Source organism: Yersinia similis, assembly GCF_001053095.1.
Classification (GTDB): domain Bacteria; phylum Pseudomonadota; class Gammaproteobacteria; order Enterobacterales; family Enterobacteriaceae; genus Yersinia; species Yersinia similis.
Map to the genome: position 1 here is coordinate 1 of NZ_CGBP01000012.1, position 115,343 is coordinate 115,343.

Consider the following 115,343-nt stretch of genomic DNA (forward strand, 5'->3'; position numbering starts at 1 on the left):
TGTGGTGGCCACCATTGGTACGGTTACCGACAATATCGATACGACCTTTGTTGCGGGTGCAATGGCGAATATCGTCGTCAGTATTATTGACGATAATGCACTGGCAAATGGTGCAGATACCAATATTGTCGAAGCCTTTGTGACTGACCGTTTCGGTAATGGCGTGGCGAATCAAAGCCTAATATTTGGTACCAATGGGGCGTCCATTGTGGGTCCATCAACAGTAACGACCAATTTTGATGGCCGTGTTAGAGCGAGTGCTACGCATACTGTGGCAGGGAGCAGTAATACGGTGGTTGCAATGAGTGGCACTCATCAAGGCTATACCAGAGTAACCTTTGTTGCCGATGCTTCGACAGCCCAGCTTAAGCTAACGTCGTTCTTGGATAACCAGCTTGCGAATGGTAAAGCCGGTAACATTGCACAAGCGTTGGTTACCGATGCTTATGACAACCCATTAGCTAATCAATCCGTTAGCTTTACTCTCGATAACGGGGCAGTCATGGAGTCTTGGGGCGATGCCAGTAGCGCCTCTGGGATTGTCTTGATGAGATTCAACAATACGCTTGCAGGTATGACAACGGTGACGGCAACGCTCGACTCTACCGGGCAAACTGAAACCCTCGAGACGCATTTTGTGGCTGGAAAAGCGGCATCGATTGTACTGACGATGACGAAAGATAATGCCGTAGCTAACAGTATCGATACCAACGAAGTCCAGGTGTTAGTGACGGATGTAGACGGTAACGCGATCAACGGCGCGGTGGTCAACCTCTCGTCTAACAGTGGCATGAGCATTACACCAACCTCGGTAACGACAGGCAGCGATGGTACGGCGACGGCGACCTTGACGCATACCCTGGCAGGGAGCCTCCCGATCAATGCGCGGATCGATCAGGTGAGTAAAACGATTAATGCCACCTTTATCGCCGATGCTTCGACTGCGCAGATTATTGCGAATGACATGTTCATCATCGCTAACAATCAAGTTGCTAATGGGGAGGCTGTTAACGCGATTCAGGCGAGAGTCACTGATAGCTATGGCAACCCTATTAAGGATCAAACGGTTGAATTCGTGCTGAGTAATAATGGCACTATTAAATATAAGCTGGATGTGACTACAGCTGAAGGTGGCGTTATGGTGACATTCACTAATACTCTGGCGGGTATTACCAATGTGACTGCGACCGTGGTATCCAGTGGCAGTAGCCGAAATATTGATACCACCTTTATTGCCGATGTGACGACGGCACACATTGCTGCAAGTGACTTGATGGTTATTGTTGATAATGCGGTCGCCAATAACTCGGATGAAAATGAGGTCCATGCGCGGGTCACCGATGCGACGGGCAACGTGTTATCGGGCCAGACGGTTATCTTCACCTCTGGCAACGGTGCCGCTATCACGACAGTAAATGGTATCAGTGATGGCGATGGTCTGACCAAAGCCACCTTAACCCATACTTTGGCGGGTACCAGTGTGGTGACTGCAAAGGTCGGTAACCGGGTGCAGAGCAAAGATACGACCTTTATTGCGGATAGCACCACCGCGACCATTAGAGCCTCAGACCTGACCATTACCCGGAACAATGCGCTAGCTGATGGGGTTGCTACTAATGCCGCTCGTATGATTGTTACTGATGCCAATGGGAACCCGGTGCCGAGTATGTTTGTGGGTTATACCTCGGATAATGGCGCACTACTGACACCAGCATCAGGGACGACGGATAGTAGTGGGACGTTTAGCACCACCTTTACACATACGACAGCGGGTATCAGTAAGGTGACTGCGGCGATCGTAACGATGGGGATAAGCCAAGCTAAAGACGCCGTCTTTATTGCAGACAGATCCACTGCCCGTGTGTCGGCGTTAACCGTTGAGAAAAATGATTCGCTTGCCAACAATAGTGATAGAAATATCGTGCAGGCACACATTCAGGATGCTAATGGCAACGTGATTACGGGAATGAATGTGAACTTTAGTGCCACGGAGAATGTGACATTGACCGCAAACACTGTCACAACGAATGATCAGGGGTATGCAGAAAATACCTTAAGGCATAACGTTCCTGTTACCAGTGCGGTGACTGCAACGGTCGCTACTGATCTGGTGGGTCTCACAGAGGATGTCCGATTTGTTGCCGGCGACGGTGCCCGAATCGAGCTATTCAGGCTGAATGATGGGGCGGTGGCCGATGGCATCCAAACTAACAGGGTTGAAGCCAGGGTCTATGATGTCTCTGATCACCTGGTGCCGAATAGCAATGTGGTGTTCAGTGCAAGTAATGGTGGGCAATTAGTGCAGGAAGATGTGCAGACCGATGCTTCGGGTAGTGCCTATGTTACGGTCAGCAATACTACGGCAGGCGTAACCAGAGTGTCAGTAACCGCAGATGGTGTATCAGCCTCAACCACGACGACCTTTATCGCCGATAGGGATACGGCCACATTGGTCACGGACCGCTTTTTGATCACTAATGATAATGCGGTAGCGAATGGGGTTGTAGAAAATAGAGTGTTACTGCAACTCGTGGATGCCAATGATAATCCGGTTTCTGGGGTCGAAGTTAACTTTAGTGCCACTAATGGTGCGTCAATCAATGCATCAGCCATCACTAATAACAATGGGTTTGCTATCGGTACACTGACAAACACCCTCTCAGGGCCAAGTGACGTTACGGTAACATTGGTGACGGCAGGGGGGACTGAGAGCTTGACGGTCACACCTCAGTTTATTGCCGATAAAAATACCGCCCATATTGCTACAGGTGATTTTGTCATTATCGATGATGGCGCTGTGGCCAATAGAGTGGCCTACAATGAAGTCCGGGCCAGAGTGACTGACGATCTGGGGAACGCTATTGCTGGCTACAGCGTTATTTTCGCATCACAAAATGGCGCGACCATCACCACCAGTGGTATTACTGGTGCCGATGGGTGGGCTAGCGCGAAGCTGACCCATACTAAAGCTGGGGAGAGTGGGATCTCAGCGCGAGTCGCGCGGCCTATGACGACGGTGCACACGCTGAGGCCGTACTTTATTGCGGATGTGAGCACGGCAACGTTAAAACTTCTTAATTTCAACTCTATGCCGGTAATTGCCGATGGGGTGACGCAATTCTTCGTGCTAGGACAGGTTTTTGATGCCAACCAAAACCCCGTAGGGGGGCAGCAGGTGGCCTTTAGTGCAACAAATGAGGTGACCCTAATTGAGAATAATGGGTCGATCAGTGCTCCAGAGGGTGGTGTGCTCTTATCTGTCACGAGTACTCAGGCTGGGGTTCACCCTATTACGGGGACCTTGGTATCGAATAACTATACGGACACACTTGGTGCCGTATTTATCGCGAACGAAAAGACCGCTCAATTGTCCACCTTAATCGTCGTCGATAACAATGCACTGGCAGATGGTGTTGCACGTAACCAGGTACGGGCGCATGTTGTCGATGGGGTGGGCAACCCAGTGGCTGATATGGCGGTGACATTTACCGCTAACCATGGTGCGCAACTGAGTCATGTGACGGTACTAACTAATGATAACGGGGATGCCGTCAATACGCTGACCAACAGTTTGGCAGGTGTTACGGTTGTGACGGCCAAACTGGGGACGGCAGGAACGCCTCTGACGGTTGACACGGTCTTCACTGCCGGGCCACTGGCGGCAATGATACTGGTGACAACGGTCGATAATGCCTTTGCGGATAACAGTGCTACCAATACGGTACAGGCGACGCTTAAAGATGTCACCGGGAACCCAATCGTTGGGGAAGTGGTGGCCTTTGTGGCAAGTAATGGGGCGACTATCACTGCCATCGATGGTGGGGTAAGCAATGCCAACGGTATTGTCTTGGCAACCTTAACCAATGGAGCTGCTGGGGTTAGTACTGTCACGGCGACGATAGAGACATTAACGGCGACAACAGACACTACCTTTATTGTCATGAAGAATCTGGATGTAACCGTCGGTGATACAACGTTTGACGGGGATGCTGGGTTCCCAACCACCGGTTTTGTGGGGGCAACCTTTAAGGTCAATTCGGGTGGAGATAATAGCCTCTATGACTGGAGCAGTAGTGCCCCAGCACTGGTATCGGTCAGCGGTGATGGTGTAGTGACATTTAATGCGGTATTCCCGACGGGTACACCGGCAATTACCATCTCTGCCACCCCGAAAGGTGGTGGTAGCCCACTCTCGTATAGCTTTAGAGTTAACCAGTGGTTTATCAATAATAGTGGCGCTACGTTAGATAGAGTCAGCGCAATAGCACATTGTGAGAATGTGGGCTACGTGATGCCAATCTCTACTCAGGTCACCAATGCGGTGACCTGGATGTCAGGCACGCGGGCTATTGGTAACTTGTGGTCAGAATGGGGTGACTTCAGTGCCTATACTGTGCCGGGCTGGGTGCCTGCTGAGTTCTTCTGGCTCAGTAATAATCATGACGCTACTGCGGCTCTGGCTATTGGCCTGGCAGCGGGTACGCTGACGACGATGGGTGATATGACGGTCGCAACCCATGTGATGTGTACCCGGTCACTCTAGTGTGAGGGGGATAACGTTGCGTGAGGGATAATATTGTGTAAGGGATAGCGTTGTGTAAGGAATAATAGTAATGCCAGAGGTGGGTTATACTCTGGCATTACTTTTTGTAGGGTTTTCTAATCGTCAAAAGATATGCCGCCTTTGACGATACCATCTCTCGAAATGAAACCGTCTTACAGCTCACTCACGGTAATAAACGGTAACTTAATAATGATACGGGTAAAGACTTCCGCTTTACTGACGACGGTGATGCCATATTCATTGCCATAGCGCGCTTTAATCCGCCGATCAACCAAACTCATTCCCAGACCATCGCCATCCGGCTGCGGCTGATATAAACCGGCGTTATCTTCGACTGCCAATACCAACGTGTTGTCATCCAATTTGCCGCGCAACGTGACCCGCCCGTTACTGAACATCTGTGAGATACCATGCTTGATTGCATTTTCTACCACGGGTTGCAGGGAGAACGCGGGTAAGCGTGCCTCCATCAGCTCATTCGGCAGTGAGACCGTGACAGTCAGACGATCAGCAAAGCGTGCCTTCTCTATTTCAAGATACGCATTCACATGCTCTATCTCATCACTTAACGTGACCACGTCGTGGCTGCGTTTCAGGTTTTTGCGGAAAAATGTTGATAAAGAAAGCACCAACTTGCGGGCATGATCTGGATTACGGCGGATCACCACTGACAGGGTATTGAGCGCATTAAACAAAAAGTGCGGGTTGACCTGCGCATGGAGAAGCTTGATTTCAGATTGCGCCAGTAATTGTTTTTGTTGTTCAAATTCACCCGCCAAAATTTGCGCTGACAATAAGTGCGCAATACCCTCGCCTAGGGTGCGGTTAATGCTGGAAAATAATTTACTTTTTGGCTCATACAGCTTGATACTGCCGATCACCCGGTGCTCCTCGCCCCGCAAAGGGATAACCAGTGTTGAGCCCAGCTTACAGGTGGGTGAAATTGAGCAGGTATAAGGTACGGCATTGCCATCGGCATACACCACCTGATTGAGTTCAATCGCGCGGTGGGTATGGCAGGAGGTGATAGCACCGCCCACCTGATGGTGATCGGAACCGCTACCGATAAAGGCTAGCAACTTTTCGCGATCGGTAATGGCTACCGCACCCACGCCCAACTCCTCATACAAGATACGCGCCACCCGCATACTGTTTTGCTGGTCAAAGCCATGGCGCAGTAGCCCCTCCGCCCGCGCAGCAATTTGTAGCGCCTTGGCAGAAAATGCGGTGGTATATTTTTCGAAAATGGCCCGGCGATCTAATAGGATACGCATAAACATGGCGGCACCAATGGTATTGGTGATCATCATCGGCAAGGCAATATTTTCAACCAATTCGACAGCTTCACTGAAGGGGCGGGCGACGGCCAGAATAATCATCATTTGCAGCACTTCGGCTACCAGTGTAATACCTGCCACGACTAGCGGTTGAAACAGTAAATCGAGGCGGTTTTTACGTGTCAGATAAAGGTGGAGAAGGCCACCCAATAATCCTTCCGCAACGGTTGATAACATACAGGCCGTTGCAGTCATCCCCCCCATTGAATAGCGATGCAGCCCTCCGGTTAGCCCCACCAGGAACCCAACCGATGGTCCCCCTAACATTCCACCCAAGACCGCGCCAATAGCGCGGGTATTGGCGATAGAGTCATCAATGTGCAGACCAAAGTAGGTGCCCATAATGCAAAACATGGAAAAGGTGAGGTAGCACACCAGTTTATGGGGCAACCTGATAGTGACTTGCATCAAGGGGATAAAAAGCGGTGTTTTACTCAGCAGATAGGCAATAACCAAATACACACACATCTGTTGTAAAAGGGAAAAAATCAGTTCTGTTTGGCTAATGCCCATGTTGGATGACCACTGTAATGACTTTTGGAGGGAGTGATTTTGGGTATCGTTATTTCTATGACTAGCGGCTATTGTATCCAGATTTTGCGCCAGAGACGTTAATCCCCCCCTTTTTAATGAAAAAAGCCTGCGATAGCCCAATACCGTACCAGCGGCTTATTTTATGTTTTTCATCTGGCAGCTAGCTCGACTTTCCCTTGCTAAAGAATCGGTTACGTCACTCTGGTTTTTCTTACACCGCTCATACTCTATTTCTTGATTTATTGGTATGAGAAAAAACTTCATGAACCCTAAGCCGATTTTTTAGCCCCCTTTGACTATGCTTGTAGTTTGAGTTAAAAAAATGTGATGGCTGGGCTTTACTGCGATAAAAACGGACTAAGGCCCTAAATCCATGTATTGACCTTAGCCACGCGTTATACATCAAACGGATTGCATGACTGGAAAGGTCTACTTTGGACTTTATGGTCCATGGGCTGGCGTCAATCATGCTATTAATCAAAGGGAGAATGTATGTCACTACTTCCCGATCGTCAGGTGATTAATCAGCTTATTTCCGGCCATTATGGCGATCCCTTCTCCATTTTGGGCATGCATGAAACCACGCAGGGGTTGCAGATTTGTGCGTTGCTGCCAGATGCCCGAGAAGTCTGGCTGGTGGAGACAGAGAGCGGGCGGCGGATAGCACAATTAACTCTCGAAGATCCCCGTGGTTTTTTTATTGCACAGCTGACTCGTCGTAAGAAATCCTTCCGCTACCAATTCGCCGTTACCTGGCAAGAAAGCCCACAAATTATCGAAGATCCCTACCGATTCGGTCCCTTATTACAGGATATTGATAGCTGGTTATTGGCTGAAGGCACCCATTTACGCCCTTATGAACGTTTGGGTGCGCATTTAATAAGCCTTGATGGTGTACCGGGTGTCAGTTTTACGGTTTGGGCACCGAATGCCCAGCGGGTATCCGTGGTGGGGGAATTTAACTTTTGGGACGGCCGCCGCCATCCGATGCGCTTACGGCGTGAAAATGGCATTTGGGAGCTATTTCTGCCCGGAGTAGACGCCGGACAGTTGTATAAGTTTGAGATCATTGATTGCCATGGCCAGGTGCGTCTAAAAGCAGACCCTTACGCTTTTGAAGCACAGATGCGACCAGAAACCGCCTCATTAGTTAGTCCGATACCCGATGTAGTGAAGAGTACCGCCGCGCGGCGAAAAGCCAATGATTTATGTTCGCCGGTGTCTATCTATGAAGTGCATCTCGGTTCTTGGCGTCGGCATACCGACAATAATTTCTGGTTGAGTTACCGCGAATTGGCGGATCAACTGGTCGAATACGTTAAATATATGGGTTTTACCCATGTCGAGTTGTTGCCGATTAATGAACATCCATTTGACGGTAGCTGGGGTTACCAGCCGCTAGGATTATATGCACCGACCCGCCGTTACGGCACCCCAGAAGATTTCAAAGCGTTCGTCGCCAAATTCCACCAGGCAGGAATTAACGTGATCCTTGATTGGGTCCCCGGCCATTTTCCCAGTGATGAGCATGGATTATCGACCTTCGATGGCACCGCCTTGTATGAATATGCTGATCCGCGCGAAGGGTACCATCAGGACTGGAATACCCTGATCTATAACTATGGGCGTAATGAAGTCCGTAACTATCTGGCGGGCAATGCATTCTACTGGATGGAGCGTTTTGGTATTGATGCGTTGCGTATCGATGCGGTGGCCTCAATGATTTACCGCGATTATAGCCGTGCTGAAGGGCAGTGGGTGCCTAACTATTATGGCGGCCGGGAAAATTTGGAGGCTATCGCTTTCTTGCGTTACACCAATCAGACCATTGGTGTTGAACGCCCCGGCAGCGTGACCATGGCGGAGGAGTCCACCGACTTTCCTGGTGTGACATTACCGCCTGATACCGGTGGCCTGGGTTTCAACTATAAATGGAACATGGGTTGGATGCATGACACGCTGAATTATATGCAATGTGATCCTGTTCACCGCAAATACCACCACAATTTGATGACATTTGGTATGTTATACGCTTATACCGAGAACTTTATCTTACCGCTCTCCCACGATGAAGTGGTCCACGGCAAGCGCTCGATACTTGATCGTATGCCGGGTGATGCCTGGCAGAAATTTGCCAACCTACGTGCTTATTACGCATTTATGTGGGCGCATCCCGGTAAAAAACTGCTGTTTATGGGCTGTGAATTTGCGCAGGGGCGTGAGTGGAATTTCGATACCAGTCTGGATTGGCACCTGCTGGACGATGAAAACGGTTGGCATTCCGGTGTGCAGCGTCTGGTTCGTGACCTTAACCATTGCTATCGCCAGTATGCGCCGTTGTATGAATGGGATTATCAACCCGCTGGTTTTGAATGGTTGGTGGTTGATGACCACGAAAATTCGGTATTCGCCTTCCTGCGCCGTGATGCTGAGGGGCACGAACTGATTGCTATCAGTAATTTCACCCCGGTTCCACGTTATCACTACCGTGTGGGTATTCCACAAGGTGGCCACTACCGTGAAGTGCTGAATTCTGACTCGGCATTTTACTGCGGGAGTAACCTCGGTAATCAGGGGGGCATTGATAGCTATCATGTGAGAAGCCACAACCACGAACATTCGTTGTTACTCACATTGCCACCGCTGGCGACGATTTACCTGCTGCGGGAGTACTAGGATGACGGTATTAACCCATGGTTCACCCACACCTTCTGGTGCCTACTTTGATGGAGCGGGCATTAATTTCACGCTATTTTCAGCCCATGCTGAACAGGTGACGCTGTGTCTGTTTGATGAGCAGGGGCAAGAGCGGCAGATAGCCATGCCCGCTCGTACCGGTGACATCTGGCATGGCTATCTCCCCGGTGGCAAGCCGGGGCAACGCTATGGTTACCGGGTCAGCGGGCCTTTCGACCCCAGTCGAGGCCACCGTTTTAACCCACATAAGTTGTTGATAGACCCCCGAACTCGTGCGCTAGAAGGCAAGGTCGGTGATGATCCCCGTTTTACCGGTGGTGTTAACCAGCCCGATGTACGCGACAGTGCGGCGGCGTTACCTAAATGTATTGTGATACATGAGGAATATGACTGGCAGGGGGATAAACCGCCTGCCATTCCTTGGGGTAATACCGTGATTTATGAAGCCCATGTCCGTGGCTTAACTCAATTACATCCTGATATTCCGCCAGAGCTGCGCGGTACCTATGCCGCTTTGGCACACCCTGCTCTGATTGAGCATCTCAAAACATTGGGGATTACCACACTAGAACTGCTGCCAGTGCAATTTCATATTGATGAACCCCGGCTACAGAAAATGGGGCTGAGCAATTACTGGGGCTATAACGTGTTAGCGCCCTTTGCGGTGGATCCAGATTACGCCTCGGGCCGCGAGGGCATATCACCGCTGAGAGAATTTCGGGATGCGGTTAAAGCCCTGCATAGCGCGGGCATTGAAGTCATTATAGATGTGGTGTTTAACCACAGCGCTGAGTTGGATGTCTTCGGCCCGACCTTGTGTCAGCGCGGTATCGATAATGCCAGCTACTACTGGCTTACCCCCGGTGGTGAATATGACAACATCACGGGCTGCGGTAATGCACTGCGCCTCAGTCATCCTTATGTCACACAGTGGGTTATTGATTGTCTACATCATTGGCGCGATAGCTGCCATGTGGACGGCTTTCGTTTTGACTTAGGCACGGTACTGGGCCGCACGCCGGCGTTCGATCAACACGCGCCTTTATTTGCCGCATTGGCTGCCGATGAGCGGCTCAGTGCCTGCAAATTGATTGCAGAACCTTGGGATATCGGCCTGGGCGGTTATCAACTGGGGAACTTCCCCACCGGTTTTAGCGAATGGAATGACCAGTACCGCGATGCCATACGTGGTTTCTGGCTACGAGGGGATGTGCCGCGCGGTACCTTTGCCCAGCACTTTGCTGCTTCAAGCCACCCGTTTGAACGGCGAGGGCGCTTACCTTCTGCCAGCATTAATCAAATTACTGCCCATGATGGTTTCACCTTGCTGGATTTACTGTGTTTTAACCAAAAACATAACCAAATGAATGGCGAAGAAAATCGTGATGGCAGTGATAACAACCATAGCAATAATTTTGGTCGAGAAGGCTTGGTGGCTGACGCTGCTATTTGGCAACGGCGTAAAGCCTGCCAGCGGGCGCTACTAACCACCTTATTACTCTCGCAGGGAACGCCGATGTTACTGGCTGGTGACGAACAGGGCCACAGCCAGCAAGGCAACAACAATGCATATTGTCAGAACAACATCCTCACCTGGCTCGATTGGGGCAGTGCAGATCGTGCATTAATGACGTTTACCGCTGATCTTATCCGGTTGCGCCAGCAAATCCCGGCTCTGACTCAGGACCAATGGTGGCGGAGCGGTGATGGTAATGTGCAATGGTTGGATAGTCAGGGACAGGCGCTGAGTGATGCTGCCTGGGAGCAAGGCTGCCAGCAGCAACTACAGATTTTATTATCTCAGCGCTGGTTGGTGCTCATCAATGCCACCGATCAGGCGTGCGAAATGCACTTACCTGAAGGGAAATGGGAGGGGATACCTCCCTTTGGGTCGTCAGACCATGCGGAGCCATTAACCACATGGCGCGGTTCCGCGCATACCATTTGTGTGCTCGTACAGAAATATTAAGGAGCTTTTATGGTGAGGTTTGAAAGTAAAGATTCATTGATGTTGGCCAGACAATTACCCAATAAAACCGTGGCATTAATTCTGGCGGGGGGCCGTGGCTCACGATTGAAAGATTTGACCGCCACCCGCGCCAAACCAGCAGTCCATTTTGGCGGCAAATTCCGCATTATTGATTTTGCACTCTCCAACTGCCTGAATTCAGGGATTCGTCGTATTGGTGTGATAACACAGTATCAGTCCCATACCTTGGTTCAGCATATTCAACGTGGCTGGTCATTTCTCAATGAAGAAATGAACGAGTTTGTTGACCTACTGCCCGCTCAACAGCGCTTGAGCACAGAGCAATGGTACAAAGGCACTGCGGATGCGGTTTGTCAGAATATGGATATTATCCGCCGCTATGACGCAGAATATATCGTTATTCTGGCTGGGGATCATATCTATAAGATGGATTATTCTCGCATGTTGCTCGACCACGTAGAAAAAGGGGCTGAATGTACCGTCGCCTGTATCCCGGTGCCAATTAGTGAAGGTAGTGAGTTTGGTGTCATGGAGGTTACCGCGGATTATCAGATAACCGCGTTCTATGAAAAGCCCACCAGCCCGCCTCCTATACCGGGTGATCCGAGCAAAGCATTGGCTAGCATGGGGATCTATATCTTCAATGCTGACTACCTCTTTAAGTTACTCGAAGAGGACAAAAATACCCCAGATTCCAGCCATGACTTCGGTAAAGACATCATCCCGCAACTCACTGCAAAAAAAGCCGTTTGGGCACATCCGTTTGATCTCTCTTGTGTCACCTCCAATGCTGAATTACCGCCTTATTGGCGCGATGTCGGGACATTGGACGCCTACTGGCGGGCTAATCTCGATTTGGCGTCAGTGACACCAGAGCTGGATATGTATGATCGTGCCTGGCCAATCCGCACCCATATGGAGCCGTTGCCACCGGCCAAGTTTGTCCAAGACCGATCTGGTAGCCATGGCATGACGATGAATTCACTGGTCTCTGGCGGATGTATTGTTTCAGGTTCAGTGGTGGTGCATTCGGTGTTGTTCCCTCGGGTGCGGGTGAATTCGTTCTGTACTATTGATTCTTCACTACTGCTACCTGATGTCCATGTGGGGCGATCTTGTCGTTTACGTCGCTGCATTATTGACCGTGCCTGTCACATTCCTGAGGGAATGGTGATTGGCGAAAACGCTGATGAAGACAGCGCCCGTTTCTACCGTTCAGAGGGTGGGGTGGTGTTAGTGACCCGGGATATGCTGGCAAAGTTAGAAGAAAAGTTAGAGGCAAAATAGAGCCATTAGGTTTTCTATTTGTCAGGTTGGACTTATTGATCAAACTGGGCTTATTGATCGGATTAGCTTTGTTTATCAAATTAGCACCGATACAGGCCAGTCATTAGGGTGAAGGAAAGCGGCTAACACCACTGCAACTTCAGGTCAGAAGGGTATAAAAGAGCAGGAGTGATGATGAGGGTCTTACATGTATGTTCTGAACTGTTCCCTTTACTAAAAACCGGCGGGCTGGCTGATGTTATCGGTGCTTTACCCGCAGCTCAGCTTGCCGAGGGGGCTGATGTGCGGATCATCTTGCCCGCCTTCCCGGATTTGCGTAGAGGGATCCCTGAGACCGTACTGGTCAGGGAGATTGACACTTTTGCGGGGCGGGTAGCATTACGTTATGGCCATTATCGGGGGATTGGCATTTATCTGATTGATGCGCCAGCGCTTTATGATCGTGCGGGTAGCCCTTATCACGATGCTTCTTTATATGCCTATAGCGATAACTATCAACGCTTTGCCTTGCTGGGATGGATGGCGTGCGAGCTGGCCTGTGGGCTGGATGGTTACTGGCGTCCAGAGGTTGTCCATGCCCATGATTGGCACGCGGGATTAACCTGTGCTTATCTGGCCGCACGTGGGCGGCCTGCACGATCGGTGTTTACCGTCCATAATTTGGCTTATCAGGGGCTATTTTCTGCACATCACTTATCTGAATTACAACTGCCTGCTGAGTTTTTCCAGATCTATGGGCTGGAGTTTTACGGGCAGATCTCTTACCTGAAAGCCGGGTTGTTCTTTGCTGACCATGTCACGACCGTCAGCCCGACCTATGCAAAAGAGATCACTCAGCCCGCTTTTGGTTATGGCATGGAGGGGTTGCTACAAGCGTTGGCGCGTCAGGGCCGGTTGACGGGGATCCTGAACGGGGTCGATAGTGATATTTGGGATCCACAGAGTGATACCTTGCTGCCTACCCGTTATGACGCGGAGGACCTACAAGCGAAGGCCATCAATAAAACACATTTGCAAACGGCTATGGGTTTGCAACTGACGGAAAATAAACCTATTTTTTCTGTAGTCAGTCGATTGACCGCCCAGAAAGGGTTGGATCTGGTACTGGAAGCACTGCCCGAATTACTGGCGCTAGGGGGGCAGTTGGTCGTCTTGGGGAGCGGAGATGCCACGCTGCAAGAGGCCTTTCTAGCCGCGGCAGCAGAGCATTCTGGTCAGGTTGGGGTACAAATAGGTTATCACGAGGCATTCTCTCATCGAATTATTGCCGGGTCGGATGTCATTCTGGTACCCAGCCGCTTTGAACCCTGTGGGTTAACGCAGTTGTATGGATTGAAATATGGCACGTTGCCGCTGGTGCGTCATACCGGTGGGCTGGCTGATACCGTGGTGGATTGCGCGTTGGAAAATCTGGCTGACGGCAGCGCTTCGGGGTTTGTATTCAATGAATGTGAGGCGCAAGCCTTAGTAAAGGCGATACGCCGTGCCTTCGTACTGTGGAGCAGGCCAAAACATTGGCGTCACGTCCAGCGCCATGCGATGAGGCTCGATTTTGGTTGGCAACTTGCCGCCGTAGATTATTTGTCACTTTATCGACGTCTGTAATTGTTGAAGCGGATAGTCGTTAAAACTGGTAATCCTTAGCGCTCGTCATTGTCGACTCGTTATAGCCATTAAACTTGGGAAAAACGTTATGACATCACCGTTTAGCTATACCTCACCCGTTGTCAGTGTGGATGCACTGAAACACTCTATTGCCTATAAGCTAATGTTTATTGTTGGCAAAGATCCCACCATTGCAACGCAGTACGATTGGTTGAATGCGACTCTATTTGCGGTACGTGATCGTATGGTTGAACGTTGGTTACGTTCTAATCGCGCTCAACTATCACAGGACGTTCGGCAGGTTTATTATCTATCGATGGAGTTTTTACTGGGCAGAACATTATCTAACGCGCTGTTATCAATGGGAATTTATGATGAGATCGAGCAGGCGTTGGATGAGATGGGCCTCAGTTTGTCAGAGTTATTGGAGGAGGAGAACGATCCCGGTTTAGGTAATGGTGGTTTAGGCCGTCTGGCGGCGTGTTTCCTCGATTCATTGGCCACCCTCGCGCTACCGGGGCGGGGTTACGGCATTCGTTATGAATATGGCATGTTCAGCCAGAAAATTGTTAACGGCCAACAGATGGAGTCGCCGGATAATTGGTTGGAATATGGCAATGCATGGGAGTTTCCACGGCACAACACCCGCTATAAAGTCCGGTTCGGTGGCCGTATTCAGCAAGAAGGCAGCAAAATTCGCTGGTTAGAAACCGAAGAAATCCTCGCGTGTGCGTATGATCAAATTATTCCTGGTTTTGATACTGATGCCACCAATACATTACGTTTATGGTCTGCGCAGGCCAGTAATGAAATTAATCTGGGCAAATTTAATCAAGGCGATTACTTTGCCGCAGTTGAAGATAAAAACCATTCAGAAAATGTCTCACGGGTCCTATACCCCGATGATTCCACCTATTCCGGGCGTGAATTACGCTTGCGGCAAGAGTACTTTTTAGTCTCAGCGACGGTGCAGGATATTCTGAACCGCCATTGGGCGATGCATCAGACATTCAATAACTTAGCCGATAAAATTGCTATTCATCTGAATGATACGCACCCGGTACTTTCCATCCCTGAAATGATGCGTCTACTGATCGACGAGCATAAATTTACCTGGATGGACGCATGGGATGTGGTGCAGCAAGTGTTTTCCTACACCAACCATACGTTGATGAGTGAGGCGCTGGAGACCTGGCCTGTCGATATGATCGGTAAGATTTTGCCACGCCATCTGCAAATCATCTTTGATATCAATGATCATTTCCTCAAGCTGGTGGAGGAACAATATCCTGACGACAAAGAGCTGCTCTCAAGAGTATCGGTCATTGACGAAAACAACGGCCGACGGATACGAATGGCCTGGCTGGCGGTGATTGCCAGCCACAAAGTGAACGGCGTTTCTGCGTTACATTCTGAGCTGATGGTGCAATCGTTGTTTGCTGATTTTGCCCGTATCTTCCCTAATCGTTTCTGCAACAAAACCAATGGCGTGACACCACGGCGCTGGTTGGGGTTAGCCAACCGGCCCTTGGCGGCAGTGCTGGATGACAGTATTGGCCACACCTGGCGTACTGACCTGAGCCAACTTAGCGAGCTGGAAAAGAACCTTGATTACCCCAGTTTCTTACTGGCCTTACAAAAGGCCAAGCTGGAAAACAAAAAGCGGCTGGCGGGTTATATCGCTGAAAAACTCAATATCGTGGTCAATCCGGCAGCGTTGTTTGACGTACAAATTAAACGTATTCACGAGTACAAGCGGCAATTGCTGAATGTGTTACATGTGATAACGCGTTATAACCGCATTATTGACGCGCCTGACGATAACTGGGTGCCTCGGGTGGTGATTTTTGCCGGTAAAGCCGCCTCGGCTTATTATAATGCCAAGCAAATTATTCACCTGATCAACGATGTAGCGAAGGTTATCAACAACGATCCGCGGATCAATAACTTATTGAAAGTGGTCTTTATTCCTAACTACAGCGTGAGTTTGGCGCAGTTGATCATTCCGGCGGCAGACTTATCCGAACAGATCTCGTTGGCGGGTACGGAAGCGTCGGGAACCAGTAATATGAAGTTTGCGCTAAACGGAGCGCTAACCATTGGGACATTAGACGGTGCCAATGTGGAGATCCGCGAGCATGTCGGTGAAGAGAACATCTTTATCTTCGGGAATACGACTGAGCAGGTTGAAGCATTGCGTAACAGCGGTTATAACCCACGGAAATATTACGACGAGGACCCTGAGTTACATCAGGTACTGACACAGATAGCGACAGGCACGTTCAGCCCGGAAGAGCCTTATCGCTATACCAACCTGTTTGATTCGCTGGTCAATCTGGGGGATCACTACCAGCTATTGGCGGATTATCGCAGCTATGTGGACACTCAAGAGCAAGTCGATACGCTGTATCGCCATCGGGATGAATGGTCGCGTAAAACCTTACTGAATATTGCCAATATGGGTTATTTCTCTTCAGACCGGACGATTGAGGAGTATGCCGATGAGATTTGGCATATTAAGCCTGTCCGGCTGTAGTGTGCGGTAATGGCATGTTCAACTGCCAGAGCTGCCATAAAAAACCCTCTTCGCCGTTATCCGATGAAGAGGGTTTTTCAATTTCTTGAGGTACTTGAATAACGCTATGCAGCTCAGAAATGTAAAAATTAACGAATATTAAACTTTGTTATTAAGAAACCAGCGGTAGCGCCTGTTGTTTTTCAGTGTGCGTATCAGCCAGCCACTGGGCTACCCGCTGTTTCTCTTCATCGCTGAGGGCCATGCCTAATTTGGTACGGCGCCAGATAGCATCATCCAGCTCAACAACCCACTCGTTCTCAACCAAATAGCGCAATTCGGCCTCATACAAGCCGTGACCAAAGTGCTCGCCCAAGCTTTCAAGACTGGTCGCGTTGGCTAAAATTATCTCGCTGTGGCTACCATAGGTACGGGTATAGCGGCGGGCCAGCCCTTCCGGCAACCAGTTATAGCGGTGGCGCAACTGCACGGTATAGCTATCGCGGCTACCGCCAATATCCCCACCGGGCAAGGCACCGGTTTTAGTCCACGCCGGGCCGACATTCGGGTAGTACGCTGACAGTTTTTCCAGCGCATGTTCTGCCAATTTACGGTACGTGGTGAGTTTACCGCCGAAGACCGACAGGAGTGGTGCCTGACCCGCTTCATCGGCCACATCTAACGTGTAATCGCGGGTAACGGCTTGCGGTGAATCTGATTCATCGTCGCATAGCGGGCGCACACCAGAGTAGGTCCAGACGATATCATCACGGCCCAACTGCTTTTTAAAGTGGTCGTTATAGACTTTTAGCAGATAAGCAATTTCCTGATCGTCAATTTTCACCTCTTTTGGATCGCCGTGATATTCCACGTCGGTAGTACCGATGATGGAATAGTCATCTAACCAAGGGATCACGAAGACGATACGGTGATCTTCATTTTGCAGAATATACGCCTGCGGTTGGTTATGAACTCGAGGCACCACAATGTGGCTGCCTTTAATCAGGCGGATGCCATAAGGTGATTTGAGCTTTAGGCCATCGTCGAAGAACTGTTTAACCCAAGGGCCAGTGGCATTCACTAGGCCTTTAGCACGCCAGGTGAAGGTTTTGCCGGTATTGACATCAAGGGCTTCAACCATCCATAGGCCTTGTTCACGCCATGCGCGGGTTACTTTGGTACGGGTACGGACTTCACCGCCGCGTTTGACCACTTCCTGCGCATTCAGTACCACCAGGCGGGCATCATCCACCCAACAGTCAGAATATTCGAAACCGCGCACCAACTCGGGTTTTAACACAGATTCCGGGCCGAAACGCAGCCCTTTACTGGCTGGCAGGCTGGTACGTTTGCCCAAATGATCATACAAGAACAAGCCGGTGCGGATCATCCATGCCGGGCGTAGATGAGGCTGGTGGGGCAGGCGGAAGCGCATAGGGAATGCGATATGCGGTGCCAGTCTCAGTAACACTTCACGCTCGGCCAAGGCTTCGCTTACCAAGCGAAATTCATAATGTTCCAGATAGCGCAAGCCACCATGGATAAGTTTGGAACTGGCGGAAGACGTAGCACAGGCCAAGTCTTGCGCTTCTAGCAGCAGTACTGACAGGCCACGCCCTGCAGCGTCCGCAGCGATACCGGCCCCGTTAATACCGCCACCGATCACGATCAAGTCTTTGGTTTCCATGTTACCTTCCTCTGAATGTTCGAAACAGCGCTTTAATGTTCGTTTTCGCTCACGATTGTAATCAAAAACCAACAAATAAGCCAAGAGTTAACCGAAGAAAAACATTTATGCGTGATAGAGGTAACATTTTTGTTATTGATATGTAGTATGGATTAGTGATTAGGTTCGGGGAGTGATGATTCAGTGATCAGCTAAGGTGCTGGTGATCGGTTTGGTTGCTAGAGCTTCACGGCTCACTTAATCTTCGATGAACCAACGGCCAAAGGGTGTAGGCTGCACTGAACCTCAAAATTTGGATACCTGATTTTTACTGCCTTTCTGCCTGAGTCCGGTATTCTGCCGGGCTCATTCCAGCAGTTTTCATCATGAATACACTACTTTTTTGGGGGTAGGGGACTACATATTTGTAGGAAAATTTTGAATATCTTATGAATGAAGTAAATATCATTGCATTGGACAAGGGTAAATAGAAGATTATCGGTCTTTATAAATATTCATTTCTGGTTATCCCTTGGTCAGCCTAGAGTAGATTTTCGGTAAGATAAGGAAAATTGGAAGCTGTTTACCACGAAAAAGGAATTTATTATGTCAGAAACCGCCAAATCAACCCCGCCTGCGTTATGTTTTCCCTACAGGGCATTTAGAACCCAAAAACGTATGGATGATTACGCTGCCGATGATATGCGTTGCGGGGATTTAAGTGAAACACAGCTAAAAACAGATTTTAATTTGCATAAGATTTCCAGCAAGGTTAGCCCGTACACGCTAACGTTGTTCAATCAGCTAAAACCCATGTCTTATGGTTATGCTTATGATAAGAATCCCAAAAGTGAAAAAATAACACGACAGGAATGTATCAAGATCCTCTTCGATTAATTTAGCAAAGAATCACGAAACTTCGCTTTTTACGGCCCTTATAAGCATCTGATTGAAAAAATGATCAACCATATGCAGAGCAGCAACGGCACGCCGTTTCGGGATATGTCTTTAGATGCAGCATTAAAAGAGCAAATATTAAATGACCGTACATTTAACAGTACGCGTTTGCTATTAGAGAAAGTATTTAATAAACATATAGACTGGGATAATAAATATTATCCAGCAGCAGAAAAGGACAGACTAACAGATGCTATTTCTAGCGGAAGACTTCCAAAATTTGACAGATTTCAGGATAAGTTTAATGGAATGGGAATTACAGTGCACGATACATGGGCCTCTGATATCACGATAAAATCACTACAGATTGATAATCATCGCTATCGCGCGATAGTGCATTACAAAATACAGGATCATTTCGGGCTGGATAATGATGATATTAAGAATTCTAAGTTTAACGGGTTTAATTTCTTCCGTATATGGTTTGTTCTCCAACGATTCAACCAGTTTAGTTTCAAGCCATTTATGACCAATATGGAAGCCACCGTAGAGATTGCCGGGAGCCGCAATGAAAGTAAAAATTCTGACTGATAACGAGATAACATTAGAGTTTAAGTCGGTGGGATGGAATGAAAACTATTAAACATATCCTCATTATATTTGTCACCTTAGGCGTTATTGGGTTTGTTTTTGTATATTTTATTGCTGCAGGGGTTAATGAAAAAAGCGTATACACTCAGGATGATTTTATAAAATATCACATGCTTACTGATCGTGATATTGAAAAAATACCGAAGATTACCCGTGATTATTATTTTGAGTATCAACCAAGGGACGGTTATAACCCATCAAGTACAATAATATTTAATCATACGCTCGATGCTAGCCCTTTAAAAAATTATCTCAGCAGTCTTGGGTATGAACGCCAAAAGCCAAATTTTGGTGATAGTGAAGTGTGGTTACTACCAAGCGAAACGACACAATCCACTTTCTATCTCTGGGTGGATAAGGCGCACAATCAAATTCGGTTAACAAAAGAATGACACCGATAAATTTTTTTGTACCCTCTCTCTCCTTGTTGATGTCCAAAGCACATTTGAGCAGCCGATTGACGCCAGACCATTATCTTTAGACTTTTAGTAACTTTTTGATTTTGAATTGGCTATTGACGTCCAAAGCACATTTGAGCAGCCGAGTGAAGAATGAAGGTAGGACGCGAGGCATGGATGCCGAGCGAGGGCCGCTTGAGCAGGAAGCGAATCGGCCCGGTCCGTCAGCGAAATGATGAATCGAGGGACCCCACACAGTGGGCAAGCGATAGTGCGAAAGGGGGCCACGCTTATGGCCCCCTTGGCGGTTGGTTCATCGGAGGCCAGGTAAGCCGTAAAGCCATAACAACCGAACCCGCTCACCGACTCAAATCACCGAACCCGATCACCGAACCCGATTACCAGATCCAAACCACCAAGATCAAACCCAAACGCTAACAAAGCTCCAATTGAACCTCATGCTGCTCAATGATTTTCATCACACTGGCTGGTGGCTGTTGATCGGTAAACAGATAATTGATCAGATTCATGTTCCCCAAATTCACCATCGCGTTACGGCCAAATTTAGAATGGTCGGTTACCAACATCACACAACGGGAGTTCTCAATAATCGCTCGCTTGGTGCGCACTTCATGGTAATCAAACTCCAGTAATGAACCGTCCATATCGATACCACTAATACCGAGGATGCCGTAATCAAGACGGAATTGAGAAATAAAATCCAGGGTCGCTTCGCCAATAATCCCACCATCGCGGGTACGAACTTCGCCCCCCGCCAGAATAAGACGAAAATCTTCTTTGGCAGTTAGCAAAGTGGCAACGTTTAGATTGTTGGTGACCACTCGCAGACCTTTATGATTCATCAGGGCATGAGCGACCGCTTCTGGTGTGGTGCCAATATCAATAAATAGCGTGGCGCCATCCGGGATCTGGCTAGCAACGCGTTGGGCAATCCGCGCCTTTTCTTCCGACCACATCACTTTACGATCGTTATAGGCCGCGTTGACCGAACTGGACGGTAGCGCCGCCCCACCATGATGACGATGAATTTTGTTTTGATCGGCCAGCTCATTTAAGTCACGCCGAATGGTTTGCGGGCTAACGGCAAAATGTTCCACTAACTCTTCAGTGCTGACATAACCTTGTAGGCGTACCAGCTCAATAATCGCATCATGCCGCTGCGTTTGCTTCACAATAATCCCCTAATGCGCCTGGTTGGCCCAGGCAGTTATTGTACGGTTCTCGCGCTGTTGCGCGTATCCCAAAATGCCATCAGTAGCCCAATAATCAAACCAGAAACATGAGCTGCATTGGCAATCGACAAGCCTAAAATATCGAAATACCCGGCTATCAGCCAGAGCACAGAAAAAGCCATCAAGCCACGGGGCAGTGAGATACCACGCTCGGGTGCGCGTTCACCGGTCAGCCAGACATAGCCCATTAAGGCGTAAACCACACCTGATAGGCCACCAAAGTTGGCACCGCTGAAGAGTGATTGCCCCCAGCCACTGAAGACGGCTGAGACGATAGTTAATACCAGCAATTTGCTGGTGCCAAGCCGTTTTTCCATCTGCCCGCCCAGATACCACCACCACATCAGGTTAAACAGGATGTGCAGCAGTGAAAAGTGCAGGAAGGCATGGCTGACCCAACGCCAGATTTGTAGATACTGGCTGCTGTTATAGGGCCATGCCAGCCAGGACATTACCGCCATATCCCCCGCCATGAGCATCAGAATATAGATGGCAATACACAACACCATCACGCTTAGAGTTAACGGCCCAGCCTGGCTGCGTAATGTTTGGAGGTAAGAAAAACGCTGATAGGGCAGATTTGAATTCACATTTCCGGCTTGCCAACTGGCGGCCTGATAGCGTGGGTTAAGTGGATCCAGTAGAAATTGCTCCAACTCATGTTGGACGGCAGAAAGTTGCTCATCATCGGCCAACCAGATTTCAGCGCCTTGAGCGTCTGGCCGGATTTCTAATGCCACATGATGGGTGGCCATATAATCCACAAAGGCCTGCGCCAGACGTAGGTTAGAGATTACTATCACTCGAGTCATATTATTTTATTTACCGTCTAACGAGATTCGCTGGCTATATCTTGCGGATAGCTTCTGGCCCAGGCTTCAAAACCGCCATCAATACTGTAAACCACATCAAAGCCTTGTTGCAGTAAGTATTGAGCGGCACCTTTGCTGCTATTACCGTGATAGCACATCACCATCACCGGTTGATCAAAATCCGTTTGCTGCATAAAAGTGTGCAGGCTGCCGTTGGTCAGATGGAAAGCGCCCGGTGCATGACCGGCTTCGTAACTTTGTGGATCGCGGATATCGACCAATGCTGTTTTACCCTCTTTCCAGCGGAGATAAGCCTGCTCAACACTGATTGCTTCAAATTGTTCCATACTGCTGATGACCCTTAATGACGATTGAATACGCAAGAGCGCCATTGTAATCAATTTATTGCCAATAAAGACCCATGAAATAAAGTGGTTATTAATCGGTTGCCAGCCTTTCAGAGAGGCCTCAGCGACGAATAAGAGATTACTGTTTACCAGAATGACACATTATCATTGATAAAAAGTTGTCTTGGTAAACCGTATCGTGGATAAATTATTCTCAGGGCGATTTATCAGCCATCTCTGGTTTTATACAAGAATGGTCTTATTTTAATCGACTGATTGTTAAACTTATTTAAACTGTCGTCTGATGCGGGCCACCATCTAATGGTCATGTCATAAAACACGTGACCATAAAACACGTGTGCGCCCGTTAGACATATCCCATCATCTGCAATAAACGTTGGGCTTGTTGTACGGCTTCCTGCCGGTGAGCGACGCCCAATTTTTGATACAAATTACGGATATGCGTTTTTATCGTGGTGGCTGCAACATCCAGTTCATTGGCTATCTGGTCATTACTGTAGCCAGAATAAATCAGTCCCAATACTTGCCACTCCCGTTGTGTTAATGGGCTGGTCCGGATGAGTTCGGGGACGTGTGGATGAGTGAGCAATTTATCAACAAATATTTCGTCGAAATGCGCGAATTTATGCCGGTGGTGCTGGTTAATATCCTTCAGAATACGCTGCGCTCGGTATTGTTCCAGTTCAGGTAAGGCATTGAGTTGGATCAGTTGGCGCAGTTGTTGCGCCATGGCTTCGCCCTCAATCACAAAATGGCTGATAAAACCGGTACGGTTGGCTAAGGTCAGTGATTCAATCAGCGCTTTCTGTGCCTCACCTTTGCGTTCTGTCTGCCAATAAAGCGTATTGCTTAACAGCAGGTTGCGGTTTAAGTCACTGGTCAGCCGTAAGCGGCGAGCATTCTCATTGAGTTCATCTAAGACCACTTCAGCCTCATCAAAACGGCCCAGTACTATCTGTACTCTGGCAATATTGCGCCACTGGCCCTGCAAAAAGTGGTTATCCGCCATGCCCGGTTTTTCTGTCTGGCGTAACCAGTTTGCAGCGGCCACCTTATCCCCGGTCATCTGCCAATGGATCACCCGTGGTTTATCCGCATTGGTTATCCAATCAAGGTGATACTGGCTACCATGTTGCAGGGTTTCACAGCGCTGAATATACACGTTGGCGTTATCCAGATCGCCACGGGCCAGTGAACACTTCGCCAGCATCGCCAGACACTGTAATTGTTGTTGTGGCTGATAGTTAGCCAGAATATCTATCCCCTTACGGGCCGCTTCTTCTGCCTCATCCAGCCGTGACCATGACCATAATACCTGGGAGCGGATCCGCAGCAGGAACTCATGCATTGGCAGTTGCTCCAGATGCTGTTCACGTATTAATTCGAATGCCTTCTCTTGGGTCTCATAAGCGGCTTGCAGGAACCCCTGAGCAATCAGGATTTCACTTTGTTGCAGTAATGCCCATAAGGCGTAGTGATAGGCTTCGTGGCGACGGGCCATTTGTTCGGTTTGTTGCATCATCGGCAGTGCGCGGGCCAGTTCCCCTTTACAGTGATGGACTTCACCGGTCACGGAGGTGGCGACAATTCGGCTGTAATAGTGCGCCATTGGCAGATATTTCAGCGCATCGGTCGCCAATTTTTCAGCTTCATCTGGCTTACCCGCGTTGATAGCCACCTGAGCGCGCAACGCATCAAACTCAGCGCGTAAGATTTCATCAATCGGGATCTTACGTTCTTGCATGGCTAATTCTGCCTGCTCAATCAGAGTATTCACTTCACTGTAGCGGTGCTGACTTTGTGCCAGCCAGGCTTGTAGTAAGGCCAGTTCCGGGTTCTGGACTAAGAGCGGATACGGTAGGGCAGTCAGGCACTGTTCCAACAACGCCAATTCGCTGTGGTGAAATAACGACCAGGCATGTTGTAGCAAGATATCGCGTAGCATGCCGACGTCACCGGCTGCTAAGGCGTGGTGGATAGCCTCCGCCGGATAGCCAAGTGCCATCCAGCCCTCTGCCGCCGCGTGATGTAATTCCGGCAGCTCCAAGGCTAATTCCCACTGGCAACGCTGGCGTAGGAAGGTGGCAAATAAGGGATGGAAACAGAACCATTCAGCACTGTCATCCATACGATGAATAAACAAACCCTGGCGTTCCAGCTCTTCCAACAGTTGTTGCCCATTGTCTTCACCGGTCAGGCGAACAATTAGGGCATCGTTCATCGAGCGTAATACAGAGCAGCGTAGTAGAAAAGCACGGGCCTTACTATCGACCTGATCCAGTACTTCATCGACCAGATAATCCGACAGATGGCTGGCATTTAGCCCAGCCAGGCGCTTAGCCGATTTTTGTGCTGAGGAATTGGGTTGACGTGATGACAGGGCAATCAGTTGTAGTGCGGTCACCCAACCTTCGACTTCATCACACAGGCGGCTACTGTCACCTTGCTCCAGTGGCGAAGACAGGCGACATTCGAAGAATTGCTGGGCTTCTTGATGATTGAACGCCAGTTGCTGCATCCCCAGTTCCAGCAGTTGATCACGCACTCGCAGGTTAGCAATACCCAGCGATGGCAAGGTCCGGGAGAGTATGATCAGCGTCAGGTTTTCCGGCTGGTGGCGCAAGAAAAAACGCATCGCTTCATGGATAGCATCATTGGTAATCAGATGATAGTCATCGATGACCAGATAAAGCGGGCCGTCCCAATTGGACAGCTCAATAAATAATTGCGAGAACAACGCCGAGAGATTGGCATATTGATGTTTTTGGCTGAGTGCTTCACTTTTGCTGCAATGCCCGCCAGTCGCTAACTGTACGGCCGCGATCAGATAGGTGGCAAAGCGTTCTGGTTGGTTATCGCTTTCATCCAGAGAATACCAACCGAGGTTGGATTGGTCAGCTGCCCACTGGGCGATGAGTGTTGTTTTACCGTACCCTGCCGGACAGTTAATTAACGTCAGCCGATAGTTAGCGACACTGGATAATTTAACCAGCAGGCGGTCACGTACTACGGTATTTTGCAGCCGTACCGGGCGGCTCAGTTTGGATGGAATCAGCATTCTGTGTCCGCTGGAAAAGATATTTGGTTAGAAAAATCCCCAAGGGTTAACGTATCAATATGTCGGAAAAAGTGACAGGCATTCATAAGAGTAATTATTTTTAGCCCCGTAATTAATCATCACTGCTAAGGTCTGATAATGGTTGTATTAATGCAATAGCGTTAATGTTTCCTATGACTGTAAGTTGCTACGGATCACAATTTTAGCTACGCCCTGCGACTCCTCCCCAGCTAATCCCTCATCGGGATGATGCTCTTGCCAGTACTCATTGGCAGGATACGGGTAAAATTACCCATTCACAGGATAGAGACCTCCCTATGTCACAGCCTATGCTTAAAAAGGACGATTTTCTGGCCGCCCTGACTCGCCAGTGGCAGCGCTTTGGCTTAACCTCCGCTCAGCAAATGACCCCGTATCAATGGTGGGAAGCTGTCAGCGCTGCGTTAGCCGAACAGTTATCTGCTCAGCCCGCACCGAGCAAGCCAAAAAATGTACAACGCCATGTTAACTATATTTCGATGGAGTTTTTAATTGGTCGTTTGACAGCTAATAACCTGATTAATCTGGGTTGGTATGACACGGTGGAAGCACTGTTAGCGGAGCAGCAGGTCAAGCTGAGTGATTTGTTAGAGCAGGAAACGGATCCGGCATTGGGCAACGGGGGCTTAGGGCGTTTGGCGGCTTGTTTTCTTGACTCAATGGCAACCGTTGAGCAACCGGCAACGGGCTATGGGCTGAATTATCAATATGGCCTGTTCCGCCAGTCTTTCCGTGAATGTAAACAGCAAGAAGCGCCGGATAATTGGCAGCGGGAGAGTTACCCGTGGTTCCGCCACAATGCGGCATTGGCCGTTGATGTGGGGTTTGGCGGTAATCTGGTCAAGCAAGCCGATGGCCGCCAATTATGGCGTCCGGCCTTTACCTTGCGCGGTGAAGCGTGGGATTTACCGGTGTTGGGTTTCCGTAACGGCGTGACACAACCGCTACGTTTGTGGCAGGCGACGCACCAGCATCCGTTTGATTTAACCCTTTTTAACGATGGCAAATTCTTGCTGGCGGAACAAAATGGTGTTGAAGCAGAAAAACTGACCAAAGTACTGTACCCGAATGATAACCATCTGGCCGGCAAACGCCTGCGCCTGATGCAGCAATATTTCCAGTGTGCCTGTTCGGTCGCCGATATCTTGCGGAAGCACCATTTGGCGGGCCGTAAACTGGCTGAACTGCCGGACTATGAAGTTATTCAGCTCAACGATACCCACCCAACAATCGCTATCCCAGAAATGCTGCGGGTACTGCTGGATGAGCATCAGCTCAGTTGGGATGCCGCTTGGGCGATTACCAGCAAAACATTCGCTTATACCAATCATACGTTGATGCCAGAAGCCCTTGAATGCTGGGATGAAAAACTGGTACGCAGTTTGTTGCCACGCCATTTTGTCATCATCAAGCAGATCAATGCGCAGTTTAAAAAGCGGGTGAATAAACAGTGGCCAGGCAATGACGAAGTGTGGGCCAAACTGGCAGTACATCATAATAAACAGGTGCGGATGGCGAATCTGTGTGTGGTCAGCGGCTTTGCTGTCAACGGCGTCGCCCAGTTGCATTCGGATCTAATTATCAAAGATCTGTTCCCTGAGTATTACCAATTGTGGCCAAATAAATTCCACAATGTAACGAATGGTATTACGCCGCGCCGTTGGTTGAAACAATGTAACCCGGCACTCTCTGGTTTGATTGATGACACCCTGAAAGTGGAGTGGGCCAACGATCTGGATGTTTTGCAAGACTTGGAACCCTACGCTGAGGATCCGGCTTTCCGTCAGCGTTATCAGCAGATTAAGTATGATAACAAGGTTAAATTAGCGCATTACGTCAAGCGCGTTATGGGGCTGGTTATCAATCCCGACGCTATTTTTGACGTACAGATTAAACGGCTGCATGAATATAAACGTCAGCATTTGAATTTGTTGCATATCTTGTCGTTGTATCGTCAGATCCGTGACAACCCGGCACTGGATATCGCACCACGGGTGTTCCTGTTTGGTGCCAAAGCTGCACCAGGCTATTATTTAGCCAAGAATATTATTTATGCGATTAATCAGGTTGCCGACAAGATCAACAATGATCCGATCGTTAAAGATCGTCTGAAAGTGGTGTTTATCCCCGACTATCGTGTTTCTGTCGCCGAATTGATGATCCCCGCAGCAGATGTATCTGAACAGATATCCACAGCAGGCAAAGAAGCCTCGGGTACCGGCAACATGAAAATGGCGCTAAATGGGGCGTTGACGGTTGGGACGCTGGACGGTGCTAACGTTGAAATCGCCGAGCAAGTGGGCGATGAGAATATCTTTATCTTTGGTCACACGGTTGATCAAGTGAAAGCCATTCTGGCGAAGGGGTATCAGCCAAAGAAATACGTGAAAGCAGACCCACATCTGAAAAGTATTCTGGATGAATTGGCCAGTGGTGCGTTCAGTCAAGGTGATAAGCAGGCATTCGACATGATGTTGCACAGCTTATTAGAGGGGGGCGACCCTTATCTGGTATTGGCTGACTTTGCCTCCTACTGCCAGGCGCAGAAACAAATTGATGCGCTGTACCGTGATAAGGATGAGTGGACCCGCCGTGCCATTCTTAACACTGCCCGAGTCGGGATGTTCAGCTCTGACCGTTCTATTCGCGATTATCAACAGCGAATTTGGCAAGCCAAACGTTAAGGAGAAGACTGCATGGATCGTAAATCGCTCGATCAAGCAGCAACACTGGCAGGGATAGCTGCCAGTTACATTAATGCTCATGGTAAACCGCAGGCGACGTTAGCGGAAACCAAAGAGCAGTTGTTGGCGGCCATGGGGCGCTCTCTTGATGCCCATGATACTCAGACAGCGAATACCCCTTTGCCGGTGGTCAAAGTGTTTACGTTTGGCAGCCCGATGCAATTGCCAATGGCAGGTTCTGGCGATTATCACTGGCAGTTACAGACTGAGAACGGTGAGCTGCATCAGGGGCGTATCAGCGCGAAAAAAACGCTGACATTGCCTGCCTCTTTGCCGCTGGGTTATCACCGTTTGATATTGGAACAAGATTTACAACAGTGGCAGTGTTCAATCATCGTTGCACCGAAGCGCTGCTACGAGCCTGACGCTTTATTGCAGGGAAAAAAACTGTGGGGGGCTTGCGTACAACTGTATACCCTGCGTTCCGAGCGTAATTGGGGTATCGGTGACTTTGGCGATTTAAAGCAGATGCTAGGGCAGGTTGGCGAGCGTGGTGGGTCCTTTATCGGTTTAAATCCTATTCATGCGTTATATCCAGCTAACCCGCATAGTGCTAGCCCCTACAGCCCGTCATCCCGGCGCTGGCTGAATGTGATTTACATCGACATCAATGGGGTCGAAGAGTTTCAGCAAAGTGAAGCCGCACAGCATTGGTGGCATCAAGCTGAGACACAACAGGCGTTGGCAAAAAGTCGGGAAAGCGAGTGGGTTGATTACCCGCTGGTTATGCAGCTTAAATTGGCGGCTTTGCGCTTATCCTTTCCACTGTTTACGGCCCGCAAAGCCAAAGATGCACGGGTGCAGGCATTCCGGCGCTTTGTTGAGCAAGGTGGGCGCAGTTTACATCAGCAGGCTGCATTTGATGCCCTACATGCGCATTTAAGTGAGCATGATCCGATGATGTGGGGCTGGCCAGTGTGGCCAGAAAAGTACCGTGATGGTCATAGTAGTGCGGTGGCTGATTTTTGTCGCGAACACGCTGACGAAGTGACGTTCTATCTGTGGTTGCAGTGGTTGGCAGCCAGTCAATTTGATGACTGCTTCCAGTCCAGCCAACAGCGGAAAATGCCGATTGGCCTGTATCGTGACTTGGCGGTGGGGGTTGCTGAAGGTGGCGCTGAAACCTGGTGTGACCGCGAGTTATATTGCTTGAAAGCATCAGTGGGTGCCCCGCCAGATATCTTGGGGCCATTAGGCCAGAACTGGGGGCTACCGCCGATGGACCCTCATGTCATGGTCGCGCGCGCGTATCAGCCTTTTATTGATTTACTGCGTGCCAATATGACCAGTTGTGGTGCATTGCGCATCGACCATGTCATGGCATTATTACGCCTGTGGTGGATCCCCTATGGGCAGACTGCCGATCAGGGCGCTTATGTAAAATACCCAGTGGATGATTTGCTGGCGGTATTAGCGCTGGAGAGTCAGCGCCATCATTGCATGGTGATTGGTGAGGATTTAGGCACGGTACCGGTGGAGATTGTGGGCAAGTTACGTGATAGCGGGGTGTATTCCTACAAGGTGCTCTATTTTGAGCATGACAGTGAGAATATCTTCCGTGCGCCACAGTCTTACCCGGTGCAGGCGATGGCGACCATCACGACTCATGATTTACCGACATTGCGCGGCTACTGGCAAAGTGATGATCTGACTTTGGGGAATAAACTGGGGTTATATCCGGATCAACAGATATTGAAGCAGCTCTATCTTGACAGAGAGCGAGCCAAACAAGGGTTATTAGAAGGGTTGCATCGTTACGATTGTGTGCCAAAAAAAGTGGGTCACAAAGCGGCACTGTTATCGATGAGCCCAGTACTGAACCGTGGTTTGCAGCGCTATGTTGCAGACAGCGCCAGTGCATTGTTGGGGTTACAACCAGAAGATTGGTTGGATATGGCAGCACCAGTGAATATCCCCGGTACCACTGACGAGTACCCTAACTGGCGACGTAAATTGTCAGCGTCTCTGGAAGAGATATTTGCCGATAGCCAGGTTAACCGTTTATTGAAAGATTTGGATAAACGGCGCAAAAACGTTTCGGTTGGGTAATATGGGTGGGGGTTTATACCCTAAATAATTCGAGTTGCAGGAAGGTGGCAAGGGAGAGGCAAACCGGTCAAAGACCGGTTTGGGAGGTTATTGACAAAGTGCCTGCAACGGAGAGAACAGGCAGCAAGCAAGCGAAGCCCGATGAGCTTATTTATATAAGGTCAACGACAAGTCAGTGATTCGGGTGAGCGCGCGCGGGTAACGCCGCTGTAGTGCCAGGTAAGAAAGAGACTACCTAAAGTCATTGGTGTTACAGCAAGGCAGTAAGCAAACGAAACCCGATAAGGAAGTGATTCGGGTGAGCAAGCGCAGGTAACGCCGCTGTAGCGCCAATGACAAAGGGTAAATTAATTAGTAATAAGAGTGCTCGCCACGCTGATGCTCGGTCAGGTCTCTTACCCCTTTCAATTCTGGGAATTTCTGCAACAACTCTTTCTCGATGCCTTCTTTCAGTGTGACATCGACCATAGAACAACCGTTACAACCGCCGCCGAATTGCAGGATAGCCAAACCGTCTGGTGTGATTTCCATCAGTGTCACTCGGCCACCATGGCCAGCCAATTGTGGGTTAATCTGCGATTGCAGAACATACTCAACCCGTTCCATGAGTGGCGCGCTATCGTCTACTTTACGCATTTTAGCGTTTGGTGCTTTCAAGGTTAACTGAGAGCCGAGCTGGTCAGTGACGAAATCTATTTCAGCGTCTTGTAGATAAGGTACGCTCAGTTCATCAACATAGGCTGATAATTGCTCGAATTTCAGTTCGGTATCTGTTGCCTCAACCGCATCTGGTGGGCAATAGGAAACACCGCATTCAGCAGTTGGTGTCCCTGGATTGATAACAAATACACGAATTTGGGTGCCTTCTTCTTGATTTGCCAACAGTTTGGCAAAATGAGATTGTGCTGCGTCTGTTATTGTGATCATGGCATCTGCTCAATAGTTGACTACTCTTGTCGGTTATAATACGCCCATTGCTGGGGTGACTACAAGGTTCGGCAGACACACCAGATTTGTAATGAGGCAATACCTTGGGCCCACAGCAGATGGGCAATTTCATTTAGTGTACTACCTGTGGTGACAACATCATCCAGCAAGGCAATATGTTGCCCCCGTACTGACTCAGCACAACGAAAGATTCCGCGCACGTTCTTTCGCCGCTGTGCCGCCGTCAGTTGCCGTTGCGGTGGCGTAGCTTGTATACGCTGTAGCGTCAGTGGGGTGTAATCGCAACCAAGCCAGTGTGCCAGTGGACGAGCCAGTAGATCCGTTTGGTTGTATCCACGCCGCCAGCAGCGCCAATGATGTAGGGGGACACTGACGATCCGTTGTGGCTTGATGACCTTATCATTATTACGGCATCGGGTCTCCCGCCAGTGGCGTAACCATCGTAATAATAATAGACGAGCCAACACGGGGGCCAGTTGGGGGGCTCCACCAAATTTGAGTTGTTTAATCAACCCGCTTAGTGGTGGGGCATAATCACCCACGAACATCATATGGTGCCAGCGCGGTGGTGCAATCAGACAGCGGCCACAGCGCAGGAATGTGCTGGTGGAAGGTAAACCGCAGCAAGGGCAGCAGGGAGGTAACACCGGTAGATGACGCTGGCAGTAACAACAAATGCCGTGTCGGTTGTGATACAACGGTTGCTGGCATAGCCAACACTGGCTAACGATTGTTAGCATAGGCATCTTCCTTGATTTTAGTGCCCTTTTAGTGAGCTAAATCACCTGACAGGGCTGTTATTATTATGGCGACAGGATATTACTGTATGAAGCAGCTTTATTGGTACACCTGCGGTGAAGGCGATTGCGATCTTGTGTTGTTGCACGGATGGGGGCTGAATAGCGGGGTATGGCATTGCATTATTGATCGGCTTGCGCCGCATTTTCGTTTGCATTTGGTGGACCTGCCGGGTTATGGGCGCAGCCAAGATTACGGTGCGATGTCGCTGGTTGACATGGCCGAGATAGTGGCACAGCAAGCGCCGAAACAGGCACTGTGGCTTGGGTGGTCAATGGGTGGGTTGGTCGCTAGCCAAATAGCCCTGAGCCAGCCAGAGTGTGTCCGGGGGCTGATAACCGTCTCCTCTTCTCCCTGCTTTACCGCGCGTGATGAATGGCCGGGTATCAAGCTGGAAGTGCTGGCAGGTTTTCAACATCAGCTAAGTGATGATTTTCATCGTACAGTAGAACGCTTTTTAGCCTTGCAAACCTTAGGGACTGAAAGTTCGCGTCAGGATGCCCGTTTGCTAAAATCTGTCGTGCTACAACATCAAATGCCCGATGTTGAGGTATTGACCGGGGGGTTGGAGATCTTGCGCACTGCGGATCTACGTACAGCACTGGCCGATTTTACGCTGCCTTTTATGCGCGTTTACGGTTATCTGGACAGTCTGGTCCCACGCAAAGTCGCATCGCGATTAGACCGTGCCTGGCCACAAACCCAGTCGGTGGTCATGCAAGGGGCTGCTCATGCCCCCTTTATTTCTCACCCTGATTATTTCGCCAAATTAATACTGAGTTTTGCTGAAGAAAACAAAAAATAATGGCGTTAGCTTCTTATTTTTCCTCTCTATTTTTACTGCCCAACTTATATTGGTTGGACAAAATGGTTGTGTAAAAGAAAATTATTTAAGTTATTAAATGGATAAATATTTAATCTGTTTAATAATTAGAAAGGATGAACCGGAGGTTATCCAATGAATGTGTTCGCGACATACTCATTGAGGTGACGCTTCTTTAGAGGCTGTGAAGGTGCGATGTAAAGCTTGGATTGTTATTAAAAGTTAGATTGTTATTAAAAGTTAGATTGTTATTGAAAATCAGATTGTTATTGAAAATTAGGCTGTTATTTAACACTAATAATACTGTATCTGCTAATCCTTTAAATTAAATAGATATTATCTTTATTTCACTTAATTTCTTCTATATCCAAGTTATTTCGAGATGCAGATAGGCGGCAACTGTTATTGATATTTAGCGCCGGGAGCAGATTTGAATGCTGCTTGCAGCGGCCTCGCAGAGGCGAGACCCATGGATGGGCCGAGTAAGGAAAGTAGCCAACACGCATGCGGCTTGAAGTATGGCGGGTATATATCAATCAACTACGAGGTGTTTCATATGAATTTATTGAAAAATGTGGCTGTTGCTTTGGTGATCAGTGGTCTTTCTTTCGCCGCTATTGCTGCCAAGGAAATTACTAAACAAGAAGCAGAAGCCAATAATTACGAGAAGATAGGTACGGTCAGTACCGCAGGTGAGGCGGCTTCGCCAATGGACGTTAAAAAAGAACTGTCAAAACTGGCAGACGCAAAGGGCGGTAAATATTATGTGATTATCGCCGAACGTGAGAAGGGGAAGTTTGATGCTGATGCCGATGTTTATAAGTGATTATTTATCGATAATTACTTATAGATAAGTGTTTATAAAAAATGGTTTATCAATGTTGGCTTGTAAATAATACGGAATCAACATGTTGAGATGCCCAGATGGGCATCTCTTATTTATGTGCGTGAGGTTCCTTTAACTGATAGAGCACAGTATTACAGTGTTGATGGCCTTCGGGGCAGCTTTTGCAACTGCCTGTCAGACAGCCACTATTATCCAACTCAATACGTTCTATCTTCCCCATGGCGGTTAACTTCTCCAGCATGGCGTTGACCAAGGGTAACGGTGTTGCCAGCTGCCGGCTTAACTGGCTGGCTTCAGCGCTGCCATTGAGGGCAATCGCATCGCGTAGTTGCAGTAGGCTGACCATCGTTCCCCTCTTTTTACGGCTGGCTAATGGGTGATCAATGGCAATTGCTGCCACTGCCACTGCCACTGCAGCAATTAGCAGGTTCACTGTTTTGTAATCTGACAGTGACCCGGCTACGGGCACGGCGTAAACCAAATAAGATCAATGCATTAACGACAATTACTAACGCAATAATACTCAGGCTCTGCTGTGGGTGATCGCGGAAGGTGGCCGCCTGATAGAACAGGGTCGCTAGCGAGTAGGCCACATTTAACCCCCACAATATGGAGAAGGTCATCCAGCCGCGGCTGGTTTCGCGCGCGATGGCCCCCATCACTGAGACACAAGGCACATATAGCAGCACGAAAATCAGGTAGCTGTAGGCGGAGATGCTGGAGCCGAACTTACTGCTCATCATACCCATTGAACCGGTAGTCATCTCGCCGTCACCTTTACTGGCTTCAATAGGGTTAGCAAGCACGCTAAGACTAAAGGTGTCCTTTAAGCCCTGCCAGGTTTCATCAACGGCACCTGCCAATTCATCCAGTAAATTAAAGCTTTCTGCATCGAAGGGGACATTGTTAATTTGCTCGGCGGTATAAAGGGTATTTAGCGTCCCCACCACGACTTCTTTTGCCATGGCTCCAGTTACCAGCCCGACGGTTGCCTGCCAGTTATCGGCATGGATACCCATGGGCATCAGTAATGGCGTAAGCACTTTACTGACTGAGGCCAATGCTGAGTCATTGATACTATCTACCGCCTTGCCGTTGAAAGAGAAACTATTCAGGCCACCAATAAAGATACTGGCGATCACAATCACTTTCCCAGCCCGTAGCACAAAACCTTTTAATCGTTGCCAAGTTTGTAATAACAAACTCTTTAGGTGTGGCACATGATAAACCGGCAGCTCCATCACGAACGGCGAGGCTTCACCACGCATAATGGTGTATTTCAGAACCAGGCCGGTGAGAATGGCAACCGCAATACCTAACAAATAGAGAGAGAAGACGATACTCGCTCCGTCCTGCCCGAAGAATGCCGCGGCGAAGACTGCAAAAATAGCCAATCGTGCACCGCAAGACATAAATGGGGCCATCATGATGGTGATTAACCGCTCGCGTTGGGCATCTAAGGTTCGCGCCCCCATAATTGAGGGAACATTGCAGCCGAAACCGACAATCAGCGGCACAAAGGATTTACCGGGCAATCCCAGCGCTTGCATTAAGCGGTCCATAACAAAAGCGGCCCGAGCCATATAACCCGAGTCTTCCAGAAATGAGAGGAACAAATACATCATGCCGATCTGTGGCACTAATGGCAGTACGGTGTTAATCCCACCGCCGACGCCTTGTGCGAGGAAAATCGTCAGCCATTGTGGGAAGTGTAACGTATGGCCGACCCATTGCAGACCCTGAATAAAGATAGCAGCAGAACCAATGTCAAAAATCGGTTGCAGTGCCCCGCCAATATTGATTGCCAATACAAACATCAAATACATCACAAATAGGAATATTGGGACCCCTAACCAACGGTTAAGGATCACGCTATCCAGTGCTTGTGTCAGGCGATTAGGCTCTGCCTGCTGTGAATTACCCACGGCCTCACACAGGTGAGCAATGCTTTGATAACGGGCATCCGCGATAATCAGCGCCGGATCTTCGTGCTGCTGCTCACGTAGCTGTTGGCGGGCTTGTTCAACCATTGAGGGCGCGACACCCGCCCGGTTCAGGCTGTAGATGTCTCCTTCCAAGATTTGCAGTGCTAACCAGCGGCGTTGCTGCATGGGTAAGGCGTCGGACATCGCGGCGACCAGTTTATCCACTTCACTTAGCAGAATGGGGGGATAGCTCACCAGCGCACTGAAGATGGCGGGTTGAAACTGATCAATACTGTTTTTTAATTCATCGATACCACGCCCACGGGTCGACACCAATGGAATGACCGGGCAACCCAATTTTTTAGATAATGCGTTGATATCAATTTCGATATGCTGACTTTCGGCGATATCCAGCATGTTCAGCGCCACGATGCATGGGATACCTAACTCCAACAGTTGCAGTGTCAGGTAGAGATTGCGCTCTAGGTTGACAGCATCAATCACGTTGATCAGCAGATCAGCTTCGCCACTCAAAATATAGTGACAGGCAATTTGCTCATCCAGAGAAGTTTGCTCAGAAATGGTGGTCAGGGAGTAAGTCCCTGGCAGGTCAACCAATGTCACCTGATGTTGGGCGGTGTTGAAGTGGCCTTCTTTGCGTTCCACCGTGACCCCGGCCCAGTTACCTACCCGCTGGCGAGCACCGGTTAACTGGTTAAACAGCGTGGTTTTACCCGCATTCGGGTTGCCGATAAGGCCTATAGTGAGTGCTTTCATGATCCAACGTGATATCGATAAATTAAAATCAAACTGCGCGAGGCTATTTTTTCAAACCGCAGGGCAGATAGAAATAGGGCGCAGACCTGAGTTATTGGGGTTGCAGGTCCAAAGTGAGCAGGTCTAAGTCTTTTTTGCGGACCACCAGACTGACCCGACGGGTTTCTATCTGAATGGGATCACCTAACGGCGCAAGACGAACAACATTAAACGAGGAGCCAGGCAGCATACCCAATGACAAGAGTTTTTGCCGGTAAGCTGGGCTGATTTCAGGAGAAAAACCAATGATTTTGTAGGATCGTTGGGGGATAAGATGCATATAAGCCTCTTGAAATTTTGGATAAATTACCGTTATCGGTGTACCAAACATTCAGCCAAAACGAGCAAGTTAAAATACAATGATTTAAATAATAATACTGAGAATCATTTTCATGCTCAATTAAATAAAGCATTCCAATAGTAACCACTTATTACAGTATTATTTATATAATTAATGTCTTATTTCTATAACTAATGAGTATGGTTCCTATTTATGTATTGTTTTACCATCAAATTACCGAGATCGCAAATGAGAATGATGTACTAAATCAGTTAATGAATTTTTCTGTAAGTCTATGCTGGCATTGAAAATACCGATGAGTAACATAATTGAGTCACGCTGGATTTAATCAGGTAACATTTGAGTTTTAATTAACTCATAGAATGCTATCGTAATTATTTATAAATTAATGAGAATATCTGGAGGGGTTAATTATTTTGTTAAATTATTAAGCTGCCCCCTAATTATTAGATTGATATCCAATAGCCGGGGGCAATTTAATGGCCGTCCTTGTCAGGGATTAGCGTTTTTTAAAGGCCGCCGCCAGCGCATCACTCATGGCACTGTTACCCGCCGAGCTGCTATCTGATCGCCCTTTGGCCGGAGCACGGTTAGGCGCATTATGACCTTTCGCGTCGTTATGTGGGCGATTCGCCCCGCGGTTATCATTATTGGTGCGCTCGTTACCGGTGCCAGTGTTGGAACGGCGGGAGTGAGCCTCACCCGGCTGCTCATCAAGGCGCATGGTCAGGGCGATACGCTTACGTTGCAGATCCACTTCCATAACTTTGACTTTGACGATATCGCCTGCTTTCACCACTTTATGTGGATCATCGACAAATTTATCGGCCAGCGAAGAGATATGCACCAAACCATCCTGATGAACGCCGATATCCACAAAAGCACCAAAATTTGTCACGTTAGTGACCGCGCCTTCAAGGATCATGCCCGGTGTCAGGTCATTAAGTGTTTCCACTCCTTCCGCGAAGGTGGCTGTTTTAAATTCAGGGCGCGGGTCACGACCTGGCTTTTCCAGCTCTCGCAGAATATCGGTTACCGTCGGTACGCCAAAACGCTCAGTAGTAAAATCACGAGCATTGAGGTTGCGCAGCGCATTGGCATTGCCCATTAAGTCCTGCAATGCCTGCTCGGTGGCCGCTAAAATACGCTCGACTACCGGATAGGCTTCTGGGTGAACTGTCGAGGCGTCTAAGGGGTTATCGCCGTGGTTAATACGCAAAAAACCAGCACACTGCTCGAAGGCTTTTGGCCCGAGGCGGCTGACTTTCAGTAATTGCTCACGGTTACGGAAGCGGCCATTCTCATCACGCCAGTTCACGATGTTCTGTGCCATCATACGAGTCAAACCGGCAACACGTGTCAGTAACGGCACCGAAGCCGTGTTTAAATCCACGCCAACGGCGTTTACGCAGTCTTCCACCACCGCATCCAGCTTCTTCGCCAATTGGCTTTGGCTGACATCGTGCTGATACTGACCAACACCGATAGATTTCGGATCGATTTTTACCAGTTCAGCCAACGGATCTTGCAGACGGCGGGCAATGGAAACCGCGCCACGGATGGAGACATCCAGATCAGGAAACTCTTGCGAGGCCAATTCAGATGCCGAATAGACCGAGGCACCGGCCTCACTGACGATGACTTTTTGGGCGGTTACGGCCGGGTACTGTTGTTGTAGCTCCACAAAGAAGCGCTCGGTTTCCCGTGAGGCCGTGCCGTTGCCGATAGCCACCAGTTCAACCTGATGTTTGATGCACAGGGCGGCCACAACAGCGGCGGCTTTTGCTGCCTGGCCGGTGTGTGGGTAGATGGTATCGAAAGCGACCAGCTTGCCAGTTGCATCCACCACCGCGACTTTCACGCCAGTACGCAGGCCGGGATCGAGGCCCATGGTCGCGCGCATACCTGCTGGCGCGGCCATCAGCAAATCTTGCATATTACGGGCAAAGACATTGATAGCCTCATCTTCAGCCCGTTCACGCAAGGTGCTCATCAGCTCGGTTTCCAGATGCAACAGCACTTTAATACGCCAGGTCCAGTTGACCACTGCTTTACGCCAGCCGTCCGCTGGCGCATTATTCAAGCGCAGATCAAGATGGTTGATAATGATCTGTTCACCCTGACTTTCGCGCGGCGGTTCGTCAAATTGCGGATCAGGATTCAATGCCAGTTGCAGTACCCCCTCATTGCGGCCACGGAACATGGCCAATGCGCGGTGAGAAGGGACTTGTGCGATAGGTTCGTGGTGATCGAAGTAATCGCGGAATTTAGCGCCTTCCTGCTCTTTGCCTTCCACGACTTTTGACACCAGATGGGCGTTTTTCCACAGATACTGACGCACTTTCGCCAGCAGGGTAGCATCTTCGGCAAACCGCTCCATCAAAATATAGCGAGCACCATCCAGCGCGGCTTTAGTATCAGTGACGCCTTTATCGGCATCAACATAGGCCAGCGCGGTGCGCTCGGGGTCTTGTTGTGGATCCTGCCATAAACTCTCTGCCAGGGGTTCCAACCCGGCTTCAATGGCAATCTGCCCGCGAGTGCGGCGCTTCGGTTTATAAGGAAGATACAGGTCTTCCAGCTCGGTCTTACTCAGGGTGGCGTTGATCGCCCCGGCCAGCGGGTCGGTGAGTTTTCCTTGATCTTCAATTGATTTAAGAATGGTTTGGCGGCGATCTTCTAATTCACGCAGATACCCCAGACGGCTTTCCAACTGACGCAGTTGGATATCATCTAACCCGCCGGTAACTTCCTTACGATACCGCGCAATAAAGGGCACGGTATTACCTTCATCAAGCAGGCGGATAGCGGAGATAACTTGCTCCGGCCGGGCCTGCAGTTCGCTTGCAATAATGCGGCTCAGTGGTTCATTCATAAGTCTGATATCAATTTTGATTTACCCTTTGTATTTGAAGCCGCAGGGGGTAGCGGTGCTCACTCACCCGAATAACTTACCTGTAGTAGACTTTACTGTGAGATAAATTCTACTGCTCGATAGGTTCACCGGGATTTGTTCGTTTGCTGCCTACCTGCAACGCCAAGTGCTCTGAGTATAGTGAGTAGGAAAAACGATAAAAGACAGTTATACGGATTGCTTAGGTAAAATGCCAGTAGAGTGCTCGTTAGGCTTGAGGTAACGTGGACATCAGCACAATTTATTTATTCACAATTTATTTATCTGTAGAAACGGTTTATTTGTAAGGTTACTTATTTGTAAAACGACGAATCCATAAAAAGAATCGGTTACAGTAGTGGCATTCATACCACGTGGACAACGTTGCGGTAGGAATTAGTTATTATGATGAAAAATAGCTAATTTTATGAAAAGTAACGACGATGACAAAAAGTAACGACGATGGCGAAAAATAACGATTATGGCGAAAAGTAACGATTATGGCGAAAAGTAACTACATCACCCGTGAAGGCTGGCAGGCGCTGGACCGTGAATTGCATTATCTTTGGCGAGAAGAGCGCCCGGTTGTCACTCAGGCGGTTTCTGAAGCTGCTGCTATGGGTGACCGTTCAGAAAATGCTGAATATATTTATGGAAAGAAGCGGCTGAGAGAAATCGATCGCCGGGTACGCTTTCTCGCCAAGCGCCTTGAAGTGCTGAAAATTGTTGACCCTGATCCTCGCCAGGAAGGTAAAGTCTTTTTTGGTGCGTGGGTGCGGGTAGAAAATGAACAAGAAGAGCAACGCATCTTCCGTTTGGTGGGGCCCGATGAGTTTGACCCGGCCAAAAAATGGATTTCAATTGATTCACCGGTCGCCCGTGCATTGATAGGGAAACAAGTCGATGACGAGGTTACCGTGCAAACACCTAATGGTGAGGCAACCTACTGGATATTAGAGATTCGTTATCGGCCATTTGATGAAGATAGGCTATTTAATGAACATATTGATAATTAGGCGTTTGATAATTAAGTATACAAATAAGCTTTGTAACAATTTCAACTAGAATTTATACCATTAATAACTGTCTGTTAGAGTAAGTTTTTCTAACAATGTGCAGATCCAGGCAATACGGCCTTTGGGAGTAATAAAATGCAAGAGAATCACAAGATTCTAGTCGTTGATGACGATATGCGTCTACGTGCGCTACTAGAACGTTATTTGACGGAGCAAGGTTTTCAGGTCCGCAGTGTTGCCAATGCTGAACAGATGGATCGCTTGCTGACTCGTGAGTCCTTCCACCTGATGGTACTTGACCTGATGTTACCGGGCGAAGATGGTTTGTCGATTTGCCGCCGCCTGCGTAGCCAAAGCAATCCGATGCCGATCATTATGGTGACGGCAAAAGGCGAAGAAGTGGATCGTATCGTTGGGCTGGAAATCGGTGCGGATGATTATATTCCCAAGCCATTCAATCCTCGCGAATTACTGGCTCGTATCCGTGCGGTACTGCGCCGTCAGGCAAACGAACTGCCGGGAGCACCTTCACAAGAAGAGGCGATCATTGCGTTTGGTAAATTCAAACTAAATCTGGGCACGCGCGAGATGTTTCGTGAAGATGAGCCTATGCCATTGACTAGCGGTGAATTTGCGGTGCTTAAAGCATTGGTTAGTCACCCGCGTGAGCCGTTGTCCCGCGATAAGTTGATGAATCTGGCCCGTGGCCGTGAATACAGCGCGATGGAACGTTCTATCGATGTCCAGATTTCCCGTTTGCGTCGAATGGTGGAAGAAGATCCAGCCCATCCGCGTTATATCCAGACGGTGTGGGGCCTAGGCTATGTATTTGTACCGGACGGCAGTAAAGCATGAAGTGGTGGCGCTTTTCTCCACGTAGCTCATTCGCCCGAACCTTATTACTGATCGTGACCTTGCTGTTTGTCAGCTTGGTTACCACGTATTTGGTGGTGCTGAATTTCGCCATCTTACCTAGCTTGCAACAGTTCAATAAAGTGTTGGCGTATGAAGTCCGTATGCTGATGACTGATCGGCTGCAATTGGAAGATGGCACACTACTTGAAGTCCCGCCCGCGTTCCGGCGTGAGATTTACCGTGAGTTAGGTATCTCGCTTTATACCAACGCAGCGGCAGAGGAAAGTGGCCTACGCTGGGCACAGCATTATAAATTTCTCAGTGATCAAATGGCCCAGCAGTTAGGCGGGCCAACCGATGTTCGGGTCGAGGTCAATAAAAACTCACCAGTGGTTTGGCTAAAAACCTGGCTGTCGCCAGATATCTGGGTACGCGTTCCCCTCACGGAGATTCATCAAGGCGATTTCTCGCCACTGTTCCGTTATACCCTGGCAATTATGCTACTGGCAGTGGGCGGAGCCTGGTTATTTATCCGTATTCAGAATCGGCCTTTGGTAGAACTGGAACATGCGGCTTTACAGGTCGGTAAGGGGAATATTCCGCCACCATTGCGGGAATACGGTGCTTCGGAAGTTCGTTCAGTGACACGGGCATTTAACCAAATGGCCGCCGGGGTCAAATTGTTGTCTGATGACCGTACCTTATTGATGGCTGGCGTTAGTCATGATTTACGTACTCCATTGACGCGTATTCGCTTGGCAACGGAAATGATGAGTGAAGACGACGGTTACCTATCTGAATCGATCAATAAAGACATTGAAGAGTGCAATGCGATTATTGAGCAGTTTATCGACTATCTGCGCACCGGGCAGGAGATGCCGACTGAATCGAGCGATCTTAATTCTGTATTAGGTGAAGTGATTGCTGCAGAAAGTGGTTATGAGCGGGTGATTGAGACGGATTTAGCTGAAGGTGAGGTGCTGGTAGATATTCATCCATTATCGATTAAACGCGCGTTAACCAATATGGTGGTGAATGCGGCCCGTTACGGTAATGGCTGGATAAAAGTGAGCAGTGGTAAGGAGTTGCAGCGGGCTTGGTTCCAGGTTGAAGATGATGGCCCCGGTATAAAACCCGAGGATTTGAAGCACTTGCTCCAGCCTTTCGTGCGCGGCGATAGTGCCCGCAGCACCAGCGGTACTGGGCTAGGTCTGGCGATTGTTCAGCGAATCATTGATGCGCACGCGGGGTCATTGGAGATTGGCACCAGTAAGCGAGGCGGGTTACGGATCCGCGCATATATTCCATTGCCGTTGGATGTGAGGCCCAAGCCACCAACGGTGGCTTGATGGAGAGATAAGCGGTTTTATCAATAGGTCAGTGGTTTTATCAATAGGTCAGTGGTTTTATAAATAAATCAGTGGTTTTATAAATAAATAGAAAAAAGGGGCACAATTCTGAAAGTGCCCCCTGTAACGCTAAACTAAAACAGCTAACACTGGCTTAGATCTTTGGCCCCGCGCTAACCAACGCGGCCCCTGCAGGGGTATCGGTATATTTATCAAAGTTAGTCGCAAAACGCTGCGCCAAATCTTCGGCTTTCTCTTGCCACTGCGCTTCATCAGCGTAGGTGTCGCGAGGGTCGAGGATATCGGGATTCACACCGGGTAACGCCATGGGTACTGCCAGATCAAAGATTGGCAGCGTAAAGGTTTCTGCCTTATCAATCTCCCCATTCAGGATTGCGTCAATAATGGCGCGGGTATCCTTGATGGAAATACGCTTACCCGTCCCATTCCAACCGGTATTGACCAGATAGGCTTGCGCGCCAACCGCTTGCATACGCTTAACCAGCACTTCAGCGTACTGTGTTGGGTGCAGCGATAGGAAGGCCGCACCAAAACAGGCAGAGAACGTTGGCGTTGGCTCAGTGACGCCACGCTCTGTCCCTGCCAGTTTGGCAGTAAAGCCAGATAGGAAGTGATATTGAGTTTGGTCTGCGGTCAGACGAGATACCGGGGGTAGCACCCCAAAGGCATCGGCGGTCAGGAAGATAACCTTGGTCGCATGACCTGCTTTAGACACTGGTTTAACGATGTTATCGATGTGGTAAATTGGATAAGAGACACGGGTGTTTTCGGTTTTAGAACCGTCATTAAAATCAACGGTACCGTCGGCCAGCACCACCACGTTTTCCAGCAAGGCGTCGCGTTTAATTGCGTGGTAAATATCTGGCTCTGCTTCTTCAGATAACTTAATGGTTTTAGCGTAGCAACCTCCCTCGAAGTTAAAGACGCCATCATCATCCCAGCCATGTTCATCATCACCGATCAACTTGCGTTTTGGATCGGTGGATAAAGTGGTTTTACCGGTACCCGACAGGCCAAAGAAGATGGCAACATCGCCTTTTTCGCCGACGTTAGCCGAGCAATGCATTGAAGCAATGCCTTTCAGTGGCAGCAGGTAGTTCATCATCGAGAACATCCCTTTCTTCATTTCGCCGCCATACCACGTGCCACCAATCAACTGCATACGTTCTGTCAGATTAAAGGCGACAAAGTTTTCTGAGTTCAGGCCCTGCTCTTTCCATTGTGGGTTAGTGCATTTGGCACCGTTCATCACGATAAAGTCAGGTTCGAACCGAGCCAGTTCTTCATCTGATGGACGGATAAACATATTTTTGACGAAGTGTGCCTGCCAGGCAACTTCCGTGATAAAGCGGACTTGCAGGCGGGTATCCGCATTAGCACCGCAGAATGTATCGACAACAAAGAGGCGTTTGCCAGAGAGTTGTTCCGTCACCAGACCTTTCAAATGGCTCCAGGTCTCTTGGCTCAGAGGCTTGTTATCATTTTTACCTTTGCCCTGATCGGCCCACCACACGGTATCCTGAGTGATAGCATCGCGGACAATATATTTATCTTTTGGTGAACGGCCGGTAAAAATACCGGTATCTACCGCTATTGCGCCTGTAGTCGTAAGTGTTCCACGCTCGTATCCTTCCAACGTGGGCTTGGTCTCTTCTTCAAACAGTAAATCATAGCTTGGGTTGTAAACAATCTCGCTGACGTTATGGATGCCATAGGCGGCGAGCTCCTGCGGGGTAATTCCTTTAACACTCATGTCATAACTCCTGGATCGTCAATTTTCTACCAGCGATTGTAAGTACTCATCTCTGATTAACAGCGATAGCTATCAAATATTTTAATATATGACCTATTTTTCGCTAGGTTATGAGAGATGGAACACGAATTGTCGCAAGTGTGAAACGGAGGAAATGACCGGGCACTAATAGGTGCCCGGCTAAGTATTACGAGGATTAATGAATTTGTTCAGAAGAGACGCTATTGCCATTCTTTAATGTAGCAATATCAACTGCATCAAACAGATAATGGTTACCGCAATATTCACAATGCATATCAATATTGCCATCTTGCTCGAGCATTTCGGTGACGTCATCGTCAGCCAGCGTCACTAAGGCATCGGCACAACGTTGGCGGGAGCAGGTGCAGCGGAAGCTGACATTTTGTGGCTCATACAGCGTCACCTCCTCCTGATGATACAGGCGATACAGCACTTCATTGGCTGGCAGTGTGAATAACTCCTCAGCTTTAATGGTCGTTGTTAGCTGTGCCAGATGGTCAAACTCATCTTCATTACGTTCCTGCGCTGGCAGTACTTGCAGTAGCATGCCGCCCGCAGCCGCTTTATCGGCAACATGCCCGGTGCGGATAAACAGGCGAGTCGGCAATTGCTCTGACTGCATGAAGTAATTTTCCAGACAGGCCGCGATAGTCTCACCTTCTAATGCCACAACACCTTGATAGCGTTCGCCTTGTGCAGGTGTAATGGTGATCACCAGATAGCCGTTGCCGACCATCTCTTGCAGTGTGCTGTCATCGCTTATTTCGCCTTTAAAGCGAGCAACACCACGCATTTCCTGCCGGTTATTACCGTTAATGACCGCCAGTGTTAAGGGGCCATCACCGCCCTGTAATTGCACGGTAATATCGCCATCAAATTTCAGGGTAGCAGTCAGCAGGCTGGTCGCGACCAACATTTCACCCAACAGTTTCTGTACCGCTGGTGGGTAATCATGGTTGGCTAATACCTGCTGGTAGGTTTCATTAACTGAAACCAGTTCACCGCGTACAGCATGATTAGCAAACAGATAGCGGTGTAATTGGTCGTGATTAGACATAGTTTTCTCTCATGTTGGCCGCCGTTTAAATCCGTCATCTTTCAAGTTGCAGGTGTATTGGCTACGTTCGTTACTCGGCCCGGCTGCAAGCCGCGTTCAAGTCTGCTCTTGGCGCTAAGTGTCAATAACAGTTGTCACTCGTTTGCCGCCTTCCTGCATGTTGAAATCTATAAGGTTTACTCAGGCTCGCCTTGTTTAAATTTGATCAGATTGCGACGTTCTTTTTTATCCGGCCGCCGATCCGGATGCGGCATGGTCAGGGCATTCAGCTTACGTGCCTGTGCGACTTTCGCTCGGTTGGCAATGCTGGCCTCGGTTTCTTCATACAATGTTTGGGCTTCTTCTGCCCCCCGGCGTTGACCATGTAACGCCAATACACGCACTGTGCGCTCATCATTACCTTGCCGCAGACGGATCTCAGCATTGAGTTCAACCAGCTTGCTGGGCTTGCCTCGTTGGCCGTTATAGTGGACTTTACCGCCATCCACCATGTCACGTGCGATCGCTCTGGTTTTATAAAACCGTGCGGCCCATAACCATTTATCCAGCCGTACTGATTCCGCTGGGGAGATTTTATCCTTCATAAATGCTCCTACCCGTCATACTGTTTTATTCACAACGTAACTGTAAGGCGGGCAACAGTTTACGATAGTCATTGATTGCCGGATGTCTGTGGAAGGCTTTATCAGCACAGCTGGAGTCCGGGTTTTCTACCCCAAGGCAGTAGCGGATACCAAAGGCTTGCGCAGCATCCAAAATCGCTTCGCTATCATCGACAAACAATGTTCTGGCGGGGTTCAGCCCGGTATGCTGCGTAACCGCTTGCCACAACCGTTGATCTTCTTTCGGATAACCAAATGTATGGGTGGAAAGCAATAAATCAAGGTGCTGGTCAAGGGCGGTGTGCTCAATCTTTACTGCCAAACTATGCGGATGGGCATTGGTGAGCAAAATGGTTTGCAGGCCATGCTGACGCAAACCAGATAGGAATGGCACGGTATCCTGACGTAAGCGTGCGCGGCTGCCGATATCAGAGGTCATGGCATAAATATCTAAATCCAGCCGTTCGCGCCAGTAATCGAAGCAATACCAATTCAAGGTATGCTGCACAGCGTTATATTCATCATGAATAATTTTGTGCGCTTGTTCGAGTGGGATCCCTCTGCGTTGGCTCAGGGTTTCTGGCACTAATTTTAACCAGAAATGGCTGTCGAACGCCAAATCCAGCAGGGTGCCATCCATATCTAGCAGTACGGTATCAATTTCTTGCCAGTTAAAATCGGGGGGCATAACGACTCCATTCCTCCATTCCAATGATGTTGGGTGATGGTGGATATTTTCTGCTATAAGCGAGTAGATAAAGCTAGCCTAGCATATCCATGTTACACCGTGCATCTGCTGGCATGATCGTCTATCAATCGGAGATGAGTGAACTAGCGCAGGAAGGGTGGCGATGTGAAAGTTTGATTAAAGCAATCGTCATAATAACGTTGAATGTTATCCATCCGGCGACGATTTTTCATGGCACGTTGAATTAATAAGACCATATTGACCACCAGGCAAAAAATCAGCACCAGTAATAGCAGGCTGGTCGCCAGATAGCGACCCAGAGTGACAATATCAGGCTCACTATGCAGCGCAATATGCCGTGTGCCATTCGCATCAGTCGTGATATTGGTAATAATGCCTTCCGCTTTAAATGGGGTATCAAGTAGCAGCGCCGAGAGCCGCTGCAATTCCCGCCACTGTTCCAGCGCACTGTAGTCAAACAGAGGCAGCGTTGGAGCAGGGTGGTTCACTAACTGCTTGCCCTCATCGCTGGTGATCAAAAAACCGCCCGGAGGTGGGCTATTCAACGCTTCTGTTGCTAAATGTGTTTCACGATAAACGAATGATGACGCTGCGGTATTAATCAAATTTTCCAGTACATCGGCACTGATTGGGCGTAACAGAACATTCATCCCTTCCAGGTTCCCGGATTGCGCCCGTTTGACCAAGGCTGACCAGTTTTTGGCATTCCCCAGATTAACCAATGCATTCTTCAGGCGAATACAATCGGTATTCTCGCTACATAACGCCTGTGTTTTCAGCACAATGTCAGAAAAATTGTCCAATAGAATCATGCCCGATTTCTCAATGGCGGTAGCCAGTTGCGGGTTGACGCTGGCATCAGAACCCTGTGGGTGCAGTTGTTTATTGATTGTTTCTACCAGTGCCGCTGCTTTTTCTATGGTTTCAGATTCAGGTTGTGGCAAGGGGGAGGCGGTATTCCAATAAATACCGGAGCAATCAAAGGGGGTGAAAACGAAACCGCGTGTATTTTGAATATTGGGAGGAACATAGCACATGCCGTTACCCTGAGCCTTCAGCATATCGCCGATGCGTAGTGGCATTTTGTCCAGTGCTGCGACGCTGGTCACCTGTTGGCTTTGAGCCCCTTGCAACCAAGCAACGCTCAATTTTAGGGGGAGGCTGAGTGGTACGTAAATCAGTAATAACACCAGTACCAACAGTGAGCCGACGAGCAAGGTTAGGTTTTTCCCCCAGCGTTGTAACGGGAACATTTTCATTTCATCATGGAGGGATAAAAAAGCCCCCTGACGTACAACTTGGCGATTAAGGTAGATATCAATATGGGTTTTTTTGCCTAAATCATGTACAAAATAAGGTCCCCAATGCGCCGGATAAATGAGATCAACGATCCCGAGTGAGATATTGTTTATCTGCCCCTGATTTGACTCGCCAAACAGACCCCAGCGCTTGGGGGTACCATTTAAGCAGTGCACTTCCCGCAAATCTTTTTCTGACAAGGGTCGGAAGAGGTTCCAACATGCCCAACTGGTTAATGACACTGCCACGATAACCAGCCAGGGTAGTGTCACCGTCGGCCCGGATAATGCGAAAAACAGCAACAATAAAGCCATGCAAATGGCGCTGGCTTCTTTTAAACCATTAGGGCCATGCAGAGCATATTCTTCCGGGGTTTCCTTACGGATATTAAGCAGCTCAATATGTTCGCTATCTTCTTTGCGAATAGACGCATTTTGCGATACTGGCGGTAAAATGGGCTGATAGGTATTCTCAGACTGATGATTGTTAAGCGTATACCCATTAAGGGAGATCACCAGCGGGATTGTCTGGGTTTGGATAAGCTCAACATCATTATCCTGAGTAATATATTGTTCCCAGGCCGAGGGCAGATGAACTTCTATTGAATCGAGATAATAGCGCCATTTATTTGGCTCATCGCTGGCGACACCATAGCGGGTAATGGCGCGGGTAACGGAATAGACGTTATCACTTTGCGGTGTGAGCACCAACATTGGGGGGGATGGAGTACTGGCTGCTAGTGTGTGGGAATCAAAAGCCTGCTGCGTATTAAACCCATGCTTATTTTGCTGATTACGCAGATAACTTTCGATACTCACTCGCTCTTCTGGCGTGAGTTTTCGGTGTGTCGGTTTAACAAACGGCAACGCTGCTGTTATGGAGTGGGGACGGCGGAATCGGAGCCACCACAGCAGACCTACGGCGATCAGACTGGTCAACAGTAAGGCCAATATTAAAACTATTGTGCTCATCCCATCCCCATCAGAGCGCTTTTAATTTACGTCAACGCTATGAAAAATAAATAAAAAATCGCGGAGGTATATGGCCTAATAACCCAATGATTCAGCGCCTATTCCGCCAATGCTCACAAAATGACCTAACGCAATAGCGCTTGCCAGTAGACTAGTTAGGGTAGCAAAGCTAAGACAGCCACAATATCAGCATAATCCTATTTTCAAACCATTCTTCGTGTGTGGAGGGATAATTTAGGGCGAATATTAACCAGTTGAATTTTAGCTGAACTCGACGTCATGTTAAAAACGAGTAAATTATATCTAACTGGCATTGCGATAAAGGTTCTCATTAACGCACAATGTGATCAAGTTCTAATATACCCTTTGTCCTTGACGTTGCAGGGGTGTTGGTTGCGTTTACTCACCCGAATCACTGACTTGATTCAGCTCATCGGGATTCGTGTACTGGCCGCCTACCTGTAGAACCAATAAATTTGGGGATAAAAATCACACAAAGTGTCTGGATAATATTGACGGATAATATCGCGTTTTCGTTAATTCAGATATGTGTTAAATGGCGGTGAGTGATTAATTTGGGGCTATCATGAAACACCTGCAAAAACCTAAAATTCTGAAAATAGAAACGGTTGCTCGCTCCCGCTTATTCAATGTTGAAGCGGTAGAACTGGAGTTCAGTAATGGCGTACAGCGCATTTATGAACGTATGCGACCATCAAATCGTGAGGCCGTGATGATTGTGCCGGTTATAGGTAACGATTTACTGCTCATTCGTGAATACGCTGTTGGTATTGAGGAATACGAACTGGGCTTTCCTAAAGGTCTGATAGACCCCGGAGAAGGTGTGTTGGAAGCCGCAAATCGCGAGTTAATGGAAGAAGTTGGATATGGTGCTGAGCGCTTTGACTATCTCGCTAAACTGACCATGGCACCGTCCTACTTTTCCAGCAAAATGAATATTGTTATTGCTCACGGCCTGTATCCACAAAGTTTGGAGGGTGATGAGCCTGAGCCGTTGCCGCAAGTGCGTTGGCCAATCGCTAATATGATGGCACTCCTTAATGAGGCTGATTTTCGCGAGGCCCGTAATGTCAGCGCCCTCTTTTTAGCACATACATTTCTGAATCAGTGATTGTTTTGATGAGTCACTACCGTGAGATGAATTTTATTTCTGACGTAACTTATTTTTTATAAGAATAATTTATAAAAAAGCCAGATGATCTGATGATCATCTGGCTTTTTACACCGGGCTGCTATTAGAACAGTTCGTGAGTCTGGCCGTTATCCATCAACGAGGTACCAGCTTCATGTACCGTATACTCAGTGGGTTGTGTCCCGTCGATAAAGTACTCTGGGCGGCTGCCTGGCCCGCCATTAGATAACTTGCCTGTTTGCTTATCAATCACGACACTGACGATGCCCGGTGGTGGTGGGACTTGCTTTTCTGGCAAGCCTTCAAGAGCTACCTTCATAAAGTCATCCCATGCTGGCTGGGCCGTCTTCGCCCCGCCTTCTGCTCCAGAAACCTGGTTTGGTATCGCCCCTGATGCCGTGCTACGGCCCAAATTACGGCGATGGTCATCAAAACCAATCCAGACGGATGTGACGGTATCTGGGCCGTAGCCTGAGAACCAGGCATCTTTCGAGCTGTTGGTCGTACCCGTTTTACCGCCGATATCCTTACGTTTCAGGTCACGACCCGCACGCCAGCCCGTACCCATCCAGCCAGGCTCCCCGAAAATATTGGAATTCAATGCATCACGCATTAAGAACGCCAGCGGGGTGCTTATCACGTGTGGCGCATATTGCTGATCGCTATTTAGCGCCGCCTGTGCAGGTGTCACCTGTTCCAGTTCTGGCATTGGCACATTACTGGCATTCTGGCTCTGCGAGGTTGCAACGTTCTCAATATTGTCGTCAGAAAGTACAACTGAACGCTGGGTATCGCCGTAAATGACTGGCAAGTTACAGTTATCGCAGACAATTTTCGGTTTTGTTTCAAACAGGACATTACCCACATCATCAGTGATCTTAGTGATGAAGTATGGATCAACCAGATAACCGCCATTTGCTAGCACGGCATAGCCACGGACTAACTGTAATGGTGTAAAAGATGCTGAACCCAGAGCCAGTGATTCTGAATGCACGATATTCTGCGCAGGGAAACCAAAGCGCTGTAAATACTCAGCCGCGTAATCCACCCCCATGGCCCGCATTGCCCGCACCATGACCACGTTTTTCGATTGACCTAAACCCTGACGTAAACGGATTGGGCCATCGTAAGTGGGAGGGGAGTTTTTTGGCCGCCAGTCGGTGCCTGCGCCAGAATCCCAACGAGTGATTGGCAGGTCATTGAGGATAGTAGCCAGAGTCAGGCCTTTATCCATCGCTGCGGTATACAGGAATGGCTTAATATTCGAACCAACCTGACGCAGTGCCTGCGTTGCTCGGTTAAATTTGCTTTGGTTAAAATCAAAACCGCCCACCAGCGCTTTAATTGCACCGTTATTGGGATCGATAGACACCAGAGCAGAATTGACGTCCGGCACTTGAGCTAGCCACCAGTCATCATCGACCTTTCTGACCCAAATTTGCTGACCAGGCTGAACGACATCAGTCACTTTTTTGGGTAACGAACCTTGGGCGTTATCAGATTTAAACGGACGCGCCCACCGTATACCTGCCATCGGCAAGGTAACGTTGCTACCATCAGCCAGCATTGCCGTGGCTTGTGCGGTATCCGCCTCCGTGACTACCGCAGGTAACAGCGGGCCATAGACCGGCAATGTTTTCAGTGCATCGATAATCTGTTCACGGCTCCAGGCACTTTCGCCTACCTTCCATAACACATTGGACGGGCCGCGATAGCCATGGCGCATATCATAAGCCAGCACGTTGGCGCGTAATGAGTCAACTGCCGCCAACTGTAGCTTTCTGGTGATGGTGGTATAGACCTGATAACCGTCGGTATACGCATTTTCGCCGTAACGTTTAATCATCTCCTGACGCACCATTTCGGACAAATAGGGCGCAGAGAAGGCAATTTGCGGCGCATGGTAGTTGGCCACCAGTTCTTCACTGCGGGCTTGATCGTATTGTGCCTGAGTGATGTATTTTTCATCCAGCATACGTAGCAACACAACATTACGCCGCGCCACGGCCCGATCGTGTGAATAGAGCGGGTTAAATGTAGAAGGCGCTTTGGGTAACCCGGCAATCATCGCTATTTGGCTGAGGGTCAATTCATGGACCTCTTTGCCGAAATAGACTTGTGCCGCAGCACCGACACCATAGGCGCGGTAACCGAGATAAATTTTGTTCAGATACAGCTCAAGGATTTCATCTTTGGTCAGCATCTGTTCGATGCGGATAGCCAGAAATGCTTCTTTGATTTTTCGCATCAAAGTCCGTTCAGGGCTTAAAAAGAAGTTCCGCGCTAATTGCTGGGTAATGGTACTCGCCCCTTGGGAGGCGCGACCAGACAACATGGCAATAGAAACCGCACGCATGATCCCCACAGGGTCTACGCCGTGATGATCATAAAATCGGCTGTCTTCTGTGGCAATAAATGCATGCACCATTTCTGGTGGAATTTGATTTAATGTCAATGGGATACGGCGTTTTTCGCCGAATTGAGCGATCAATTCGCCTTCGGCGCTATACACCAGCATAGGTGTTTGCAGCCGGATATCTTTCAGCGTGGCAACATCGGGTAGCTGCGGCTCAATATATTTGTACAGGCCAAATATCGAGGCTGCTCCCAGTAAAATGCAACACACCGCAAGGATTAAAAAATACTTTACGAACTTCACCTGAGATTTCCCATTCAATGTCAATTGGGCAGTTTATAAACAACCGCGACGTAGTATAAAGGCAAGCCCGCACCATGGATACGTTCTTTTATTCTGTCTCGACATGGAGGTCGATAAAAATGTACTCACAATATTGGCAGGTAGGGCTAGATATTCAAATGGAGGCTATCCGGGCATTGGCCGTAATTCGACGCCGTAATGGCTGGCAACTGCGCTACTGGTGGCATCAAATATTACCTTCTGGCGTTTTGCAGGAAGGCATATTACATCAGCCTGATATTCTTAGCGAACAACTCAAATTGTTACGTAAGCAGTTGCCACGACATATTTCATTACGCATTGCTTTGCCCGCACAGCGCATATTGCAGCACACCATTCATGTGCCTGATAGGCGCCTACGTGAACCCCAACGTGATGGTTTTATTAAAGCCAGTGCCAGCAGGTTATTTCCGGTTAACAGTCAGGCTTTGGCCCTGGATTACAGCCGCGAAACTGTTGCGAGTAATGAATTATTGATAACCGCAGCGCGTCAGTCAGAGGTGCAGCAATGGCAAGCCTGCTTGGAACAGGCAGGTTTATCATCACAAGTGATTGATATTGCGCCATGCGCTTTACGCTATATGGCAACAGCGGCAGGCTTGTCTGGGCCATATTGGTTGGTTCACCGGTTGGCAAATGAATGGCTGTGGGTATCGTCCAGTGACATGCCATTTCATTCCGGGGTGGTGGCTATCGATGATGTAGATCGCGGAACTCAGGAGAATGATATCAGCTCGCTGTCAGCCCTATTGGCTCGGCTTAACATGCGCGGTGTTGGTGAAGGTGGCACGCCTTTGGCGGTGTATTACAGCAGTGTAATAAAGGAGTCGTTGCCGGAAAACACACGGTCATGGTCACCGCTGACGGCTTTTGCGCAGTATCAACCCCCATTACCAGCGTTACCGGCAGCTTTTACTTTGGCCGGTGGGCTGGCGGTACGTGCGGCAGACTCTTTACGTGCTGCTGGTTCGGGCTACTGATGTATCAGGTGAATTTCTTGCCGTGGCGTATTGCCCGGCAACAGGCTCGCTACCGGTTCTGGCGCAATATCATGCTGATCCAATGTATTGTCTTGGCTCTCTGTCTGGCGGTGGTGCTAATGCAAGCCCGTAGTGAACACAAACACCGGCAAGTCACGGCGGCGGCATTATCACAGCAGCAGGCTGCATTAAGCCAACGTCAACAGCAGGTGCAGCAGGCGATGGCGCAGTTGCAGAGGGTAAAACAGCATGCTCAGCTCTATCATCAGGCTCATCAACCTGCCCGAGGTTATTCAATATTATTGCAACAGCTGTCACAGCAGATCCCTGAAAGTTGCTGGCTGATGGCCCTAAGGCAGCAAGGTGATGTGCTGTCTTTCGAGGTTATTAGCCGGGATTACGCCACAATTAATGCATTTTTAGCGATGTTAGGTCGTCAGCCTCTTTTGGTGAATGTGAGTTTGCAGGGGATTACTCAACAGGATGAAGGCGGTTTTCGCTTTGTGGTTCACACCTCTTGGCGAGACGAAGACGATTATGCAGAGGGCCATCATGCAGAAGGTCATGATATCGAAGGTCATTATGTGGCAGGGAACTATGAATAAATCATTACAGCGTTGGATGGATAGACCCGGTTGGCAGCTTTGTTTATGGCAATGGCTTTTTTTAAGCCTGCTCGGGGTTATCGCTTACGGTGGGTTACTGCGCCCAGCGTGGCAACAGCGCTCAGAGGCCATAGATGAAGTTATTAATTTGCAACAGCACGTTGATCAGCAGGTATCAGCGTTGGCGCAGTTACCTTCGCAAGCACTGATCCGCCAACAGATAAACACCTTGTTGTCAGAGAAAGCGTTGCGGCAAAAGCCTGAAATATTACTGGCTCATCAGGTCGGTGAAACAATTATGCCTTTTGGCGGGCAAGTGATCCGCTGGCAGCGCTACTCAGGGGGGGAAGAGGCTGTGGTAGAAAATGCCGTTGCTTACCGGCGGTGGGAGGCAACATTGCGGGTGAGTTTTTATGGGTTGTACCATCTGTTCGGGCAATTGTCAGAAATCAGGTCACCTGTTCTTGTCAAAGTTATTGCACTGATCGGTGATAGCGGTGCGCTTACCGTGAAGTTGATACTTACCGAGTATCTCACGGATGATTTAGGTGATTTTGATGTTCAAGATAAATAATTACATGGCAGTGTTGGCTATGAGTTCAGTGGCTATCGGCTTATTCGTTATCGGGTTACTGCAATCCAGTGTTTTTGCATCACCCCATCTAGCTAATATCGAGCGTGACCCTTTTCAAGCTGTCTTAGCGATATCCTGTGATAGTAAGCGAGAAAGGCTTGCAGGCTGGAAATTACAAGGGATTGTCAGTGGTGATGGCTATCAAGCGGCCTGGATACAACGCCCCGATGCCACATGGCAACGATTAACCTTAGGGACCCGGTTAATCTCCGAATGGCAGGTAACTCAGATAAGCGCACAGTGGGTCGATTTACAGTATGAAAACCCTGAGGCGCTTTGCTCAGAATTATCGGTAGTACTCTCGCTGTTTCAACATTAAATTCAACAGGTTGTCTGATGATAATCAGCATTAAAAGGAAGTAAACTGATGAATATTTTTATACCCGATACAGGCAGGCAGTTTAGCACTTGGTGGTGCCAGCGGACATACTTCAATCGGACATATTTGCAGAGCAAAAATAAACGCTTAAAGTGCTCCCAAGGGTTAATTGGCTTATTAATTTGGTGTCTCTTACTCACAAGCATGTCATCACACAGTCGCTCATCAAATAGCAATTTATCAGACAGCAATTTATCAAACAGTGCTTCATCAAATAGCACCTCACCAAATAGTGCCTCATTACCGCGTACCCGCAGCGGGGTGTCGGTAACCCTGGAATTTCAGGATGCGCCGGTCTCTGTCATATTGCAGGCTCTGGCTGACTATCGGCAACTTAATCTGATTACCACTACCGGTGTGGGGGGTAATCTCAGTTTGCGATTGATTGAAGTGCCTTGGGAACAGGCATTGGCGATCATTCTGCGAATGGGGCGTTTGAAAGCGGAGAGAGAGGGGACCGTGATGATGGTCTTTACCGAACAGGAGATTCAAGAACGGCAGCAGCGGACGAAACAGCAAGCTGCGCCAGAAGCACTGGCTAACCTGACGTTAGCATTGCAGTACGCTAATGCTGAGCAGGTGGCCGACAGTTTGGATCCGCTGCAAGGTGGGCTGCTTTCGCCATTGGGCAGTGTGGTAGCAGATAAGCGGACGAACACACTATTGATTCGTGATACGCCCGCTTCACTGGTATTGTTAAAAAACTGGCTGATTGAGATGGATTTACCGTTACAGCAAGTACAATTGGCTGCTCATATTGTGACCATCAGCAGTGAAGATTTACAGGAGCTGGGTGTGCGCTGGGGGATGGGTGAAGGCAAGGGAAATACTGCACTCAGAATCAATGATTTTAATGTCAATTTACCGTTGCTAAATGGCGCCGCAAGCGCTGGGTTTCATGTGGCCCGTATCGGTGGCCGTCTACTGGAGCTGGAGTTGAGTGCGTTGGAGCAAGAGAATCAGGTCGATATTATTGCCAGCCCACGTTTAATTACCTCACATCAACAAACCGCCAGTATTAAACAAGGTTCTGACATCCCTTATACGGTCTCGCGGGGTAAAAAAGAAGCATCGGCCATCGAGTTTAAAGAAGCGGTGCTGGGGATGGAAGTTACACCAAAAATTCTGCGTAATGGCAAGATCATCCTAGACTTAAAAATTAGTCAAAATATGCCAGGTATCACTATTAAACGCGGTGAGAGTGAAATGTTGCTAATAGATAAACAAGAGATTAAAACACAAGTTACTGTAAATGATGGTGAAACTATCGTGCTAGGCGGGATTTTCCAACAAAAAAAACGCCAGAGTGTTAATAAAGTCCCGTTACTGGCCGATATTCCATTATTAGGCGCGATGTTCAGGCAAGATACTCAACAGCAAAGTCGGCGGGAGTTAGTGATTTTCATTACGCCAAAATTAATCAGTGCCTGAGCCTTGTTAAGATGCCATTTTATGAAAACAGGGTAGTCTTGGTGACTTTCTGCAACTTTTTGTGTGATTGGAGGCTTCTAAATTTGACGCTGCGACAGATTTAGCATACAAGGGTTACCGAATTGAGCTCCGAGGTTTTTAATTAACGTTGATACGCCGATAAAAACGTATGGTTTCCCTCCCACGACGTGTACAACGATTTATTCGGTTGCCAAACTACCAGATGTGCTGAGATAATTTTTCGTCTGATCTCGCACTATCGCTCATGAGGTTTCAGTTTAGGTCCCGCCGCTAATTTGATTGGCGGGGCGGGTTATCATTAACGAATAGTCTTAGTAATACCAAAAACATGGCAGAGAAACGCAATATCTTTCTGGTTGGGCCTATGGGTGCCGGCAAAAGCACTATTGGTCGTCAGTTAGCTCAGCAACTCAATATGGAGTTTTTCGACTCTGATCAAGAAATTGAGCGACGTACCGGAGCTGACGTGGGCTGGGTATTCGACGTGGAAGGCGAAGAAGGTTTCCGCGATCGTGAAGAAAAAGTGATTAATGAACTAACGGAAAAGCAAGGCATTGTTCTGGCAACCGGTGGTGGCTCTGTTAAATCCAGAGAAACCCGTAACCGTTTGTCAGCCCGTGGGGTTGTGGTGTATTTAGAAACCACTATCGAGAAGCAGTTAGCCCGTACACAACGAGACAAAAAGCGTCCGTTGCTACAGGTCGATGAACCTCCACGTGAAGTGTTAGAAGCACTGGCAAAAGAACGTAATCCGTTATACGAAGAAATTGCAGATGTCACTATCCGCACTGACGATCAAAGCGCGAAAGTGGTTGCTAACCAGATTATCAACATGCTGGAAAGTAACTGATTTAGCATTTTACTAATGCCTGCGGGCGTAAGTTAAGAAGGTTACTGAGCGCGACATGGAGAAGATTACTGTCACGTTAGGGGAACGTAGCTACCCCATTACGATTGCCGCCGGGTTGTTCAATGACCCGGCCTCTTTTAAGCCGCTAAAGGCGGGTGACCAGGTTATGCTGGTCACTAACCAAACGTTGGCTCCACTCTATCTGGGCTCTCTTCGGGCAGTGTTGGAACAAAGTGGCATTAAAGTTGATCAGGTGATTTTACCTGATGGTGAGCAGTATAAATCTCTGAGCGTTATGGAGCAGGTCTTTTCTGCCCTTCTGGAAAAACCGCACGGTCGTGATACTACGTTGGTTGCCTTAGGTGGTGGCGTAGTAGGCGACCTGACCGGTTTTGCCGCAGCTTGCTATCAACGCGGTGTGCGCTTTATTCAAGTTCCTACTACTTTACTTTCTCAAGTGGATTCTTCTGTTGGTGGTAAAACCGCAGTTAACCATCCCTTGGGCAAAAACATGATTGGTGCCTTCTACCAGCCTGCATCGGTGGTGGTTGATCTTAATTGTCTTAAAACTCTCCCCCCGCGTGAACTCGCTTCTGGCTTGGCTGAAGTGATCAAATACGGCATCATCCTTGATGCAGCCTTCTTCGATTGGTTAGAAAACAACATTGACGCTTTATTAGCACTGGATATGCCAGCATTAGCTTACTGTATCCGCCGCTGTTGCGAATTAAAGGCCGATGTTGTTGCTGCTGATGAACGTGAAGAGAGCGGTGCGCGCGCTTTACTCAATTTGGGTCACACCTATGGTCATGCTATCGAAGCTGAAATGGGCTACGGAGTGTGGTTACACGGTGAAGCAGTTGCTGCGGGTATGGTGATGGCCGCACAGACATCCCGTCGTCTGGGGCAGCTTTCTGTCAGTGATGTTGAGCGTATTAAGAAACTCCTATCACGTGCCGGTCTGCCAGTTTGTGGGCCTAAAAAAATGGCACCAGAATCTTATCTGCCACATATGATGCGGGATAAAAAAGTATTGGCGGGTGAACTCCGTCTGGTACTGCCAACGGCCATCGGTAAATCAGAAATCCGGGGCGGTGTTACGCATGATATGGTGTTGGCATCGATAGCGGATTGCCAGCCATAGAAAATGGTATAGGTGCGATATTTATCGGTGTGATGTTTCATAAAAACTATGTTCATCAGTGTTCTTTTCATAAGAACACTGTTCACTAGTGCTATGCTTATAAGTACGATATTCATAAGTATTATGATGTTGTATTATAAAACATCGTATCTTTTGTGTAGGCAGTTTTAAACTGTTTACCGTCGGTCAAATCAATCAGCCGGATCGCAATAATTGATGCGGCGGGCTTTTGCCTCTAGTTGGAGGGTTTAAATGGATGATTTAAAGCTGGATGACGATCTGAAACCAGATAGCAGTGACCGTCGTCCTACACGCTCTCGCAAGTCCCCCACCGGGCCTAAACTTGCTGTTTCACGCCAACATATGATGATTGGTATTGGCATTTTAGTGTTGCTATTGATCATTATCGCCATTGGTTCTGCCTTGAAAGCGCCTACCGAACATGAAGCATCCCAACAAAACCCAAATGTTAATGCGGCACGAGATATCAATTTATCGGATTCGTCTTCGTTAACCAGCGGTAATAATAGCCAGCCCAGTATTGCGAACAATGCCAGCGATGGCCATGATGCCAATGGTGTAAAGAATACGGCTCCACCGCAAGATATCAGTGCTCCGCCAATTTCGCCAACGCCAACCGAGGCTGCAATACCGCCTTCGGCTAACAGCACGACTCAGCGGATTGAATTGCTTGGTAATATGTCCGATGCTCTCTCTCAGGCTCAAGGGCAGGTGGATACGTTATCTCAGAATATCAGTGATGCTCATACATCAACACTGCCGACGGCTGCGGCAACAGTTGCTCCATCGAAAGGGGCAAAAGTACCTATTACGCGTGAAACGATTACGCAACCGGTGCAGAAACAGGCCACTAAGCAACCAGCGGTTAACCATAAAAATACCGCGGCTGTGGCGGTTCCTCCTGCTACATCCGGTACACCTAAATCAGGTGCAGCCAGTAGCAGTGCATTGAACAGCGCGCCGAGTAGCCACTACACGCTGCAATTGAGCAGCGCATCGCGCTCAGACACCTTGAATGCCTATGCAAAGCAGCAAAAGTTAACTGATTATCATGTGTACGAAACCAAACGTGATGGTAAGCCTTGGTACATTTTAGTGAGTGGTAATTATGCATCCTCTGCGGATGCAAAAAAGGCAATCACAACATTACCCGCTGATGTTCAAGCGAAAAAGCCATGGGTTAAGCCTGTACAACAAGTACAGCAAGACCTTAAAAAATAAACCATTCTGATTTGTGCGCTGATGTGCTGTTTGAAACAGAGTACAATCTGCGGCTCTGAATTATTAAGTAGCTAACTGACGGCATGAAGAAAAACCGCGCTTTTTTAAAATGGGCTGGTGGGAAATATCCGCTGGTTGATGACATACGACGCCATCTTCCAGCGGGAGATTGTTTGATAGAGCCATTTGTTGGTGCGGGTTCCGTGTTTCTCAACACCGAGTTCGAATCTTACATACTGGCTGATATCAACAACGATCTCATCAACTTATACAATATCGTTAAGTTACGTACAGATGATTTTGTGCGTGATGCTCGAGTTCTCTTTACTGGCGACTTCAATCATTCCGAGCTGTTTTACCAATTGCGGCAAGAGTTTAATGCCAGTACGGATGCTTATCGCCGTGCATTGCTGTTCCTCTATCTCAATCGCCACTGTTATAACGGCCTATGTCGTTATAATTTGAGCGGTGAATTCAATGTGCCTTTTGGTCGTTACAAAAAACCGTACTTTCCAGAAGCGGAGCTCTATTGGTTTGCTGAAAAATCGCAAAATGCGGTTTTTGTTTGTGAGCACTATCAGGAAACCTTGTTAAAAGCAGTGCAGGGAGCCGTAGTTTACTGCGATCCTCCTTATGCGCCGCTATCAGCGACGGCAAACTTTACGGCCTATCACACCAATAATTTTGGGATTGCAGACCAGCAAAATCTGGCGCGTTTGGCTTATCAGTTGTCTACTGAGAGTAAAGTTCCGGTACTGATTTCTAACCATGACACCGAACTGACGCGTAATTGGTATCATCAGGCGGCGTCGCTACATGTCGTCACTGCGCGCCGTACGATCAGCCGTAACATCCTTGGTCGCAGTAAAGTAAACGAACTTTTGGCGCTCTATAGCTGAGTGAAAACTGCTGTCCGGTAATCGCTCAGACGGGTGGTTTATGAAGTGATGGCGATAGTTTATCAAATGGTCGTGGTTGTTTATTAAATGTTATTTAATGATATACCCGTCATAATTCAAGCTGCATGTGTGTTGGCCGCTTTCGTTCACCCCAGTCACTTACTGGTGGGGACTTACTCAATTGCCGCCTTCCTGCAACTCGAGTTATTTTGGGTATAGCCAGGTGTCCAGGTTGATAAAGTCGATCTTTCATAAGACGAAGCAACATGTTTGGAGAAACGGATGAAAAAGTATTTAATTGCCCCCTCTATTCTGTCAGCTGATTTTGCCCGGCTGGGTGAAGATACCGCGAAGGTGCTCGCCGCAGGTGCTGATATTGTGCATTTTGACGTGATGGACAACCACTATGTTCCTAACCTGACCATCGGCCCGATGGTATGTCAGGCTCTACGTGATTACGGAATTACCGCACCTATTGATGTGCATCTGATGGTGAAGCCGGTTGACCGTATCGTCCCGGATTTCGCAAAAGCCGGTGCAACTTATATTACATTCCATCCCGAAGCTTCTGAACACGTTGACCGCACGCTGCAATTAATCAAAGAGAGCGGTTGTAAGGCCGGTCTGGTGTTCAACCCTGCGACTCCTCTGAGCTATCTTGATTATGTGATGGATAAGCTGGATGTCATTTTACTGATGTCAGTTAACCCCGGTTTCGGTGGTCAATCGTTTATTCCTGAAACCCTGAATAAGCTGCGTCAGGTGCGTAAGTTGATTGATGAAAGTGGTTATGATATCCGCTTGGAAGTGGATGGCGGTGTTAAGGTCGAGAATATTCGCCAGATAGCCGCAGCAGGTGCCGATATGTTTGTTGCTGGCTCCGCGATTTTTAATCAACCCGATTATGCCGCGGTGATCGATGCCATGCGCAATGAACTGGCGATGGCGGCTAATGGTTAAGTTTGAGGCGATTCGTGGTGTTGCATTCGATCTGGACGGCACCTTAGTGGACAGCGCGCCCGGTCTGGCCAGTGCTATTGATATGGCGTTGGCGCATCAGGGGTTACCTGCCGCTGGCGAAGCGTTAGTCTCCACTTGGATTGGTAATGGCGCAGATGTCTTAGTCGAGCGTGCGCTGCATTGGGCAGGGCGTGAAGGTGATGCTCAGCTTGTGGCACAGACCCGCGAACTGTTTGATCATTATTATGCCAAAACCGTTGAGCAGGGGAGCCAGCTATTCCCGCAAGTGAAAGCCACTTTAGCTCAATTGGCTGCCAATGGCTTGCCGATGGGGCTTATTACCAATAAGCCAACACCGTTTGTTGCCCCTTTACTAACGTCATTGGGGATCGCAGACTATTTCTCTGTCATCATTGGTGGTGATGATGTGGTGGTGAAAAAACCGCATCCGGCCCCGTTGTATTTATTGCTGGGAAAACTTGGCTTACATGCACGTGAAATGCTGTTCGTCGGTGATTCGCGTAATGACATTATGGCCGCGCAGGCGGCGGGTTGCCCTTGTATTGGGCTGACCTATGGATATAACTACGGTGAAGCGATTGCCACCAGTCATCCAGACTGCGTGCTGGCGCATTTTGCCGACCTGTTGCCCACCATTGGGCTACCATCTTTAAAAGATCAGGAAGTATAAAATGAGTGAACCCACTGTATTAAGTAAACCCATTGTATTAAGTAAACCTATCGTATTCAGCGGCGCACAGCCGTCCGGCGAATTGACCATTGGTAATTACATGGGGGCGCTGCGTCAGTGGGTACAGATGCAGGATGATTATGATTGCATCTATTGCATTGTTGACCTGCATGCAATTACTGCTCGCCAAGATCCGGTTCTGTTGAGAAAAAGAACGTTAGATACGCTGGCGCTGTATCTGGCCTGCGGTATTGACCCGAAGAAAAGCACCATTTTTGTTCAATCTCATGTGCCTGAGCACTCTCAACTGAGCTGGGCGTTGAACTGCTATACCTACTTTGGTGAACTGAGCCGCATGACTCAGTTTAAAGACAAGTCGGCGCGCTATGCAGAAAACATTAATGCTGGCTTGTTCGATTACCCAGTATTGATGGCGGCAGATATTTTACTGTATCAAACCAACCAGGTACCGGTGGGGGAAGACCAAAAGCAGCATTTGGAGCTGAGCCGCGATATCGCAAATCGTTTCAATAATCTGTATGGCGATATTTTCAAAATCCCTGAGCCGTTTATTCCTAAAGCTGGTGCCCGCGTCATGTCTTTACAGGATCCGACCAAGAAAATGTCTAAATCGGATGACAACCGTAACAATGTGATCGAGTTACTGGAAGATCCTAAATCGGTGGTTAAAAAGATTAAGCGTGCCATGACAGATTCTGATGAACCTGCGCTCATTCGTTATGATGTAGAGAAGAAAGCTGGCGTGTCTAATTTGCTGGATATTCTGTCTGGTGTGACTGGCCAATCAATCCCAGAGCTGGAAGCGCAGTTTACTGGCCAGATGTACGGTCATTTGAAAGGTGCGGTGGCAGATGCCGTTTCTGGCATGTTGAGCGAGCTACAAGAACGTTATCGTACTTATCGTGAAGATGAGGCGCTGTTGCAGGATGTGATGCGTGAAGGTGCGGCCAAGGCCCGTGCCCGTGCACAAGCAACTTTAGCCAAAGTGTACGAAGCCATCGGTTTTGTTGCGCAGCCGTAATGATCACATCGCATCAGTAATGTGAGGGGGAGATCTCCCCCTCATTAATTAGCATTAACCGCATAGCCAGCATTAACCAACATTAAGCCACACATTCAGTCATTTTGGGCTGATCATCGTGATGGCGGCTGGAAAACCAATTCAGTTTTTCACGTAAGCTGACCACGCTACCGACGATAATCAAGCTCGGGCTACTGACCTGTTGGGACAGTAATGCCAATTGACTCAACTCGCCACTCACAACCCGCTGATGCCGTGAGGTGCCGTTTTCGATTAAGGCAACCTGAGTGGTCGCTGGCATGCCGTGTTGAATCAATTGCTGTTGGATCTCTCCAGCCTGCGATAGTCCCATATAAAAGACTAATGTTTGTTTTTCTGCTGCCAGGTTTTCCCAATCTAACTGCCCATCTTTCTTGGCATGACCGGTGATCAGTCGCACGCTTTGCGCATGGTCACGGTGAGTCAGTGGAATTCCACTGTAAGCCGAGCAACCGGATGCTGCCGTAATACCAGGGACTACTGAGAAAGGGATACCGTAGCTCGCCAACTCTTCCAACTCTTCGCCACCCCGGCCAAAAATAAACGGGTCGCCACCTTTCAAACGCACCACCCGCTTACCGGATTGTGCCTGCTGTAACAGGATTTGGTTGATTTGCTCTTGTGGCACACAGTGGTGGCCCGATTGTTTGCCGACAAAGATTCGTTCGGCATCACGCCGGACCAGATTCATCACTTCGTCGGAGACCAGCCGGTCATAAACCACCACATCGGCCTGTTGGATCTGCTGCAACCCTTTCAAGGTCAATAAACCTGCATCACCCGGCCCTGCACCGACCAAAACCACTTCGCCGCGATCAGTGAGTGGGGTACTAAACAGTTGTTCAATATGCTGTTCGGCTTGTATGTGATCATTATTGGCTAAAGATTGTGCCAGATGGTCGTGGGTCAGCAACTTTTCCCAGAATCGGCGACGATCCGTCATCACGGAAAAATGCTGTTTCACTCGCTGGCGTAAGTTCCCCGCCAACTGCGCCAGTTGTCCCAGATGTTGCGGTAACATGGCTTCCAGTTTTTCTCGCAACAACCGTGCCAGCACCGGCGCTTTGCCGCCAGAGGAGACCGCGATCATGATGGGGGAGCGATCAATAATGGATGGCATGATAAAGCTGGTGCGTTTCGGATCATCAACCACATTGCAGAAGATCCGTTGCTGGTTGGCGCTTTGATAGACTAATGCATTGACGGACAACTGATCGGTGGCGGCAATGACTAGCCATTTATCGGCCAACAATTCGGGGATAAACTCACCGCGAATTAATGAAAGTTGCCCTTGATCTGCCCAATGGTGAAACTGGGGGGTGAACTCGCAGGCATTGACGGTGACTAACGCACCTGCATCCAGTAGCAGGCGCGCTTTGCGTTCAGCAATTTCTCCACCGCCAACCAGCAGACAGGCTTTGTGTTGCAGTTGGCAGAAAATCGGGAAGTAGTCCATTGGCAATCCTTCAGTTTTTCAGTTTGTTGCAGGGCAACTAATTATGGCAGGGCAACTAATTACGGTAGGGCAGCGAGTTATTACAGCGCTGCCAAATTATTATGATTTTGCGCTGTGTGGAGCATTAATCGCCGCAGGTTGTGGCCGTAGCGCCCGAGGTGTGGCATACCAGTAACCAAGGCCCATAAAGACCACGCCTGACAGAGTATTACCCAGCGTGACCCACAACAGGTTATGGCCTATGCCACTTAAGGTGTATGCCTCGCTGTGATGACCAAACCAAGACAACGCAAGCAAGGTCATGTTCGCCACGGAGTGTTCGTAACCCGAGGCAATAAAGGCCAGCAAACACCACCAGATAGCGATAAATTTCGCCGCACCTTCAACGCGGATCGCCATCCAGATCGCCAGACAGACCAGCCAGTTACATAAGACACCTTTAAAGAATAGGGTCATCGCTGGCGCTGTAGTTTTTGCCAGTGCCGCGGTGTGTACCAGGCTGGTGTCCACAGAGAGCAGGTTACCGCCACCGTAATAATAGAGCAGGGCAACGAAAACCGACCCCAGTAGATTTCCCAGCCAGGTTTGCGGTAATACCGCCCACATTTGGCTGGATTTGATGGTGCCTGCTTTCACACCGAAGGTCAGGAACATGGTGTGACCGGTAAATAATTCAGAACCGGCAATGATGACTAACGTTAGGGCCAGACCAAAGGTGGCCCCCATCACCAATGGGCGAAGAGCGGGGTCGATGAGGTTACCCAATGTGAAAATCAGGATGATGCCCAAGCCCACATAGGCACCCGCCATGGCTGAACCAATCCAAAAACCTGGCGGGCTCTCTTTGGCCAGCTTGACGATTCGGGCCGCATTGGCCGCACATTTATTGATGGTGTCAGTGTACATTTTTTCCCCGAACTCCCTTTGTTCTTGGTGCTGTAGCGGTGTTTACTGCCTTGCTACAACACCTATGACGTAGGGGATGATTAAAAGTAATTTGTTGAGAACCCAACGTTAGCTGGATTGATCCGCAATCTATTCTGCTTGAGCTTTGCATTTATTACGCTTTGACTTGCACCATACCGTCACGCACCCGCACGTCATAATGGGTTACGGAGCGATCTTCATCTTCCAAACAAAAGCCATCGTGCAGACGGAAGTGCTGCTTTTTCAGCGGGCTGGCGACCCATAACTCACCTTGATGCTCCGCAATTAATCCCCGCGATAGCACACTGGCTTGTGCAAAGGGATCGATATTGCTAATAGCAAAGACCTGCTCGTCAGCATAAGGTCGGAAGACCGCGACCTGCTGCTGCTTAATCAGGCCACAAACACCGCTGCCGGGTAAGATGTCATTTAACGGGCATAGTGGGATCCACTGGCTCATGCGTTATCCTCCAGTTCCAAAACCCTGACCGGGATGCGTTCATCCGGACGAGCCGGGCGGTGTTGCTCTCGTTCGCGCACGACTTGTACATTCGGGTCACGTAGTGAGCTATTAATAAAGTGAGCAAAACGCACTTGTGCTGCTGGGTTCTCGACAGTGGCTTTCCACTCGCAGGCGACCTTGTCGCGCAGACGGGCGATCTCTGCCTCCAGTTGATCGTTAATGCCCAGTTTGTCCTCAAGGATCACCGATTGTAGGTAGCTAATCCCCCCTTCCAAACTTTCCAGCCAGACGGAGGTGCGCTGTAGCTTATCGGCGGTACGGATGTAGAACATCATAAAGCGGTCGAGATAGCGCATTAGGGTCTTTTCATCCAAATCGGCTGCCAATAAATCCGCGTGACGCGGTTTCATGCCGCCGTTGCCGCAGACATACAGATTCCAGCCATTTTCAGTGGCGATGATCCCCACGTCTTTGCCCTGAGCTTCTGCGCATTCACGGGTACAACCAGATATGCCAAATTTTATTTTGTGCGGTGCGCGGATACCTTTGTAGCGATGTTCCAAGGCCACACCAAAGCCAACGCTGTCCCCGACACCGAAGCGGCACCAGGTACTGCCAACACAGGTTTTTGCCATACGTAGCGCTTTGGCGTAGGCATGACCCGTTTCAAAGCCCGCTTCAATCAAACGTGCCCAAATAGCCGGGAGGTCATCTTTTTGTGCGCCAAACATCCCTATCCGTTGGGAACCGGTCAGTTTGGTATACAGGTTATATTCTTTGGCGATCTGACCAACGACGAGCAGGCCATCCGGTGTGATTTCACCACCCGGTGAACGAGGAATAATCGAATAGGTGCCATCTTTCTGAATATTACCGAGGAAGTTATCATTGGTATCTTGCAACGGCGTATGCTGTGGCTCCAGCACATACTCATTCCAGCACGATGCCAGCAGTGAACCGACCGTCGGTTTACAGACTTCACAACCGTAGCCCTTGCCGTATTTTTCCCGTAACTCGGTAAAAGTCTTAATCCCTTCAACGCGGATCAAGTGATACAGTTCTTGGCGTGAATAGGCGAAGTGTTCACATAAATGATTATTAACTTCAATGCCTTGCTTACTTAATTCGGCATTCAATACTTGGGTGACCAGCGGAATGCAGCCGCCGCAACCGGTCCCGGCTTTGGTCGCGGATTTTAGCGCTGCGACAGTCTGGCAGCCCTGTCCAATTGCCCGAATAATGTCGCCTTTGGTCACATCAAAGCAGGAGCAAATCTGGGCGTTATCTGGCAGGGAATCCACTCCGATCGCTGGCTTATTGCCCGCATGGGCGGGCAGGATCAGGCTGTCCGGGTTTTCCGGTAATGTGATGTTATTCAACGCCAGTTGCAGCAGATTACCGTAATCGGTGGTATCGCCAACCAGTACGGCACCCAATAGGGTTTTGTTATCGGCACTGACCACCAAACGCTTGTAAATTTCTTTGCTTTCATCCAGATAAACGTAGCTGCGTGCACCTTCAGTACGGCCATGGGCATCACCAATTCCGCCAACATCCACGCCCAGCAGCTTCAGTTTGGCGCTCATATCAGCACCGAGGAAAGCATTCTCACGGCCTAACAGATGGTCTGCGGCAACTTGCGCCATTTTATAACCCGGCGCGACCAGCCCGAAAGTTCGTTCCTGCCATGACGCACACTCGCCAATGGCGTAGACATCAGGATCGGATGTCTGGCAATAATCATTGATAGCAATACCACCACGGCGGGCAGTGGCTAAACCACATTGATTAGCCAGTTTATCCTGCGGACGGATACCGGTGGAGAAGACGATAAAATCAACTTCCAACTGAGTCCCATCAGCAAACAACATGGTTTTGCGGCTATTTTGGCCGGAATGTACAATTTCTTGGGTATTCTTACCGGTATGAACTCTGACGCCCATGCGTTCAATTTTCTGACGCAATTGGTCACCGCCCATCGGATCAAGCTGTTCAGCCATTAGGACGGGAGCAAATTCAATCACATGGGTTTCAACGCCGAGGCTCTTTAATGCCCCCGCGGCTTCCAGCCCTAACAGGCCACCGCCAATGACGGCACCACGTTTGCTGCGACGGGTACATGCCTCAATGGCATTCAGGTCTTCAATGGTGCGGTAAACAAAGCAATCTTGCCCTTCGCTACCTTTAATAGGAGGGATCCACGGATAAGAACCCGTTGCCATCACCAGCTTGTCGTAATACAGGCTTCGGCCACTGTTGGAGTGAATCACTTTTTCAGCACGGTTGATCGTGATGGCACGTTCACCCACCAGCACCTTCACGCCCTGTTTTTCATAAAAGCCTTCGCGAACCAGTGACAGTTCTTCTGCGGTATGATGAGAGAAGTAAGAGGAAAGATGCACGCGATCGTAAGCAATGCGGGGTTCTTCGCAAAATACGGTTATATCAAATTGGTCCTTATCCGCTTTATCCAATAAGTCTTCGATAAAGCGGTGGCCGACCATGCCGTTGCCAATGATGGCAATTTTTATTTTGCTCATTTTTATCTCAATTTTTAATTTTCTACCCTCACCTTAGCCTTCCGCCAGACGCGTTTCTTGATGTAAATCAATTTGCTTCTCATATACCTCTAAGGTGGTAGCTAGATGATTTTTAAGCTTTTTTGATAAGTTGTGGATTTTGTTCATCTTTAGCTGAAAGGTGTCAGCTATTGGGATTTTTATAGATAAAAGAAAATTATTATGAGTAAGGGGACAGTTTGGATATCGAAAATTATTGTACGTTTAGGCTGTGTTTGTACTTTCGGCTTTGGTTAGAAATACGAGGCGAAATTGTCCTGTTGTTACATCCATCACAATTGCTAATCAAAATTTTATCTTTTCACACTTCAAAAAGCACTCCGGATGAGGGCTTCAGGTAGCAGAAAAAAACCTTTAGAGATAGAACCTTAATATGGCAATAAGCCAAACCATAATACAGATCACTTACATTATTAATACAATTGTGTTCATATTCACCAACTCGTAATACGAATATGAAACATTACCCTCCGATGGTTTATTTTTAGCCCACATCAAATGGAGGTGTTTATGGAAAAGTTTGACGATGTCAGCGTTTTAAATGAAATAGTTTTCAGCGCATCAACGGAGAATGAACTACAGGAACGGTTTAAAGATATTTACCGCAGAATTAATGATGAGAATGAATATGATGAGTCCGGACATATTGCATTTCTGCCTCTCTCAAGACTAAATTCACGTCAAGAACGGCAGGAATGCCGGGACATCATTTCAGATGTCATTGAAAGCGGATTTTTTACCAGCGGCCTTACATAGGGAAGATAGAAGGTGTATTAAGCAATTTTTATGATGCACATACATGCATTGCCACCAGTAGCGGGACTGATGCGTTAAAAATCGCACTTAAATCTGTCGGTGTTGGTCCCGGTGATGAAGTGACCATGCCGCTCGCCCGTGACTGTTCTTACAGTAAAAACCTGCTTTGTATCTGGGAAAAAAGTCATTATCCGTTGTGTACGGTCAACCCTTTTGAGGTGCTTCCCCTTAAGGAACAATTGCTCATGTTAGAAGCCGCTGCCAATACGATCATGTTGCTGAGTGAAGGGGAGCTCCAGCCGGAAGGTAAGTTTGCAGAGTTATTTCAGGCAGAGCCTCAGAAAGATTTTACAAATGGTTTGACCACGGAGGAAAACTTCTGGCGGGAAGTCCATTTGGCAACGAATCAGTCCCTCATGCAGGCACAACAGGATCCTGAGGCTGCACGTTCACTATACCGCATCCTGACGTATGGGGAAGTGACGACCATGGCTCAGGAAAAGGTACGTGCGTTGTTTGTGCGGGAGAATATCCCTCTGGAATTTATCTTCCCCACCGTAACGGAGAATACGTATCGCAAGTCAGCACCCCCTCATCAACTATGATGAATTGCGTTATGTCAAACGGCGATTTATTCAAAAAAACACATCCGTTCACGAAGTTAAAATATCGTTAACAGTATTTTCCGTATTCGCCAGTCTGCCATCAGGGGGAATGCGACGACATTCTTCACGGGTCTGTGGCTGTGAGAAACATCCTCATGAATAAACCTCCTGTCTTTTGAGTGAAAGTATGGAGATTATCGGTTTTTTGAAGTGTGTGGGCTACTGAGTACTGCTCGTTGATACCAACGCAATAAATAATTTCTATTTGAAATTACTCGGTATTTCCTTATCGAAACAGTTAAAAGCAATTAAATTGTCAACCTGTCCGAGTCTCCAAAAAAGCAAGAACGGCGACTGTATTATTTTTAATCATCTCTTGTCTGACATGTGAGTTACCGCAAAATAATATTAAATATAATTAATTAGTTAACTCTTTTTTCGCCGTTCACCGTCAGCGTTAACAGTGTATCAATAAGAGAGAGTATTAATTTCTACTTTGTGACTACTTTCAAAAATAATAGATTTCCCTTGATGTTTTTTTGATCTGTTTGTAACGCATTTGTAATATTTTGTTAACATTCATTCCGAGTCTTCTGATCTGAAATGGCTCAACTTTGTATAAGAATGACTAACCTATATCGAGGAATACTTTATGCAAGAAACTGTAAATACGCTGAACCTTAATGTTTCTGACGACGTATCCGCAGAACTGGTTGATTTTTTTGAGCAGCAGGCTTCAGTGGGTGTTGGCGGTGGATCATCTAGCCACAACTCCAATAATGATCTGATTACCTATGACGATTAATTCTCGCTGATACGGGACAGACTGCTCGGTGAAGCATTACGGAGCAGTCTTTTTACAGGGGATGGTATGTTCAGATTAAGTTCCAGCATCAGAGTTCGTACTGCGGAAGAATCTCTGGTTCTTGCTCAGCAGGTCGCAAGAAATATGGGGGTGACACGTGTTACGGACATTACGTGGCTCGATAAAATCGGCATGCCGGTTTTTGCAGGGATTCGGCCATATGCCGCTCAGGGTTCCCTTAATGTCCATAATGGCAAGGGGCTCAGACCCTGCGAAGCCAAAATCGGGGCGTTTATGGAGTCCATCGAATTTTCTCTGGCCGAGGGGAAAAAACACCAACAAAATATCAGAAAGTATCAGCTAAAAGATGTTCAGGCATCTTTACCTCCCGGTCTTCCTTTTTCCTCTTTCGGTGCAAAGCTTGGGATGACATTTTTGCCAGAGGAAGAAATAAATTGTGTTGAGGCTACCGATATTATCAGCGGGGTGAAATCATTAATTCCGGCTGAACTGGTTTTTCACCCTGTTAATCTTGAGGGACAACGTTCATTTTATGGTGGTACCACGACGAACGGCCTGTGCTCAGGAAACTCACGACTGGAAGCTGTAGTTCATGGTGTATGCGAAGTCCTTGAACGTGATATAAAATCTTTCGACAGTATATATCACTCTTCAGCGTTAGTGGATATGACCACTGAGCCTGAGGTCATATCCCAATTACGAAAACAAATTGAAGATGCAGGGTTGATGCTGGCGCTGAGAAAAACGGTGAATGCATTTCAGCTCCCATTTTATTCTGCTTTTGTGCTTGAACCCGATGCGGACAGCGCGATTTCAGTAGCTGATGGATACGGATTACACCCGGTTGCGGAAATTGCTGCCACCAGAGCGGTCACCGAAGCCGCGCAGAGTCGTCTGACCCATATTCATGGCGGTCGGGATGACATTGTCAAAAGGATCCATTTTTATCAGGATCATCCTGAACTTGATGAACATAGCATAGTGCACAACCTGCGGGATAAAATTCTCAGTAATGACCGTATGATGCCCTTTTTTGCAGCCAGTGAGCACGTTTCTCCACCGGACTCGATGGATGCGCTGTGGCAGGTCATTAAAACCAGGATGGCCACGCAGGGACTGAGTCACTGCTTCGTCTACGAACTCAGCCCACCGGATTTCCCGTTCAGTGTCGTCCGCGTGGTGCTCCCGTATGCCGAGTTTATTGAAAGTGACATGAAACGTGTGGGACCTCGTTTTCTTGAAGCCTTCCGCCATCGGAAGAGCCAGCCCCAGGGGTGAATATGCATAGCGAAAAAATCTATCTCTACATTGGCCCCACTGCCTATAACCTGCCGCTGGACCAACACCTCCCCCAGTATACAGAGGTATTTCCTCCCGTACGACGGGGAGATATTCAGCACCTTATCGGCCTAGCATCACCGGCAACTATCGTCATTGTAGACGGGACGTATCACACATTTCCGGCGGTGTCGCACGTAGAAATAAAAAATGCACTAACCGCGGGCTGGCAGGTCTGGGGTTTGAGCTCAATGGGGGCAATTCGCGCTGCGGAAATGCATGAGCTGGGTATGAAAGGTTATGGCATGGTTTACCAACGCTTTATTGACGATGAGGACCTGCCTGATGATTACGTCGCCCTGGTACATAGTACGGAATCCCCATGGTTTCCGGTGAGTGAACCTCTCATTCATTTTGAATGTCTGTTGAATGAAGCGCTCAGGCAGTCTGTTATCACCAGGAAAGTGCACAACATTCTTATGCACAATTTGCAGAATATGTGGTTTGGCGACCGCACTATCACATACTTAAGAAAGAAAAGTCACGAACTCATGAATGGTGGGAATCAGTCGTTCTGCGCCATGCTCAGTCGCATGGAGGACTTTCGACTGAAAACCCGGGATGTTGTTGATTTTTTTCATGAACAACCCTTTTCTAATATTCGGAGTCAGCATGGAAACCAGATTAATTAAGCTCATCGATAAAACCCAAGGGGTTCCGATGATTTCATGTTCGTTTGATGCACAAACACTGATCACTTTAACCGCACATTATCGCCACGTATTGTTGAAAACATTTTCGAAAGCTTCGGAATATCTTATCCCTGAGGCAATAGACGAACCATTTCGCCGCCGTAATGCGCAGCTGGGTATTGAGTACCCAGTGTATGACGTCCTTTCCCCGGAGGAGGAAGAGGCGGTGACAATCGCCGTCAAGTCGATTGTCAACATCGTCCCAGAGTGGGCTGTATATTTCTCACTTCCCGTGCAATATAAAAAACTCACGAATAATAAAAGTATGGTGAGTCTGACAAATCATCATATTCCGCAGGTTATATTTCTGGGCGACAAGGCCTTTAAAAGTGAGCACTGGCTTGTGGAAGTGATTATCCATGAAACTGCCCATATCTGGCTGGGGATGTTGTGTGAGATGGATAGCTTTCATGATGAAACGATTAGTCAGCATTACACCTTGCCCTCCGGCACTAAAAATAAGGATGCGCGTGGGGTCATTTTTGCGTCTCACTTTGCTGCCTGCACGCTGGTCTATTATCAAAAAAAGAACACCATCGTGAAATTATCGACGGAGGAGGAAGAGCGTTTTGCATGGCTGAAGATGTATTACTCCGGATGCATGGAACAACTCATGGTTATGCGCGAGTTAAAGCCGACAGGAAAAGATATCGTCCAAGTGATGGGAGAAAAGATACGTTATGGTTAAATTAACACTGCCAAGACAGCTGATGAACTACACCAACCTGACAGGTGACTTTATCAGTGAGGCAACCACCATTGAGCAGGCACTGGACGATCTGGTGCAATCTCATCCTATGCTGAAGGCACAGATTTATAATCAGGACCGGACGCTGCGTAATTTTGTGAATATCTTTGTGAATGAAGAAATGGCCGACGATTTACGCATGCCGGTACTTCCCCATTCACGGATCCAGATTATTGTTGCTGTGGCCGGAGGCTAAGATGAGTCACTTGTCCGTTAGTGAGCAGGAGTATTATCTGCGGCACTTTTCGTTGCCGGGTTTTGATGAAAAAATGCAGTTAAAGCTGAAAGCCGCCCGCGTTCTGGTGATAGGCAGCGGTGGCCTTGGCGCACCCTGTCTGCTTTATCTTGCCGGGGCGGGTATCGGACACATAGGCATTGCTGATCATGACGTGATCAGTGCAAGCAATCTTCCACGACAGGTTCTGTTCAGTCACCAGAACATTGGTGAAAGTAAAGCCATTCTCGCCGCTAAGCGCCTGTCTGCCCTCAACCCCTTTATCGACATTGAGGTCAACCATGAACGGGTCAACGCCGTCAATGCCAAGGGGCTCCTCAGACAGTACGATATCGTTGTAGACTGTACCGATAATTTTGAGACCAAATATCTGATTAATGATATCTGTGATGAACTGCAGAAACCGCTGGTGTATGCATCCATTTTTCAGTTTGAGGGACAACTGGCTGTTTTTCACTACAGGGGAACAACCGGCACTTCCCTGAGTTACCGGGATTTGTTTCCGGCACCACCACAGGCTGAATTTCGTGAAAACTGCAGCGATGCCGGCGTCCTAGGTGTATTGCCAGGGATCCTCGGCACAATGCAGGCCGGGGAGGTTCTCAAGATTGTAACAGGTATGGGGGATGTGCTCTGCGATCGGGTCATGACCTATGATGCCCTCAGCAATCGCTCCTCCCTGCTGCGTCTGAAACCGCGCATTTCCATACAGGTCAGTGAATTAGCCGCGCAGACAGAGGCTCTGGAAAATATCAGTTTCTCGCACCTTATTCGTATGAAATCCAGTGTTCCGTCACTAATCTTGCTGGATGTCAGAGAACAGGCTGAACGTGAATCGGTTTCCATCGGTGGCGTACATATCCCTTTAAGGGAGCTACCCGAACGCCTTGAAGAATTGCCGCAGGCGCTTCCGATCGTGTGTTACTGCAAATCCGGCAGCCGCAGTCAGCGGGCGATCCTTTTTCTTCAGGAACAAGGTTTCAGTCGCGTATTTAGCCTCAAAGGTGGCGTAATGGGACTGACTCCGCACGAAAGGAACCAACTGCAGGAGTTTGATACTCGCCATGAAAATTGATGTGTTCATGCGGCTCGGCCCCAAATTTTTCCTGCTACAAACCGGCACTACTATAAGTCTGTTTTCTGGCCATGTGTTCCGCCTAGCCCTAGCTTGGTGGTGTTTAAAGGAAACGAATTCGGCGGTCGCATTCTCATCCCTGATCGCGTTTTCGGTTGCCGCAGAGGTTTATCTGAAGCCTTTTCTGGCCTCTTTTGGCGATCATTTTCACCGGATAAAATTCATTGTTTGTTGCCAGTTCGCTGTTCTGGCAATGATTATTCTGTTTTGCCTCGCCAATACAGCGGGTCACTTTCACATCATTGCCGTGACCACAGGTCTAATTGTCATGAGTGCCGTGGTCTCGGTCAGAGAACCCACTATCATGGGATTGATACCCGATCTGGTCGGAGAGGGGGAAATCTCCCGGGCGATTTCCAGTCGTTCAGCCATCAATTCAGTGATTATGTTGTCCGGACCGGTACTGGCCGCCTCACTCATCTCATTGTTTTCTATAGGTGTAGCGCTGTATGTCGCCGCCGTGCTGCAGGGACTGTCGTGCCTAGCCTTCATTGTGCTCGCGAAAAAACCCGTGCCTGCATCCTCGGCGCTCAATGGTGAAAGCTGGTTCAGCAAAACGAAAGGGGGGTTTACTGCCATTTACCGTGTGAAATCAGAGTTTCATATCGCCTTAATTTCCTCGGTCATCAATTTTACCATGTTCCCCTTCTTTTCGGTGACGGTACCATTCTGGATAAGTACTGAACTGCAACTGCCGGCGTCTTATCTTGGTGCATTTGAGTTTTCATTTGCCCTCGGACTGTTGGCGGGCAGCCTGTATCTGAACACGGCTATTAGGGAACTGATTGGACGCTTCTGGAATGTAGTCTCTGGATTTGTACTGCTAGGCGGGAGTGTCATCGGAATTGTGATGGCACCTAACATCTATGTTTCCATTGTCCTGGCCTTCTTTAGTGGTCTGGCGTTCATCTTTATCAATGTCAACCTCAGCACTCTACGATCGACTGCCACACCTGGGCATTACCGGACACGAATGAGTGCAATGGCGGCGTTTCTTTCAAGTCTGGCTAACCCTTTCGGTGTTGTCATTGCCGGCTGGTACATTCACTGGCTTGGCGTCACTCCCTTCGCCGTATTTTCTGGGATCGCCGTGATCCTGGTGGCGCCAGTTCTCCTCTGGTCATGGCATCTGAAAAAGGCCCTGTCCCTCGAAGAGACAGAAATGAAAGGCTACTACGAAAAAACCTACCCGGAGGCGTTCAGTGAAAGAGGATAATATGGATAACACACAAATGACGCTCACTCTGGCCTCCCTGCTTGGCCCGGACCAGTACAAGGCATTTCTGGGATGTTTTTCGCGAAATACCGTCTACCGCGGCAGAATGCCCAAGGAGGTGGCTGGCACAATTCTAACTCTGGACGGGTTACAGGACATTATCAACACCCGGCGTCTGTCGTTTCCCCGTTGCCGTCTTGTCCGTGTCGGAAAACCCTTAAACCCGGTGGAATATAATGCGCGGTCGCATTCAGCGCTGGGTGAACCTGTCATGAAATTGATCCCAGACCGCGTCATGAAGGAATTGAGGGACGGGGCTACCTTGGTACTGGATTTTGTCGAAGACTTATCCAGCAAAGTGCGGCACATTGCTGAGGCCATAGCCACTGAATTTCAGGAAAAAACCGGCGCAACAGTCTTTTTCAGCACCGGTGGCACGAAAGGATTTACTACGCACTGGGATGACAGTGACACCCTAATCTTTCAGCTCAGCGGCAGAAAAAAATGGGATCTCTGGACACCTGACTTTTTGTTCCCTGTCACAGAGAATAAAAGTCGTATGTCACCTCCTGAAGGTCCGCCCGCAGAGAGTCTGATCCTAAAAAGTAATGACTTTTTGTATTTGCCGCGTGGCCACTGGCATGCACCAGAGCCGAGTGACTCCCATTCACTACACATCTCTTTTGCGTTCAGGCGGCGTAACGGGATCGATTTCATCAAATCTTTGCTTCCTCTGCTGTCAGAGCACCCGGCGTTGCGGATGGACATTGATAAGCAGGCTTCTGCCGAACAGCAGGACATTTATATTCTTCAACTGCAGCAAACTATCGCAAGCCTGGTGTCTGCTGAAAATCTTGGACATTTTCTGAAAACGGCCGGAGAACGCCAGTTTGTCAGTGAGACAATCGCCTTCGGTAAATTCAGTTAACCAATCGGTGAGCTGTGCAATATCGGTTTTATTGGGGAGTCTGAACCCAAATAGCAACGAATATTTTGCCTGTGATGCGGGGCTTGCCACTCCTGAAGAGAGTTCGTCAGTAAGCTAACTCCAAACGTCCCTGAACCGCCCCGGTTTTCTTGGAGAGTTTTTGAACCCGTTGTTCACGCTGCCAGATATTTGTCAGTATGTGAAGCATAGTTGGCTTTTTCTGCTTCCATCGGCGGGATATGGCCTAAGCGTTCTAACAGTCTGCGATTGTTAAACCAGTCCACCCATTCCAGCGTCGCCAGCTTGACATCCTGACGCGTTTTCCAGCTTTTTCGGTGGTTCACTTCTGCCTTGTACAGGCCGTTGACGCTTTCAGCCAGCGCGTTATCGTAAGAGTCTCCTGTGCTGCCCGTCGACGCCAACAACTCAGCATCTTTCAGCCGTTGTGTGTACGCCAGCGACACATATTGGGAACCTTTATCACTGTGATGGATGGTTCCGCTCGGGCGTCGGGCCCACAGCGCCTGCTCCAACGCATCCAGCACGAAGGTCGTTTCCATCGTTGATGAGGTTCGCCACCCTACGATAACTCCGGCAAACACATCGATAATGAACGCCACATACGTGAAGCCCTGCCAGGTGCTGACGTAGGTAAAATCTGCTACCCACAGTTGGTTCGGGCGTTCTGCCACGTATTACCCCCTTTATCTTCAGCGTCTTCATCAGTCTCACCACTGTACATCTGGCCACGTGGAACCCTTCGCGTTTTAACTGTTGCCAGACTTTACGGTACCCGTAAACACGGTAGTTTTCTTCAAAAACACGCCGTATTTCCGGCATAAGCTGACCATCACTTTTGTCACTCTTACTGCGATGCTCAGGATGTTACCGACGTTGTTGATGCCAGTAATACGTTGATGGGGCAATGTCCAGTTCATGACATATCGGCTCGATCCCATGCTCATTGCCCAGATTTTCCAGAAACGGCATTATTTCTTCCAGTGGCGGTCGAGCTCCGCCTGGGCAAAATACGCTGAAGCCTGACGCAGGATATCGTTGCTGCGGCGCAGTTCACGGTTCTCGCGCTCTAACTCCTTCAAACGCTGGTGTTCATTGGTTGTTAGAGCCGTTGTTGGTGAGAGGGTATTTTGTTCATGCTGACGCATCCATGCACGCAAAGTATCCGCATGACAACCGATTTTAGGGGCAACCGCTCTGACAGCGTCAAGCTCTGTCGAGTACTCGCTGCGGTGATCTAAAACCAATCTCACTGCTTGTTCGCGTAATTCAGGTGAGTAACGATTTGATGACATTTGAGTCTCCTTTTAACGACTAGTTTAGTCTCCAGGATTCCCGGGGCGGTTCAGCCCTGATGCTGAAAAAGCTTGCCAGCTATCCCAAACAAAACGGGCTGGCCAAAGCACTGAGAGAAATTGGCCGCATTGAGCGAACCCTGTTTATGCTCGACTGGTTCCGCGATCCTGCACTGCGTCGGCGGGTACAGGCGGGGCTGAATAAAGGTGAAGCCCGTAACGCGCTGGCGCGAGCGGTATTTATGCACCGGCTGGGAGAGATCAGGGACCGAAAACCGGAAAATCAGAGCTATCGTGCCAGTGGACTGACGCTCCTGACAGCCGCCATATCCTTGTGGAATACCGTCTATATGGAAAGAGCTGTCGATGCCCTGAAGCGTAAAGGGCTGAAAATCAACGAGCAATTGCTGTCGCATTTGTCCCCGCTAGGCTGGGAACACATCAATCTGACAGGCGATTATGTATGGAAAAGCAACCGGATACCGGCTTCCGGTAAGTTTCGTCGGCTGAGGCCAGCTAAAGTAGAAAGGTTAAAAAATAACCTTAACGTACAATAATTTTCGATATCCAAACTGGCCCCAGTAAAGAAAAAATTATTATGAGTAAAAGAAAATTGGGCAGGTGACGGTGGCTCAGGTAAGCTAAAGAAAACCGCTTTTCGTGATGACGAGAGGAGGAAAGAGAGATTGGAGGCATTGATGGCAGGGCAATCTGTACCGAATTATTCACTAACGACTGTAAATAATGTGCGTCGTATCGGGTTAGCGGGGCTGTGGCAGATAACGATAGCGGAAGGCAAAATCAGCATGATTCAGCCTCAGCCGGAACAGCCCCTGACAGGGCAAGGCGTGCTGGATGCGCAGGGCGGTTTGGCGCTCCCGCCATTTATTGAGCCGCATATTCATCTGGATACGACTCAAACCGCTGGGCAACCGAGTTGGAATCAGTCGGGAACCCTGTTTGAGGGAATTGAACGTTGGGCGGAGCGCAAAGCGCTACTAACGCGCGAGGATGTTAAGCAGCGGGCCTGGCAAACATTGAAATGGCAGATAGCCAACGGTATTCAGTATGTCCGTACGCATGTTGATGTTTCCGATCCACATTTGACGGCATTGAGCGCCATGTTGGAGGTGAAAGAAGAGGTCAGCCCTTGGGTTGATATGCAGATTGTGGCTTTCCCACAAGAGGGCATCCTCTCTTATCCTGATGGTGCGGCGTTATTGGAAGAGGCACTGCGCTTGGGTGCGGATGCGGTGGGGGCGATCCCCCATTTTGAATTCACCCGCGAATATGGTGTGGAATCCTTGCATATTGCGTTTGCATTAGCACAAAAATATCAGCGGCTGGTGGATGTTCATTGCGATGAAACGGATGATGAGCAATCGCGGTTTATCGAAACCGTGGCGGCGCTGGCTCTTCGCGAAAACATGGGGGCACGGGTAACCGCCAGCCATACCACGGCGATGCACTCTTATAATGGTGCCTATACATCACGGCTGTTCCGCTTACTGAAATTATCTGGCATTAATTTTGTCGCTAACCCGCTGGTGAATATTCATCTGCAAGGCCGTTTTGATACTTATCCAAAGCGGCGTGGTATCACGCGGGTCAAAGAGATGTTGGCTGCCGATATTAATGTGTGTTTCGGTCATGACGATGTGTTCGACCCGTGGTATCCGCTAGGTACCGCCAATATGTTGCAGGTGCTGCATATGGGATTACATATTTGTCAGTTGATGGGATACGAACAAATTAATGATGGCCTGAATCTGATAACCACCCACAGTGCCAGGACGCTGAATTTAGCGGATTATGGTTTGCAAGCTGGTAACAGCGCCAACCTGATTATTCTACCCGCAGAAAATGGTTTTGATGCTCTACGGCGGCAGGTTCCCGTCAATTACTCTATTCGTCATGGTGTGGTGATCGCGAAGACGCAACCCGCAAAGAGCCGGATATATCTGGGGCAGGAAGAGATCGTGGATTTTCGTCGTTAACGGTAGGATTTTCGATGTTTACGGCATTAGTGAATCATAAATACCCTGCCACCTTGGCGGCGGCAGGGCGGTAACGCAGATAAATCAGTGGGTCACATGGCCGTGGCTACGGTGTTTGGTGAAGAAACCCAATGCCAGACACAGGATAAATACCGCCAAATACAAACCGTTTGCCGTTGCCAGTGCGGCATGTACACCGCTGCTGGCGACGATAGGGCCAGTCACCACAAAGGTCAGCATGGTCCCTACGGTGCCGCAGGTCAGAATGAAGTTCACCAGTTTGGGTGAAGACACTTTGGTTTGCAGTGAACCGAGTGTAATCAGCGTGGTATAAATAGCACTGGAAACAAAACCTAACGCCAAAATGTAGTAACTCAAGTATTCAGGGTTATCGGTGCTGACAAACAGATACATCGCCAGTGTTGCCATGGCAGCCAGCACGGTCACGATGCGTTGCAGGTCAAAGAAACGCAGGATAAAACTGAATACCCACATCCCTACCATGTATGAAATCCAGAAGTTACTGACCAATTGGCCCGCCTGGCTAATATTCATATTGAAGGTTTTGGTCGCATATTCTGGCACCCACTGGATGAAGCCGAGTTGTCCGAGGATATAACACAGTGCGGCAATCGCCAGAAACAACACACCGACTCCCCATTTCTCTTTCGCCACTGGCTTACTTTGGTCTGTGGCTTTATGGCCAAGAACCGGGAATTCAGAGCACAGTGTCAGCACGAAAATCCCTACATACAATAGGCCGATGCAGGCGTAGACCCAATACCATTCAATGTGGCGCGCCAGCAGCATGGCTGCCGCGATTGGGAAAATCATCCCCGCCATACTGAAAAAGGAATCGGTAAACAGCAACCGTGAACCTCGCTGGCGGCCTTCGTACATATGGGTTACCAAGAAGGTGCCTATCGACATGGTAATCCCGCTGACCACCCCGAAAATAAACATGCTGATTGAAAAGATCATTAAATTATGGCCGACCATCAATCCGGCAATGGCGATCAACATCAAAATGAAACCAAAGACCAACTGGCGCTTTAACGGAATAATTTCCATCAACCAGGCATTGAGGAAAATAGAAATCAAAATACCCGCGTTAAGAAAAGTAAATGTGTTACTCATACTGGCAATAGGCAGATTGAAATACTCTGCGATATTCCCCATCACAATCCCGGTGACAATAACTAACGCACCAGTAAGGGCGTAAGACAAGTAACTGATCCAAGTGAGCCGAATACGATTGCTGTTGTTCATAGGTGTGGCCTGTATGTCAGTATTTACCCTTCCTCTTTGGCGCTACAGCATTCTTGTCACCACAGGATGGTTAGCGGTACTTGTTTGCTGCTTTGTTGCAACGCCAATACCTTCGGGTATCTAGTTTAAAAATGATTATTGCTAAAACGGATATAGGACTAAAAAGGTGTTAAACCCAGTTTTAGCGCTAAGGCAGTGGATCCTAGCACAGGCATAATGTTTTTTTGTGAGATACATTAAATTTTTAGTGCAATTAATGAAATGACATTATTAGTAAAGGTGATTTGTAATAGGTTATTGCGCGAGCTAAACGATAAAGATTCTTAATTGCCTTAAATTTGAGGTTACGTTGATGTTGACTCCGCTATGATAAACGCGATTTTCAGATCCAATATTATTGAGCGCCTAAAATGGTGAGTAAGGCGGAATAGCCGTTCAGGTAAATCATAATAATTAAATAAATTTTTGCGCTTTATCATTGAGATATACCCAAAGTAATTCGAGTTTCAGGAAGGCGGCAACTGAGGGATAAATTGGTCGGGAACCCATTTGAATGCTACTTACAGTGGTCTCGCCTCTGCGAGGCCCATGGGTGCGCCGAGTAATGAAGACAGCCAACACACATGCAACTTGAAGTATGACGGGTAGAGTGCGTTATTTCCGGGTGGCAGGGCAGTGAACCTTATTATAAGAACGATGGTTAAGCATGTAATGCTATTAGGTCGTAAGTGTTGTTAAATCAAAAGTTAAATCAAACTTTTTATCAAAATCGGCGAGTCTCTGCCTGGGTGGGGATCGCGGCGATACTGATGTTATTTATTGCACCGGTGGTTTCAGTATCACTGGCGCTTTCGTATGGCCCAAATACGGCTTTCATCACGATGGTCGATTGCGACATGGATATGGCGGTGGTGCATCGAAATAGTACGCCAGAAGCCACTTCTCAAGCCGATCACACCACTGAAACACTCAAGAAAGTACCTAATCACGGCACCGTGATGATGGGCCATATTGCGTGTGGTTATTGCCTCTTATTGACCCATCTGCCACTCCTGAATACTGCCGCTAAAGCAGATATTCGCTCCGTATCACTGCTGGCGGCCACTACCCCGCTGTTATTTACTTTTCCGCAAATCATTAAAGACACCTATTCCGAAATACAACCGCGCGCCCCCCCTACATTTTATTCCTGATAAAAAGCTAAAAAATATAAAACCACTTTTCTGGTATGGGTAAATATCCCGCCGGAATAATGTGTATTGCCTAAGGGGAAATAATGATGTCTGGGAAAATTAAAGTCTGTAAAAAGAAATTATTAGCGTGTGCGGTTACTTCTGCTATTTCTGCCTTTGCTTCAAATGCTATTGCCGATACTACGAGTATGACCGTTGTGAATCGCTCAGCCATTAATATATCAAGCACGCATAACAGTAATAAAAAACTCAATGACGCTGATGTCATCACGGTAACGGCCCCTCTGTATTCGCCGCTGATGATTGTCACATCGCCTAAAGCACCCCGCCAGCCCGTACCAGCCAGTGACGGCGCTGATTATCTGAGGACCATTCCCGGTTTTTCACTCGTCCGTAATGGTGGTACCAACGGTGATGTGGTGTTCCGTGGCATGTTCGGTTCGCGGCTAAAAATTCTGACCGATGGTGCTGAGATCTTAGGTACCTGCCCATCGCGAATGGATGCGCCAACCTCTTATATTTCACCAGAGAGTTTTGATCTGCTCACGGTCGTCAAAGGGCCGCAATCGGTGTTGTGGGGGCCTGGAGCTTCTGCCGGGACCATTTTATTTGAACGGGAGCGCCCACATTTTGACAAGGCTGGCATCAAAGGTAATGCCAGCGTGTTAGCGGGTTCTAATGGGCGCTGGGATAAAAATCTTGATGCCAGTTTGGGTAACGAGCAGGGCTATCTACGGATGATGGGGAATCAGTCTCGGGCTGCTGATTATAAAGACGGTAACAATGCCCGCGTACCCTCTCAATGGGATAAGTGGAATGCCGATATGGCGTTAGGCTGGACGCCAGATACCGATACATTACTTGAACTGTCGGTAGGAAAAGGGAATGGTGAAGCCCGCTATGGCGGTCGCGGTATGGATGGTTCTCAGTTCCTGCGTGAGAGCCTGGCAGCCCGCTTTGAGAAAAGTAATATTGGCGAGGTGCTGGATAAAATCGAAGCCAAAATTAACTACACCTATGTAGACCATATTATGGATAACAATACCTTACGTACCTCACCGATGATGGCGATGTCTAGCAATCTGGACCGGCGGATGCTCGGCGGTCGGGTAATGGGGACTTGGCTGTGGCAGGACCTAAAGCTGGAAGCGGGTTCGGATATGCAAACCAATACACACCGCAAGAATAAACAGGGGAACTGGGATAAAAATGCCCACTTCATGAATAACGGTGTGTTCGGTGAGTTAACTTGGGCGGCAAGTGAACAAAATAAGCTGATCAGCGGGGCGCGTATTGACCGTCACCAGGTAACGAATTATATCCGCACAAATGAACCGACGCGCTCCGCTACCCTCCCTGCTGCCTTTATGCGTGTTGAGCATAATCTGGCTAATGCACCGGTGATGTTGTATGCCGGCTTGGGGCATACCGAGCGTTTTCCTGATTATTGGGAGCTATTTTCACCAAAGCTCGGGCCAACAGGATCTACTAGCGCCTTTGAGGGTGTAAAAAGCGAAAAAACCACGCAGATTGATATTGGCGGTCAATACAGCGGTGAACAATTTACGGGTTGGCTCTCCGCTTATATTGGCCGGGTTAATGATTTTATCCTGTTTAAATATGATCCGAAAAATCTACGTATCAGCCAGGCCGATAATATTAACGCGACCATTATGGGCGGCGAGATGGGGATGGAATATGCCCTCAACCCGTATTGGAAGGCCGATGCCAGTCTGGCTTATGCCTGGGGGGAAAATACCAGTGATAACCGGCCATTGCCGCAAATTCCACCACTTGAGGCGCGGTTAGGGCTGACATTTGAAGCAGGCGACTGGAGCAGCTCTGCCTTATGGCGTTTGGTCAATAGTCAGCATCGGGTGGCGATCAACGAAGGGAATGTCGTCGGTAAAGATTTTTCCAGCAGTGCGGGGTTTGGCGTACTGTCGGCTAACCTAGCCTATAAGGTGAATAAGCAAGTGAAGTTAAGTAGCGGCATCGATAATTTGCTGAATAAGGCTTACAGCGAACATCTTAATCTGGCGGGTAATAGCGGTTTTGGTTATTCAGTTAATACCCCGCTGAATGAGCCTGGCCGCACTTTCTGGACCAAGTTAAACCTAACATTCTAAGAGGGAATGAATAAGCTAGTAGAACGTGGCAGGCCATGGCTTGCCACGTTAATAACGATTAACACGCTGTTTTCGGCGGCATAACAGAATCACGCATGATAATCGCGGGTGGAAAATTGACAGTAGGGATCAGCGGGTCAATCAGTAACTGCGTGGCATATTGCGCCATTTCTACAATTGGGAAGTGTACGCTGGTTAAGGCGGGGCAGACAAAAGGAGCGCGCTCACCACTGTCATAGCAAATCAGCGAAATATCTTGTGGCACCTGCAAACGGTGTTTATTTATCGCCAGTAATGCCCCAATTGCCATCTCTTCATTGCAGCAATAGATAGCGGTTGGTAGCCGGGGTTGCTTGAGGATTTCGTCCGCTCGCATGTAGCCACTTTCCAGATCGTAAACGCCCTCCAAACAAGCAACGGGTTCTAAGCCCGCCAACTGCATGGCATCAAGAAACCCTCGAATGCGTAAGACACTGGATTGGCGTTGTGAAGAGCCACTGATACAGGCGATGTCGCGATGGCCCGCATCAATCAACACCTGTGTTGCCATTTGGCTGGCACGATGATGATCAAAGGTAACACAGCGAGCCTCAAGATCAGGAACCAACCTATCCAATAACACAAAAGGCCTGTTTGCTGCGGCTAACTGACGTAGCCTTTCGTCACTGAGAAAACGTACATGTAGGATTAATCCATCGCAGCGTAAGTTATACAGACGCTGAATGGCTAACCATTCTTTATCTGCATTATCTCGTCCCTGAGTGACCAACAATTGTTTGCCTTGGGACTCTGTTTCTGTTTGCACAAAATCCATTAAGGCACCAAAAAAGCCCCCTCGGTATGAGGTGGTCACTAGCCCCAACGTATTACTTTGGCTGGATGCCAGTGCCCGTGCGGCAGGATGCGGGGTATAACCCAGAACCGCGACTGCCTGCTCAACCTTTTCACGTGTAAGGGCTTTTACATTGGTATCACCGTTGACCACGCGGGAAACCGTAGCACGGGATACCCCGGCTAATACCGCGACGTCTTCCAGTGTAACCATCTTTTGCTCCTGTTAAGGTGAAACGGCGACCCTATATATGGCCGCCATAATCGTCAGTTTGTACCTTTCGTCCTTGACGCTGCTGCGGTGTTAGCGGTATTCGCTACACTGCTGTAAACCGATCTTGTGGCAAAACCAATGATGTTAGCTATGTCATCACAAACCGGAGAACTGAGGTAAGTAAGGTTTATTCACCTGTAGTACCTCCTCCAGTAACGGTTGAGCAATGCTGGCGTTAGCAATCAGTGGATTTGTCACTAAGGCTAACAAGGCACTGCGACGATCGCCATGCACCGCCGCTTCAATCGTCAATCGTTCATAGGCTTTTACCTGTTGGGTTAGCCCATGCATAGAAACCGGTAAAGGGCCGAAGGTTAATGGATGAGCCCCTTTCGCATCAATAATACAGTTAGTTTCTACCACAGAATCATCAGATAAACCGCGAATCGCTCCACGGTTTGTTGTATTTACTACTAGTTGCGTTCCTAAGTTGTTATGGATGGCACGAATAAGTTCCAATGCAACTTCAGAATAAAATGATCCGCCCCGGAAGCTGAGCTGCTCTGGTTTGGTATCCAAATGCGGATCGGCGTACAACGTGAACAGCTCTTTTTCCACCTGCATCACCTGCTCCGCACGGGTACCGCGCTCAGCTGCTGCGGCCATCTCTTCTGCCAGCATGTCCTGCGTTTGGTAGAAATAGCGATGATATGGGCAGGGGATGGCCCCCATTGCTTGCAGGAACTCTGGTGGCCACGGGGCTTCCTTAATATTGTTCATGCTCAATGATGCCCCATCACACAGCATTTTCAGCACATCAGCGGTGACATCTTTCCCGCGTTGTAATACTTCATGTACCCATACCATATGATTCAGCCCGGCAAAGCGTAGCTGAATGTCTTCGTAGGGGGCTTGCAAGAGTTTGGCAATCATATGATGCATACTGATCGGGACATTACACAGACCAATGATTTTCGCTTTGCTATAGCGGGCAACGGCTTCGGTGACAATACCGGCTGGGTTAGTAAAGTTAATTATCCAGGCATTGGGTGCCAATCGCTCAACTTTAGCAGCAATATCAAGCATCACCGGAATGGTACGCAGTGCTTTGGCAAAGCCACCAATTCCAGTTGTCTCCTGACCGAGCAGATTATATTTTAACCCTAAGCGTTCGTCTGCAGCCCTGGCAGGGAGTTGACCGACACGAAATTGTGTCAGGACAAAACGGGCACCGCGAATGGCCTCATCCAGCGAATAGTGGACACTGACTTTAACTTGTTCTAACCCGTGACGGGCAAGCATTCTTTGGGTCAGCGCGGCAATAATTTCTACCTTTTGGCGACCCTGCTCCACATCAACCAGTGCCAGTTCAGTGACGGGTAATTGTTCAATACGTTGAATCAGCCCATCAACCAGCTCTGGGGTATAGCTACTCCCACCGCCAATAATGGTAATTTTAAAAGTGTTCATTGTAGGGTCTCCAAACGGCTCTGCCGACGATAAAATTCAGTCATGTCTGTGGATAACATGTCTGTGGCTAAATCCGGGATCACCATGACGTTCATCAGGTGAACCTGTCTTTCTTTGTACGGTCTCCGCTTACGGATAGCTTCCTGTTGCATTGCGGGCCTTTACTTGCGGAAAAAACAAAATGAGAGCGCTCTCATTTGAAGCAGGTTAACGGGTAACCAAAAACAAAATGAGATATTTCTCGCAAAAATGGCTGTCGGGAGAAGGGAAAATAAGAGAATCGTGATCCAGATTCCAGAATCTTGCGGTTGTCTGGGGTGTGGTGACTGTTTGAATTTTATTCATTGATTGTCACTGTGCGCTTTATCTGCCGATGTGGCGGGTTTTCAGTGAGAATGTGCATTCTGTTACGTAAATATCCGTAAATGGGTGGCATTGCGTGGGGTAGCTCTCTAGAATCAAAGCGCTTTTCCGTTGTCCGCATCCCATAGAAAGGAACCGTTAATGTTTAAACGTACTTTAGTGACCTTCATTGCCCTATGTTCCCTAAGCGCCGTAGCACCTGCTGCTTTAGCTGCCGGTGAGCCTCATGTGTTGTTAACAACGTCGGCCGGGAATATTGAGCTGGAACTTAATAGCCAGAAGGCACCCATTTCAACCCAGAATTTCGTTGATTATGTTAACAACGGTTACTATAACAACACGATTTTCCACCGTGTTATCCCTGGCTTTATGATTCAGGGCGGCGGTTTTACCGCAGATTTCAAAGAAAAAACGCCTAAAACACCTATCAAAAATGAAGCAGATAATGGCTTGCGTAACCTGCGTGGTACCATTTCGATGGCCCGTACCGCAGATAAAGACAGCGCCACCAGTCAATTTTTCTTGAACGTGGCAGATAATGCTTTTCTTGACCACGGTCAACGTGACTTTGGTTATGCGGTATTCGGTAAAGTCGTTAAAGGCATGGATGTCGTCGAAAAAATTTCTCAGGTTCAGACAGAAAACGTCGGTCCCTATCAGAATGTACCCGTTAAACCCATCACTATCTTGTCTGCAAAAGTTTTACCTTAATTGAAGTTATAGACACAGTGTCCGCAGCGGAGAGAATCGGCAGATCGTAAAGATGCCGTCTTTCCTGCATAAAAATAACATCTATGTAGGCACGAGCCGCGCCCTCCTTGGCGCGGACGCCTTACTCTCCCTGCCTATCCTCGCCGTTTCAGAGCGAGTCTTCAGAGTTTGTTAGCCGTCTTACCTTAATTACCCCATCATCCCCTGAATCACTGACGTGAGTCAGTGTAGCTAACTCCACAGCTAACACGCCAACCGCTTCAAGTATGAAGGGTATATAATCAAGCTATCTGTTTCTACCTCAGCCTCTGCCGCGATGGAGTAAAAAGATCATGAGTAACGCATTACTTATTGGGAAAGCGCTGGTTACCGAGAAAATCCAGCTCGCTTCACGGGATTTGGTGATTTTATCGGCATTGGCAAACCGTCATGGCTTAATTACCGGTGCGACTGGCACGGGTAAAACCGTCACCTTGCAAAAGATGGCTGAGCAGTTCTCTCGCATTGGTGTGCCCGTATTTCTGGCGGATGTGAAAGGGGACTTATCCGGTATCGGGGCTGAAGGGGTGAATTCGGAAAAACTACAGGCCCGCCTGGCCGCGATCAATGTCACGGAGTGGCAGCCACAGGCATGTCCGATTGTGCCTTGGGATATCTTTGCTGAAAAAGGCCACCCAATCCGGGCGACAATCTCGGATCTCGGGCCGCTCTTACTTGGCCGCTTACTCGATTTAAATGATGTGCAAAGTGGTGTTTTGCAACTGGTATTTAAAATCGCCGATGACAACGGCCTGCTGTTGCTGGATATGAAAGACCTGCGTGCTATCGTCCAGTATGTCGGGGACAATGCGAAACAGTTCCGTACGCAATACGGCAATATTACCTCCGCCTCTATCGGCGCGATCCAGCGTGGTTTACTCACCTTGGAAGAGCAGGGTGCCAATCAATTTTTTGGCGAGCCGATGCTGGATATTCACGATCTCATGCAAACAGATAGCCACGGGCAGGGCGTTATCAATTTACTGGCTGCTGACCGTCTGATTAATCAGCCAAAGTTATATGCCATTTTCCTGCTTTGGCTATTGGCCGAGCTTTTTGAACAGCTACCGGAAGTGGGTGATGTGGAGAAGCCAAAACTGGTCTTTTTCTTTGACGAGGCCCATTTGTTATTTACGGATGCCCCGGCGGCGTTAGTGGATAAGGTTGAACAAGTGGTGCGGCTGATCCGCTCGAAAGGGGTTGGTATCTACTTTGTGACACAAAATCCTCTGGATATCCCGGATAAGATCCTTGGTCAACTGGGTAACCGGGTACAACATGCTCTGCGCGCTTTTACCCCACGGGATCAAAAGGCGGTTAAAGCGGCAGCCCAGACGATGCGGCCTAATCCGGCATTCAGTGCTGAGCAGGTGATTACCGAGTTGGGCGTCGGCGAGGCGCTGATTTCTTTCCTTGATGAGAAAGGGCGGCCTAATGTGGTTGAACGGGCGATGGTTATCGCACCGCAATCAAAAATGGGCGCGTTGGATGCAACAGCACGTAATCACGCAATAAATCATTCCCCACTGTATGGTCGCTACGAAGAGATGGTTGACCGCGAGTCTGCTTATGAGAAGTTATCGGCGGGGGGCTTTTCTACCATGGGGAGTACCGCTGAAGGGGAGCCTTCTGTTCCTCAGCAACCGACGAATCAGCAGGGTAGTGGTGGTGGCTTAATGGGCGGGCTGAATGATTTACTGTTTGGTTCCACGGGGCCGCGAGGCGGTAAGCGGGACGGTATTGTGCAGACTGCGGCCAAGAGCATGGCACGGGATTTAGGCCGGCAAATTTTGCGCGGTGTTTTGGGGTCAATTACGGGGGGGCGCAAACGCTAGCCTGCGTTTTAATATATAGATTCGTAGATAACTAATATTCATCAAGTGCTTCAGATAGAAGCGCTCGCTCTTTACGAATAATGTTTTGTCTTTTTTTTAGCAAAAATACATGGGGAATGAACCATTCTATTAACGCTAACTTTTTATTTAGATGACGAAGGACTAAGTCCTTCACCTCTTTTTGCTCCCAGCCATCTATCACGGGCGTAGGGTTAAACAGTAGATTGCCCAGCAAGGCTGGGGCGACCTCTTCATCCAATATCTCGAATAGCGTTTCTCGAGAATAACCGGAGGCATTGAGAACTTCAGCCATCCATTTATAATCGTAGTCTTGTAATTCACGAGCGGTGAAGAGGTCAGATAGGGCGTACCATACCGGAATACGGCGTGATAACTCATCTTCAGTAAAGTTCATGATGGGTACTCCTTTTAAGGGGTAGGCAAGATCGTCCCATATAACATTTCAGTTCCTGCTGCTGCGAGGATGCCCCCGGTGATGGCAGCCACTCCCACGCACATCGGTGCTGTTGCCACACAAACCCCGGCAGCGACAACACCTGCTCCTGCCGCCCAGCCCCCAGCAACACCCGCGGTAGCAAGAGCGCCCTGATGGAAGATTTCAGCCGTTTTGTCTTCAGATTGATAAATCTCATATGCTGCGACAGCAAAGGAAATAAATATAATGCGCTGTCCTGCAACTCCTATGCCTTTAGCCAGTGAGCTGGCTGCTCCGCGATCTCTGCCTGATGCTTGTACGATCTCTTTAAATACTGACGCTTGTTGCCCCTCACTGAGTTTATTAAATGGGCGACGATACAGTCGAGTGGCATAGTGTTCTGTTAGCTGTGACATCGTTTTGCCCTCACGTTTCAGTGACATGGCATACGCGCGACCAACAGGGCTGCTTTTTAATCGCGAAAGATTGAGAATATGGTTACGCATTGTATTGGCTTTGAGTACGGCCTCTTTGGACGTCATTGAGCCACTATCTACAGCTTGGGTGAATTCTTGCGACATTTTTCTAATGTCATTGAGATATTGTTCACGAACACGAGCTTCTTTGATGCTATGTACCGCAAAATTAACTGCTGTCCCTTTCAAAGAGGCAAGGGCAATTTCAACGTTCTTTTTGTCGTTCTGTTGGCTACCAGCAACAGCGGGGTAGGTATATCCCATTTTATTTATCTCCATTCCGTTAGAAAATATGTAACTAGAATACTAAGAAAAATAATTTTCTCCAATATTGCTTATTATTTTTATTCCTAATGATTTTTATTAATTATTAAGAAATAACGGGATGTGGTGAGATAAAATAGACCATCCGGTACCGACTATGGCACCCTTTCTCCTGATTTATTAGGTTAAATATGCTGTTATTGATCGACAACTACGATTCATTTACTTACAACCTGTACCAGTATTTTTGTGAGCTGGGTACAGAGGTGATGGTTAAGCGCAACGATGAGTTGCAACTGGCGGATATCGAACAACTGGCCCCCTCACACGTGGTGATCTCTCCCGGCCCCTGTACCCCTAACGAGGCCGGGATCTCATTGGCGGTTATCCGCCACTTTGCCGATAAACTGCCGATTCTGGGGGTCTGCCTTGGCCATCAGGCTCTGGGGCAGGCTTTTGGCGCGCGCGTGGTACGTGCGCGTCAGGTGATGCACGGCAAAACCTCGGCGATTTGCCATAACGGGCAAGGGGTTTTTCGTGGGCTTAATCAGCCATTGACGGTGACTCGTTACCACTCTTTAGTCATTGCCAGTGATTCCCTACCGGGCTGTTTTGAGCTGACCGCCTGGACGGAGCGGGGCGGTGAGATGGATGAGATTATGGGCATTCGCCATCGCACATTGCCACTGGAGGGGGTGCAATTCCATCCGGAAAGTATTCTCAGTGAACAGGGCCATCAATTACTGGATAATTTTCTTAAAAATTAATCAGTTGGGTCAATATTATCTAACGACATCATTTATCGTTTGCTTGCTGATGATTTTTTATGCATATTTTGTGAGTATATTTTCACATGTCAATAAATGACAGCTTAGTGGTTTATTAGGATGGGCAGCGTAATGACAGATAAGTTAGCAGTGAATCGCAACACATTCGATCAGGTCATTTTGCCTGTTTATGCACCAGCGCAGTTTATCCCAGTAAAAGGGAAAGGCAGCCGAGTGTGGGATCAACAAGGTATGGAGTACATTGATTTCGCAGGTGGCATTGCGGTTACCGCACTGGGCCATTGCCATCCGGCACTGGTGTCCGCATTGCATCAGCAGGGTGAAACGTTGTGGCACACCAGTAATGTTTTTACCAATGAGCCAGCACTGCGTTTAGCACAGAAGCTGATTGCTGCAACCTTTGCTGACCGGGTTTTCTTTGCCAACTCGGGTGCTGAAGCGAATGAAGCGGCATTTAAGCTGGCTCGCCATTACGCTATTGAGCGTCATAGCCCCTATAAAACCAAGATTATTGCTTTCCACAATGCTTTCCATGGTCGCACCCTGTTTACGGTCTCTGTCGGGGGTCAGCCGAAGTATTCCGATGGTTTTGGCCCGAAACCTGCGGATATCATCCATGTCCCGTTTAATGATCTGGCAGCAGTGAAAGCGGTGATGGATGATCACACCTGTGCGGTGGTGCTGGAACCTATCCAGGGAGAGGGCGGGATCACTTCCGCTACGCCAGAGTTCCTACAAGGGGTGCGCGCCTTATGCGATCAACATAACGCCCTGCTGGTGTTTGATGAAGTGCAAAGTGGCATGGGACGTAGCGGCAAACTGTTTAGCTATATGCATTATGGTGTGACGCCAGATATCCTTACCACTGCGAAGGCATTGGGCGGTGGCTTCCCAATCAGTGCGATGCTAACGACCGAAGAGATCGCTTCAGTGATGACGGTGGGTACCCACGGCACCACCTATGGGGGTAATCCTCTGGCCTGTGCGGTCGCTGAGGCGGCGTTAGATGTGATTAATACACCTGAGGTACTTAATGGCATTGAACAGCGCCATGGCCTGTTTGTGCAGGCGCTACAAAGCATCAACAGCAAGTATGATGTTTTCAGTGATATTCGTGGTATGGGGCTGCTGATTGGTGCGGAGTTAACCGCGCAATATCGGGGACAGGCGCGTGAATTCCTGGCCGCCGCTGCCGCTAACGGTTTGATGATCCTCAATGCTGGCGCGGATGTTCTGCGTTTAGCGCCCTCGCTGGTGATTGAGTTGGAGGATATTCAGCAAGGGATGGCGCGGTTGGAGAAAGCAATTGCGAGCGTGATCGAAGGCTAAGCAGCCAATAACCGCGTTATGGAGAGGCGCTAGCCTCTCAGACTGCTGACAAACCCCGATGACTCACTCTTGAACGGTGAGGATAGGCAGAAGAGTAAAGAGTCCGCGCCAAGGATGGCGCGGCTCGAGCCTACATGGATGTATTTACGGCGTCTTTACGATCTGCCTGTTCTCTCCGTCGCGGGCACTTTGTCAATAACCTCCGAGGCGCTAGCCTCTCTCTTTTTACGTATTATCCCGTAATCTCCGGCTGCGCCATATGCCATGATGTGGCTGCTGTTGCCATGCCATGGCAGAAACGGTGTGCATCACGTTTAAGTGTGATAGCACCCTGCGTAAATTACGTTCTAGCTCTGTGGCTTGCGTATCTGGAGCCATATCAGGTATCTGAACGAAACTATCATTGTCCTCAAGATTATCCGATTCCAGCCGTTGTTGGCACTGCTGGATGGCCATCTCACATAGCTGCAAATAGTTTGCGGCCAGTTTAGTACTCATTAGTGTATGACCATCGGTTGATAGTGAGTCCACTTCAGTCAATGGATTCTCTCTGATCAGCGTTGTCATCTCATTGATATGGCAAACAATCAGTTCGCTATGGGTGGCCCAAAGACGCATATCTGCCAAATATTTTGAATTGAATCCCGGTTCTTGCATTGCCTGATTTAGTGAACTTAAAACGGTGTTACTGGCCTTATTCACGTTAAAACGCTCATAATCTAATTGCGTAATGTCAGGATGAGGGTTCAGTAGCAAACGCAGGATCGTCTGATAAGCTTCCAGCGCCTGATGGGCATTTTTACGCAACAACCCGCTCTGCCACTGAGGCCAAAGCCATAGCGCACTGCCAAGTGCCAAGGCACAACCGATCAAGGTATCCAGTAGACGTGGGACTAAAAAGTTAGCGCCTTCCCCAGTCAATAACTGCAAGATATACACGGCGGTTATCGTTCTACCTACGACCGCCAGACCATAATTTTTACGCTGTACTAAATAAGACAGCAGTGTGATCAGTAACATGATGCCGAGGGTGGTGATTTCCGTCATTTGTAGGTGCAGCAAGCCCGCCGCCAGCACCAGCCCTACCAGGGTGCCCAACGCACGGTGATGGATCCGTACCCGCGTCGCGTTATAGCCGTTTTGCGTCACCAACATTATTGTGAGCAAAATCCAATAGGGTTTGGGTAGGTTGATCAACGCCCCAATATAACTGCCTGCGGCCAATGTCACACCTATTCGGGCGGCATCCCGTAGCGCACTGGATTTAAACGACAAATAACTTACCAGAGCAGGCCAGAAAGGTTGCGATAACTGACTGGACATCAAGTCGCGGTTATACAGTGGACGGCGGTCGCTCAGTATTTGGGTGATATGGCTAATGTGGTAGTAACAAAATTGTGCCACTGGATTGCCGGGATTTTGTTGTGCGATCTTTTCCAGCTCGGCTAAAGGTGCACCGGCGGTGAAGTGTTCTGCGGTGTGGCGGTGATAGAGAATCTCATCAGCTATGGCGCGCATTTGGGCTGAAATAATTTGCGCATTACTTTGGGTCACCGCTTCTATGGGCGTCTTTTCTATCAGTTCTTGCATTTCTTCTGGCTGATTCAGCGCCGCAGTAATGTGCTCTTGTAAATCCAGCGCCATCTGAAACAGTCCCAACAATCGCTTTTGCTCTTTCTTGGAGGTGTTATGCAACAAGTTAAACTGTTGATAAAGCTGATTAACTTTATCCATCATTCCTTGTTGTCTGTCGAGTAGCGGCGGTATCGCTTTTTCGGGTTCAAGATGCTGGGTAAGCTGGCTGTATTTAGCATCACAGTAATCGGCCAATAAATGATAAAGCTGGCTCAGTGGCTCACGAATAGGTTGGTCTTTACATAACCGGAACCACAACCAGTTAAATACGCCATACCAAAGTGTCCCCACGGCACAGAATAATGGTGCCTGCCAGATAGGGGCGCGGCCCACCATGCTGAGGCTGAAAATAGCGGCGATCAATGCAGCAGGAAGTAGACGGCCATTCAGTGGGCTAATCGCACCGCTGACACCCACTATCAATGCCAGCCCGAGCATAATCATAGGTAAGGGGATATGCCACAGCAACAGTTGTTGAGTCAGGAAACTGCTCAGTGTAAAGAGTACGCCGCCAATAATCAGACGCCGGAAAAAATGTTGGTGCGGTGTATCCAGGGAGGCAATATTGCAGCAGGCAGGTATCAGGGAAAACATCAAGCCAAGCCGTAAATCACCGATAGCAAACCCCAACGCTGTCGGTAGGCAAAGGACCAATGTTTGGCGTAGTGCGTAGTTAACTTCAGGATGATAAATAAGCCGTTGCCACTTCATATAGGCCCCAGAAATTTATTACTCACAGAAAACGGAAAAAACCGGCGCTAATAGCTTCAGCCTTAGCGCCGGTTTTTAGAGGGAATTAACGGGTGCCGTAAACGACAATCGTTTTACCGTGTGCGGAGATCAAGTTCTGATCTTCCAGCATTTTTAGTATACGCCCCACAGTTTCGCGGGAGCAGCCAACTATTTGACCAATTTCCTGGCGGGTAATTTTGATCTGCATTCCATCTGGGTGGGTCATGGCATCAGGTTGTTTTGCCAGATTAAGCAGTGTTTGTGCAATGCGTCCAGTAACGTCAAGGAAAGCGAGGTTACCCACTTTCTCCGATGTTATTTGTAAGCGATTCGCCATCTGTGAAGAGAGGCGCATCAAGATATCTGGATTGACCTGAATCAGTTGACGGAACTTTTTGTAAGAAATTTCAGCCACTTCACAGGCCGTTTTTGCTCTCACCCAAGCACTGCGCTCTTGGCCTTCTTCAAAGAGTCCAAGCTCGCCGATGAAATCCCCTTGGTTTAAATAGGAGAGGATCATCTCTTTACCTTCCTCATCTTTGATCAGCACCGCAACGGAGCCTTTCACGATGTAGTAAAGCGTTTCGGCTTTTTCACCCTGGTGAATCAGCGTACTTTTGGATGGGTACTTATGGATATGGCAATGAGACAGGAACCATTCGAGAGTCGGGTCTGTTTGTGGCTTACCGAGAACCATTCGCTGTTATCCTCTGTTGTTATCGCTGCCTAACTTAACAGGGCTCAGAGTTCCCTGTACGGCGTGCTTATAGAATACACTTTCTTTTTAGCATATTAACTTGCTCAACTGCCGAAAGGTATAGCCAAGGTTCGTACCGAATAGAAACCCTTCACTGAGTATTGATCTCTACTCTAATTTAATTGCTACAGCATCACTTTCGATTCTGTTTGTAGCACAGGATGAGGCTACTGTCTTGTGTTGTATCGCTTCAGCATGATGAACGTCCAGTTACATTGCCACTTTGTAAATGAAAGGGTAGTCTAAATTAGAAAATTTAACCGGGAGCAGGCGTTATGCAAGCACGAGTCAAGTGGGTTGAGGGGCTAACATTTTTGGGTGAATCCGCGTCAGGCCATCAGGTTTTGATGGATGGAAATTCGGGCGATAAGGCACCAAGCCCGATGGAGATGCTATTAATGTCAGCGGGTGGTTGTAGCGCCATTGATGTCGTTTCTATTTTACAAAAAGGGCGTAACGATGTGCGAGATTGCGAGGTTAAATTAACCTCAGAACGTCGGGAAGAAGCCCCGCGTCTGTTTACTCAAATCAACTTGCACTTTATCGTCAGCGGTAAAGGGTTAACGGACAAAGTGGTGGAGCGCGCAGTTGATCTATCAGCCGAAAAATATTGCTCTGTTGCTCTGATGTTGGGGAAAGCCGCAACCATTACCCACAGCTTTGAGGTACGCGAAGTCGTGTAAATAGCGAACCACCCATAACCCGGTTTGGTTATGGGTTTTTAGGCCAAAATAACAGCGCTCACCTCATCCAGATAAAGTATTTAATACTTGGGGGGTATACAGTCGTGGCTAATAAAAGCAAAATATCGGTTGCCTGTGGGGCGATATCATTGTTTGTTGTCGCCTCATTTTCTTTGTTTTTTTCATTAACTCATTATTTTAATTTTTTTAAAATGAATGATGAAGTGCATTTCTCTTGGGCTGTATCTTTGTTGTTATCTGGTTCACCATTATTATTTTATTTATCTGTGGTCTCTGGTGGGTATATCATCGGATATGAAAAAATATATAATGATCATGTCGGTAAGGTACTTGCGTACATAGCTGTTCTGGGGATGGTTTTTAGTCTGTTTTTTTCTTTTTATGTGGATTCTTCTTTAAAAGAAGGTGGGTATTTAAAGTGCGAAAGGAAATCTTTTATCGCACCCAATAAATATGTAATCGATCTAAAATTATGCCGTTAGGCAAAGCTTGGTTGTTGTTAAAGATGAATTTTTTAACGGACTCGAGGCCGTCATAAAAGTGATATTTAACGGCCACGCTGATGCCACTTAAAAATGAGTATTTTAAATGAGCATCAACGGCTAAATACTTCGTCAAACACGGGATTAGTTGGAGAAAAACCCGAAGTTTATTATTAGTTAAGCGATCTTCTTCCCCTCCAGCAGTTGCTGAACCAGCGGAGCCATAATTAACTCCATCGCCAGCCCCATCTTCCCTCCGGGTACCACTAACGTATTGATGTTGGAAATAAATGATCCCTGTAACATCGCCAGCAAATAAGGGAAATCGATGTGATCCAAACCACGGAAATGGATAACAACGAAACTTTCGTCTAACGAGGGAATGGCTTTGGCGGCAAATGGGTTCGAGGTATCAACGGTGGGAACACGCTGAAAGTTAATGTGGGTGCGTGAAAACTGCGGCGTAATGTAGTTGATGTAATCGTCCATTGACCGCACCACGGAATCCATCACCGCCTCACGGGAATGGCCGCGTTCACCGGTATCCCGCACTAATTTCTGAATCCACTCCAGATTGACAATAGGCACCACACCGACCAACAGATCCACATGTTTTGCGACATCATGATGTTCGGTCACGACCCCGCCATGCAGCCCTTCATAGAATAAAACATCCGTGGGTTCCGGTAGCGGCTCCCAAGGAGTAAAGGTGCCAGGGATTTGGTTATAAGGCACTGCTTCATCATAGGTATGTAAATACTTACGCGAGCGGCCAGTACCGTGTTTGCTGTATTCCGCCACGCTTTGTTCTAACTGACCAAAATCATTCGCTTCTGGGCCAAAATAGCTGATATGTCTGCCTTGATCCCGCGCCTTACGAATGGCGGCATCCATTTCTGGACGGGTATAGCGATGGAAACTATCACCTTCAATCTGTGCTGCGCGAATATCTAACTGCTGAAAAATTTTGCGAAAAGCCAGACTGGTGGTGGTGGTACCCGCACCACTTGAGCCAGTGACGGCGATAACCGGATGTTTAGTTGACATATTAGCGGTAACTCCATGGGGTTGCAGTGATGGTACTGACCATTGCCTATTCTTTTTGTTGTTAGTGGTTATTTTTAGGGCAAAGAGACGGGCTTGTCATCTTGTTTTACTGTGGTTTTAACTCAGTGCCGTGGTGAAAGAGTACGAATTATTGCTGTTCTTCAGCACCGGCACGGAATGAACCACGGGGCATAATATTGATGGTCTCGTGTAACTCGGACCAGACCAGAACGGCTTCGCCACTGACCAACTGACGGCGTACGTCTGCGACTTTTTCCGTTAGTGAACGCTCATGTTCGCCGTAATCGGTGCCTTCGCGTAATACAAAGGCTTCAAGCAAATTATCCAGTGTTTCACTGCCCACTTGTTGCCAGGGAATGATCATGACTGCTGCTCCAAATAGGGGGAAAGCCAGGCTGGAATTCGTTGTTCCAGCCACATTTGTGGATGTTTTAACGTGCCGCCGACAAATCCTACGTGGCCGCCGTGTTCAGTGAGCTGATAATCAATATTGTCCGGCAGTGTCTCGATATTCGGAATGACCTCGGCGGTCATGAAAGGGTCGTCTTTGGCATGAATAATCAGCAGTGGGACACGGATTTGTGGTAACAGTGGCAGGGCGCTACAACGGCGATAATAATCTACTGCATCATTAAATCCATGAATTTTTGCTGTTATTACATCATCGAAATCTCTAACTCGTCGCAATTTTTTCAACTGGAATAAATTCACCGGTAGGCTATTTGGGTACTGCAATAGCTTGCGGGTCGCGTTCAGTTTTAACTGATTCAATAAATAACGCTGATAGACCCGAGAGAAGCCTTGGTCCATGCGGTCAGCACAAGGTTCGAGCATTAAGGGGGCTGAAACCACCACCGCAGCACGCAATCCGCTATTCTTCCCTTTTTTTGCCAGGTAACAAGCCAGCATATTACCGCCTAATGACACGCCTACGGCGGCGGTAGGTACCTGTCCATAGGTTTCTTGCAACCAATGTAGGAAAAAATTCGCATCTTCGGTTTCGCCAGAGTGATAAATACGCGACTTACGATTGGGTTCACCACTGCAACCGCGAAAATGCATCACCACACCCAGCCAGCCTGCAGCTTGCCAGGCGCGCAGCAAACCGTGGGCATAAGGGCTGTAAAAATTTCCTTCCAGACCGTGGAAAAGCACCACTCGGGGCTTCTCGCGCGCCAATTCGGGGTTCTCACTCCAGGCTAAATCGATAAAATCACCGTCCGGTAATTCTAGCCGTTGCCAATAGGGCGGCAGTTGCACATGCCGTCTGACCAGGCGCGGTAGCAACGTCTGCAAGTGTGGGTTACTGGCCCCAGCCAGCGGGCGAAATGTCTCATGCATAATATGAATGGGATTTATGTGATTGCTCTTGTGTGATCAATAGCACACTGTTAGCTTCATGGGTATATCGCGCATCATTTTGGGTGAGAGGCACCCATCTCATGGAACTGAGTTTATTTCTGTCAATGGTAGGTTTTCTCTGGGTCGCTGCTATTACCCCTGGTCCAAATAATATGTTGCTTACCTCCGCGGGTGCTAACTTTGGTTTCATGCGCTCCATCTGGTTGATGTTAGGCATTATGTTAGGTATGCAGAGTATGCTGCTGCTGGTGGCTTTTGGCGTGGGCAGCCTGATTTTGATCTACCCCCCCCTTCATCTGACATTAAAAATTCTGGGTAGTCTGTATTTGCTGTGGCTGGCATGGAAAATTGCCACTTCAACCTATGAAAAATTAGACACCAATGTGGCCCCAGCCAAACCGCTACGCTTGTATCAGGGGTGGTTATTGCAATTTCTTAACCCAAAAGCCTGGCTGATGGGATTAGGATCGGTAGCCAGTTTCAGCATGGCGGGCGCCGCCTACAATCACTCCATTTTGATGATAAGTCTGGGGATGTTTATGGTGAATCTGGTGGCAGGGATTATTTGGCTGGGTTTTGGCACCCTGATTGGCCGCCTGCTAGGCAGCCGCCGCGCTTGGTTTATCTTTAATATCTCAATGGGTTTGCTGACCGCCGCTTGTGTTTTACTGATCTGGCATTAATGCATGAAAGGTGACGTTGCACTTTAGTTAGCCGCCAGTTACTGATACCGGTAAATTCTTTAGTACACCTGTTATCGCATAAAGGAATAAACAATATTTTTTTATTCCTTTATGCTGCTATCTCTCTCGGGTAACACTGTCATTTCAGGGCGCTTGCGCCCAGCCCTTAATGACGTAGTTAACCAAGCGGAGTCAGTAAACTATGGCGATAACCTTTTCTTCGGCAACCCTTGCCGCTTCAATACGCAGCTTTTTACAACTCCGCACGATTTTATTGGCCTTGTTACTGCCAGCTTCATTACTGCTCGCCACCAGCGCGCAGGCAGTCGATGTCATCGTGGCTTATCAAACCTCGGCTGAACCGGCAAAGGTCGCGCAGGCAGATAACAGTTTTGCCAAACTCTCTGGTGCTAACGTGGATTGGCGCAAATTTGATAGCGGTTCCAGTGTTGTCAGGGCGCTAGCTTCTGGTGATGTGCAGATTGGTAACATTGGCTCCAGCCCACTTGCTGTCGCTGCTAGCCAAAATGTACCGATTGAAGTTTTCCTTCTGGCCTCACAACTGGGTAGCTCTGAAGCCTTGGTGGTGAAAAAAGAGATCAAAACGCCACAGGATTTGATTGGTAAACGTATTGCTGTGCCGTTTATTTCTACCGCCCATTACAGCTTGCTGGCGGCGTTGAAGCATTGGGGGATTAAACCGGGCCAAGTCACCATCCTCAACTTGCAACCTCCGGCTATCGCCGCCGCCTGGCAGCGTGGTGATATTGACGGTGCTTATGTTTGGGCACCTGCCGTGAGTGAATTGGCCAAAACCGGCACGGTACTGACTGATTCAGCCCACGTGGGCCAATGGGGGGCACCAACGTTGGATGTGTGGGTAGTGCGCAAAGACTTTGCTAAAGCCCATCCTGAGGTTGTCACCGCCTTTGCCCGCAGTGCATTGGCAGCACAAGCCGCTTATCTAAACAATCCTGATCAGTGGTTGCAAAATCAAGCGTATTTAGCCTCACTCTCTCGCTTGAGTGGTGTGCCTGCCGAGCAAGTTCCGGCGCTGGTAAAAGGCAATACCTACTTGCCAGTGGCTGAACAGATAACGCAATTAGGTCAGCCAGTGGATCAGGCTATCCGCGATACGGCAGAGTTCCTTAAGCAGCAAGGCAAGATCCCTCAAGTCGCCAGTGACTACCGTGATTTTGTCACTGACCGTTTTGTGAAAGAAATCCAGGCGACACCGCAATCTTAGGAACCATCATGTTAAACGTGAGTGGCCTATGGGCCGAATATCAAGGAAAACCGGCCTTACAGGATGTGTCATTGCAGATAGCATCCGGCCAGTTGGTTGTGGTCTTGGGGCCATCAGGCTGCGGTAAAACCACGTTGCTGAATTTGATTGCTGGATTTATGACGCCTTCAGCGGGCGCTATCACGTTGGATAACATCCCGGTCAGTGGCCCGAGTGCCGAGCGGGGAGTGGTGTTCCAGAACGAGGGGCTTCTGCCGTGGCGTGATGTGGTCAGTAATGTGGAGTTTGGCCTGCAACTGGCGGGGATGAGTAAAGAGCAGCGGCGGGTAACCGCCCTGAAAATGCTAAACCGGGTGGGATTGGCGGGATTTGAACATCACTTCATCTGGCAGCTCTCTGGGGGGATGCGCCAGCGGGTGGGGATTGCCCGTGCGCTGGCTGTCGATCCGCGTTTATTGCTGCTGGATGAACCTTTTGGTGCGTTGGATGCTTTTACCCGTGAGCAGATGCAAGAGCTGTTGCTGACCATTTGGCGTGATACCGGCAAGCAAATTTTGCTGATTACCCATGATATCGAAGAAGCGGTTTTCCTGGCCAGTGAACTATTGCTGTTATCGCCAGGGCCAGGGCAAGTGGTTGAACGGTTGTCTCTGAATTTTGGTCAGCGCTATGCCGATGGCGAACCTTGCCGTGCCATTAAGTCGGATCCTGAGTTTATCGTCCGCCGTGAATACGTGTTGGGTAAAGTCTTCCAACAGCGGGAGGTGTTGATATGAGCCTGCACAGTACGTTACGTAATCAGGCGATTAATCTGCCGGCTGCTGATGCGCTGAAAAAAACGCCCCGGCGTTTACCTGCCAATCAGACGCTGTGGATCAGTATCGCCACGTTGGCTTCGGTGGTGGCTTTATGGTGGGCAGTCACGGCGTTACAGCTTATCGGCCCGTTATTTTTACCTGCACCACAGCAGGTTTTGCATCAGCTATGGACCATTGCCAGCCCACAAGGGTTTATGGATGCCACGCTATGGCAGCATCTGGCTGCCAGTCTTGGGCGGATTTTCGTTGCGTTGCTGGCGGCAGTGGCACTGGGGGTCCCGACCGGGATCGCTATGGGGCTGAACAGTAACGTTCGTGGTGTGTTGGACCCGTTAATTGAGATTTATCGTCCGGTACCGCCGTTGGCTTATCTACCGCTGATGGTTATCTGGTTCGGTATTGGCGAAACTTCAAAGATCCTGCTGATTTATTTGGCGATATTTGCACCAGTGACGTTGGCGGCGGTTGCGGGTGTGCGCAGCGTGGCACTCGTTCGAGTGAGGGCCGCCCGTGCATTAGGTGCCAGCCGTTGGCAGGTTTTATGGTTTGTGGTGCTGCCCAGCGCCTTGCCGGAGATTTTAACCGGTATCCGCATTGGTCTGGGGGTTGGGTGGTCCACTCTGGTGGCCGCTGAGCTGATCGCCGCGACACGGGGATTGGGCTTTATGGTGCAATCCGCTGGTGAGTTTTTGGCAACAGATGTGGTCATTGCCGGTATCAGTATGATTGCCATTATTGCTTTTGGGATGGAGTTAAGTTTACGGGCGATTCAACGCCGGTTAGCGCCTTGGTATGGAGAACAACAATGAATGAACGTTTGATTGTGACGCCTTTGGGGCCGCATATTGGTGCGCTGGTTGAAAATATTAATATTGCGCACCCGTTGGGGGATAGCCAGTTTGAACAGCTTTATCATGTGTTGCTCAAACATCAGGTACTGTTTTTCCGTAATCAACCGATCACACCTTTACAGCAGCGAGACCTGGCCGGGCGCTTTGGTGATTTACATATTCATCCGGTTTATCCGCATACCCAAGAGTGTGAAGAAATTATCGTTTTGGATACCGCCGACGATAACCCACCGGATAATGACAACTGGCACACTGATGTCACGTTTATCGAAACTCCACCATTGGGGGCGATTTTAGCCGCCAAACAACTGCCAACAACCGGCGGAGATACCTTGTGGAGCAGCGGAATTGCCGCTTATGACGCGCTTTCGGCCCCGTTTAAACAGCTATTGGCAGGGTTACAGGTCGAACACGATTTCACTAAATCTTTCCCTGAGTACAAGCACCGCACCACGCCAGAAGAGCACCTGCGCTGGTTACAGGGAAAAGTAAAGAACCCGCCATTACTGCATCCGGTGATACGTACTCATCCGGTGAGTGGGCGTCAGGCATTATTTGTAAACGAAGGGTTTACAACTCGAATCATCGGATTGAGTGATAAAGAAAGCGAGGCATTACTGGGTTTTTTATTCGCTCATACCACTAAACCGGAGTTCCAGGTCCGTTGGCGCTGGCAGCAAGATGATGTCGCTATTTGGGATAACCGTGTGACGCAGCATTATGCCAATGCGGACTATCTTCCACAGCGGCGGGTAATGCATCGGGCGACTATTCTGGGTGATAGGCCGGTGTTCCGGCCTTGATCTATGGCGTCATTAGTCTGTGGTCAACAGTGAACGGGCAGCAGACTCGACAGCATCAACATTGATGTCTTCAACCTGTGGCCCGGCATGGACGACCACATGGTGAACACCTAGCGGATACCAGCGCAGGTACTTCTCTGGCCGGGATTCAAACAAGGCCACCACGGGTATTTGCAATGCTGAGCCGATATGTACCGGTGCGCTGTCTGCGGAAATCACCAAATCCAACTGGCTCATGGCCGCCACCAGGTCGTCAATGGATGGCGTTGACAGACAACGGGCGGTCAGCCCCGCTAATTGCTGCTCGGTTGGCTGCTCTGTGGGATCATGAAAAATGAGCAATTCAGCCTGTGCATTGAGTTTCAATGCTAATTGACGCCACTTATCCCAACTCCAGCGCCGTTGGGCGGATTTATTAGAGATAAATAGCCCGACGCGTGGCCGGTTTTTTCCCTCAAGATCTGCTCGCCATTTAGCCTGCAATTGTGGCTCTGGGTAGATATGCAGCTTAAGTGTTTCAATGTCCACCCGCCCCAGTTCAGGCATCAGTGTAAAGCCCGAGAGGGCTTCGTGACGGATTGGCCGCGTGGCGACATGTTCAGGATTACGGTCGTCAAACTCAGTTTCAGCCGTATGCCAACGGCGATCAGCCACATTGAGCTGTTTGGCAAACTGAATACTGTTTTTGTTCATGCCACCATTGGGAATGAGCAGCAGATCGAAGCCTAAACGCCGTAGCCGCCAAATTAATGCTAGCCGATCAAAAAGGGCCATGAGCCGGCCTGGCCGCTGGTTTCTCTCACATTGTTTGCTGTAAACATAAGTGTGGACCGCACTGACATCAGGATTACGTGCCAGCGCTGATTGATTATATTTATTCGCTAATACGTGGATTTCTGCTGCTGGCCAACGTTGTTTCAGCGCATGTATAGCGCAGTGGTACAAACCATATCGCCGAGAAAATCAATTCGGATCACCAAGATGCGCTGCATTTAAGTCCATTCACATTAATTGCTTCAGGGCTTAATTAAACCTTATATGTGCCAGGTAAATACAGTGTAATGAATAAGTATTTGTAACTTATTCATTCAACGCGCTTCTGCCGGGCATAGGAACCAATCAAGAATGAGCAACGTATTGCTCGCCAGAGTTCATGGAAATTGGTTACACCACGGAATAGTGCAGGGCGCAGACCCAATGTGATAAAGCGAATTGCCAATGCGGTACGTTGTGGTGAGGCAGGTAGTTTTTTACGTAATAACCCTAAAAGATGGCCACTTTCTTGATTGGCATGAGATAGCAAGGCATCGCGCACCGGTGGTTTGGTGCTGGCGGCAATCTTAACCAATGCGTTGATAATATCAATGTAGCTATTGGCGCGGCGTAGGAGTGCCTGCATTGAGGGAGAGTTAGTGATTGAGTCAGGATTCGTACGGTAGCCATAAAAGGGCGTGGTACAGAACCCGACGCGTTGGGCCACGAGTGCTAATTGGGTGGTCCACAGAATATCTTCATGAAGCATATCGCGAATAAACTGTAATTGGTGAGTGCTGATCACATCGCGGCGAATCAGTTGCAACCAGGCATAATGTGGCCACTCTTTTTGTTTAACACTGAGGATAATCCATTGTTGACCATTGAGCGTCGCTCCCCAAGGCTGTTTACCCAATAAGGGGGTGACCGGTTTTCGCTTGGGGTTACTGCTAAATTGATAGCCGTTACCAATCAAGACATCCAGCTTCTGCTGTTTAACCTGCTGTAACCAAGTTGACAGGGCATGGGGAGCCAGCCAATCATCACCATCGGCAAAGGCAATCCAATTACCTTTCGCCTTGGCGATCCCCACATTGCGGGCCTCAGAAAGCCCCTGATTCTGCTGATTTATAATCACCAATCGGGAATCAATATGAGCAACGTGTTCCAATAGTGCGAGGCTGTGATCGGTAGAGCCATCGTTAACGGCAATAATCTCAAGTGAGACGCCCGTTTGGCTGCGCAGTGAGTCGAGCAGATCCGTAAGATAATTTGCGCAATTGTATACGGGGACAATGACGCTGATATCAACGCTGTTCATGATTTTTTAATCTCTGGGCGTGATAAGACCGCGAAAAATCACGCCGCTCTAGTCGTGCGACTCTAACTCAATTCGCACGACTATATTCACGATGCCATATTTACATTCGCGATGTTATATCTATATTTTCGATATTATATATTGGCATCGCTAAACTCTTTAGTCAGTATTTCAAGCTGTTCTTGCACATCTAACCACTGAATTTCCGTCTCTTCCAGCTTGGATTTCACTTGCGTTTGTTGCAGTAGGCATTGGGTCAAGTCCGCTTTGCGCGCAATATCATACAGTGCCGAATCCGCGAGCTGTGCCTCGATAGCCGCCAGTTCAGAGCTGAGTTTATCCATCTGTTTTTCCAGCGTCATAATCTGCTTACGCAGTGGCTGCGTTTGAGTGCGGAATTCAGCATCGCGACGTTTTTGGTCTTTACGCTGTTGTGCGCTGTTGCCCGATAGCTCCTTCGCCGGATTATCCTGTTGGCTTTGCTGGCGCTGTGAATCCACCAGCCACTGCTGATAATCTTCCAGATCGCCATCGAACTGTTCCACTTTACCGTCGTGCACCAGATAGAGGTCATCGGTGGTAGAGCGCAGTAAATGACGGTCATGGGAAACCACCACCAATGCGCCTTCAAAATCAATCAGAGCCTCGGTCAGGGCTTGACGCATGTCCAAATCCAAATGGTTGGTGGGTTCATCAAGCAGTAACAGATTCGGCCGTTGCCAGATAATCAGTGCCAGCACCAGACGCGCCTTCTCACCACCGGAGAAGCGGGCGGTTGGATCAGTCACCTGATCGCCCTGAAAGCCGTAGCCACCGAGATAATCGCGCAGTTGCTGCTCTGACTCTTTAGGGGCGAGGCGGCTCATATGCTGCAACGGTGATTCATCAGCCCGCAAGAACTCCAACTGATGCTGGGCGAAGTAACCGAGTTTAATGCCTTTGGACAGAGCTATCTCACCGTTTTGCGGTTCTAACGTTCCCGCCAATAATTTAATCAGCGTTGATTTACCGGCACCATTACGCCCCAAGAGACCGATGCGTGAACCGGGCACCAGATTGAGTTTAATGGACTGTAAGACCGTGTTGTCCCCGTAACCGGCACTGACTTTATCCATGCGCAGCAAGGGGTCTGGCAGGCTTTCTGGTGCACGAAAACTGAAATGGAACGGATTATCCACATGTGCAGGGGCAATCAGCTCCATACGCTCAAGCATCTTGATACGGCTCTGGGCTTGCTTGGCTTTGGTGGCTTGCGCCCGGAAGCGGTCAATATAACTTTGTAAATGCGCCACTTTTTCTTGCTGATGCTGATACATCGATTGCTGTTGCGACAGTTTGGTGGCGCGCTGACGTTCGAACGATGAATAGTTACCGGTATATTCATTCAGCGTTTGCTGTTCAATATGCAAAATCTTATCGATAATAGGATCAAGGAAATCGCGGTCATGGGAAATTAACACCAAGGTACCAGTGTAGCTTTTCAGCCATTTTTCCAGCCAGATGACGGCGTCCAAATCCAAGTGGTTGGTTGGTTCATCCAATAGCAGTAAATCAGAGCGGCAAACCAGCGCCTGCGCCAGATTAAGACGCATACGCCAGCCACCCGAAAATGAACGTACCGGTTGCTGTAGTTTTTCTTGAGAAAATCCGAGCCCGTGGAGCAAACTGGCTGCGCGCGATTGGATCGTCCAGGCATGGATGGCATCCAGCTTACCATGCACGGTTGCGATGGCATGGCCATCATTTTTTTCATTGGCGGCCTGAAGTTCGGCCTCCAACTGACGATATTCGCGGTCACCGTCGATAACATACTCTATCGCCGGGATATCCAGTGCTGGGGTTTCCTGATTAACCCAAGCCAGCGCCCAGTTATTGGGGAATGTGACATTGCCCCCATCGGCGCTCAGTTCGCCTTTGAGCAACGCCAGCAGAGTCGATTTACCACAACCGTTCTTGCCAACCAGGCCGACCTTCTGACCGGGGTTAATCGTAGCTGTGGCGTTGTCCAGCAAGACGCGAGTACCACGTCGAATTTGAAGCGAGGAAAAAACAATCATAGAGTGCCGTATGTTTAGAATATGTTAAATTATCATCCCCTTTGTACTTGAAGTTGCAGGGGTTAGCCGCGTTCACTCATCCTAATGACTTACTTGAGTAAGCCCATTAGCGGTGTTTGCTGGCTGCCTGCAATGCCAATTACGTTGGGTATTGGGTATAAACGGGACGATTGGTGTCCTATTTTTAGTCTTTGCGAAGCATGGTAACGGAAAAACCGGACCCTGACGACGCTTTGGAGGGGAATGATGTTGCAGCCGCCGAAGGTTTTGCTGCTGTATGCCCATCCGGAATCACAGGACTCGGTCGCTAACCGGGTTTTACTGCAACCGGTACAGCAGTTAGAACATGTCACTGTGCACGATCTTTATGCACATTATCCGGATTTCTTTATTGATATTCATCATGAGCAGCAATTGCTACGTGAACATCAAGTTATTGTATTTCAACATCCTTTATATACTTACAGTTGCCCGGCGTTACTGAAAGAGTGGTTGGATCGGGTACTGGCACGTGGTTTCGCCAATGGCGTTGGTGGCCATGCACTGACGGGAAAGTACTGGCGCTCGGTGATTACCACCGGTGAGCAGGAGGGAACTTATCGTATTGGGGGATATAACCGTTACCCGATGGAAGACATTCTACGTCCTTTCGAATTGACAGCAGCTATGTGCCATATGCATTGGATTAATCCGATGATTATTTACTGGGCCAGGCGCCAAAAGCCGGAAACACTCGCCAGTCACGCACAAGCTTATATGCAATGGTTGCAGTCACCGCTCACGGGAGGACTCTGATTTATGGAGGGCACAGGGCTACTTACCGCTGTTCTGGTGTTTTTATTCGCTGCTGTAGTTGCGGTCCCGATCGCCCAACGCTTAGGTATTGGTGCGGTATTAGGTTACCTGATTGCGGGTATTGCCATCGGCCCGTGGGGGCTAGGATTTATTCGCGATGTTGACGAAATTCTACACTTTTCTGAGCTGGGTGTCGTCTTCCTGATGTTTATCATTGGGTTGGAGTTAAATCCTGCAAAACTTTGGCAGTTAAGGCGATCTATATTTGGTGTCGGTGCTGGCCAAGTCGTGATAACGGCAGCGGTCTTGGGCGCATTGCTTTATTTTACCCAGTTTGCCTGGCAGGCGGCGGTTATCGGTGGTGTAGGTTTGGCGATGTCTTCTACCGCCATGGCATTACAACTGATGCGGGAAAAGGGGATGAACCGCAATGAAGGCGGCCAGCTCGGTTTTTCCGTTTTACTGTTCCAGGATATGGCAGTGATCCCCGCGTTGGCCTTGATTCCTATTCTGGCGGGTAACGAGGGGGGAGCCAATGACTGGGCCAAGATTGGCCTCAAAATTGCGGCTTTTGCCGGTATGTTGATTGGGGGCCGTTATTTGTTACGCCCATTGTTCCGCTACATCGTAGCCTCTGGGGTACGTGAGGTTTTCACCGCTGCGGCATTGCTGGTGGTGCTGGGGTCCGCGCTGTTTATGGATGCTCTGGGGCTATCGATGGCATTGGGGACATTTATCGCTGGGATATTACTGGCTGAAAGTGAGTTTCAGCACGAATTGGAAATTGCTATCGAGCCGTTTAAAGGGCTCTTGCTCGGCTTGTTTTTTATTTCTGTCGGCATGGCATTGGACCTCGGTGTGCTGTTTACCCATCTACTGGATGTACTGCTGGGTGTCTTGGCCCTGGTATTTATCAAAAGTACCATCTTGTATAGTTTGTCGCGGGTGTTTGGTTTGCGTCGTTCGGTCCGTTTGCAATTTGCTGGTGTGCTCAGCCAGGGTGGGGAATTTGCTTTTGTCTTGTTTTCAGCAGCGTTCTCTCAGGGCGTGTTGAATGCGGAACAACTGGCGTTGCTTCTGGTGGTCGTCACCTTATCAATGATGACCACACCACTGCTGATGCAGGTTATTGACCGTATTTTGGTCCGTCGCTACAACGCGCCGGAAGAGAGTGATGAGAAACCTTTTGTTGAAGATAATGACCCACAGGTGATTATTGTCGGCTTCGGGCGATTTGGTCAGGTGATTGGCCGTTTATTGATGGCGAACAAAATGCGCATTACCGTACTGGAACGTGATGTCAGCGCGGTAAGTATGATGCGCAAATATGGCTATAAAGTTTACTATGGTGACGCGACAGAGTTGGAACTGCTACGCGCCGCTGGCGCAGAAAAAGCCAAAGCCATTGTTATCACCTGCAATGAGCCGGAAGACACCATGGCGCTGGTGCATTTATGCCAGCAACACTTCCCTAATCTGCATATTCTTGCTCGCGCCAGAGGGCGTGTCGAAGCCCATGAACTGCTCCAAAACGGGGTTAAAGACTTCACGCGCGAAACCTTCTCCAGTGCGCTGGAATTGGGCCGTAAGACACTGCTGGAACTGGGTATGCATCCACATCAGGCATACCGGGCGCAACAACATTTTCGTCGCCTGGACATGCGCATGTTACGTGAGCTGATGCCACAACATCATGGCGATGTGGCACAAATTTCCAGAGTTAAAGAAGCCCGCCGTGAGCTGGAAGATATTTTTCAACGAGAAATGCTACATGAAAGCCGGCAGTTAGATGGGTGGGATGAATACGAATAATGTCGGAGGACAAGCGATGACTATCACTCTTAATAAAACAATAACACGTAAAAGATTTATTGCCGGGGCCGTCTGTCCGCAATGTAATGCCTTGGATACGCTGGCTTTATGGCGTGAGGATCAGGTTGAGGTAGTGGAGTGTGTTCAGTGTGGTCACCATCAACGCCAGACGGATGAACAGGTCAATAAACATGTTCGTCCACATGAGCAAGTGATCGGTATTTTTCCTCCAGAGTAGCGTTATCTTCCGTGATTTTTTATGCTGGTGAGTACAGCGGGGCAGATTTCCGCTACAATCTGTGCCAATTTTTGTTCCAAGGGTAGGAGATATCATGAAAGTAACAAAAGGCTTGGTAGTCAGTCTGGCTTACCAGGTACGTACAGAAGACGGTGTGTTAGTTGATGAGTCTCCGGTGAGCGCGCCGTTGGACTACCTGCACGGACACGGTTCCCTGATCGCTGGTTTAGAAAAAGCGCTCGAAGGCCACGAAGCTGGTGACAGTTTTGATGTGCGTGTTAATGCCGATGAAGGTTACGGCAGCTACGATGAAAATCTGGTGCAGCGTGTACCAAAAGACGTCTTTATGGGTGTTGACGAGCTGGAAGTGGGTATGCGTTTCCTGGCAGATACTGATCAAGGCCCAGTACCGGTTGAGATCACTGCTGTCGAAGACGAGCACGTCGTGGTTGATGGTAACCACATGCTGGCGGGCCAGGATCTAAACTTCCACGTTGAAGTCGTTGCTGTCCGTGAAGCAACAGAAGAAGAGTTGCAGCACGGCCATGTACATGGTGAGCATGATCATCACCATGAGCACGGTGATGGTTGCTGCGGTGGCCACGGCCATGACGAGCATGACGGCCATGACCACGAGCATGACGGCCATGACCACGAGCATGAGCATGAGCATGGTAAAGGTGGTTGCGGTAAAAGTGGTGGCTGTGGCTGTCACTAATATCTGACCAAGTCAGCAAAAAGCCAGCCTTCGTCGCTGGCTTTTTGCTATGTACGCGATCACTCACTTTCAGTGTGGCCGCCAATGATCTCGTCATAACTGTCGCTAGCGGTACTGATATTAAAATTAATCAGCCGCTATTAGAGTTAATCAATGGTGATCAAAACCAATTAATTACTATTAAAACCAATTAATTGCTATTAAAGTTAACTAATTGTTACTGCCAATCAATCATCAATCAATAGTGCGGAGGCGGTGTTTCTTCTGACGGTGATGCCAGCATCGACGATTGGGATTCCCGCAATTTATCGGTCAGTAAACGCAGATGCTCCCGCAGCTTGGTCATCTCCATTTGATGCTCAGTCACAATCAAGTTAAGTTCTTCAATCGTCACTTCCTGAAATGCCAGACGGCTTTCCAGCATTTCTAGCCGTTGTTCAAGCAGGGATTGTTCCATCGTATTTCCTCTCATTACTGCAAACGATGTAGCTATAAATAATATAGCTGCAAACTATACGGTTGGGCCATTTTGTACGGTTGTTGCAGTATATCGCTATAGCTGGGGGCATGATATTACCTGTAAACCACCGTGATTACCCCGCAAGGGTCAAGATATATATAAAAACGAAACTTCTTGTAGTAAAAAAAGTCTTAATATCACTTAATAGCATGAGTATTGAGATTGTTTTGTGTTCACACACACAGTTATAGTACATGTTACTCTTATAATCGTTGCTTGGGGTTAGAGTCCTTAAGCCAATGGAGAAATGGATGAAATCACTGTTTAAAGTAACGTTGCTGGCTACGGCCATGACGCTAACCCTGAATACCTCAACTGTTTTCGCTGCTGAAGCAACTGCACCAGCAGCAACCTCACCAGTAGCAACCAATAGCGCATTTAAAAATAATGATCAGCAATCTGCTTATGCATTAGGTGCGTCTTTAGGTCGCTATATGGATAATTCCCTGAAAGAACAAGAAAAGCTGGGAATTAAGCTGGATAAAGACCAGTTGATCGCAGGTGTGCAAGATGCTTTTGCTAACAAAAGCAAACTGACTGACGAAGAGATCGAAAAAACCCTGCAAAATTTTGAAGCTCGTGTAAAAGCGTCTGCTCAAGCGAAAATGGAGCAAGATGCCAAAGAAAACGCGGATAAAGGCGCTAAGTACCGCGATACCTTTGCTAAAGAAAAAGGCGTGAAGAAAACCGCATCTGGCCTGCTGTACAAGGTAGAAAACGCCGGTACGGGTGATGCACCAAAGGACAGCGATACTGTTGTCGTTAACTACAAAGGTACTTTGGTTGACGGCACTGAGTTTGATAACTCTTACAAACGTGGCGAGCCACTGTCTTTCCGTCTGGATGGCGTTATCCCAGGCTGGACTGAAGGCCTGAAGCAAATCAAAAAAGGTGGCAAAATCACCTTGGTTATCCCGCCAGAACTGGCTTACGGCAAAGCGGACGTCCCCGGAATTCCTGCCAACTCTACTTTGATATTCGATGTAGAACTGCTGGATGTGAAAGCTGCACCTAAAGCCGATGCTCAAGAGCAACAGCCTGCTGTTGGTACAAAAGCTAAGAAGTAATTTCACTTAGTCAGCACGCTCTTCTCATAACCGTTACGATAATTGTCGTGACGGTTTTTTTTTGTGCGCTGGCAATTTACATATCTGCTCGTTGATAACTTGACGGCTTATAGCTTGTGGGCTT

Annotated in this window: 91 protein-coding genes, 6 pseudogenes and 1 other annotated feature; of the genes and pseudogenes, 59 read left to right on the plus strand and 38 right to left on the minus strand. The window is 48.6% G+C overall.

The features are described 5' to 3' along the window. On the plus strand, positions 1-4,543 hold a 4,543-nt coding region (locus AC971_RS10575; protein WP_048677598.1), incomplete at its 5' end, for a beta strand repeat-containing protein. A 173-nt stretch (positions 4,544-4,716) separates the two neighbouring features. Here the strand turns inward: AC971_RS10575 and AC971_RS10580 are convergent. Continuing rightward, the gene (locus tag AC971_RS10580) at positions 4,717-6,414 is read right to left on the minus strand and encodes a sensor histidine kinase (protein ID WP_025381821.1); all 1,698 of its coding nucleotides are present in this window, start codon (positions 6,412-6,414) and stop codon (positions 4,717-4,719) included. Positions 6,415-6,927: 513 nt separating this feature from the next. Here AC971_RS10580 and glgB point away from each other — a divergent pair. From glgB to glgP, 5 genes are all read left to right on the plus strand, one after another. Continuing rightward, positions 6,928-9,111: a 1,4-alpha-glucan branching protein GlgB gene (gene glgB / locus AC971_RS10585; RefSeq protein WP_025381820.1), complete on the plus strand. Its 2,184-nt coding sequence runs from the start codon at positions 6,928-6,930 to the stop codon at positions 9,109-9,111. A 1-nt stretch (position 9,112) separates the two neighbouring features. After that, positions 9,113-11,101, plus strand: a complete 1,989-nt coding sequence (gene glgX / locus AC971_RS10590; RefSeq protein WP_025381819.1) for a glycogen debranching protein GlgX — start codon at positions 9,113-9,115, stop codon at positions 11,099-11,101. 9 nt (positions 11,102-11,110) lie between these two features. Then, positions 11,111-12,409, plus strand: coding sequence for a glucose-1-phosphate adenylyltransferase (gene glgC / locus AC971_RS10595; protein ID WP_025381818.1), 1,299 nt, complete (start codon positions 11,111-11,113; stop codon positions 12,407-12,409). 174 nt (positions 12,410-12,583) lie between these two features. Beyond that, a complete protein-coding gene (gene glgA, locus AC971_RS10600) occupies positions 12,584-14,014 on the plus strand; it encodes a glycogen synthase GlgA (protein ID WP_025381817.1) in 1,431 nt (476 codons plus the stop codon). Between the two features lie 88 nt (positions 14,015-14,102). Beyond that, positions 14,103-16,550, plus strand: coding sequence for a glycogen phosphorylase (gene glgP, locus AC971_RS10605; protein ID WP_025381816.1), 2,448 nt, complete (start codon positions 14,103-14,105; stop codon positions 16,548-16,550). A gap of 151 nt (positions 16,551-16,701) precedes the next feature. Here glgP and glpD read toward each other — a convergent pair whose 3' ends face one another. Continuing rightward, positions 16,702-18,216 carry a glycerol-3-phosphate dehydrogenase gene (gene glpD / locus AC971_RS10610; protein ID WP_025381815.1) on the minus strand — a complete coding sequence of 505 codons (1,515 nt, stop codon included), beginning with the start codon at positions 18,214-18,216 and terminating at the stop codon, positions 16,702-16,704. A 585-nt stretch (positions 18,217-18,801) separates the two neighbouring features. Here glpD and AC971_RS25145 point away from each other — a divergent pair. The 3 genes and pseudogenes from AC971_RS25145 (at position 18,802) to AC971_RS24675 (ending at position 20,579) form a co-directional block, all read left to right on the plus strand. Continuing rightward, positions 18,802-19,683, plus strand: a pseudogene (locus AC971_RS25145) (YPO3983 family protein). A 170-nt stretch (positions 19,684-19,853) separates the two neighbouring features. Continuing rightward, positions 19,854-20,124, plus strand: a pseudogene (locus AC971_RS10625) (hypothetical protein). A gap of 170 nt (positions 20,125-20,294) precedes the next feature. After that, positions 20,295-20,579: a hypothetical protein gene (locus tag AC971_RS24675; protein WP_197090729.1), complete on the plus strand. Its 285-nt coding sequence runs from the start codon at positions 20,295-20,297 to the stop codon at positions 20,577-20,579. Here the strand turns inward: AC971_RS24675 and AC971_RS10630 are convergent. The 4 genes from AC971_RS10630 to malT form a co-directional block, all read right to left on the minus strand. After that, positions 20,576-21,334, minus strand: a complete 759-nt coding sequence (locus AC971_RS10630; RefSeq protein WP_025381813.1) for a DeoR/GlpR family transcriptional regulator — start codon at positions 21,332-21,334, stop codon at positions 20,576-20,578. The two genes, AC971_RS24675 and AC971_RS10630, sit on opposite strands and share 4 nt — an antisense overlap. 35 nt (positions 21,335-21,369) lie before the next feature. Then, positions 21,370-22,206, minus strand: coding sequence for a rhomboid family intramembrane serine protease GlpG (gene glpG / locus AC971_RS10635; protein ID WP_025381812.1), 837 nt, complete (start codon positions 22,204-22,206; stop codon positions 21,370-21,372). 17 nt (positions 22,207-22,223) lie between these two features. Beyond that, a complete protein-coding gene (gene glpE / locus AC971_RS10640) occupies positions 22,224-22,553 on the minus strand; it encodes a thiosulfate sulfurtransferase GlpE (protein WP_025381811.1) in 330 nt (109 codons plus the stop codon). A 367-nt stretch (positions 22,554-22,920) separates the two neighbouring features. Beyond that, positions 22,921-25,632: an HTH-type transcriptional regulator MalT gene (gene malT, locus AC971_RS10645; protein WP_025381810.1), complete on the minus strand. Its 2,712-nt coding sequence runs from the start codon at positions 25,630-25,632 to the stop codon at positions 22,921-22,923. 317 nt (positions 25,633-25,949) lie between these two features. Between malT and malP the strand changes: the two genes are divergently transcribed. Together malP and malQ are read left to right on the plus strand one after the other, a co-directional pair. Further along, the gene (malP, locus tag AC971_RS10650; RefSeq protein WP_038402063.1) at positions 25,950-28,355 is read left to right on the plus strand and encodes a maltodextrin phosphorylase; all 2,406 of its coding nucleotides are present in this window, start codon (positions 25,950-25,952) and stop codon (positions 28,353-28,355) included. 12 nt (positions 28,356-28,367) lie between these two features. Continuing rightward, a complete protein-coding gene (gene malQ / locus AC971_RS10655) occupies positions 28,368-30,464 on the plus strand; it encodes a 4-alpha-glucanotransferase (protein ID WP_025381808.1) in 2,097 nt (698 codons plus the stop codon). 351 nt (positions 30,465-30,815) lie between these two features. Here malQ and nfuA read toward each other — a convergent pair whose 3' ends face one another. Together nfuA and gntX are read right to left on the minus strand one after the other, a co-directional pair. Next, a complete protein-coding gene (nfuA, locus tag AC971_RS10660) occupies positions 30,816-31,391 on the minus strand; it encodes a Fe-S biogenesis protein NfuA (RefSeq protein ID WP_025381807.1) in 576 nt (191 codons plus the stop codon). A gap of 59 nt (positions 31,392-31,450) precedes the next feature. Further along, positions 31,451-32,152 (minus strand): DNA utilization protein GntX, encoded by a 702-nt coding sequence (gntX, locus tag AC971_RS10665; RefSeq protein WP_038402061.1) that lies wholly within the window; start codon positions 32,150-32,152, stop codon positions 31,451-31,453. Positions 32,153-32,238: 86 nt separating this feature from the next. On the opposite strand from gntX, the gene bioH reads away from it, so the two are divergent. Continuing rightward, positions 32,239-33,015, plus strand: coding sequence for a pimeloyl-ACP methyl ester esterase BioH (bioH, locus tag AC971_RS10670; RefSeq protein ID WP_025381804.1), 777 nt, complete (start codon positions 32,239-32,241; stop codon positions 33,013-33,015). Between the two features lie 574 nt (positions 33,016-33,589). Next, positions 33,590-33,859 carry a YdgH/BhsA/McbA family protein gene (locus tag AC971_RS10675; protein WP_025381803.1) on the plus strand — a complete coding sequence of 90 codons (270 nt, stop codon included), beginning with the start codon at positions 33,590-33,592 and terminating at the stop codon, positions 33,857-33,859. A 109-nt stretch (positions 33,860-33,968) separates the two neighbouring features. On the opposite strand, the gene AC971_RS10680 is transcribed toward AC971_RS10675, so the two are convergent. The 4 genes from AC971_RS10680 to AC971_RS10695 all read right to left on the minus strand — a co-directional run bounded on the left by AC971_RS10680 (position 33,969) and on the right by AC971_RS10695 (position 39,797). Beyond that, the gene (locus AC971_RS10680) at positions 33,969-34,226 is read right to left on the minus strand and encodes a FeoC-like transcriptional regulator (protein WP_025381802.1); all 258 of its coding nucleotides are present in this window, start codon (positions 34,224-34,226) and stop codon (positions 33,969-33,971) included. Positions 34,227-34,260: 34 nt separating this feature from the next. Next, positions 34,261-36,582, minus strand: a complete 2,322-nt coding sequence (feoB, locus tag AC971_RS10685) for a Fe(2+) transporter permease subunit FeoB (protein ID WP_025381801.1) — start codon at positions 36,580-36,582, stop codon at positions 34,261-34,263. Positions 36,583-36,673: 91 nt separating this feature from the next. Next, a complete protein-coding gene (feoA, locus tag AC971_RS10690; protein ID WP_002208918.1) occupies positions 36,674-36,901 on the minus strand; it encodes a ferrous iron transporter A in 228 nt (75 codons plus the stop codon). A 520-nt stretch (positions 36,902-37,421) separates the two neighbouring features. Next, positions 37,422-39,797: a Tex family protein gene (locus AC971_RS10695; protein WP_025381800.1), complete on the minus strand. Its 2,376-nt coding sequence runs from the start codon at positions 39,795-39,797 to the stop codon at positions 37,422-37,424. Between the two features lie 518 nt (positions 39,798-40,315). Here AC971_RS10695 and greB point away from each other — a divergent pair. The 3 genes from greB to envZ all read left to right on the plus strand — a co-directional run bounded on the left by greB (position 40,316) and on the right by envZ (position 43,035). After that, on the plus strand, positions 40,316-40,831 hold the full coding sequence (greB, locus tag AC971_RS10700) for a transcription elongation factor GreB (RefSeq protein ID WP_025381799.1): 516 nt from the start codon (positions 40,316-40,318) through the stop codon (positions 40,829-40,831). 135 nt (positions 40,832-40,966) lie between these two features. Further along, a complete protein-coding gene (gene ompR, locus AC971_RS10705; RefSeq protein WP_004393220.1) occupies positions 40,967-41,686 on the plus strand; it encodes an osmolarity response regulator transcription factor OmpR in 720 nt (239 codons plus the stop codon). Further along, positions 41,683-43,035, plus strand: coding sequence for a two-component system sensor histidine kinase EnvZ (gene envZ, locus AC971_RS10710; RefSeq protein WP_025381798.1), 1,353 nt, complete (start codon positions 41,683-41,685; stop codon positions 43,033-43,035). Before ompR ends, envZ begins: the two co-directional genes overlap by 4 nt. Positions 43,036-43,189: 154 nt before the next feature. Here the strand turns inward: envZ and pckA are convergent, their stop codons facing one another. From pckA to AC971_RS10735, 5 genes are all read right to left on the minus strand, one after another. Beyond that, on the minus strand, positions 43,190-44,809 hold the full coding sequence (gene pckA / locus AC971_RS10715) for a phosphoenolpyruvate carboxykinase (ATP) (protein ID WP_025381797.1): 1,620 nt from the start codon (positions 44,807-44,809) through the stop codon (positions 43,190-43,192). A 196-nt stretch (positions 44,810-45,005) separates the two neighbouring features. Next, positions 45,006-45,887 carry an Hsp33 family molecular chaperone HslO gene (gene hslO / locus AC971_RS10720; RefSeq protein WP_025381796.1) on the minus strand — a complete coding sequence of 294 codons (882 nt, stop codon included), beginning with the start codon at positions 45,885-45,887 and terminating at the stop codon, positions 45,006-45,008. Between the two features lie 176 nt (positions 45,888-46,063). Continuing rightward, positions 46,064-46,471 (minus strand): ribosome-associated heat shock protein Hsp15, encoded by a 408-nt coding sequence (gene hslR / locus AC971_RS10725; RefSeq protein WP_025381795.1) that lies wholly within the window; start codon positions 46,469-46,471, stop codon positions 46,064-46,066. 25 nt (positions 46,472-46,496) lie between these two features. Then, entirely contained in the window at positions 46,497-47,177 is a 681-nt protein-coding gene (gene yrfG, locus AC971_RS10730; RefSeq protein ID WP_025381794.1) for a GMP/IMP nucleotidase, read from the minus strand. 143 nt (positions 47,178-47,320) lie between these two features. Beyond that, positions 47,321-49,468, minus strand: a complete 2,148-nt coding sequence (locus tag AC971_RS10735) for an intracellular growth attenuator family protein (protein WP_025381793.1) — start codon at positions 49,466-49,468, stop codon at positions 47,321-47,323. 586 nt (positions 49,469-50,054) lie between these two features. Here AC971_RS10735 and nudE point away from each other — a divergent pair. Next, complete coding sequence (gene nudE / locus AC971_RS10740) at positions 50,055-50,600, plus strand: ADP compounds hydrolase NudE (protein ID WP_025381792.1); 546 nt, start codon at positions 50,055-50,057, stop codon at positions 50,598-50,600. Between the two features lie 124 nt (positions 50,601-50,724). On the opposite strand, the gene mrcA is transcribed toward nudE, so the two are convergent. Next, positions 50,725-53,280 carry a peptidoglycan glycosyltransferase/peptidoglycan DD-transpeptidase MrcA gene (gene mrcA, locus AC971_RS10745; protein ID WP_025381791.1) on the minus strand — a complete coding sequence of 852 codons (2,556 nt, stop codon included), beginning with the start codon at positions 53,278-53,280 and terminating at the stop codon, positions 50,725-50,727. Positions 53,281-53,399: 119 nt separating this feature from the next. Here mrcA and pilM point away from each other — a divergent pair, with 119 nt between their 5' ends. From pilM to trpS, 12 genes are all read left to right on the plus strand, one after another. Then, positions 53,400-54,299, plus strand: coding sequence for a type IV pilus biogenesis protein PilM (gene pilM / locus AC971_RS10750; protein ID WP_025381790.1), 900 nt, complete (start codon positions 53,400-53,402; stop codon positions 54,297-54,299). After that, the gene (locus AC971_RS10755; RefSeq protein ID WP_025381789.1) at positions 54,299-54,904 is read left to right on the plus strand and encodes a PilN domain-containing protein; all 606 of its coding nucleotides are present in this window, start codon (positions 54,299-54,301) and stop codon (positions 54,902-54,904) included. The genes pilM and AC971_RS10755 overlap by 1 nt, the downstream gene beginning before the upstream one ends. Then, a complete protein-coding gene (locus tag AC971_RS10760) occupies positions 54,897-55,478 on the plus strand; it encodes a membrane protein (protein WP_025381788.1) in 582 nt (193 codons plus the stop codon). Before AC971_RS10755 ends, AC971_RS10760 begins: the two co-directional genes overlap by 8 nt. 19 nt (positions 55,479-55,497) lie before the next feature. Next, positions 55,498-55,857, plus strand: a complete 360-nt coding sequence (locus AC971_RS10765; RefSeq protein WP_025381787.1) for a DNA utilization family protein — start codon at positions 55,498-55,500, stop codon at positions 55,855-55,857. 48 nt (positions 55,858-55,905) lie between these two features. Continuing rightward, a complete protein-coding gene (gene hofQ / locus AC971_RS10770) occupies positions 55,906-57,348 on the plus strand; it encodes a DNA uptake porin HofQ (protein ID WP_071825444.1) in 1,443 nt (480 codons plus the stop codon). Positions 57,349-57,697: 349 nt separating this feature from the next. Beyond that, positions 57,698-58,219 (plus strand): shikimate kinase AroK, encoded by a 522-nt coding sequence (aroK, locus tag AC971_RS10775; protein ID WP_002208899.1) that lies wholly within the window; start codon positions 57,698-57,700, stop codon positions 58,217-58,219. 55 nt (positions 58,220-58,274) lie between these two features. Beyond that, complete coding sequence (aroB, locus tag AC971_RS10780; RefSeq protein ID WP_025381785.1) at positions 58,275-59,363, plus strand: 3-dehydroquinate synthase; 1,089 nt, start codon at positions 58,275-58,277, stop codon at positions 59,361-59,363. Between the two features lie 252 nt (positions 59,364-59,615). Beyond that, the gene (locus AC971_RS10785; protein WP_025381784.1) at positions 59,616-60,605 is read left to right on the plus strand and encodes an SPOR domain-containing protein; all 990 of its coding nucleotides are present in this window, start codon (positions 59,616-59,618) and stop codon (positions 60,603-60,605) included. Between the two features lie 83 nt (positions 60,606-60,688). Continuing rightward, positions 60,689-61,504: an adenine-specific DNA-methyltransferase gene (dam, locus tag AC971_RS10790; protein WP_002208895.1), complete on the plus strand. Its 816-nt coding sequence runs from the start codon at positions 60,689-60,691 to the stop codon at positions 61,502-61,504. 282 nt (positions 61,505-61,786) lie between these two features. Beyond that, on the plus strand, positions 61,787-62,464 hold the full coding sequence (rpe, locus tag AC971_RS10795) for a ribulose-phosphate 3-epimerase (protein WP_025381783.1): 678 nt from the start codon (positions 61,787-61,789) through the stop codon (positions 62,462-62,464). Then, a complete protein-coding gene (locus AC971_RS10800) occupies positions 62,457-63,155 on the plus strand; it encodes a phosphoglycolate phosphatase (RefSeq protein WP_025381782.1) in 699 nt (232 codons plus the stop codon). The genes rpe and AC971_RS10800 overlap by 8 nt, the downstream gene beginning before the upstream one ends. 1 nt (position 63,156) lies before the next feature. Beyond that, positions 63,157-64,197, plus strand: coding sequence for a tryptophan--tRNA ligase (gene trpS, locus AC971_RS10805; protein ID WP_025381781.1), 1,041 nt, complete (start codon positions 63,157-63,159; stop codon positions 64,195-64,197). 82 nt (positions 64,198-64,279) lie between these two features. Here trpS and cysG read toward each other — a convergent pair whose 3' ends face one another. From cysG to nirB, 4 genes are all read right to left on the minus strand, one after another. Beyond that, positions 64,280-65,692 (minus strand): siroheme synthase CysG, encoded by a 1,413-nt coding sequence (gene cysG / locus AC971_RS10810; protein ID WP_025381780.1) that lies wholly within the window; start codon positions 65,690-65,692, stop codon positions 64,280-64,282. Positions 65,693-65,791: 99 nt separating this feature from the next. After that, positions 65,792-66,598 carry a nitrite transporter NirC gene (gene nirC / locus AC971_RS10815; protein ID WP_025381779.1) on the minus strand — a complete coding sequence of 269 codons (807 nt, stop codon included), beginning with the start codon at positions 66,596-66,598 and terminating at the stop codon, positions 65,792-65,794. Between the two features lie 154 nt (positions 66,599-66,752). After that, positions 66,753-67,079, minus strand: coding sequence for a nitrite reductase small subunit NirD (nirD, locus tag AC971_RS10820; RefSeq protein WP_025381778.1), 327 nt, complete (start codon positions 67,077-67,079; stop codon positions 66,753-66,755). Further along, positions 67,076-69,622, minus strand: coding sequence for a nitrite reductase large subunit NirB (gene nirB / locus AC971_RS10825; protein ID WP_025381777.1), 2,547 nt, complete (start codon positions 69,620-69,622; stop codon positions 67,076-67,078). Before nirB ends, nirD begins: the two co-directional genes overlap by 4 nt. Positions 69,623-70,171: 549 nt before the next feature. Here nirB and AC971_RS25620 point away from each other — a divergent pair. The 10 genes and pseudogenes from AC971_RS25620 to AC971_RS10870 form a co-directional block, all read left to right on the plus strand. Beyond that, positions 70,172-70,551: pseudogene (locus AC971_RS25620) on the plus strand (DegT/DnrJ/EryC1/StrS family aminotransferase); the annotation flags it as partial. After that, positions 70,537-71,022, plus strand: a complete 486-nt coding sequence (locus AC971_RS23860) for a hypothetical protein (protein WP_328286623.1) — start codon at positions 70,537-70,539, stop codon at positions 71,020-71,022. The pseudogene AC971_RS25620 and the gene AC971_RS23860, both read left to right, overlap by 15 nt. A gap of 652 nt (positions 71,023-71,674) precedes the next feature. Next, positions 71,675-71,827: a hypothetical protein gene (locus AC971_RS24265; protein WP_156170215.1), complete on the plus strand. Its 153-nt coding sequence runs from the start codon at positions 71,675-71,677 to the stop codon at positions 71,825-71,827. Between the two features lie 66 nt (positions 71,828-71,893). Then, positions 71,894-73,126 (plus strand): YcaO-like family protein, encoded by a 1,233-nt coding sequence (locus tag AC971_RS10840; RefSeq protein WP_025381774.1) that lies wholly within the window; start codon positions 71,894-71,896, stop codon positions 73,124-73,126. Positions 73,127-73,128: 2 nt separating this feature from the next. Continuing rightward, entirely contained in the window at positions 73,129-73,818 is a 690-nt protein-coding gene (locus AC971_RS10845) for a TfuA-like protein (protein ID WP_025381773.1), read from the plus strand. Further along, positions 73,799-74,566, plus strand: coding sequence for an HEXXH motif-containing putative peptide modification protein (locus tag AC971_RS10850; RefSeq protein WP_025381772.1), 768 nt, complete (start codon positions 73,799-73,801; stop codon positions 74,564-74,566). Before AC971_RS10845 ends, AC971_RS10850 begins: the two co-directional genes overlap by 20 nt. Continuing rightward, the gene (locus AC971_RS10855) at positions 74,559-74,822 is read left to right on the plus strand and encodes a MoaD/ThiS family protein (protein WP_025381771.1); all 264 of its coding nucleotides are present in this window, start codon (positions 74,559-74,561) and stop codon (positions 74,820-74,822) included. The genes AC971_RS10850 and AC971_RS10855 overlap by 8 nt, the downstream gene beginning before the upstream one ends. Before the next feature lies 1 nt (position 74,823). After that, positions 74,824-75,936 carry a HesA/MoeB/ThiF family protein gene (locus AC971_RS10860; RefSeq protein ID WP_025381770.1) on the plus strand — a complete coding sequence of 371 codons (1,113 nt, stop codon included), beginning with the start codon at positions 74,824-74,826 and terminating at the stop codon, positions 75,934-75,936. Beyond that, positions 75,926-77,212 (plus strand): MFS transporter, encoded by a 1,287-nt coding sequence (locus AC971_RS10865; RefSeq protein WP_025381769.1) that lies wholly within the window; start codon positions 75,926-75,928, stop codon positions 77,210-77,212. Before AC971_RS10860 ends, AC971_RS10865 begins: the two co-directional genes overlap by 11 nt. A gap of 295 nt (positions 77,213-77,507) precedes the next feature. Next, positions 77,508-78,140, plus strand: a complete 633-nt coding sequence (locus AC971_RS10870; protein WP_414826405.1) for a JmjC domain-containing protein — start codon at positions 77,508-77,510, stop codon at positions 78,138-78,140. 173 nt (positions 78,141-78,313) lie between these two features. Here the strand turns inward: AC971_RS10870 and AC971_RS10875 are convergent. Continuing rightward, positions 78,314-79,453 (minus strand): annotated as a pseudogene (locus AC971_RS10875) (IS3 family transposase). Then, positions 79,059-79,175, minus strand: a sequence feature (AL1L pseudoknot). (Overlaps the previous pseudogene by 117 nt.) 26 nt (positions 79,454-79,479) lie before the next feature. Between AC971_RS10875 and AC971_RS10885 the strand changes: the two are divergent. Together AC971_RS10885 and AC971_RS10890 are read left to right on the plus strand one after the other, a co-directional pair. After that, positions 79,480-80,010: pseudogene (locus AC971_RS10885) on the plus strand (Tn3 family transposase); the annotation flags it as partial. A 141-nt stretch (positions 80,011-80,151) separates the two neighbouring features. Beyond that, positions 80,152-81,450, plus strand: a complete 1,299-nt coding sequence (locus tag AC971_RS10890) for a cytosine deaminase (protein ID WP_038402053.1) — start codon at positions 80,152-80,154, stop codon at positions 81,448-81,450. 84 nt (positions 81,451-81,534) lie between these two features. Here AC971_RS10890 and tsgA read toward each other — a convergent pair whose 3' ends face one another. After that, positions 81,535-82,719, minus strand: a complete 1,185-nt coding sequence (tsgA, locus tag AC971_RS10895) for an MFS transporter TsgA (protein WP_025381764.1) — start codon at positions 82,717-82,719, stop codon at positions 81,535-81,537. A gap of 788 nt (positions 82,720-83,507) precedes the next feature. Between tsgA and AC971_RS10900 the strand changes: the two genes are divergently transcribed. Then, the gene (locus tag AC971_RS10900) at positions 83,508-83,912 is read left to right on the plus strand and encodes a DUF2946 domain-containing protein (protein WP_261374288.1); all 405 of its coding nucleotides are present in this window, start codon (positions 83,508-83,510) and stop codon (positions 83,910-83,912) included. An 83-nt stretch (positions 83,913-83,995) separates the two neighbouring features. Then, positions 83,996-86,041 (plus strand): TonB-dependent copper receptor, encoded by a 2,046-nt coding sequence (locus AC971_RS10905; protein WP_025381762.1) that lies wholly within the window; start codon positions 83,996-83,998, stop codon positions 86,039-86,041. A 58-nt stretch (positions 86,042-86,099) separates the two neighbouring features. On the opposite strand, the gene AC971_RS10910 is transcribed toward AC971_RS10905, so the two are convergent. The 3 genes from AC971_RS10910 to AC971_RS24270 form a co-directional block, all read right to left on the minus strand. After that, complete coding sequence (locus AC971_RS10910; protein WP_025381761.1) at positions 86,100-87,086, minus strand: LacI family DNA-binding transcriptional regulator; 987 nt, start codon at positions 87,084-87,086, stop codon at positions 86,100-86,102. Between the two features lie 156 nt (positions 87,087-87,242). Next, a complete protein-coding gene (locus AC971_RS10915) occupies positions 87,243-88,556 on the minus strand; it encodes a 6-phospho-beta-glucosidase (RefSeq protein WP_025381760.1) in 1,314 nt (437 codons plus the stop codon). Then, a complete protein-coding gene (locus AC971_RS24270) occupies positions 88,553-88,708 on the minus strand; it encodes a hypothetical protein (protein ID WP_155408950.1) in 156 nt (51 codons plus the stop codon). Before AC971_RS24270 ends, AC971_RS10915 begins: the two co-directional genes overlap by 4 nt. Positions 88,709-89,060: 352 nt before the next feature. Between AC971_RS24270 and ppiA the strand changes: the two genes are divergently transcribed. Continuing rightward, positions 89,061-89,630, plus strand: coding sequence for a peptidylprolyl isomerase A (gene ppiA, locus AC971_RS10920; protein WP_002208878.1), 570 nt, complete (start codon positions 89,061-89,063; stop codon positions 89,628-89,630). Positions 89,631-89,962: 332 nt separating this feature from the next. Next, on the plus strand, positions 89,963-91,504 hold the full coding sequence (locus tag AC971_RS10925; RefSeq protein WP_025381759.1) for a helicase HerA-like domain-containing protein: 1,542 nt from the start codon (positions 89,963-89,965) through the stop codon (positions 91,502-91,504). A gap of 31 nt (positions 91,505-91,535) precedes the next feature. Here the strand turns inward: AC971_RS10925 and AC971_RS10930 are convergent, their stop codons facing one another. Both AC971_RS10930 and AC971_RS10935 read right to left on the minus strand, forming a co-directional pair. Beyond that, entirely contained in the window at positions 91,536-91,919 is a 384-nt protein-coding gene (locus tag AC971_RS10930) for a DUF7079 family protein (RefSeq protein ID WP_025381758.1), read from the minus strand. A gap of 14 nt (positions 91,920-91,933) precedes the next feature. Continuing rightward, on the minus strand, positions 91,934-92,680 hold the full coding sequence (locus AC971_RS10935; RefSeq protein ID WP_025381757.1) for a hypothetical protein: 747 nt from the start codon (positions 92,678-92,680) through the stop codon (positions 91,934-91,936). A 191-nt stretch (positions 92,681-92,871) separates the two neighbouring features. Here AC971_RS10935 and AC971_RS10940 point away from each other — a divergent pair, with 191 nt between their 5' ends. Both AC971_RS10940 and argD read left to right on the plus strand, forming a co-directional pair. Next, positions 92,872-93,447, plus strand: coding sequence for an aminodeoxychorismate synthase component II (locus AC971_RS10940; RefSeq protein ID WP_025381756.1), 576 nt, complete (start codon positions 92,872-92,874; stop codon positions 93,445-93,447). A gap of 132 nt (positions 93,448-93,579) precedes the next feature. Further along, on the plus strand, positions 93,580-94,797 hold the full coding sequence (gene argD, locus AC971_RS10945; protein ID WP_025381755.1) for a bifunctional acetylornithine/succinyldiaminopimelate transaminase: 1,218 nt from the start codon (positions 93,580-93,582) through the stop codon (positions 94,795-94,797). 225 nt (positions 94,798-95,022) lie between these two features. Here the strand turns inward: argD and AC971_RS10950 are convergent, their stop codons facing one another. Together AC971_RS10950 and crp are read right to left on the minus strand one after the other, a co-directional pair. Beyond that, positions 95,023-97,143, minus strand: a complete 2,121-nt coding sequence (locus tag AC971_RS10950; RefSeq protein ID WP_025381754.1) for a YccS/YhfK family putative transporter — start codon at positions 97,141-97,143, stop codon at positions 95,023-95,025. 85 nt (positions 97,144-97,228) lie between these two features. Next, a complete protein-coding gene (gene crp, locus AC971_RS10955) occupies positions 97,229-97,861 on the minus strand; it encodes a cAMP-activated global transcriptional regulator CRP (RefSeq protein WP_002212297.1) in 633 nt (210 codons plus the stop codon). A 335-nt stretch (positions 97,862-98,196) separates the two neighbouring features. Here crp and AC971_RS10960 point away from each other — a divergent pair, with 335 nt between their 5' ends. Together AC971_RS10960 and AC971_RS10965 are read left to right on the plus strand one after the other, a co-directional pair. Next, positions 98,197-98,604 carry an OsmC family protein gene (locus AC971_RS10960; RefSeq protein WP_025381753.1) on the plus strand — a complete coding sequence of 136 codons (408 nt, stop codon included), beginning with the start codon at positions 98,197-98,199 and terminating at the stop codon, positions 98,602-98,604. 104 nt (positions 98,605-98,708) lie between these two features. Continuing rightward, positions 98,709-99,107, plus strand: a complete 399-nt coding sequence (locus AC971_RS10965; RefSeq protein ID WP_038402050.1) for a DUF1240 domain-containing protein — start codon at positions 98,709-98,711, stop codon at positions 99,105-99,107. Positions 99,108-99,284: 177 nt separating this feature from the next. Here AC971_RS10965 and AC971_RS10970 read toward each other — a convergent pair whose 3' ends face one another. The 3 genes from AC971_RS10970 to AC971_RS10980 form a co-directional block, all read right to left on the minus strand. Next, entirely contained in the window at positions 99,285-100,154 is an 870-nt protein-coding gene (locus tag AC971_RS10970) for a phosphoribulokinase (RefSeq protein WP_025381751.1), read from the minus strand. Between the two features lie 148 nt (positions 100,155-100,302). Then, positions 100,303-100,539 carry a YheU family protein gene (locus tag AC971_RS10975; protein WP_025381750.1) on the minus strand — a complete coding sequence of 79 codons (237 nt, stop codon included), beginning with the start codon at positions 100,537-100,539 and terminating at the stop codon, positions 100,303-100,305. Continuing rightward, a complete protein-coding gene (locus AC971_RS10980; protein WP_025381749.1) occupies positions 100,536-101,516 on the minus strand; it encodes a hydrolase in 981 nt (326 codons plus the stop codon). Before AC971_RS10980 ends, AC971_RS10975 begins: the two co-directional genes overlap by 4 nt. 101 nt (positions 101,517-101,617) lie before the next feature. Here AC971_RS10980 and AC971_RS10985 point away from each other — a divergent pair, with 101 nt between their 5' ends. From AC971_RS10985 to tauD, 5 genes are all read left to right on the plus strand, one after another. Further along, positions 101,618-102,220 carry a LysE family translocator gene (locus AC971_RS10985; protein ID WP_025381748.1) on the plus strand — a complete coding sequence of 201 codons (603 nt, stop codon included), beginning with the start codon at positions 101,618-101,620 and terminating at the stop codon, positions 102,218-102,220. A gap of 280 nt (positions 102,221-102,500) precedes the next feature. Continuing rightward, complete coding sequence (gene tauA, locus AC971_RS10990; RefSeq protein ID WP_315850761.1) at positions 102,501-103,466, plus strand: taurine ABC transporter substrate-binding protein; 966 nt, start codon at positions 102,501-102,503, stop codon at positions 103,464-103,466. Between the two features lie 8 nt (positions 103,467-103,474). Further along, positions 103,475-104,242 carry a taurine ABC transporter ATP-binding subunit gene (gene tauB / locus AC971_RS10995; protein ID WP_025381746.1) on the plus strand — a complete coding sequence of 256 codons (768 nt, stop codon included), beginning with the start codon at positions 103,475-103,477 and terminating at the stop codon, positions 104,240-104,242. Beyond that, positions 104,239-105,093 carry a taurine ABC transporter permease TauC gene (gene tauC / locus AC971_RS11000; protein ID WP_025381745.1) on the plus strand — a complete coding sequence of 285 codons (855 nt, stop codon included), beginning with the start codon at positions 104,239-104,241 and terminating at the stop codon, positions 105,091-105,093. The genes tauB and tauC overlap by 4 nt, the downstream gene beginning before the upstream one ends. Beyond that, the gene (gene tauD, locus AC971_RS11005; RefSeq protein ID WP_025381744.1) at positions 105,090-105,938 is read left to right on the plus strand and encodes a taurine dioxygenase; all 849 of its coding nucleotides are present in this window, start codon (positions 105,090-105,092) and stop codon (positions 105,936-105,938) included. Before tauC ends, tauD begins: the two co-directional genes overlap by 4 nt. Before the next feature lie 12 nt (positions 105,939-105,950). On the opposite strand, the pseudogene AC971_RS11010 reads toward tauD, so the two are convergent. The 3 genes and pseudogenes from AC971_RS11010 to AC971_RS11020 all read right to left on the minus strand — a co-directional run bounded on the left by AC971_RS11010 (position 105,951) and on the right by AC971_RS11020 (position 110,069). Then, a pseudogene (locus AC971_RS11010) lies at positions 105,951-106,930 on the minus strand (glycosyltransferase family 9 protein). 92 nt (positions 106,931-107,022) lie between these two features. Beyond that, on the minus strand, positions 107,023-108,012 hold the full coding sequence (locus AC971_RS11015) for a glycosyltransferase (RefSeq protein WP_025381743.1): 990 nt from the start codon (positions 108,010-108,012) through the stop codon (positions 107,023-107,025). A 134-nt stretch (positions 108,013-108,146) separates the two neighbouring features. Continuing rightward, positions 108,147-110,069 carry an ABC transporter ATP-binding protein gene (locus AC971_RS11020; protein ID WP_025381742.1) on the minus strand — a complete coding sequence of 641 codons (1,923 nt, stop codon included), beginning with the start codon at positions 110,067-110,069 and terminating at the stop codon, positions 108,147-108,149. 246 nt (positions 110,070-110,315) lie between these two features. Between AC971_RS11020 and kefG the strand changes: the two genes are divergently transcribed. The 4 genes from kefG to slyD all read left to right on the plus strand — a co-directional run bounded on the left by kefG (position 110,316) and on the right by slyD (position 113,632). Next, a complete protein-coding gene (gene kefG / locus AC971_RS11025) occupies positions 110,316-110,864 on the plus strand; it encodes a glutathione-regulated potassium-efflux system ancillary protein KefG (protein WP_025381741.1) in 549 nt (182 codons plus the stop codon). A 3-nt stretch (positions 110,865-110,867) separates the two neighbouring features. Beyond that, a complete protein-coding gene (kefB, locus tag AC971_RS11030; RefSeq protein WP_025381740.1) occupies positions 110,868-112,676 on the plus strand; it encodes a glutathione-regulated potassium-efflux system protein KefB in 1,809 nt (602 codons plus the stop codon). A 16-nt stretch (positions 112,677-112,692) separates the two neighbouring features. Next, positions 112,693-112,914 carry a YheV family putative zinc ribbon protein gene (locus tag AC971_RS11035; protein WP_025381739.1) on the plus strand — a complete coding sequence of 74 codons (222 nt, stop codon included), beginning with the start codon at positions 112,693-112,695 and terminating at the stop codon, positions 112,912-112,914. A gap of 94 nt (positions 112,915-113,008) precedes the next feature. Beyond that, positions 113,009-113,632: a peptidylprolyl isomerase gene (gene slyD, locus AC971_RS11040; RefSeq protein WP_025381738.1), complete on the plus strand. Its 624-nt coding sequence runs from the start codon at positions 113,009-113,011 to the stop codon at positions 113,630-113,632. Positions 113,633-113,870: 238 nt separating this feature from the next. On the opposite strand, the gene AC971_RS11045 is transcribed toward slyD, so the two are convergent. Continuing rightward, positions 113,871-114,089 carry a protein SlyX gene (locus AC971_RS11045; RefSeq protein ID WP_002212317.1) on the minus strand — a complete coding sequence of 73 codons (219 nt, stop codon included), beginning with the start codon at positions 114,087-114,089 and terminating at the stop codon, positions 113,871-113,873. A 314-nt stretch (positions 114,090-114,403) separates the two neighbouring features. Between AC971_RS11045 and fkpA the strand changes: the two genes are divergently transcribed. Further along, positions 114,404-115,219 carry an FKBP-type peptidyl-prolyl cis-trans isomerase gene (gene fkpA, locus AC971_RS11050; RefSeq protein WP_025381737.1) on the plus strand — a complete coding sequence of 272 codons (816 nt, stop codon included), beginning with the start codon at positions 114,404-114,406 and terminating at the stop codon, positions 115,217-115,219. Positions 115,220-115,343: the final 124 nt, after the last annotated feature.

Bases quoted from the DNA above. Each gene is read 5' to 3' on its own strand.
- AC971_RS10970 (WP_025381751.1), bottom strand. From the start codon at position 100,154: ATGTCAACTAAACATCCGGTTATCGCCGTCACTGGCTCAAGTGGTGCG.
- glgP (WP_025381816.1), top strand. From the start codon at position 14,103: ATGACATCACCGTTTAGCTATACCTCACCCGTTGTCAGTGTGGATGCA.
- AC971_RS10865 (WP_025381769.1), top strand. From the start codon at position 75,926: ATGAAAATTGATGTGTTCATGCGGCTCGGCCCCAAATTTTTCCTGCTA.
- malT (WP_025381810.1), bottom strand. From the start codon at position 25,632: ATGCTGATTCCATCCAAACTGAGCCGCCCGGTACGGCTGCAAAATACC.
- glpE (WP_025381811.1), bottom strand. From the start codon at position 22,553: ATGGAACAATTTGAAGCAATCAGTGTTGAGCAGGCTTATCTCCGCTGG.
- glgA (WP_025381817.1), top strand. From the start codon at position 12,584: ATGAGGGTCTTACATGTATGTTCTGAACTGTTCCCTTTACTAAAAACC.
- bioH (WP_025381804.1), top strand. From the start codon at position 32,239: ATGAAGCAGCTTTATTGGTACACCTGCGGTGAAGGCGATTGCGATCTT.
- hslR (WP_025381795.1), bottom strand. From the start codon at position 46,471: ATGAAGGATAAAATCTCCCCAGCGGAATCAGTACGGCTGGATAAATGG.
- AC971_RS10735 (WP_025381793.1), bottom strand. From the start codon at position 49,468: ATGAGCACAATAGTTTTAATATTGGCCTTACTGTTGACCAGTCTGATC.
- pckA (WP_025381797.1), bottom strand. From the start codon at position 44,809: ATGAGTGTTAAAGGAATTACCCCGCAGGAGCTCGCCGCCTATGGCATC.
- tauD (WP_025381744.1), top strand. From the start codon at position 105,090: ATGAATGAACGTTTGATTGTGACGCCTTTGGGGCCGCATATTGGTGCG.
- AC971_RS10935 (WP_025381757.1), bottom strand. From the start codon at position 92,680: ATGGGATATACCTACCCCGCTGTTGCTGGTAGCCAACAGAACGACAAA.
- crp (WP_002212297.1), bottom strand. From the start codon at position 97,861: ATGGTTCTCGGTAAGCCACAAACAGACCCGACTCTCGAATGGTTCCTG.
- AC971_RS10845 (WP_025381773.1), top strand. From the start codon at position 73,129: ATGCATAGCGAAAAAATCTATCTCTACATTGGCCCCACTGCCTATAAC.
- AC971_RS10950 (WP_025381754.1), bottom strand. From the start codon at position 97,143: ATGAAGTGGCAACGGCTTATTTATCATCCTGAAGTTAACTACGCACTA.
- trpS (WP_025381781.1), top strand. From the start codon at position 63,157: ATGAGTGAACCCACTGTATTAAGTAAACCCATTGTATTAAGTAAACCT.
- AC971_RS10915 (WP_025381760.1), bottom strand. From the start codon at position 88,556: ATGAACACTTTTAAAATTACCATTATTGGCGGTGGGAGTAGCTATACC.
- aroK (WP_002208899.1), top strand. From the start codon at position 57,698: ATGGCAGAGAAACGCAATATCTTTCTGGTTGGGCCTATGGGTGCCGGC.
- AC971_RS10930 (WP_025381758.1), bottom strand. From the start codon at position 91,919: ATGAACTTTACTGAAGATGAGTTATCACGCCGTATTCCGGTATGGTAC.
- AC971_RS10960 (WP_025381753.1), top strand. From the start codon at position 98,197: ATGCAAGCACGAGTCAAGTGGGTTGAGGGGCTAACATTTTTGGGTGAA.
- glgB (WP_025381820.1), top strand. From the start codon at position 6,928: ATGTCACTACTTCCCGATCGTCAGGTGATTAATCAGCTTATTTCCGGC.
- AC971_RS11035 (WP_025381739.1), top strand. From the start codon at position 112,693: ATGACTATCACTCTTAATAAAACAATAACACGTAAAAGATTTATTGCC.
- AC971_RS10940 (WP_025381756.1), top strand. From the start codon at position 92,872: ATGCTGTTATTGATCGACAACTACGATTCATTTACTTACAACCTGTAC.
- feoA (WP_002208918.1), bottom strand. From the start codon at position 36,901: ATGCATCTTATCCCCCAACGATCCTACAAAATCATTGGTTTTTCTCCT.
- AC971_RS10855 (WP_025381771.1), top strand. From the start codon at position 74,559: ATGGTTAAATTAACACTGCCAAGACAGCTGATGAACTACACCAACCTG.
- nirB (WP_025381777.1), bottom strand. From the start codon at position 69,622: ATGAGCAAAATAAAAATTGCCATCATTGGCAACGGCATGGTCGGCCAC.
- AC971_RS10695 (WP_025381800.1), bottom strand. From the start codon at position 39,797: ATGAATGAACCACTGAGCCGCATTATTGCAAGCGAACTGCAGGCCCGG.
- nirD (WP_025381778.1), bottom strand. From the start codon at position 67,079: ATGAGCCAGTGGATCCCACTATGCCCGTTAAATGACATCTTACCCGGC.
- AC971_RS10925 (WP_025381759.1), top strand. From the start codon at position 89,963: ATGAGTAACGCATTACTTATTGGGAAAGCGCTGGTTACCGAGAAAATC.
- aroB (WP_025381785.1), top strand. From the start codon at position 58,275: ATGGAGAAGATTACTGTCACGTTAGGGGAACGTAGCTACCCCATTACG.
- glgX (WP_025381819.1), top strand. From the start codon at position 9,113: ATGACGGTATTAACCCATGGTTCACCCACACCTTCTGGTGCCTACTTT.
- AC971_RS10980 (WP_025381749.1), bottom strand. From the start codon at position 101,516: ATGCATGAGACATTTCGCCCGCTGGCTGGGGCCAGTAACCCACACTTG.
- slyD (WP_025381738.1), top strand. From the start codon at position 113,009: ATGAAAGTAACAAAAGGCTTGGTAGTCAGTCTGGCTTACCAGGTACGT.
- rpe (WP_025381783.1), top strand. From the start codon at position 61,787: ATGAAAAAGTATTTAATTGCCCCCTCTATTCTGTCAGCTGATTTTGCC.
- AC971_RS10905 (WP_025381762.1), top strand. From the start codon at position 83,996: ATGATGTCTGGGAAAATTAAAGTCTGTAAAAAGAAATTATTAGCGTGT.
- ppiA (WP_002208878.1), top strand. From the start codon at position 89,061: ATGTTTAAACGTACTTTAGTGACCTTCATTGCCCTATGTTCCCTAAGC.
- envZ (WP_025381798.1), top strand. From the start codon at position 41,683: ATGAAGTGGTGGCGCTTTTCTCCACGTAGCTCATTCGCCCGAACCTTA.
- AC971_RS10800 (WP_025381782.1), top strand. From the start codon at position 62,457: ATGGTTAAGTTTGAGGCGATTCGTGGTGTTGCATTCGATCTGGACGGC.
- argD (WP_025381755.1), top strand. From the start codon at position 93,580: ATGACAGATAAGTTAGCAGTGAATCGCAACACATTCGATCAGGTCATT.
- AC971_RS10580 (WP_025381821.1), bottom strand. From the start codon at position 6,414: ATGGGCATTAGCCAAACAGAACTGATTTTTTCCCTTTTACAACAGATG.
- AC971_RS24265 (WP_156170215.1), top strand. From the start codon at position 71,675: ATGCAAGAAACTGTAAATACGCTGAACCTTAATGTTTCTGACGACGTA.
- greB (WP_025381799.1), top strand. From the start codon at position 40,316: ATGGCGAAAAGTAACTACATCACCCGTGAAGGCTGGCAGGCGCTGGAC.
- malP (WP_038402063.1), top strand. From the start codon at position 25,950: ATGTCACAGCCTATGCTTAAAAAGGACGATTTTCTGGCCGCCCTGACT.
- AC971_RS24675 (WP_197090729.1), top strand. From the start codon at position 20,295: ATGAAGGTAGGACGCGAGGCATGGATGCCGAGCGAGGGCCGCTTGAGC.
- AC971_RS10850 (WP_025381772.1), top strand. From the start codon at position 73,799: ATGGAAACCAGATTAATTAAGCTCATCGATAAAACCCAAGGGGTTCCG.
- AC971_RS10910 (WP_025381761.1), bottom strand. From the start codon at position 87,086: ATGGTTACACTGGAAGACGTCGCGGTATTAGCCGGGGTATCCCGTGCT.
- AC971_RS10890 (WP_038402053.1), top strand. From the start codon at position 80,152: ATGGCAGGGCAATCTGTACCGAATTATTCACTAACGACTGTAAATAAT.
- AC971_RS10860 (WP_025381770.1), top strand. From the start codon at position 74,824: ATGAGTCACTTGTCCGTTAGTGAGCAGGAGTATTATCTGCGGCACTTT.
- AC971_RS10680 (WP_025381802.1), bottom strand. From the start codon at position 34,226: ATGGTCAGCCTACTGCAACTACGCGATGCGATTGCCCTCAATGGCAGC.
- AC971_RS10785 (WP_025381784.1), top strand. From the start codon at position 59,616: ATGGATGATTTAAAGCTGGATGACGATCTGAAACCAGATAGCAGTGAC.
- dam (WP_002208895.1), top strand. From the start codon at position 60,689: ATGAAGAAAAACCGCGCTTTTTTAAAATGGGCTGGTGGGAAATATCCG.
- kefG (WP_025381741.1), top strand. From the start codon at position 110,316: ATGTTGCAGCCGCCGAAGGTTTTGCTGCTGTATGCCCATCCGGAATCA.
- nirC (WP_025381779.1), bottom strand. From the start codon at position 66,598: ATGTACACTGACACCATCAATAAATGTGCGGCCAATGCGGCCCGAATC.
- AC971_RS10840 (WP_025381774.1), top strand. From the start codon at position 71,894: ATGTTCAGATTAAGTTCCAGCATCAGAGTTCGTACTGCGGAAGAATCT.
- AC971_RS10755 (WP_025381789.1), top strand. From the start codon at position 54,299: ATGTATCAGGTGAATTTCTTGCCGTGGCGTATTGCCCGGCAACAGGCT.
- malQ (WP_025381808.1), top strand. From the start codon at position 28,368: ATGGATCGTAAATCGCTCGATCAAGCAGCAACACTGGCAGGGATAGCT.
- hofQ (WP_071825444.1), top strand. From the start codon at position 55,906: ATGAATATTTTTATACCCGATACAGGCAGGCAGTTTAGCACTTGGTGG.
- tauC (WP_025381745.1), top strand. From the start codon at position 104,239: ATGAGCCTGCACAGTACGTTACGTAATCAGGCGATTAATCTGCCGGCT.
- AC971_RS10765 (WP_025381787.1), top strand. From the start codon at position 55,498: ATGAGTTCAGTGGCTATCGGCTTATTCGTTATCGGGTTACTGCAATCC.
- hslO (WP_025381796.1), bottom strand. From the start codon at position 45,887: ATGTCTAATCACGACCAATTACACCGCTATCTGTTTGCTAATCATGCT.
- AC971_RS10760 (WP_025381788.1), top strand. From the start codon at position 54,897: ATGAATAAATCATTACAGCGTTGGATGGATAGACCCGGTTGGCAGCTT.
- cysG (WP_025381780.1), bottom strand. From the start codon at position 65,692: ATGGACTACTTCCCGATTTTCTGCCAACTGCAACACAAAGCCTGTCTG.
- AC971_RS10870 (WP_414826405.1), top strand. From the start codon at position 77,508: ATGAAGGAATTGAGGGACGGGGCTACCTTGGTACTGGATTTTGTCGAA.
- feoB (WP_025381801.1), bottom strand. From the start codon at position 36,582: ATGAAAGCACTCACTATAGGCCTTATCGGCAACCCGAATGCGGGTAAA.
- nudE (WP_025381792.1), top strand. From the start codon at position 50,055: ATGAAACACCTGCAAAAACCTAAAATTCTGAAAATAGAAACGGTTGCT.
- glgC (WP_025381818.1), top strand. From the start codon at position 11,111: ATGGTGAGGTTTGAAAGTAAAGATTCATTGATGTTGGCCAGACAATTA.
- glpD (WP_025381815.1), bottom strand. From the start codon at position 18,216: ATGGAAACCAAAGACTTGATCGTGATCGGTGGCGGTATTAACGGGGCC.
- AC971_RS24270 (WP_155408950.1), bottom strand. From the start codon at position 88,708: ATGCAACAGGAAGCTATCCGTAAGCGGAGACCGTACAAAGAAAGACAG.
- nfuA (WP_025381807.1), bottom strand. From the start codon at position 31,391: ATGATCACAATAACAGACGCAGCACAATCTCATTTTGCCAAACTGTTG.
- kefB (WP_025381740.1), top strand. From the start codon at position 110,868: ATGGAGGGCACAGGGCTACTTACCGCTGTTCTGGTGTTTTTATTCGCT.
- AC971_RS10975 (WP_025381750.1), bottom strand. From the start codon at position 100,539: ATGATCATTCCCTGGCAACAAGTGGGCAGTGAAACACTGGATAATTTG.
- AC971_RS11045 (WP_002212317.1), bottom strand. From the start codon at position 114,089: ATGGAACAATCCCTGCTTGAACAACGGCTAGAAATGCTGGAAAGCCGT.
- yrfG (WP_025381794.1), bottom strand. From the start codon at position 47,177: ATGCCCCCCGATTTTAACTGGCAAGAAATTGATACCGTACTGCTAGAT.
- fkpA (WP_025381737.1), top strand. From the start codon at position 114,404: ATGAAATCACTGTTTAAAGTAACGTTGCTGGCTACGGCCATGACGCTA.
- glpG (WP_025381812.1), bottom strand. From the start codon at position 22,206: ATGACTCGAGTGATAGTAATCTCTAACCTACGTCTGGCGCAGGCCTTT.
- AC971_RS11015 (WP_025381743.1), bottom strand. From the start codon at position 108,012: ATGAACAGCGTTGATATCAGCGTCATTGTCCCCGTATACAATTGCGCA.
- gntX (WP_038402061.1), bottom strand. From the start codon at position 32,152: ATGCTAACAATCGTTAGCCAGTGTTGGCTATGCCAGCAACCGTTGTAT.
- AC971_RS11020 (WP_025381742.1), bottom strand. From the start codon at position 110,069: ATGATTGTTTTTTCCTCGCTTCAAATTCGACGTGGTACTCGCGTCTTG.
- AC971_RS10985 (WP_025381748.1), top strand. From the start codon at position 101,618: ATGGAACTGAGTTTATTTCTGTCAATGGTAGGTTTTCTCTGGGTCGCT.
- pilM (WP_025381790.1), top strand. From the start codon at position 53,400: ATGTACTCACAATATTGGCAGGTAGGGCTAGATATTCAAATGGAGGCT.
- tauB (WP_025381746.1), top strand. From the start codon at position 103,475: ATGTTAAACGTGAGTGGCCTATGGGCCGAATATCAAGGAAAACCGGCC.
- ompR (WP_004393220.1), top strand. From the start codon at position 40,967: ATGCAAGAGAATCACAAGATTCTAGTCGTTGATGACGATATGCGTCTA.
- AC971_RS10675 (WP_025381803.1), top strand. From the start codon at position 33,590: ATGAATTTATTGAAAAATGTGGCTGTTGCTTTGGTGATCAGTGGTCTT.
- tsgA (WP_025381764.1), bottom strand. From the start codon at position 82,719: ATGAACAACAGCAATCGTATTCGGCTCACTTGGATCAGTTACTTGTCT.